Annotated in this window: 117 protein-coding genes and 1 other RNA gene (1 of these 118 running past the window's edge); 58 read left to right on the top strand and 60 right to left on the bottom strand. The window is 67.5% G+C overall.

The window, feature by feature from the left end; genetic code table 11:
* Positions 1-175: 175 nt before the first annotated feature.
* From gap to fba, 3 genes are all read left to right on the top strand, one after another.
* On the top strand, positions 176-1,183 hold the full coding sequence (gap, locus tag JKF87_RS01960; protein ID WP_201096793.1) for a type I glyceraldehyde-3-phosphate dehydrogenase: 1,008 nt from the start codon (positions 176-178) through the stop codon (positions 1,181-1,183).
* Positions 1,184-1,359: 176 nt separating this feature from the next.
* A complete protein-coding gene (locus JKF87_RS01955) occupies positions 1,360-2,556 on the top strand; it encodes a phosphoglycerate kinase (protein ID WP_201096792.1) in 1,197 nt (398 codons plus the stop codon).
* A gap of 152 nt (positions 2,557-2,708) precedes the next feature.
* Positions 2,709-3,794 (top strand): class II fructose-bisphosphate aldolase, encoded by a 1,086-nt coding sequence (gene fba / locus JKF87_RS01950; protein WP_201096791.1) that lies wholly within the window; start codon positions 2,709-2,711, stop codon positions 3,792-3,794.
* A gap of 6 nt (positions 3,795-3,800) precedes the next feature.
* On the opposite strand, the gene JKF87_RS01945 is transcribed toward fba, so the two are convergent.
* Positions 3,801-4,436 carry a DUF2799 domain-containing protein gene (locus tag JKF87_RS01945; RefSeq protein ID WP_201096790.1) on the bottom strand — a complete coding sequence of 212 codons (636 nt, stop codon included), beginning with the start codon at positions 4,434-4,436 and terminating at the stop codon, positions 3,801-3,803.
* 94 nt (positions 4,437-4,530) lie between these two features.
* On the opposite strand from JKF87_RS01945, the gene JKF87_RS01940 reads away from it, so the two are divergent.
* The 3 genes from JKF87_RS01940 (at position 4,531) to rpoH (ending at position 7,002) form a co-directional block, all read left to right on the top strand.
* On the top strand, positions 4,531-5,550 hold the full coding sequence (locus tag JKF87_RS01940; protein ID WP_370874272.1) for an RluA family pseudouridine synthase: 1,020 nt from the start codon (positions 4,531-4,533) through the stop codon (positions 5,548-5,550).
* A gap of 13 nt (positions 5,551-5,563) precedes the next feature.
* Positions 5,564-5,869, top strand: coding sequence for a GNAT family N-acetyltransferase (locus JKF87_RS01935; RefSeq protein ID WP_201096789.1), 306 nt, complete (start codon positions 5,564-5,566; stop codon positions 5,867-5,869).
* Between the two features lie 245 nt (positions 5,870-6,114).
* Positions 6,115-7,002, top strand: a complete 888-nt coding sequence (rpoH, locus tag JKF87_RS01930; protein ID WP_201096788.1) for an RNA polymerase sigma factor RpoH — start codon at positions 6,115-6,117, stop codon at positions 7,000-7,002.
* A 46-nt stretch (positions 7,003-7,048) separates the two neighbouring features.
* Here the strand turns inward: rpoH and JKF87_RS01925 are convergent, their stop codons facing one another.
* The 8 genes from JKF87_RS01925 to JKF87_RS01890 form a co-directional block, all read right to left on the bottom strand.
* Positions 7,049-7,846, bottom strand: a complete 798-nt coding sequence (locus tag JKF87_RS01925; RefSeq protein ID WP_201096786.1) for a response regulator — start codon at positions 7,844-7,846, stop codon at positions 7,049-7,051.
* 77 nt (positions 7,847-7,923) lie between these two features.
* Positions 7,924-9,219: an adenylosuccinate synthase gene (locus JKF87_RS01920; protein ID WP_201096784.1), complete on the bottom strand. Its 1,296-nt coding sequence runs from the start codon at positions 9,217-9,219 to the stop codon at positions 7,924-7,926.
* A gap of 78 nt (positions 9,220-9,297) precedes the next feature.
* Complete coding sequence (locus JKF87_RS01915; RefSeq protein WP_201096782.1) at positions 9,298-10,461, bottom strand: phosphoserine transaminase; 1,164 nt, start codon at positions 10,459-10,461, stop codon at positions 9,298-9,300.
* Positions 10,462-10,490: 29 nt separating this feature from the next.
* A complete protein-coding gene (locus tag JKF87_RS01910; protein WP_201096780.1) occupies positions 10,491-11,417 on the bottom strand; it encodes a DnaJ C-terminal domain-containing protein in 927 nt (308 codons plus the stop codon).
* A gap of 88 nt (positions 11,418-11,505) precedes the next feature.
* The gene (locus JKF87_RS18465) at positions 11,506-15,192 is read right to left on the bottom strand and encodes a baseplate multidomain protein megatron (RefSeq protein WP_201096778.1); all 3,687 of its coding nucleotides are present in this window, start codon (positions 15,190-15,192) and stop codon (positions 11,506-11,508) included.
* Positions 15,193-15,630: an NlpC/P60 family protein gene (locus JKF87_RS01900; RefSeq protein ID WP_201096776.1), complete on the bottom strand. Its 438-nt coding sequence runs from the start codon at positions 15,628-15,630 to the stop codon at positions 15,193-15,195.
* Positions 15,627-16,274 carry a baseplate hub domain-containing protein gene (locus JKF87_RS01895; protein ID WP_201096775.1) on the bottom strand — a complete coding sequence of 216 codons (648 nt, stop codon included), beginning with the start codon at positions 16,272-16,274 and terminating at the stop codon, positions 15,627-15,629. The genes JKF87_RS01900 and JKF87_RS01895 overlap by 4 nt, the downstream gene beginning before the upstream one ends.
* Positions 16,275-16,277: 3 nt before the next feature.
* Positions 16,278-16,892 carry a DUF2460 domain-containing protein gene (locus tag JKF87_RS01890; protein WP_201096774.1) on the bottom strand — a complete coding sequence of 205 codons (615 nt, stop codon included), beginning with the start codon at positions 16,890-16,892 and terminating at the stop codon, positions 16,278-16,280.
* A gap of 161 nt (positions 16,893-17,053) precedes the next feature.
* Here JKF87_RS01890 and JKF87_RS01885 point away from each other — a divergent pair, with 161 nt between their 5' ends.
* Complete coding sequence (locus JKF87_RS01885; protein WP_201096773.1) at positions 17,054-17,749, top strand: DUF805 domain-containing protein; 696 nt, start codon at positions 17,054-17,056, stop codon at positions 17,747-17,749.
* A gap of 38 nt (positions 17,750-17,787) precedes the next feature.
* On the opposite strand, the gene JKF87_RS01880 is transcribed toward JKF87_RS01885, so the two are convergent.
* The 8 genes from JKF87_RS01880 to JKF87_RS01845 all read right to left on the bottom strand — a co-directional run bounded on the left by JKF87_RS01880 (position 17,788) and on the right by JKF87_RS01845 (position 21,555).
* Complete coding sequence (locus tag JKF87_RS01880) at positions 17,788-18,306, bottom strand: phage tail tape measure C-terminal domain-containing protein (protein ID WP_201096772.1); 519 nt, start codon at positions 18,304-18,306, stop codon at positions 17,788-17,790.
* On the bottom strand, positions 18,296-18,487 hold the full coding sequence (locus JKF87_RS01875) for a phage tail assembly chaperone (RefSeq protein ID WP_307417223.1): 192 nt from the start codon (positions 18,485-18,487) through the stop codon (positions 18,296-18,298). Before JKF87_RS01875 ends, JKF87_RS01880 begins: the two co-directional genes overlap by 11 nt.
* Positions 18,484-18,780 (bottom strand): GTA-gp10 family protein, encoded by a 297-nt coding sequence (locus JKF87_RS01870; protein ID WP_201096771.1) that lies wholly within the window; start codon positions 18,778-18,780, stop codon positions 18,484-18,486. The genes JKF87_RS01875 and JKF87_RS01870 overlap by 4 nt, the downstream gene beginning before the upstream one ends.
* Positions 18,780-19,202: a phage major tail protein, TP901-1 family gene (locus tag JKF87_RS01865; protein WP_201096770.1), complete on the bottom strand. Its 423-nt coding sequence runs from the start codon at positions 19,200-19,202 to the stop codon at positions 18,780-18,782. Before JKF87_RS01865 ends, JKF87_RS01870 begins: the two co-directional genes overlap by 1 nt.
* A complete protein-coding gene (locus JKF87_RS01860) occupies positions 19,202-19,612 on the bottom strand; it encodes a DUF3168 domain-containing protein (protein ID WP_236261025.1) in 411 nt (136 codons plus the stop codon). Before JKF87_RS01860 ends, JKF87_RS01865 begins: the two co-directional genes overlap by 1 nt.
* A complete protein-coding gene (locus JKF87_RS01855; RefSeq protein WP_201096768.1) occupies positions 19,609-19,905 on the bottom strand; it encodes a phage head-tail adapter protein in 297 nt (98 codons plus the stop codon). The genes JKF87_RS01860 and JKF87_RS01855 overlap by 4 nt, the downstream gene beginning before the upstream one ends.
* Positions 19,902-20,168, bottom strand: coding sequence for a head-tail connector protein (locus JKF87_RS01850; RefSeq protein ID WP_201096767.1), 267 nt, complete (start codon positions 20,166-20,168; stop codon positions 19,902-19,904). Before JKF87_RS01850 ends, JKF87_RS01855 begins: the two co-directional genes overlap by 4 nt.
* A 148-nt stretch (positions 20,169-20,316) precedes the next feature.
* Positions 20,317-21,555 carry a phage major capsid protein gene (locus JKF87_RS01845; protein ID WP_201096766.1) on the bottom strand — a complete coding sequence of 413 codons (1,239 nt, stop codon included), beginning with the start codon at positions 21,553-21,555 and terminating at the stop codon, positions 20,317-20,319.
* Positions 21,556-21,600: 45 nt separating this feature from the next.
* Between JKF87_RS01845 and JKF87_RS01840 the strand changes: the two genes are divergently transcribed.
* Positions 21,601-22,245 (top strand): hypothetical protein, encoded by a 645-nt coding sequence (locus tag JKF87_RS01840; protein ID WP_201096765.1) that lies wholly within the window; start codon positions 21,601-21,603, stop codon positions 22,243-22,245.
* A gap of 7 nt (positions 22,246-22,252) precedes the next feature.
* Positions 22,253-23,050 carry a hypothetical protein gene (locus JKF87_RS01835; protein WP_201096764.1) on the top strand — a complete coding sequence of 266 codons (798 nt, stop codon included), beginning with the start codon at positions 22,253-22,255 and terminating at the stop codon, positions 23,048-23,050.
* A gap of 178 nt (positions 23,051-23,228) precedes the next feature.
* Here JKF87_RS01835 and JKF87_RS01830 read toward each other — a convergent pair whose 3' ends face one another.
* The 11 genes from JKF87_RS01830 to JKF87_RS01780 all read right to left on the bottom strand — a co-directional run bounded on the left by JKF87_RS01830 (position 23,229) and on the right by JKF87_RS01780 (position 31,020).
* A complete protein-coding gene (locus tag JKF87_RS01830; protein ID WP_201096763.1) occupies positions 23,229-23,744 on the bottom strand; it encodes an HK97 family phage prohead protease in 516 nt (171 codons plus the stop codon).
* A complete protein-coding gene (locus tag JKF87_RS01825; RefSeq protein ID WP_201096762.1) occupies positions 23,741-23,974 on the bottom strand; it encodes a hypothetical protein in 234 nt (77 codons plus the stop codon). Before JKF87_RS01825 ends, JKF87_RS01830 begins: the two co-directional genes overlap by 4 nt.
* 100 nt (positions 23,975-24,074) lie before the next feature.
* A complete protein-coding gene (locus JKF87_RS01820) occupies positions 24,075-25,247 on the bottom strand; it encodes a phage portal protein (protein WP_201096761.1) in 1,173 nt (390 codons plus the stop codon).
* An 87-nt stretch (positions 25,248-25,334) separates the two neighbouring features.
* On the bottom strand, positions 25,335-26,414 hold the full coding sequence (locus JKF87_RS01815; protein ID WP_201096759.1) for an acyltransferase family protein: 1,080 nt from the start codon (positions 26,412-26,414) through the stop codon (positions 25,335-25,337).
* A gap of 38 nt (positions 26,415-26,452) precedes the next feature.
* Positions 26,453-27,583 carry an SGNH/GDSL hydrolase family protein gene (locus tag JKF87_RS01810; protein ID WP_201096757.1) on the bottom strand — a complete coding sequence of 377 codons (1,131 nt, stop codon included), beginning with the start codon at positions 27,581-27,583 and terminating at the stop codon, positions 26,453-26,455.
* Positions 27,580-27,867, bottom strand: a complete 288-nt coding sequence (locus JKF87_RS01805) for a spike base protein, RCAP_Rcc01079 family (protein WP_201096755.1) — start codon at positions 27,865-27,867, stop codon at positions 27,580-27,582. Before JKF87_RS01805 ends, JKF87_RS01810 begins: the two co-directional genes overlap by 4 nt.
* 40 nt (positions 27,868-27,907) lie before the next feature.
* The gene (locus JKF87_RS01800) at positions 27,908-29,095 is read right to left on the bottom strand and encodes a DNA-packaging protein (protein ID WP_201096753.1); all 1,188 of its coding nucleotides are present in this window, start codon (positions 29,093-29,095) and stop codon (positions 27,908-27,910) included.
* Positions 29,061-29,471 carry a hypothetical protein gene (locus JKF87_RS01795; protein WP_201096751.1) on the bottom strand — a complete coding sequence of 137 codons (411 nt, stop codon included), beginning with the start codon at positions 29,469-29,471 and terminating at the stop codon, positions 29,061-29,063. The genes JKF87_RS01800 and JKF87_RS01795 overlap by 35 nt, the downstream gene beginning before the upstream one ends.
* Before the next feature lie 118 nt (positions 29,472-29,589).
* Positions 29,590-30,042, bottom strand: coding sequence for a YcgN family cysteine cluster protein (locus JKF87_RS01790; RefSeq protein ID WP_201096749.1), 453 nt, complete (start codon positions 30,040-30,042; stop codon positions 29,590-29,592).
* 64 nt (positions 30,043-30,106) lie between these two features.
* Positions 30,107-30,445 carry a DMT family transporter gene (locus JKF87_RS01785; protein ID WP_201096747.1) on the bottom strand — a complete coding sequence of 113 codons (339 nt, stop codon included), beginning with the start codon at positions 30,443-30,445 and terminating at the stop codon, positions 30,107-30,109.
* Positions 30,442-31,020: a TetR/AcrR family transcriptional regulator gene (locus JKF87_RS01780; RefSeq protein WP_201096745.1), complete on the bottom strand. Its 579-nt coding sequence runs from the start codon at positions 31,018-31,020 to the stop codon at positions 30,442-30,444. Before JKF87_RS01780 ends, JKF87_RS01785 begins: the two co-directional genes overlap by 4 nt.
* 217 nt (positions 31,021-31,237) lie before the next feature.
* Between JKF87_RS01780 and JKF87_RS01775 the strand changes: the two genes are divergently transcribed.
* The 10 genes from JKF87_RS01775 to JKF87_RS01730 all read left to right on the top strand — a co-directional run bounded on the left by JKF87_RS01775 (position 31,238) and on the right by JKF87_RS01730 (position 42,340).
* Positions 31,238-33,052 carry an ABC-F family ATP-binding cassette domain-containing protein gene (locus JKF87_RS01775; RefSeq protein WP_201096743.1) on the top strand — a complete coding sequence of 605 codons (1,815 nt, stop codon included), beginning with the start codon at positions 31,238-31,240 and terminating at the stop codon, positions 33,050-33,052.
* A 17-nt stretch (positions 33,053-33,069) separates the two neighbouring features.
* Positions 33,070-34,065: an alpha/beta hydrolase gene (locus tag JKF87_RS01770; protein WP_201096741.1), complete on the top strand. Its 996-nt coding sequence runs from the start codon at positions 33,070-33,072 to the stop codon at positions 34,063-34,065.
* A gap of 39 nt (positions 34,066-34,104) precedes the next feature.
* Positions 34,105-34,623, top strand: coding sequence for a MarR family winged helix-turn-helix transcriptional regulator (locus JKF87_RS01765; RefSeq protein ID WP_201096739.1), 519 nt, complete (start codon positions 34,105-34,107; stop codon positions 34,621-34,623).
* Positions 34,624-34,661: 38 nt separating this feature from the next.
* The gene (locus JKF87_RS01760) at positions 34,662-35,774 is read left to right on the top strand and encodes a dipeptidase (protein ID WP_201096737.1); all 1,113 of its coding nucleotides are present in this window, start codon (positions 34,662-34,664) and stop codon (positions 35,772-35,774) included.
* 613 nt (positions 35,775-36,387) lie between these two features.
* Complete coding sequence (locus JKF87_RS01755) at positions 36,388-37,584, top strand: TonB family protein (protein ID WP_201096736.1); 1,197 nt, start codon at positions 36,388-36,390, stop codon at positions 37,582-37,584.
* 51 nt (positions 37,585-37,635) lie between these two features.
* Entirely contained in the window at positions 37,636-38,676 is a 1,041-nt protein-coding gene (locus JKF87_RS01750; protein WP_370874271.1) for an ABC transporter substrate-binding protein, read from the top strand.
* A complete protein-coding gene (locus JKF87_RS01745; protein WP_201096732.1) occupies positions 38,669-39,442 on the top strand; it encodes an ABC transporter ATP-binding protein in 774 nt (257 codons plus the stop codon). Before JKF87_RS01750 ends, JKF87_RS01745 begins: the two co-directional genes overlap by 8 nt.
* Positions 39,439-40,203: an ABC transporter permease gene (locus JKF87_RS01740; protein ID WP_201096731.1), complete on the top strand. Its 765-nt coding sequence runs from the start codon at positions 39,439-39,441 to the stop codon at positions 40,201-40,203. The genes JKF87_RS01745 and JKF87_RS01740 overlap by 4 nt, the downstream gene beginning before the upstream one ends.
* A 59-nt stretch (positions 40,204-40,262) precedes the next feature.
* Positions 40,263-41,228: a hypothetical protein gene (locus JKF87_RS01735; protein ID WP_201096730.1), complete on the top strand. Its 966-nt coding sequence runs from the start codon at positions 40,263-40,265 to the stop codon at positions 41,226-41,228.
* On the top strand, positions 41,225-42,340 hold the full coding sequence (locus JKF87_RS01730) for a DUF2336 domain-containing protein (RefSeq protein WP_201096729.1): 1,116 nt from the start codon (positions 41,225-41,227) through the stop codon (positions 42,338-42,340). Before JKF87_RS01735 ends, JKF87_RS01730 begins: the two co-directional genes overlap by 4 nt.
* Positions 42,341-42,420: 80 nt before the next feature.
* On the opposite strand, the gene JKF87_RS01725 is transcribed toward JKF87_RS01730, so the two are convergent.
* The 3 genes from JKF87_RS01725 to cysK all read right to left on the bottom strand — a co-directional run bounded on the left by JKF87_RS01725 (position 42,421) and on the right by cysK (position 45,325).
* Complete coding sequence (locus JKF87_RS01725; protein WP_201097212.1) at positions 42,421-42,849, bottom strand: MucR family transcriptional regulator; 429 nt, start codon at positions 42,847-42,849, stop codon at positions 42,421-42,423.
* A gap of 161 nt (positions 42,850-43,010) precedes the next feature.
* Positions 43,011-44,225, bottom strand: a complete 1,215-nt coding sequence (locus JKF87_RS01720) for a DUF2336 domain-containing protein (protein WP_201096728.1) — start codon at positions 44,223-44,225, stop codon at positions 43,011-43,013.
* A gap of 119 nt (positions 44,226-44,344) precedes the next feature.
* Positions 44,345-45,325 carry a cysteine synthase A gene (gene cysK, locus JKF87_RS01715; RefSeq protein ID WP_201096727.1) on the bottom strand — a complete coding sequence of 327 codons (981 nt, stop codon included), beginning with the start codon at positions 45,323-45,325 and terminating at the stop codon, positions 44,345-44,347.
* Between the two features lie 147 nt (positions 45,326-45,472).
* Between cysK and JKF87_RS01710 the strand changes: the two genes are divergently transcribed.
* A complete protein-coding gene (locus tag JKF87_RS01710) occupies positions 45,473-46,762 on the top strand; it encodes a sensor histidine kinase (protein WP_236261024.1) in 1,290 nt (429 codons plus the stop codon).
* 32 nt (positions 46,763-46,794) lie between these two features.
* On the opposite strand, the gene JKF87_RS01705 is transcribed toward JKF87_RS01710, so the two are convergent.
* Positions 46,795-47,277 (bottom strand): Lrp/AsnC family transcriptional regulator, encoded by a 483-nt coding sequence (locus tag JKF87_RS01705; RefSeq protein ID WP_201096726.1) that lies wholly within the window; start codon positions 47,275-47,277, stop codon positions 46,795-46,797.
* 84 nt (positions 47,278-47,361) lie between these two features.
* On the opposite strand from JKF87_RS01705, the gene JKF87_RS01700 reads away from it, so the two are divergent.
* Positions 47,362-48,273: an EamA family transporter gene (locus JKF87_RS01700; protein ID WP_201096724.1), complete on the top strand. Its 912-nt coding sequence runs from the start codon at positions 47,362-47,364 to the stop codon at positions 48,271-48,273.
* 135 nt (positions 48,274-48,408) lie between these two features.
* On the opposite strand, the gene JKF87_RS01695 is transcribed toward JKF87_RS01700, so the two are convergent.
* Entirely contained in the window at positions 48,409-49,905 is a 1,497-nt protein-coding gene (locus tag JKF87_RS01695; RefSeq protein ID WP_201096722.1) for a methyl-accepting chemotaxis protein, read from the bottom strand.
* A 209-nt stretch (positions 49,906-50,114) separates the two neighbouring features.
* On the opposite strand from JKF87_RS01695, the gene fliI reads away from it, so the two are divergent.
* The 3 genes from fliI to JKF87_RS01680 all read left to right on the top strand — a co-directional run bounded on the left by fliI (position 50,115) and on the right by JKF87_RS01680 (position 53,088).
* Complete coding sequence (gene fliI / locus JKF87_RS01690; protein ID WP_201096720.1) at positions 50,115-51,458, top strand: flagellar protein export ATPase FliI; 1,344 nt, start codon at positions 50,115-50,117, stop codon at positions 51,456-51,458.
* 7 nt (positions 51,459-51,465) lie between these two features.
* Positions 51,466-51,876, top strand: coding sequence for a flagellar FliJ family protein (locus JKF87_RS01685; protein WP_201096718.1), 411 nt, complete (start codon positions 51,466-51,468; stop codon positions 51,874-51,876).
* A gap of 147 nt (positions 51,877-52,023) precedes the next feature.
* Positions 52,024-53,088 (top strand): endo-1,4-beta-xylanase, encoded by a 1,065-nt coding sequence (locus JKF87_RS01680; protein WP_201096716.1) that lies wholly within the window; start codon positions 52,024-52,026, stop codon positions 53,086-53,088.
* Positions 53,089-53,154: 66 nt separating this feature from the next.
* Here the strand turns inward: JKF87_RS01680 and JKF87_RS01675 are convergent, their stop codons facing one another.
* Entirely contained in the window at positions 53,155-53,388 is a 234-nt protein-coding gene (locus JKF87_RS01675; protein ID WP_201096715.1) for a hypothetical protein, read from the bottom strand.
* A gap of 194 nt (positions 53,389-53,582) precedes the next feature.
* Here JKF87_RS01675 and JKF87_RS01670 point away from each other — a divergent pair, with 194 nt between their 5' ends.
* Positions 53,583-54,299, top strand: a complete 717-nt coding sequence (locus JKF87_RS01670) for a response regulator (protein WP_201096714.1) — start codon at positions 53,583-53,585, stop codon at positions 54,297-54,299.
* Entirely contained in the window at positions 54,287-55,651 is a 1,365-nt protein-coding gene (locus JKF87_RS01665) for a sensor histidine kinase (protein WP_201096713.1), read from the top strand. The genes JKF87_RS01670 and JKF87_RS01665 overlap by 13 nt, the downstream gene beginning before the upstream one ends.
* 134 nt (positions 55,652-55,785) lie before the next feature.
* Here JKF87_RS01665 and JKF87_RS01660 read toward each other — a convergent pair whose 3' ends face one another.
* A complete protein-coding gene (locus tag JKF87_RS01660; RefSeq protein ID WP_201096712.1) occupies positions 55,786-56,169 on the bottom strand; it encodes a PBECR3 domain-containing polyvalent protein in 384 nt (127 codons plus the stop codon).
* A gap of 74 nt (positions 56,170-56,243) precedes the next feature.
* The gene (ctrA, locus tag JKF87_RS01655) at positions 56,244-56,945 is read right to left on the bottom strand and encodes a response regulator transcription factor CtrA (RefSeq protein ID WP_201096711.1); all 702 of its coding nucleotides are present in this window, start codon (positions 56,943-56,945) and stop codon (positions 56,244-56,246) included.
* Positions 56,946-57,302: 357 nt separating this feature from the next.
* Between ctrA and JKF87_RS01650 the strand changes: the two genes are divergently transcribed.
* Both JKF87_RS01650 and JKF87_RS01645 read left to right on the top strand, forming a co-directional pair.
* Positions 57,303-57,662: a helix-turn-helix domain-containing protein gene (locus JKF87_RS01650; protein ID WP_236261023.1), complete on the top strand. Its 360-nt coding sequence runs from the start codon at positions 57,303-57,305 to the stop codon at positions 57,660-57,662.
* The gene (locus JKF87_RS01645; protein ID WP_201096710.1) at positions 57,659-58,372 is read left to right on the top strand and encodes a DUF6456 domain-containing protein; all 714 of its coding nucleotides are present in this window, start codon (positions 57,659-57,661) and stop codon (positions 58,370-58,372) included. The genes JKF87_RS01650 and JKF87_RS01645 overlap by 4 nt, the downstream gene beginning before the upstream one ends.
* Positions 58,373-58,403: 31 nt before the next feature.
* Here the strand turns inward: JKF87_RS01645 and ppdK are convergent, their stop codons facing one another.
* The 8 genes from ppdK to JKF87_RS01605 form a co-directional block, all read right to left on the bottom strand.
* Positions 58,404-61,082 carry a pyruvate, phosphate dikinase gene (gene ppdK, locus JKF87_RS01640; protein WP_201096709.1) on the bottom strand — a complete coding sequence of 893 codons (2,679 nt, stop codon included), beginning with the start codon at positions 61,080-61,082 and terminating at the stop codon, positions 58,404-58,406.
* 163 nt (positions 61,083-61,245) lie between these two features.
* Positions 61,246-62,202: a DMT family transporter gene (locus tag JKF87_RS01635; RefSeq protein ID WP_201096707.1), complete on the bottom strand. Its 957-nt coding sequence runs from the start codon at positions 62,200-62,202 to the stop codon at positions 61,246-61,248.
* A gap of 220 nt (positions 62,203-62,422) precedes the next feature.
* Positions 62,423-64,483: a glycine--tRNA ligase subunit beta gene (gene glyS / locus JKF87_RS01630; RefSeq protein WP_201096705.1), complete on the bottom strand. Its 2,061-nt coding sequence runs from the start codon at positions 64,481-64,483 to the stop codon at positions 62,423-62,425.
* Positions 64,483-65,376, bottom strand: coding sequence for a glycine--tRNA ligase subunit alpha (locus JKF87_RS01625; protein WP_201096703.1), 894 nt, complete (start codon positions 65,374-65,376; stop codon positions 64,483-64,485). Before JKF87_RS01625 ends, glyS begins: the two co-directional genes overlap by 1 nt.
* A gap of 99 nt (positions 65,377-65,475) precedes the next feature.
* Positions 65,476-66,192: a fasciclin domain-containing protein gene (locus tag JKF87_RS01620; RefSeq protein WP_201096702.1), complete on the bottom strand. Its 717-nt coding sequence runs from the start codon at positions 66,190-66,192 to the stop codon at positions 65,476-65,478.
* A gap of 211 nt (positions 66,193-66,403) precedes the next feature.
* The gene (locus JKF87_RS01615; protein ID WP_201096700.1) at positions 66,404-67,273 is read right to left on the bottom strand and encodes a 4-(cytidine 5'-diphospho)-2-C-methyl-D-erythritol kinase; all 870 of its coding nucleotides are present in this window, start codon (positions 67,271-67,273) and stop codon (positions 66,404-66,406) included.
* A gap of 3 nt (positions 67,274-67,276) precedes the next feature.
* Positions 67,277-69,124, bottom strand: coding sequence for a tetratricopeptide repeat protein (locus tag JKF87_RS01610; RefSeq protein ID WP_236261022.1), 1,848 nt, complete (start codon positions 69,122-69,124; stop codon positions 67,277-67,279).
* A gap of 68 nt (positions 69,125-69,192) precedes the next feature.
* Entirely contained in the window at positions 69,193-70,845 is a 1,653-nt protein-coding gene (locus JKF87_RS01605) for an electron transfer flavoprotein-ubiquinone oxidoreductase (protein WP_201097205.1), read from the bottom strand.
* A gap of 198 nt (positions 70,846-71,043) precedes the next feature.
* Between JKF87_RS01605 and JKF87_RS01600 the strand changes: the two genes are divergently transcribed.
* The gene (locus JKF87_RS01600) at positions 71,044-71,856 is read left to right on the top strand and encodes a uracil-DNA glycosylase (RefSeq protein ID WP_201096698.1); all 813 of its coding nucleotides are present in this window, start codon (positions 71,044-71,046) and stop codon (positions 71,854-71,856) included.
* 93 nt (positions 71,857-71,949) lie between these two features.
* On the top strand, positions 71,950-73,644 hold the full coding sequence (locus JKF87_RS01595; protein WP_236261021.1) for a lytic transglycosylase domain-containing protein: 1,695 nt from the start codon (positions 71,950-71,952) through the stop codon (positions 73,642-73,644).
* Between the two features lie 209 nt (positions 73,645-73,853).
* On the opposite strand, the gene JKF87_RS01590 is transcribed toward JKF87_RS01595, so the two are convergent.
* The 3 genes from JKF87_RS01590 to JKF87_RS01580 all read right to left on the bottom strand — a co-directional run bounded on the left by JKF87_RS01590 (position 73,854) and on the right by JKF87_RS01580 (position 75,083).
* Positions 73,854-73,997, bottom strand: coding sequence for a hypothetical protein (locus JKF87_RS01590; RefSeq protein WP_201096697.1), 144 nt, complete (start codon positions 73,995-73,997; stop codon positions 73,854-73,856).
* A 91-nt stretch (positions 73,998-74,088) separates the two neighbouring features.
* Positions 74,089-74,730, bottom strand: coding sequence for a glutathione S-transferase (locus tag JKF87_RS01585; RefSeq protein ID WP_307417200.1), 642 nt, complete (start codon positions 74,728-74,730; stop codon positions 74,089-74,091).
* A 32-nt stretch (positions 74,731-74,762) separates the two neighbouring features.
* Complete coding sequence (locus JKF87_RS01580) at positions 74,763-75,083, bottom strand: DMT family transporter (RefSeq protein WP_201096694.1); 321 nt, start codon at positions 75,081-75,083, stop codon at positions 74,763-74,765.
* Positions 75,084-75,254: 171 nt separating this feature from the next.
* Between JKF87_RS01580 and purB the strand changes: the two genes are divergently transcribed.
* The 4 genes from purB (at position 75,255) to JKF87_RS01560 (ending at position 78,650) form a co-directional block, all read left to right on the top strand.
* Positions 75,255-76,553: an adenylosuccinate lyase gene (gene purB / locus JKF87_RS01575; RefSeq protein WP_201096693.1), complete on the top strand. Its 1,299-nt coding sequence runs from the start codon at positions 75,255-75,257 to the stop codon at positions 76,551-76,553.
* Positions 76,554-77,066 (top strand): DNA-deoxyinosine glycosylase, encoded by a 513-nt coding sequence (locus JKF87_RS01570; RefSeq protein ID WP_201096692.1) that lies wholly within the window; start codon positions 76,554-76,556, stop codon positions 77,064-77,066. It abuts the gene before it with no gap.
* On the top strand, positions 77,066-77,917 hold the full coding sequence (purU, locus tag JKF87_RS01565; protein ID WP_201096691.1) for a formyltetrahydrofolate deformylase: 852 nt from the start codon (positions 77,066-77,068) through the stop codon (positions 77,915-77,917). Before JKF87_RS01570 ends, purU begins: the two co-directional genes overlap by 1 nt.
* Before the next feature lie 106 nt (positions 77,918-78,023).
* Positions 78,024-78,650 carry a fasciclin domain-containing protein gene (locus tag JKF87_RS01560; RefSeq protein WP_201096688.1) on the top strand — a complete coding sequence of 209 codons (627 nt, stop codon included), beginning with the start codon at positions 78,024-78,026 and terminating at the stop codon, positions 78,648-78,650.
* 185 nt (positions 78,651-78,835) lie between these two features.
* Here JKF87_RS01560 and JKF87_RS01555 read toward each other — a convergent pair whose 3' ends face one another.
* On the bottom strand, positions 78,836-79,159 hold the full coding sequence (locus JKF87_RS01555; RefSeq protein ID WP_201096686.1) for a DUF1476 domain-containing protein: 324 nt from the start codon (positions 79,157-79,159) through the stop codon (positions 78,836-78,838).
* Positions 79,160-79,451: 292 nt separating this feature from the next.
* Here JKF87_RS01555 and purC point away from each other — a divergent pair, with 292 nt between their 5' ends.
* Both purC and purS read left to right on the top strand, forming a co-directional pair.
* Positions 79,452-80,210 (top strand): phosphoribosylaminoimidazolesuccinocarboxamide synthase, encoded by a 759-nt coding sequence (purC, locus tag JKF87_RS01550; protein ID WP_201096684.1) that lies wholly within the window; start codon positions 79,452-79,454, stop codon positions 80,208-80,210.
* A complete protein-coding gene (gene purS, locus JKF87_RS01545; RefSeq protein WP_201096682.1) occupies positions 80,210-80,446 on the top strand; it encodes a phosphoribosylformylglycinamidine synthase subunit PurS in 237 nt (78 codons plus the stop codon). The genes purC and purS overlap by 1 nt, the downstream gene beginning before the upstream one ends.
* Positions 80,447-80,502: 56 nt before the next feature.
* Here purS and JKF87_RS01540 read toward each other — a convergent pair whose 3' ends face one another.
* Positions 80,503-81,669 carry an SAM-dependent methyltransferase gene (locus JKF87_RS01540; RefSeq protein WP_201096680.1) on the bottom strand — a complete coding sequence of 389 codons (1,167 nt, stop codon included), beginning with the start codon at positions 81,667-81,669 and terminating at the stop codon, positions 80,503-80,505.
* A gap of 106 nt (positions 81,670-81,775) precedes the next feature.
* Between JKF87_RS01540 and JKF87_RS01535 the strand changes: the two genes are divergently transcribed.
* The 3 genes from JKF87_RS01535 (at position 81,776) to purQ (ending at position 84,232) form a co-directional block, all read left to right on the top strand.
* On the top strand, positions 81,776-82,255 hold the full coding sequence (locus JKF87_RS01535; protein ID WP_201096679.1) for a YbhB/YbcL family Raf kinase inhibitor-like protein: 480 nt from the start codon (positions 81,776-81,778) through the stop codon (positions 82,253-82,255).
* A 66-nt stretch (positions 82,256-82,321) separates the two neighbouring features.
* On the top strand, positions 82,322-83,536 hold the full coding sequence (locus JKF87_RS01530; protein ID WP_201096678.1) for an MFS transporter: 1,215 nt from the start codon (positions 82,322-82,324) through the stop codon (positions 83,534-83,536).
* 33 nt (positions 83,537-83,569) lie between these two features.
* Positions 83,570-84,232: a phosphoribosylformylglycinamidine synthase subunit PurQ gene (gene purQ, locus JKF87_RS01525; RefSeq protein WP_201096675.1), complete on the top strand. Its 663-nt coding sequence runs from the start codon at positions 83,570-83,572 to the stop codon at positions 84,230-84,232.
* 16 nt (positions 84,233-84,248) lie between these two features.
* Here the strand turns inward: purQ and JKF87_RS01520 are convergent, their stop codons facing one another.
* Both JKF87_RS01520 and JKF87_RS01515 read right to left on the bottom strand, forming a co-directional pair.
* Positions 84,249-84,437 (bottom strand): hypothetical protein, encoded by a 189-nt coding sequence (locus JKF87_RS01520; RefSeq protein ID WP_201096673.1) that lies wholly within the window; start codon positions 84,435-84,437, stop codon positions 84,249-84,251.
* A gap of 55 nt (positions 84,438-84,492) precedes the next feature.
* Positions 84,493-84,894 carry a hypothetical protein gene (locus JKF87_RS01515; protein ID WP_201096671.1) on the bottom strand — a complete coding sequence of 134 codons (402 nt, stop codon included), beginning with the start codon at positions 84,892-84,894 and terminating at the stop codon, positions 84,493-84,495.
* Between the two features lie 150 nt (positions 84,895-85,044).
* On the opposite strand from JKF87_RS01515, the gene JKF87_RS01510 reads away from it, so the two are divergent.
* A complete protein-coding gene (locus JKF87_RS01510) occupies positions 85,045-85,839 on the top strand; it encodes a hypothetical protein (RefSeq protein WP_201096669.1) in 795 nt (264 codons plus the stop codon).
* Positions 85,840-85,853: 14 nt separating this feature from the next.
* Here JKF87_RS01510 and JKF87_RS01505 read toward each other — a convergent pair whose 3' ends face one another.
* Together JKF87_RS01505 and JKF87_RS01500 are read right to left on the bottom strand one after the other, a co-directional pair.
* Complete coding sequence (locus tag JKF87_RS01505) at positions 85,854-86,099, bottom strand: Tat pathway signal protein (RefSeq protein ID WP_201096667.1); 246 nt, start codon at positions 86,097-86,099, stop codon at positions 85,854-85,856.
* Positions 86,099-86,239 carry a hypothetical protein gene (locus JKF87_RS01500; protein WP_201096665.1) on the bottom strand — a complete coding sequence of 47 codons (141 nt, stop codon included), beginning with the start codon at positions 86,237-86,239 and terminating at the stop codon, positions 86,099-86,101. The genes JKF87_RS01505 and JKF87_RS01500 overlap by 1 nt, the downstream gene beginning before the upstream one ends.
* 111 nt (positions 86,240-86,350) lie before the next feature.
* Between JKF87_RS01500 and purL the strand changes: the two genes are divergently transcribed.
* The 5 genes from purL (at position 86,351) to JKF87_RS01475 (ending at position 92,950) form a co-directional block, all read left to right on the top strand.
* On the top strand, positions 86,351-88,567 hold the full coding sequence (gene purL, locus JKF87_RS01495; protein WP_201096663.1) for a phosphoribosylformylglycinamidine synthase subunit PurL: 2,217 nt from the start codon (positions 86,351-86,353) through the stop codon (positions 88,565-88,567).
* Between the two features lie 41 nt (positions 88,568-88,608).
* Positions 88,609-89,694, top strand: coding sequence for a glycosyltransferase family 4 protein (locus JKF87_RS01490; RefSeq protein ID WP_236261020.1), 1,086 nt, complete (start codon positions 88,609-88,611; stop codon positions 89,692-89,694).
* 64 nt (positions 89,695-89,758) lie between these two features.
* Complete coding sequence (locus JKF87_RS01485) at positions 89,759-91,144, top strand: cytochrome P450 (protein ID WP_201096662.1); 1,386 nt, start codon at positions 89,759-89,761, stop codon at positions 91,142-91,144.
* 77 nt (positions 91,145-91,221) lie between these two features.
* Positions 91,222-91,794, top strand: coding sequence for a tyrosine-protein phosphatase (locus tag JKF87_RS01480; RefSeq protein ID WP_236261019.1), 573 nt, complete (start codon positions 91,222-91,224; stop codon positions 91,792-91,794).
* Positions 91,795-91,858: 64 nt separating this feature from the next.
* On the top strand, positions 91,859-92,950 hold the full coding sequence (locus JKF87_RS01475) for a glycosyltransferase family 4 protein (protein WP_307417192.1): 1,092 nt from the start codon (positions 91,859-91,861) through the stop codon (positions 92,948-92,950).
* A 7-nt stretch (positions 92,951-92,957) separates the two neighbouring features.
* Here the strand turns inward: JKF87_RS01475 and JKF87_RS01470 are convergent, their stop codons facing one another.
* From JKF87_RS01470 to JKF87_RS01450, 5 genes are all read right to left on the bottom strand, one after another.
* Entirely contained in the window at positions 92,958-93,779 is an 822-nt protein-coding gene (locus JKF87_RS01470; protein WP_201096659.1) for a TIGR00282 family metallophosphoesterase, read from the bottom strand.
* Between the two features lie 10 nt (positions 93,780-93,789).
* On the bottom strand, positions 93,790-94,401 hold the full coding sequence (locus JKF87_RS01465) for a 5-formyltetrahydrofolate cyclo-ligase (protein WP_307417190.1): 612 nt from the start codon (positions 94,399-94,401) through the stop codon (positions 93,790-93,792).
* Positions 94,402-94,528: 127 nt separating this feature from the next.
* Positions 94,529-94,689, bottom strand: a non-coding RNA gene (gene ssrS / locus JKF87_RS01460) — 6S RNA.
* Positions 94,690-94,778: 89 nt separating this feature from the next.
* Positions 94,779-95,099, bottom strand: coding sequence for a cell division protein ZapA (locus tag JKF87_RS01455; protein WP_201096655.1), 321 nt, complete (start codon positions 95,097-95,099; stop codon positions 94,779-94,781).
* Positions 95,099-95,353, bottom strand: coding sequence for a hypothetical protein (locus JKF87_RS01450; protein WP_201096653.1), 255 nt, complete (start codon positions 95,351-95,353; stop codon positions 95,099-95,101). Before JKF87_RS01450 ends, JKF87_RS01455 begins: the two co-directional genes overlap by 1 nt.
* A gap of 96 nt (positions 95,354-95,449) precedes the next feature.
* Here JKF87_RS01450 and tkt point away from each other — a divergent pair, with 96 nt between their 5' ends.
* From tkt to JKF87_RS18195, 5 genes are all read left to right on the top strand, one after another.
* Positions 95,450-97,441, top strand: a complete 1,992-nt coding sequence (gene tkt / locus JKF87_RS01445) for a transketolase (RefSeq protein WP_201096652.1) — start codon at positions 95,450-95,452, stop codon at positions 97,439-97,441.
* Between the two features lie 172 nt (positions 97,442-97,613).
* Positions 97,614-98,459, top strand: a complete 846-nt coding sequence (locus JKF87_RS01440) for an alpha/beta hydrolase (RefSeq protein WP_236261018.1) — start codon at positions 97,614-97,616, stop codon at positions 98,457-98,459.
* A 34-nt stretch (positions 98,460-98,493) separates the two neighbouring features.
* Entirely contained in the window at positions 98,494-99,687 is a 1,194-nt protein-coding gene (gene purT / locus JKF87_RS01435; RefSeq protein ID WP_201096651.1) for a formate-dependent phosphoribosylglycinamide formyltransferase, read from the top strand.
* A 91-nt stretch (positions 99,688-99,778) separates the two neighbouring features.
* Positions 99,779-101,866: a carbon starvation CstA family protein gene (locus JKF87_RS01430; RefSeq protein WP_201096650.1), complete on the top strand. Its 2,088-nt coding sequence runs from the start codon at positions 99,779-99,781 to the stop codon at positions 101,864-101,866.
* Positions 101,859-102,104, top strand: coding sequence for a YbdD/YjiX family protein (locus JKF87_RS18195; RefSeq protein WP_370874269.1), 246 nt, complete (start codon positions 101,859-101,861; stop codon positions 102,102-102,104). Before JKF87_RS01430 ends, JKF87_RS18195 begins: the two co-directional genes overlap by 8 nt.
* A 1-nt stretch (position 102,105) precedes the next feature.
* On the opposite strand, the gene JKF87_RS01420 is transcribed toward JKF87_RS18195, so the two are convergent.
* Positions 102,106-103,398 carry a S41 family peptidase gene (locus tag JKF87_RS01420; RefSeq protein ID WP_201096645.1) on the bottom strand — a complete coding sequence of 431 codons (1,293 nt, stop codon included), beginning with the start codon at positions 103,396-103,398 and terminating at the stop codon, positions 102,106-102,108.
* Positions 103,399-103,509: 111 nt separating this feature from the next.
* Here JKF87_RS01420 and JKF87_RS01415 point away from each other — a divergent pair, with 111 nt between their 5' ends.
* From JKF87_RS01415 to JKF87_RS01400, 4 genes are all read left to right on the top strand, one after another.
* Positions 103,510-104,208, top strand: coding sequence for an HAD family hydrolase (locus JKF87_RS01415; protein ID WP_201096643.1), 699 nt, complete (start codon positions 103,510-103,512; stop codon positions 104,206-104,208).
* Between the two features lie 125 nt (positions 104,209-104,333).
* The gene (locus JKF87_RS01410) at positions 104,334-104,648 is read left to right on the top strand and encodes a ribonuclease E inhibitor RraB (RefSeq protein WP_236261016.1); all 315 of its coding nucleotides are present in this window, start codon (positions 104,334-104,336) and stop codon (positions 104,646-104,648) included.
* A gap of 25 nt (positions 104,649-104,673) precedes the next feature.
* Positions 104,674-107,973, top strand: coding sequence for a carbamoyl-phosphate synthase large subunit (carB, locus tag JKF87_RS01405; RefSeq protein ID WP_201096642.1), 3,300 nt, complete (start codon positions 104,674-104,676; stop codon positions 107,971-107,973).
* A 64-nt stretch (positions 107,974-108,037) separates the two neighbouring features.
* On the top strand, positions 108,038-108,328 hold the full coding sequence (locus JKF87_RS01400; protein WP_201096640.1) for a DUF1294 domain-containing protein: 291 nt from the start codon (positions 108,038-108,040) through the stop codon (positions 108,326-108,328).
* On the opposite strand, the gene JKF87_RS01395 is transcribed toward JKF87_RS01400, so the two are convergent.
* Positions 108,312-109,595, bottom strand: a complete 1,284-nt coding sequence (locus JKF87_RS01395; RefSeq protein ID WP_201096639.1) for a dicarboxylate/amino acid:cation symporter — start codon at positions 109,593-109,595, stop codon at positions 108,312-108,314. The genes JKF87_RS01400 and JKF87_RS01395 overlap by 17 nt on opposite strands.
* 129 nt (positions 109,596-109,724) lie before the next feature.
* On the opposite strand from JKF87_RS01395, the gene JKF87_RS01390 reads away from it, so the two are divergent.
* The 4 genes from JKF87_RS01390 to greA all read left to right on the top strand — a co-directional run.
* A complete protein-coding gene (locus JKF87_RS01390) occupies positions 109,725-109,937 on the top strand; it encodes a cysteine protease (protein WP_201096638.1) in 213 nt (70 codons plus the stop codon).
* A 59-nt stretch (positions 109,938-109,996) separates the two neighbouring features.
* The gene (locus JKF87_RS01385) at positions 109,997-110,662 is read left to right on the top strand and encodes a glutathione S-transferase family protein (RefSeq protein WP_201096637.1); all 666 of its coding nucleotides are present in this window, start codon (positions 109,997-109,999) and stop codon (positions 110,660-110,662) included.
* Positions 110,663-110,715: 53 nt separating this feature from the next.
* Positions 110,716-110,916, top strand: coding sequence for a hypothetical protein (locus tag JKF87_RS01380; protein ID WP_201096636.1), 201 nt, complete (start codon positions 110,716-110,718; stop codon positions 110,914-110,916).
* 150 nt (positions 110,917-111,066) lie between these two features.
* Positions 111,067-111,120, top strand: the start of a protein-coding gene (gene greA / locus JKF87_RS01375; RefSeq protein WP_201096634.1) for a transcription elongation factor GreA. It continues 420 nt past the right edge of the window; 54 of the gene's 474 nt are visible here — the first part of the coding sequence; it begins with the start codon at positions 111,067-111,069; the stop codon falls past the right edge of the window.

The following is a 111,120-nucleotide window of genomic DNA, read 5'->3' as shown; positions in this document are numbered from 1 at the left end:
GAGCAAGATTTTTGCCCCATCCGCCAAAAACATCGCCTGACGGGGTGTTTCTTGCCGCAACAGCCCTCGGCGTAACAGTTGATCGCCCGATGTTACGTCCTCGGGGTTGAAACACGCGGCGCTCGCGGTCATTGAAACGGCCAACGATAAAACCACCACTCAGAGGAGCCTCCCCATGACCGTTCGCGTCGCCATCAATGGTTTCGGCCGCATCGGCCGCCTAGTTCTGCGTTCCATCGTCGAACATGGCCGCACGGACATCGAGGTCGTGGCGATCAACGATCTGGGCCCGGTCGAGACCAACGCTCACCTGTTCCGCTACGATTCGGTGCACGGCCGCTTCCCCGGCACGGTGACCTCGGGCGAAGACTGGATCGACGTCGGCACGGGCAAGATCAAGGTCACGGCGGAACGCGATCCGGCCAACCTGCCGCACGCCGAACTGAAGGTGGACATCGCCTTCGAATGCACCGGCATCTTCACCTCCAAGGAGAAGGCCTCGGCTCACCTGAAGGCGGGCGCCAAGCGCGTGCTGGTTTCGGCCCCGGCTGACGGCGCTGACAAGACCATCGTCTTCAAGGTCAACCACGAAACCCTGACCGCCGACGACATCGTCGTCTCGAACGGTTCGTGCACCACCAATGCCCTGGCCCCGGTGGCCAAGGTGCTGAACGACCTGTTCGGCATCGAGCGCGGCTATATGACCACCATCCACGCCTACACCGGCGACCAGCCGACGCTGGATACGATGCACAAGGATCTTTACCGGGGCCGCGCCGCCGCCCTGTCGATGATCCCGACCTCCACCGGCGCCGCCAAGGCCCTGGGCCTGGTCCTGCCGGAACTGAAGGGCAAGCTGGACGGCTCGTCCATCCGCGTCCCGACCCCGAACGTCTCGGTCGTGGACCTGAAGGTCGTCGCCGCCCGTGACGTGAACGTGGACGAGATCAACGCCGCGCTTCAGGCCGCCGCCGACGGTCCCATGAAGGGCGTCCTGTTCACGACGACGGATCCGCTGGTGTCCAGCGACCTGAACCACATCGCCGCCTCCTCCACCGCCGCCCTGCCCCAGACCCAGGTCGTCGACGGCAAGCTGGCCCGCGTGCTGAGCTGGTACGACAACGAATGGGGCTTCGCGACCCGCATGGCCGACACGGCCCTGGTGATGGCGAAGTTCCTGTAAGACTGCCTCCCTCTCCCAGCGGGAGAGGGCTTGAGCGCACGGCGGCGTAAGCCGCCGTTCTGGCGCGAAAGGGTGAGGGACACGATGTGCGAACTGGGCCATCGGAAGTCCCTCATCCGTCTCGCTCCGCGAGCCACCTTCTCCCCACGGGAGAAGGATCATGAGAGATTGAATCGATGACCTTCCGCACCCTCGACGACGCCAAGGATCTCGCCGGCAAGACGGCTCTGGTCCGCGTGGACTTCAATGTCCCGATGGAGGGCGGCAAGGTCACCGACGACACCCGTCTGCGGGTCGCCCTGCCGACGATCCAGCGCCTGCGCGACGCGGGCGCCAAGGTGGCGCTGCTGGCCCACTTCGACCGTCCCAAGGGCCAGCGCGTCCCGTCAATGAGCCTGAAGCCCGTCGTTCATCCGCTGGAGGAACTGCTGGGCGCCCCGGTCCGATTCGCCGACGACTGCATTGGCGGCCCCGCCGTCGAGGCCATCCGTGATCTGGATGCGGGCGGCGTGGTTCTGTTGGAAAACGTGCGCTTCCACGCGGCGGAAGAGGCCAATGATCCGGTCTTCGCCCAGAAGCTGGCCGACCTGGGCGACCTCTATGTCAACGACGCCTTCTCGGCCGCCCACCGCGCCCACGCCTCGACCGAAGGCGTCGCCCACCACATCCCCGCCTATGCCGGCGAATCCATGCGCCGCGAACTGGACGCGCTAGACGCTGCGCTTGGCAAACCGCAGAAGCCGGTCATCGGCATCGTCGGCGGTTCCAAGGTCTCGACCAAGCTGGACCTGCTGAAGAATCTGGTCGGCAAGCTGGACAAGCTGGCCATCGGCGGCGGCATGGCCAACACCTTCCTCTACGCGCAAGGCGTCGATATCGGCGGTTCCCTTGCGGAGCGGGACATGGCTGCTGCCGCGCGCGAGATCATGGCCGAGGCCGAGGCCAAGGGCTGCGAACTGCTGCTGCCGGTCGATGTCGTGGTCGCCGTCGAGGTCAAGCCGGGCGCCGAGGCCCGTACGGTCAAGACCGGCGAGGCCCTGTCTGCCGACGACAAGATTCTGGACGCCGGTCCTGAGACCGTCGCCCGCCTGAACGCCGCCATCGACGCGTCAAAGACCCTGATCTGGAACGGCCCGCTGGGCGTGTTCGAGGTTCCGCCCTTCGACGCCGCCACGGTCGCTGCGGCCAAGCACGCCGCCGCGCGCGCCAAGTCGGGCGCCCTGATCGCTGTCGCAGGCGGCGGCGACACGGTTGCGGCCCTGAACCACGCCGGCACGTCCGACGACATGACCTTCGTCTCCACCGCAGGCGGCGCCTTCCTGGAGTGGATGGAGGGCAAGGTTCTGCCGGGCGTAGAGGCCCTGCGCGCCTGATCGAACAGCGGGCGCGCGATGCATTCCCGTCACGCGCCCGCGTCTTCGCTCTCAACCGCGCCATTGCGGCGTTACATGGCGTGACTTCGCAGCGCACCACAGCTAATCTCTTGCCCAATTAAAAAAACTAATCGGCTCAGGAGACTACAAGAATGGCGCGCATCACGCTGCGGCAGCTGCTCGATCATGCAGCAGAGAACGACTACGGCCTGCCGGCCTATAATATCAACAACATGGAACAGGGTCTGGCGATCATGGAGGCGGCCCACGAGGTCAACGCCCCTGTCATCATCCAGGCCTCGCGCGGCGCCCGCAACTACGCCAACGACATCGTGCTGGCCAAGCTGATCGACGCCCTGGCGGAACTGTATCCGCACATCCCGGTCTGCATGCACCAGGACCACGGCAATGGCCCGGCGACCTGCGCCACCGCCATCCAGTACGGCTTCACCAGCGTCATGATGGACGGCTCGCTGGAAGAGGACGCCAAGACCCCTGCCAGCTACGAATACAATGTCGACGTCACCCGCCGCGTCACCGAAATGGCCCACGCCTGCGGCGTCTCGGTCGAGGGCGAGCTGGGTGTTCTGGGCTCGCTGGAGACCGGCATGGGCGAGGCTGAAGACGGCCACGGCTTCGAGGGCGTGCTGGATCACTCCCAACTGCTGACCGACCCTGATCAGGCCGTCGATTTCGTCGCGGCCACCAAGGTCGACGCCCTGGCCATCGCCATGGGCACCAGCCACGGCGCCTACAAGTTCACGCGCAAGCCGGACGGCGACGTCCTGGCCATGAATGTGATCGAAGAGATCCACCGCCGCCTGCCCAACACCCACCTGGTGATGCACGGTTCATCGTCGGTGCCGCAGGACCTGCAGGACATCATCAACGCCTATGGCGGTGAAATGCCCCAGACCTGGGGCGTGCCGGTCGAAGAGATCCAGCGCGGCATCAAGCACGGCGTCCGCAAGGTCAACATCGACACCGACAACCGCATGGCCATCACCGGCGCCATCCGTAAGGCCCTGATCGAGAAGCCGGGCGAGTTCGATCCCCGCTACTATCTGAAGCCTGCCAAGGAGGCGATGAAGAAGCTGTGCATGGAGCGTTACCTCCAGTTCGGCTGCGAGGGTCAGGCGTCCAAGATCCGCCCGCTCTCCACCGCCCAGATGGCCAAACGCTACACCTCGGGCGACCTTGATCCGTCGTTCCGCGGCGCAACCGTCAAGGCCGCCTGATCAGGCTCAGACCGGGTAGCGGCGCGACAGTTCGTACCGCACCCGGTTTTCTTCCCGCCGCGCGACGTCCAAAGCGTCCCCGGCGTCTTGCGCATTGCGACGCGCATCGCGGATTTCACCGCGCACTTCCTGAATACGATCACGGATTTTCTGGCGCTCTTCGTCGGACCGTCCGCTCTGGCGCAGCTCCGCCTGTTTGGCCTCCAGCTTGTCCTCACGATTCTCGATCCGGGAGATGGCGCTGTTCAGCGCGCTCTGTGCAGACTCAACCGCGGCCACGGCATCGTACAGCCGCCGCCCATCACGATAAGCAGGCAGGAACTCCGCCTCTTCCTGCGGACGACAGACGCCGTAATAGGTGTTGCCTGCCCTGCCCTCGGTCCAGCCGCGCTGGAAGGTGCAATAACCGCGCAGCCCATCCTCGCGGGCGGACTGATAGGCGTTGGGATTGGGCATGACCTGATATTTGGCGCAGGCCTTTGCGTGTTCTTCCAGCCGCGTCATCGGATAGCCTGACGCCCCGTCATCATAGCCCTTTTGGCCCCAGTCGCCGACCAGGCACTCGTCCTTGCCCATGGTAGCGCAGCTTGCCAGCAATACCCCGGCCGCCGCCACGCCGCCGATGATCAACAGCCGCCGCATCGCAATCCCTCCTGCGCCCCCAGCTTGACTATCCAACAGCGCCGCCCCCTCGCGCAAGCGGTCCGGCGTGCTACATCGGCGGCTGGAGACCGCCTTGCCCCAACACCTGCCCGAACCCGACCTGCCCGACGACGAAGACGCCGCAGCCGCCGAAGTGCTGCAGGCCCGCATCGACACGCCGGGCGTGCGTCTGGACAAGGCGCTGGCCGAAGTCTTCCCCACCCTTTCACGCGCTCGGCTCCAGGCGCTGCTGGCCGAAGGCGCCGTCAGCCGCGACGGCGTCGCCCTGACCAGCGGCTCAGCCAAGGCCCAGCCGGGCCTCTACGCCGTCGCCCTGCCCCCGGTCGCGCCCGCCACGCCCCAGCCCGAGCCCATCCCCCTGACGGTTCTCTATGAGGACGCGGACCTGATCGTCATCGACAAGCCCGCAGGCATGGCCGCCCACCCCGCGCCGGGCTGCGAGACAGGCACCCTGGTCAACGCCCTTCTGGCCCACTGCGGCGACAGTCTGTCAGGCATCGGCGGCGTCGCCCGGCCCGGCATCGTCCACCGGCTGGACAAGGACACCTCCGGCGTCATGGTCGCCGCCAAGACCGACCGCGCCCATCAGGGCCTGTCCGCCCTGTTCGCCGCCCATGACATCGAACGCACCTACATCGCCCTGAGCCGCGGCGCCCCCTCGCCGTCGAAAGGGCGGATCGAAACCCGCATCGGTCGCTCCAATGGCGACCGCAAGAAGATGGCGGTGCTGAAGTCCGGCGGGCGTGAAGCCATCACCGACTATGTCGTCCAGACCACTTTCGGCGAACCGGCGAAGGCTGGCGGCGCGCCGATGGCCGCCCGCGTGGCCTGCACCCTGCACACGGGCCGCACCCACCAGATCCGCGTTCATCTGGCGTCCAAGGGCTCGCCCCTGCTCGGCGACCCTGTCTATGGCTCCGGCAGCCCCACCGCCCCCGTCCGCGCCGCCATCGCCGAGGCCGGACTGGCCCGTCAGGCCCTGCACGCCGCCGTCCTGGGTTTCGTTCACCCCGTCACTAACGAACCGCTCCGCTTCGAGACCGCGCCCCCTGCTGATATGCAGTCGCTTGAGACTTTGCTGACCACGCTCTGAAAGGCGCCGACCGATGGCTGATCCCGAAATCCGCGACAACGCCGAACGTCACCAGTACGAACTGCCGGTCGAGGGCGAGATCGCCGTCGTCACCTATAATCTGTCGCCGCCCAATCTGATGATCACCGAGACCCTGGTGCCTCAGCGTCTTGAAGGGCGGGGCATCGCCAGTCGGCTGGCCAAACACGTTATCGAGGACGCCAGAGAGCGCGAACTGCTGATCCTGCCCGTCTGTCCCTTCTTCGCCGCCTATTTCCAGAAGCATCCCGACCTTGCCGACACGGTTCACCCGACCTATCGCACCATTCTGGGTCTCTGAGCCGGGTCCAGGAATCGCATTTGCGGCGTCTTAGTGGGTCTTGAATAGAAACTGACGACTTCTATATTGCTGTCTGTTCGGCGCAGAGTGGCGCGCAGGCAACGGTCACGCTTTCGTGTGGCCGCTCGCCTCTAAACATCGAGGCAACTCATCACCATCTGAGTGGTTGAGGGGAGAGGCTTCGATGCACACACTGTGGTCGAGGACGCAGAGCCCGCTCGTTTAGACGGTCGGAGGGACCAAATATGGCTGCTAATAGTACGCTCGCGGTGATGTCGCCTGAACAGGGACTGTCGCGTTATCTGACGGAAATCCGCAAGTTTCCGATGCTGACCAAGGACGAGGAGTTCATGCTCGCCAAGCGTTGGTCAGAGCACCAGGACCCCGAAGCCGCCCACCGTCTCGTGACCTCTCACCTTCGTCTCGTGGCCAAGATCGCCATGGGGTATCGCGGCTATGGCCTGCCGATCGGCGAAGTGATTTCCGAGGGCAACGTCGGCCTGATGCAGGCCGTCAAGAAATTCGATCCTGACAAGGGCTTCCGCCTGGCGACCTACGCCATGTGGTGGATTCGCGCGTCGATCCAGGAATACATCCTGCGCAGCTGGTCCCTCGTGAAGATGGGCACCACCGCCGCGCAGAAGAAGCTGTTCTTCAACCTGCGCAAGGCCAAGAGCCAGATCTCGGCCTTCGAGGAAGGCGACCTGCACCCTGAACATCTCGCCGCCATCGCCACCAAGCTGGGCGTGTCGGAAGAGGAAGTCACCAACATGAACCGCCGCCTCGGCGGCGACGCCTCGCTGAATGCGCCCCTGCGCGCCGACGGTGAAAGCGAATGGCAGGACTGGCTGGCCGACGACACGGCTGTCTCTCAGGAAACCCAACTCGCCGAAGACGAGGAAAAGGGCATCCGCATGAGCCTGCTTCAAGAGGCCATGGAGGAGCTGACCGAACGCGAGAAGCACATCCTGACGGAGCGCCGCCTCAAGGACGATCCGGTCACTCTGGAAGAACTCGCCGGCCAGTACGGCGTGTCGCGCGAACGCGTGCGCCAGATCGAGGTCCGCGCCTTCGAGAAACTGCAAAAGGCGATGCGCTCGGCCGCTGAAGAGCGCAATTTGGTCGACGCCTGACCCTGTCGCGCTTCATGCCCGTCGGCGTGAAGCGCGCTGATCCTCTCTAGGACGCCCGCGCGACAGGCGCGGGCTGCCCCAGCGCCAGAATGGCGCCGACCGGTTGGGCCAGACCCGCCTTGGTCGACGGCCCCGACGCCAGATAACCCTCTAGTCCGGCCGCAGCGATCGCCAGCTTGGCGTCGCCGATCTTGGCGCCGACCGCCTTCAGCGTCTCGGCCTGCTGGCGGATGGCGCGCGTCGCCTGCATCGGATCCTGGTCAAACTGGCTCATGGCCGCAACCAGAATCCGCGTGGCCTGATCCCGGATATCGACCGCAGACCCGGACGAGGCGTCGCCCTTGCGCTTCTTCGCCCCGGCGTATTCGCCCGAGTTGAACCGCCGACGATCCGGCCCGACATAGCCCACGGCCTCCACCCACGGACGGGGCTTCAAGGCGACATTCTCGACCCGCTTGAACAGGTCGCCCGTCGTGAAGGGCTTGCGCAAAAACTCGTGAACGCCCGCATCGCGCGCGCCCTTGATGGCGCCGGCGGTGGCTTCGGCCGTCACCATGATGATCGGCGCCATGCGGCTGACCATATGCGACCGACGAATGCGCCGCGCCAGGCTCTCGCCATTCAGGCTGGGGCCCGCCCGCTCCATGAAGATGATGCCCGGCTCGGCGTCGCGCACCAGTTCCAGCGCCCGATCCTCGTCGCCGTCCACATAGACCTCGCGCGCGCCCAGCCCCTTCATGATGTCCGTCATCAGACGGGCCGCCGAAGGATTAGGCTCGACAAGAACCACCCGACGCACAGCCGGCGCGATACGATTCAGCGTCTTGACGTCAGCAGTGAACACGGCTCGGCTCCTTTGCGCCGTAACCTTAACCTCTGCCGGTTAAGAGCCGTTGAATCACTCCGAGGTTTTCGCGGCCCCTAGCCCTGGAAGGGATCGCGCATCAGGATCGTATCGTCCCGCTCAGGGCTGGTCGACAGCAGAGCCACCGGCGCGCCGATCAGTTCCTCGATCCGGCGCACATATTTGATGGCGTGGGCGTTGATGTCCTTGAAGCTGCGGACCCCGGCGGTGCTTTCGCTCCAACCTTCCAGTTCCTCGAACACCGGCTCGGCGGCGGCCTGGGCCTTCAGGCTGCTGGGCAAATAATCCAGCACCTCGCCATCCACCTTGTAACCGACGCAGATCTTCAGCGTCTTCAACCCATCCAGCACGTCCAGCTTGGTCAGGGCGATGCCGTCGATGCCGTTGATGGCCACCGACTGACGCACCAACACGGCGTCGAACCAGCCGCAGCGGCGCGCGCGTCCCGTGTTCACCCCGACTTCACGCCCTACGGTCGCCAGATGCTCTCCGACTTCGTCGTTCAGTTCGCAGGCGAACGGCCCCTCGCCCACGCGGGTCGTATAGGCCTTCACGATGCCCAGCACATAGCCGACGCCGCGCGGGCCGATGCCCGAACCCGCCGCTGCCTGTCCCGACACGGTGTTGGAACTGGTCACATAGGGATAGGTGCCGTGATCCACGTCCAGGAAGGCGCCCTGCGCCCCCTCGAACAGCACGCGTTTGCCGTCCTTCTGCGCCTGATCCAGCACGCGCCAGCCGGGCTTCACGTAAGGCAGGATTTTCGGCGCGATCTCCAGCAGTTGCGCCAGCAGCGCTTCCGGATCGATCGGCTCAAGCCCCAGACCCGCCCGCAGCGGATCGTGGTGCGAGCGCAGACGGTCGATCTTGACCTTCAGGTCGTCTTCATTGGCCAGGTCGCAGACGCGGATGGCGCGACGGCCCACCTTGTCCTCATAGGCCGGGCCGATGCCGCGTCCGGTCGTGCCGATCTTGGCGCCCGGCGCGCTGGCGGCGGCTTCGCGCGCCACGTCCAATGCGGGGTGGATCGGCAGGATCAGACAGGCGTTGTCGGCGATGGTCAGGATGTCGGGCGTGATCGCCACGCCCTGCGCCTGGATTTTCTCGATCTCGCCGACCAGATGCCAGGGATCGACCACCACCCCATTGCCGATGATCGAGGGTTTGCCCTGCACCACGCCCGAAGGCAGCAGCGCCAGCTTATAGACCTTGCCGTCAACGACCAGCGTATGGCCCGCATTGTGGCCGCCCTGGAACCGCACCACCATGTCGGCGCGATTGGACAGCCAGTCCACGATCTTGCCCTTGCCCTCGTCGCCCCATTGGGCGCCGACTACCGCGACGTTCGCCAAGATCGTTTCTCCGCAATTCAGAATGCGGTGGGAGCCTATAACTCCTGAATCATCAGAAGTCGCCCCATCCGTGCGGAATTATGCGGCCAGTTCGCTGGCCGCCGTCTCGAACGCCCATTCCAGCCACGGCGTCGCCGCCACGACATCCGCCGTCTCGACGGTGCAGCCGCACCATAGACGCAGGCCCGGGGGCGCATTCCGGTGCGGCTCCATGTCGAACACCGCCCCCTCGCCTTCCAGCAGGGCCTTGAACCGCGTGACGAAGGCCTTTTTGGCCTTGTCGTCCAGCGCCGCAATCCGCGCATCTATGAACTTCAGGCAAACCGAAGTGGTCGACCGCACCTCCGGTCGCTCGGGCAGGAAGTCGACCCACGGCGTGCGCGCCACCCATTCGTTCAGGGCTGCATAATTGGCGTCCGTGCGGCGGATCAGCTCCTCCAGACCGCCGACGCTTTCCGCCCAGTCCAGGGCGTCGATCCAGTCCTCGATGGTCAGGATCGAGAAGGTGTTCATCGCCACCCCGTCGGCCAGGGCGCGATCAAACCCCTTGCCGTCCGTGATCCGCAGGACCTTGGGAATGGGCCGGTCAGGTCGGTATGTGTCCAGCCGCTCGACCGCGCGCGGCGACAGCACCATCACCCCGATGCCCGCCTCGCCGCCCAGCGCCTTCTGGAAGCTGAAGGTCACCACATCCAGCTTGTCATAGGGCAGAGGCATCGCGAACGCCGCCGAGGTCGCATCGCAGATCGCCAGCCCCCCGCGGTCGTCGGCGATCCAGTCCGCGTTCGGCACGCGCACGCCCGAGGTCGTGCCGTTCCACGGAAAGACCACATCCTTTGACCAGTCCACATTCGACAGGTCCGGTAGATCGCCCCACGGCGCCGTCAGCGCCTCCGGCTCCAGCCCCAGATGGTCTTTCACGTCCGCCAGCCAGGTCAGGCCGAAATTCTCGAAGGCGACCACCTGCACGGGCCGCTGGCCCAGCATTCCCCACAGCGCCGCCTCGACCGCACCCGTGTCGGACCCCGGCGTATAGAGCAGCACATGGCTGTCCGGGACCTGCAGCACCTCGCGCGTGCGGCGCAGGCCGTGGGCGAAACGCTCCACCACCTCGGGCGCGCGGATGCCGCGTCCCAGCAACTCCTGCGGCAAGGCTCCCAGGCTGTAGCCGGGTCGTTTCGCCGTCGGCCCGGACGAGAACCAGGGCCGCGCCGGCCGCACATCAGGCTTTGCAATCGTCATCTTCGTCTCCCCCGAGGCGGTGTTGGGCTTCAGCGTCCCGGCGTATAGGGCCGCTTGGCGCGCCAGTCCTCGGCGAACCTGGTCAGCTCCGTATCCGGCTCATCGGGCAGGGTCACCGCCAGCTTGGCCAGCAGGTCGCCGCGTTTGCCTTGGGCGAACGCCCCGCGCCCCTTCAGGCGCAGCACCTTGCCAGAGTTCGACCCCGCCGGGATCGTCATCTGCACCACGCCCTCGGGCGTCGGCACGCGCACCTTGGCGCCCAGCACCGCGTCGGGAACCGACACCGGCAGGTCCATCGTCAGGTCCGCGCCGTCGCGTTTATAGATCGGGTGGTTCTCGATCCTCAGTTCGATCAGGGCGTCGCCGTTCTCAGCCCCGCGTCCCGGCGCGCCCTGTCCGCGCAGGCGGATGGTCTGGCCTTCGGACGCCCCCTTGGGGATGGTCACGTCCAGCGTGCGTCCGTCCGAGAACTGGATGCGCCGCGTGGCGCCCGCGATGGCGTCTTCCAGACTGATGTCCAGCGTCGCCTTCACATCCTGCCCGCGTGAGGAGAAGTCTCGCGCGCCGCGCTGACGGCCCGATCCGCCGAACATGCCGAACAGGTCGTCCAGATCGACGCCTTCGAAATTGGCGCGCCCGCCGGGTCCGCCGCCGAAGCCGCCGCCCATCCCGCCGCCCTGGCCGAACGGATTGCCGCCAGGCCGCCCCCCGCCAAAGCCGCGATGCTGTTCATTGCCGTCACTGTCGATCTGGCCCGCGTCGTATTTGGCGCGCTTGTCCTTGTCGCCCAGGATGTCGAAGGCGGCCGTCACCCGTTTGAACTTGTCCTCGGTGATCTTGTCGCCGGGGTTCTTGTCGGGGTGCAGCTCCTTGGCCAGCTTGCGGAACGCCTTCTTGATCTCGTCCGCGCTCGCGCCCTTTGAAACGCCCAGTTCCTTATAGGGGTCGCCTGCCACGTCCGTTGTCGCTCCAACTGAAAACCAAGAGTGGCTGTCAGTTAAGCCATGCCCCCGCCCGCGCAAAGGGCCGAACCCGGCATAATCGTCAGGCCAGGGCGATTTCCGCCTCGACGCCCCAGCCGAACCCCTCGCCCCACTGGGCCACGGCGATCCGCGCAGCAAGCGTCACCCCGCCCGGAAAGTCCGCCGCCATGTCCTCTGCAGCATAGCGGACGGTGTTCCCCTCAACCTCCATCATCCGCCGCACGACCGTCCCGTCGCGCACCACCACCCGGAATCGCAGCGGATCCGCAGGCGCAGGCTCTCCTTCCCAGCTGTCGCCATACAGACGCGTCCGCGCCGTCCAGATCACCTTCACCCCGCCGCCGACCGCCTCGATCTTCAGGCTCGCGGGCGACCAGGGGCGGGCGTGAAGCCCCATCGGCGTGAATCCGATCTCGCTGACCCCGTCCCCGCCCGGCGCCGCCCCCGCCGGTCCGGTGCGGCAGATCAGCGGCAGGCCGCGCTCGTTCCGCCCGATCTCCGCCCGCGCCAGCCGGTCGTCCAGCACCACCACGACCGCCCCGGCCTCCGCGCCAGACCGCATCTCGACCTCCGTCCCCCGCTGCCCGCGCAACAGACCCGTCAGCCGCCACGCTCCTGGCCCGATCAGCGCCGCCTTCCGGTATTGCACGATCTCCCACCCCGCCGCCGTCTCGACCGCCAGGGCGTTGGCGCCGCCCAGCACCGCCGACGCCAGCGCGCTTTCCGCCGCCCCGCCTTCCAGACGCACCACCACCGCATTGACCTCGTCCCAGCGGTGACGAACCCCTGGCGACACAGGCTGAACCAGCGTCCCGACCAGCGCTGGCGTCTCCATATCCGCCCGCGCCGTCAGGGTTTCGCGCGACGCCCCGGCGTGGAGCCGCATCGTGCGCCACGGCTCAACCGCCGCCGCGGCCAGCGGCCTTGCATCCTCCTCGCGCCCCATCAGCGGCGGCAGGTCCAGCAGGCAGAAGAAGGGCGCGCCGATCACCGCAGGCGCCTCGCCCCCGCGCCAGCCGTCGTCGTCCTCGGGCGTCCCGCGCCGCACCACCGGCTCCAGCGTCGCCGACGGCGCCTCGTCCAACTCCAGCCGCGTCACGCGCCAGTCGCCCGCGCGCCCGGCCCGTTTCACCACATCCCCCGGCTCCAGCCGCAGCGTCTCCAACGGCCCCAGCGCCAGCACCGAACGATCCGCCGACGCGCCCTCCAAGGCCCGCATCGCCGCCGCCCGCGCCAGTCCCCCGCCGCACACTACCGGCAGGTCCAGATCGATCCCGCCCCCAGTCGCCCCCGCATCGTCCGAGCGCAGCACCACCGCCCCGGTCTGATAATCCGCCGTCTCGTCGATGAAGCGCACCCGCGCCACGCCTGCGCGCGGCTCCAGGCTGCGCGTCGCCGCCTCCGACCCGCCCTTGTCCGGCAGGGCCAGGGCTGCATCCTGAAGGGTCAGCGCCGTCTCGACCTGCCCCAGCACCGCCACCCGCCCGTCGCGTTCCGCGCAGACCGCATCAAACGCCGCCAGCAAAGGCTCCAATGCATCCCGCGTCCGCATCGGGCGATCCAGCAGATAGCCGGACGCCGCCCCTTGCACGCCCTGAACCGAAAACTCATCCGCCGTCAGACCGCCGCGTCTCAACACCGCCTCGATCAGGTCGCGCCCATCGCCCGACAGCCGCCCGTTCAGCCAATGCCCCGCCCGCCATGCGCCCGCATCGGCCCAGACATCTCCGCGCGCCGGAAACGCAGGCCAGGGCCGCGCGTCCCAGCACCAGGCGTCCGCCGCCTCCAGCATCCGCCCGCCATAGACCGCCGACACCGGGTTGTTCTGCGGCTCGGCATAATGGCCCAAAACCGCTTCCAGCGCCGCCCGCTGCACGCCGTCGTCGCGCGCGCCGGTCGATCCCGGCGGCAAGGCGTTCTCGCTGCTCTTCGGGTCCTGGAACAGGTTCGGCGCATTGCCGCCCCGGTCCACAGCCGCACAGCCGAACTCCGACAGGCGCACCGGCTTCATCCCCGGACCCCAGTCCGTCGGCGTCGCCTTCCGCACCCCGCCCGGCCGGTCATGGTGCCGGTTCGACCACCACCCCTTCAGGTCCTTGGGCCGGAACAGCCAGTGCTCACCGTGCGCCCCGTCGACGATCGGCGTCCGCACCTGCGCCGTCCGGTCCGCATCGCTGGCGTAATACCAGTCGAACCCCTCGCCGCCCGCCACGCCCGCCGCCAGATAGGCCGGATCATCCGCCCCCTTCCACGCCGCCGCATCCACGCCGCCGTCGCCCGCCCGCCAGTCGCTCAGCGGCGGATACCAGTCGATGGCGACGTAATCGATGTTGACGTCCGCCCACAGCGGATCGAGGTGGAACACCACCTCCCCACCCGCCTGCCGCCCGAAATATTCGCTCCAGTCGGCGGCGTAGGACAGCTTCACCCCCGTCCCGACCACCGCCCGGCATTCCGCCGCCAGCGTCCGGAACTGTTGCACCGCAGGAAAGCCGCCCGCCGCATCCCGCGTCCAGGTCACGCCCCGCATCTCTGATCCGATCAGCAGGCCGTCCGCCCCTTCCTCCGCCGCGATCCGCGCATAGTGCAGCGCCATCCGCCGCAGGCCCCAGCCGTCCGCCGTCCCGAACAGCTCTGCGATCTGGCCCATCGCCTGCGCCCCGTCGTCGCCCGCAATCCGCCCCCGCCACGGATAGCCGGGGCAGTCCATGAAGACGAAGGGATACAGCGTCACCTCCAGCCCCCGCGCCTTCAGCGCCCGGATCGCCTGACGCACGCTGTCGTCGGACGGCGTGCCGCCATAGGCGGGCGCCCCGTCGACCGCACTGACCTGATAGGCCTGATGCCGCTGCACCCCCGCCACGGACCAGACCATCGGCTGGGTCGGCTTGTCGCGCCGTTCGACGCCGGGCCTGATCCGGCACTGTCCCGCCCGCAGGTCGTCCCCGAACCAGCCGACCACCAGACTGACCCGTTTCAGGTTCGGCGCCTGCGCCTGCAACTGATCCAGCGACACCAGCAGGTCCGCCCGCCCCTCGCCGTTGTGCACATTCTCGACCGCCGTCCGCGTGAGGCCTTCGCGCCGCACCACCGCCTGGGTGGCCAGGGCGAACTCGCCCGCGCCGGGGATCAGGCACACCCCCTCCAGACGGTCCTCCAGACGCGGTGTCCGACCGCGCGGACGTTTGAACACCTCGAAACTCAGCTGCGGTGCCCGGTCACCGAACGGCGCCAGCGGCAGATCCTCGAACACCACATAGGCCGTGCCGCGATAGGCCGGGGCGGCCCCTTCGACAGCTTCAATCAGCGGGTCCGGCGTCTGGGCCTCGCCCCCGCGATGCACCCGCATCACGACGCCGTTCATGTCCATCAGCCGCCCATCGGCCCAGACCCGGCCGACTCCGTCGATCTCGCCCTCGCACAGGGCCACGGCGAAACTCAGCGAATAGGCGTAGTCAACCGTCTTCGGCCCGCCCTTGCCCGCCCGCCCCTTGTTCTTCGCCTCCAGGAACCGCGCGGCCCAAATCACCTGACCCGTCACCCGCGCCCGCCCGAAGACGCAGGCCATCGGCGCGCCCTCGGCCGTGCCCTGCACCTTCAGCGCCTCCAGACGCGGCCCGATCTGGCGCGCCGGGCCCAGCGATCCGATCACCCGGTTGTCGATCACCCGCCCCAGGGTCGATCCGATCACCCGCCCGACGCCGCCGCCGACCGCCTGCCCGACCGCGCTCAGTACGACTTGCGCCATTCACATCTCCTCGGGAAACCGGAACACGGCCGCCAGCCGTCTTCGCCACCACATGCCCATCCAGCTTTCGACCACCGCCCGTCCCCAGTAGGCGTGGATCATCCTCGGCTCCGGCCCGCCGGGATCGCTCAGGATGGCGCAGTGTTTCACCGCCGCCCCCGGCGACATGCGGAACAGCAGCACGTCGCCCGCCTGCATCGCCGTCATCGGAACCGGCTTCAGCCACCGCCCCGCCGCCTCAAGCAGCGTTTCCTCGCCCCCCACCTCGGCCCAGTCCGCCGAATAGGCCGGAACCGTCTCCGGCTCCTCGCCCGTCACCTCGCGCCACACCCCGCGCACCAGCCCCAGACAGTCCGCGCCCACGCCCTTCATGCTGGCCTGATGCCGATAGGGCGTGCCCAGCCATCCTCGCGCGGCGGCGACCACAGGCCCGCTCACCGCCTGCTCCCGCCGTCATTGCGCGCGCCGCCCGCCGGATAGGCCGTCAGGAAGTCGTCGCCCGGCACGTCGGGAAAACCGCGAAAATTCACCCCATTCCCGAACGTCCCGACGCAGGTGGCCCAGCGCTTGTCGCAGGTCCGGCCCGCCACGTTCGCCACCCCGCACCGCGCGTCGCCCAGCCGTGCGTCGCACATCCGCCCATAGGTCCGCCCGACCACCCGCTCCAGCCTGGCCAGCGGCCCTTCCAGTTCCGCGACAAAGGCCCCGGCCTCGCGTCGGATTGAGGCCAGAGTCCCGCTCCACAACCGCACCTTCAGGCTCGGCTCTGACCAGTCCACGCGCCACAGCTCGACCGACGCCCCGTCATAGAGCCCCGCCGCCACGTCGGCCTCGGTGATCGCCGCATCATCCAGCGCCCCCGCCGCCGACGCCGATCCCGCCGCCAGTCCGACCGCGCCGTCGCCCGCCCCCGCCGTCCAGCCGGTGGAGGCCCGGCACAGGGTCCCGTCCATCTCCAGATCGCGGTCGTGATCGGTGAACCCCATCACCGTCCCATCCGCCCGCCTCAGCCGCCAGACATGGCAAAGCATCGCCGCCCCGCTCTCGATGCGGGCGGCCATCTCATCCGGCACATCTCTCATGGCTCAGCCCCTGACCTCAATCAGAGGAACCGCCGCCATCCGACCGGCTTCAAAACTCTCCAGCGTGGTCTCGATCCGGTCGCTGTCGAACCGCACCGGGGTGTCGAAGTGGAAACCCGCCGTCACCGCCACGCCCGCACCCGGCGCGCTGTTCAGCATCACCTGTCCGGTCGCCGCATCAACCGTGAACCCGGTCGTCTCGACCCCGTTCAGCGCCACCCGCGCCGATCCCGCGACCGGCTTGGTTATGGGCCGCTCGACATCGCCGTATCGCTTGATCAACTGAAACGTCTTTCGCGCGCCGTCGCCCGCACCCAGCGTCTGGTCCGTCGGCGCCGCCACGCCGCCCGGCCTGCAGGATTTGAAATCCGCAAAATCCTTGAACCGGAACCCGTGCAGGCGCCCACGTCGCGCCTCGAAGAAGGCGGTCAGCTCCGCCATGTCGTCCAGCGACCTCAGGTTCGCCCCGATCAGATACCGCCTGCGCCCCAGCGCCCAGGGCGTCGAACGCCGCTCGTGCCCCGACGCCAGGGTCGCAATCTCGGTCCGGCGCTCGACCCCGCCGGTCGATCCGAACGCCAGCCGTGCAGGCAGGCGCACTTCATGAAATGCAGTCATCTTCACCATTTCCATTACGCCGTCGTGCGGCTGGACACAGACAGGCTGCGGGCGCCGCGTTTCGACTGGCGGCCCCTGCGACATCTTGTTCAAAATGCGCCCGTCGTTCATGCTGCGCGTACGGCGACCCCCAGCCGTTCTAGTTTTCAGGAGCGACACGTTTGCGTGGCGAAATTCTCAGTTATGATTCCACCTCCGGCGCCGGGCTGATCAGCGGCGACGACGGTGCGCGCTACAGCTTCACGTCCGAGGCACTGAAATCCCCTGCTGTCCCCGCTGCAGGCGTCCGCGTGGACTTCGTGCCTGAGGGCGAGATCGCCACCCAGATCCTGATCCTGGCCGGCGCCCCCACATCGACCGGCGTGGCAGGCGTTGCGCCCATTCCCGCCGGCACGGGCTTTGATTTCAAATACGCCCTGCTCCAGTTCGACGGCCGCCTGCGCCGCTCGCATTTCTGGATCGGCGTGCTGATCATCTTTGGCATCAACGTCGTGCTGGGCTGGATCCCGCTGATCGGCTTCGTGGCGTCTCTGGCCACCATCTGGGCCAATGTCGCCATTTCGGTGAAGCGCCTGCATGACATGGGCAAGAGCGGCTGGTTCGTGCTCGCCCCCTACGCCATCGGGCTGGTGCTCAGCATCGTCGGCGGCGTCATCTTCTTCGGTGGAATCATGGCCAGCGGCATGTCCGAAAGCTATATCGAGAACAACCCTGCGGCCGTCCTGGGTCTGATGGGTCCGGCATTCGGCCTGTTCGCCCTGGCCGGTCTGGTCGGTTTGGCCTTCCTGCTGTGGATCGGCCTGGTCGACAGCCAGCCGGGCGAAAACCGCTACGGCCCGAACCCCAAGGGCCTCTAAGCTCTTCAGCGCCGCCTCGTGAAAACGGGGCGGCGTTTCTACATCCGGCGCGCACCCAGACTGACGGCCCGCGCCAGCATCTGCGCCACCTGCGCCTCTGATCGCAGCAGGGCCGGAACCCCGCCGTCCACCGACACATTGACCGTCACGCCCGCACCGCCGCCGACCGGTTCGATGGCCCCGCCTGACGCTGGACGAAACACCTCCGGCCCGCGCTCTCCGACCAGATAGGCCCCGCCGCCCAACACCGGCCCGCCGTCCGCTCGCGCCCCGCCGAAACTGCTCATCGCCGCCTGGATCGCGCCGCTCAAGCCACCCTTGGCGCCCGCCGCCGCATTGACCGCGTTCAGCACCGCCCGCGCCAGTTCCGACAGCGACACCTCTCCGTCCGACGCCGCCCGCGCCAGCGACCGGGCCAAACTGCTGCCCGCCCGTCCGAACGCCGTCTCGATGGCGTCGGCGGCGTTCTCCGCCGGGGCCTTCAGCGCCTCCAGCGCCGCTGCGGCCTCCGCCGTCTTCTGCGCCACGTCGTCCATGCGCCGGGTGTCATCCGCCATCGGGCCAGTCCTCCATCAGTTGCTTCAAGGCCTGCCGCCCCATGGGCGTCGTCCCGCCTGGCGCCTCGTTCAGCATCCGCCATTCCTTCAGCGACAGCCGCCAGAAGGCGTCCGGCGGCACGCCGATCTGGGCGGCGATCCTCAGCATCGCGCCCCACGGCGTCACAGCGTGCAGGATCACGCAGCCGCCGCCGCGAAGCCCAGGGCCACAGCCTGAGCCGCTTCGCGCAAATCAATCATTGATTCACCCAGCTGATCCGCCGCCTGCCCCTCGCCGCCCCCGCGCAGCAGGGCCGCCAGAACGATCAGCAGATCGCACGCCGACAGCGCCTTCATCCGCGCCGCCACAGCCGCCAGACCGGCGACGCCCAGACCCGTCTCGATCTCCGCCAGCGCCCCCAACGTCAGACAGACCCGACGCCTTTCGCCGCCCAGAACGACCTCGACCTCGCCCCTCACCCCGTTCGCCGCCATCAGATCGCGCTGAACCCGATGGCGCCTGCGCTGGCCAGGCTCAGGGCGAAGGTCGCCTCCCCCTCATGTTCTCCCGCGTATTCCAGCGCCGCCACCAGGAACGGCCCCTCCAGCACGCCGAAGTCCGGCACCACCAGCCGCCAGCGTTTCGCCGCCTGATCAAAGAAGGCCTCGCGCACCAAGGCGTCCGACGCCGCGTCGCGGAATATGCCCTGCCCCGACACCGCCGCCGACTTCACGCCCGCCCCCGCCAGCAGTTCGCGCCACCGCCCGGCGCTGTCGCCGTCGGTCACATCGACTGTCTTCGCATTCAGCGAAATGGTCCGCGCCCGCAGCCCCGCCACCGTCGTGAACACGCCCGGAGACGTCTCGGGCGCGCCCTCGATCTTCAGCAAGACATCCTTGCCCGCCTGTGCCGCCATCAGTTCTCTCCCGTTTCTTCCGTCACGGCTCTCAGCCGCACCACCGCCCAGGTCCGTCGTCCGTCGCCCGCGCGAAACACCTCGCTGGCGGTCACGCGCAGCGACACCGTCCGCACCCCGTCCGCCTCCAGACGGCCTTCATGCAGACAGGCGCGCACCGCCGCCGCGACCGCCTTGGCCTCTTGCGTTCCTGCGAACCGCGACACGCCGGTCAGGGTCAGGGTCTGTTCGACCCCGCATCCGTCCGCTGCCACCGGGCGGCTGTCGCAACGCCCGATGACCAGATGCGGCAGGTCCGCATCCTCCGGCGCCTGATCCCAGATCCGTCCGCCCAGCAGCGCGTCGGTCGCCACATCCGCCTTCAGCGCCGCCAGCATCGCCTTCTGCAGCGCGTTCTCATGATTGATCATCGCGTCCGCTCCAGTCCCAGCTTCGTCCGACCGGGCCGCAGGTCTTCGACCGTCATCACGGCCCAGTCCGCGCCGCCGAACCTCAGCACCCGCCCGACGGCCAGACGCGGATCGTCGCGCGCCTCCGCCGTCAGGCTCTCGGTCACGCGCCTCTGGTCGCCGTCGCCGCGTTCGCCCCGTCTGCGCGCTCCGCACTTCAGCCAGGTCGATCCGACCGCCTCGAACGTCACGCTGCGCCCGCCATAAGGCGTCTCGGCCTCCACCACCCGATACAGCCCGGCCAGCACCCTCACAGCCGCACCACGCGGTAAGGCGCCAGCCAGGCCTCGACCGGGGCCATCGCCATCTCCGGCTCGCCCCGCTCATAGGCCCTCAACGCCAGCATCAGGATCGCCAGCCGCAGCGGCGCGGGCGAGGTCGACGTCAGGCTCAGCCCCACATCCCCCTCCACCCGCGCCCTGGCCGCCTCGATCAGCGTCTGGATCAGACCGTCCTCGGCCTCATGCTCGACGCGCAAAAACAGCTTCGCCTCCGCCAGCGTCACCGGTGCGGCCATGGAAATCTCGCTTTGCTCGATAGTGGCGAGTGGCGTGTGACGAGCGACGAGCATCGCCCTAATCAATGCCGCACATCGCCGGTTGGTCATCGAACGAATGGGCGAGCGGCTCTCGCCACTCGCCACTCGCTGCTCATCACTGCCGCCGTCAGGCGGCCGCGAACTTCATCACCTTGATGGCGTCAAAGTTCTGCACCCCGCCGCCTACGCGCTTGGTCGTGTAGAACAGCACATAGGGCTTGGCCGAATAGGGATCGCGCAGCACCCGCACCCCCGCCCGATCCACGATCAGATAGCCGCGCTGGAAATCGCCGAACGCGATCGACAGGCTGTTGGCCGCCACATCCGGCATGGTCTCGATCTCGGTGACCGGATAGCCCAGCAGGGACGCCGTCTCGCCCAGCCGCGTCGCCGGCTGCCAGATGTAGTTGCCGTCCGCGTCCTTGAACTTGCGCACGCTGGACACCGTCTTGCGGTTCATCACGAAACGGCCGTTCGGACGGTACTGGGCCTTGGGCGCATAGATCAGGTCGATCAGCTTGTCCGCCGGGCTGGTCGTCGCAAAACCACCCGCCGCGCCCGAGGCGACATAGCCGATCTGCCCCCAGGTCTGACCCGCATCCGCCACCGTCGCATAGCTCAGGAAGCCGCGCGGCTTGTTGGTCCCGTCGCCGTTGACGAAGGCCTGGGTCTCCTGCGCCGCAAAGGCGTCCTCGACCTCGGCGGCCAGCCATTCGTCCAGATCGACCATGGCGTCGTCCAGCAGGGCCTGGGTCGCCGCGGGATTGGCGTACAGGTCCGCCGACGGGAACTCCAGCAGGGCCAGGGTCGCCGGGTCCGTCTCGGGGCGCGCGGCCGTCTCCGCCACCCAGCCCGAGGCCACGCCCGCCGTCGAGACCGGCTTTCTGAACACGCCCGCCGCCACCGTGCGGACCGTGGCGATCTCACGCATCGGCGACGCCGCCATCAGGCGACGCTCGATGGCCCGCTCAGTCTCATACGGCACGACATAGCCGCCCGAGGTCGCGCCGCTGGACAGGCCCGCCTTGGTCTCCAGACCGTGCGCCAATTGAGGGGAGTGACCCGTCTTCAGATAGCCGTCCCACGCCGCCTTGGCCTCCGGCGCAGCCGCCGGTTCAATGGGTTCGCCGCCGATGAGCGGACGACGGTTCTGGCTCATCACCCGGTCCAGACGCGACTGGGCCGCCGCCACCGCCTGGTCGATGCGCGCCACCTTCTCCTCCAGCAGCGTATCGGCGCAGGCCTTCTTCTCGATCTCGCCCAGACGGGCGTCATTCGCCCCTTTGAACGCCTCGAACGCGGCCATCATCTCATGCATGGCGGCGCGCGCTTCCGGCGAGGCGGAAGCCTGTTTGGTCTCTTTCATGATGTCTCCGGTTGAAGAACCGCAGTTTGCGGTTAGGGTCGGGGCGTGACCCGCACGTCCCCGAAATTGTTGAACGCGCTTCGGCGTTCCTGGCTGTTCAAGCTGTTCTGGGGCCTGCTGCCGCTAGGGATGCTGACCGTGTTCGCCCTCGCCACAAACTCGCAGTTCATCACTCTCGACGAGGAGAACTGGCTGCTGAAGCTGCTTCCATTCGTTCCAGCCCTGATCGCCTTCCTCATCGGCTGGCTGCAATGGCCCGCACAACGCGCACGCAACCGCGCCCTGCCGGTTCTACATCGCTTGCAGATGTCGGATCGGCCCGATCCCGTGCCGGTCGGCCAGTTTCTGCGCATCGACGAACAACCGCCCATCGAAAGCCTGCCGCCATTCCTACAGTCGCTTGTCGTCAACTGGGGCGGGCCGGTTCCCCGCCTGATTTCTGTCCTGATCGACGTACTGTTCCTGTTGGCGATCGGATCGCTGGTGTTCATATCCACGATCACAGACCCGCTGGGGCGGCTGTCTCAGTGGCTGAACCGCCCCCTGCCTCTGACCTACTGGCCGGTCTTCTTCACTCTGATGGGCGTGGCGCTCCTGATCGGCCAATGGCTATCGCTGCGCCAGATGCACGATCATTACGTCACCACGGCCAAGAAAACCGGCCGCCATCCCTTTCCCTCTACGCGTTGATCTAGTGATGGCCCACCTGACGCCCCTCGAAAGCGCCGTCCTGGACGCCATGGTCTGGCAGATGGGCGACAGCGTGCCCGATCTGGCGGCCCAGATCGCCTCGGGCTCGGTCGGTCTGCGCCGCAACACCGGCGCGGGCCTGTACGCCCAGTTCAACGCCGATCCGAACCGACGCACCGACAATCCCGACGCCACCGGCCTGTTCGGCACGGTTCATGTCATGGTCGGCGACCTGCCTGATCCTGTCGGCTTCCAGATCGAACTGCGGCAAGGGCGGCTGACGGCCCTGCACGGCCAAAGCTATAGTCAGGACACGCGCGGCCTGGACTTCGCCACTTTTCCCTTCGGTGATGTCTTCATCGTGGATGAACAGGGCCGGTCCGTCCTTTACCACCCCGCCCGACGCGCGCCGGAACCAGCCGTCGCCAAACCGAAACGCCAAACCCAGCCCGCGGCCCAACCCCAGCCTCGCTCAAGGCCTCAGGACCAGGCGCACGCCGTCGCCTCCGAGCCCGCGCCCCACACCGCCACACCCCCTGGTTTTGCAGAAATGCTGGCGGGCCTGTCGGACCCGTCGACTTCGGCGGCGGGACGGCTGGCCCTGGTCTATCTGGGCGCATACGCCCTCGCCCTGATCTTCGTCCTGTTCGTCAGGGCCACGCTGCACACCGGCTGGATATTCGCCATCATCGTCGCCTTCTGGGGACTGCGCCTCATCCACGGCAAGAAGGGCCGCGCGGTGATGGCCAATTTCGCCGATCAGTTGGACCGCCAGGGCGTCTTCCAGACCCTCAAACCGCGCTGAACGCCCGCTTCGCCTTGCAATCCAGAACCACCGCCCCATGTCGGGCGGACAACCGGAGCGCACATGTTTGGTCTTTTCTTTCATCCCAGGCGTTCGGATGACGGTCGCCCCGTCGCCGTCCGCGTCGTCGCCGGCCAACTGCGGGGCGAAACGACGGACTCGCCGCCGCCAGTGACGCTTACCCCCTTGACCGCCCCGCCCCCTGGGAAGGCCTGAACCGCGCGCCCGGCAGCATCGGAAACGTCACCAGCGACACCTCCCACAGGTCCACCCCGCTCAGCACCCGCAGCCGCCCCTGGCGCCGCGACCGCGCGGTGCGATAGCCGATGGACAGGCCGTCCATTGCGCCTGCCCGGCTAAGGGCGGCGGCGAAGCGGGCCTCGGCGGACCAGTCTTCGATCCGTCCGCGCACGAACAGGCCGCGTTCGTCCTCAACGATGTCCTGCCACACCCCGACGACCGTGCGGGCGTCATGCTGGCTCAGCATCCGCACCCCTTGCGCGCCCGTCCGCGCCAGACTGTCGGCGAAGGCGCCCGCCTGCACCACGTCCCCGTTCAGGTCCGCCACGCCCCACAGGGAGGCGTAGCCTTCGATATTTAGTGGCGAGTGACGCGTGGCGAGTGACGGGCGACCAGTTCCTCCCGCCGCTCTGATTTCATCTTCACCACTCGTCCTTCGCTGCTCGCCGCTCATCTCGCGCCCTCCAATCGCCGCTCGATCCGCTCCACAGCCGCCGCCGTCGCCTCGCCCTGCGTCTCCAGCCGCGCCAGCCGCTCGGCGACCAGCCTCTGCTCCCCGACCCGCTGCTCCAGCGTCGCAATCCGCGCAGCCGCGCCTCCGGCCCAGACCAGTCCGCCCACCGTCTGCACAACCACCGCTATCAGCAGCGCCGTTGGCACGCGCCGGATGTGATGTTCGGTCATTATCGCCTCCCTTGAAGCGGCCAGGAAGAGTGGCGCGACGAGGCGACCGCGTCGCCTTCACCCATCATCTTCTCGCCACTGACCACTCGTCACTCGTCACTCAACGCCCCAGCCCCGCCATCTGGCGCCGCTCGTCCTCAGTCAGGAAGCTGGCCGCCTCCAGCCGCGCCCACAGAGCGTCGCGTTCAGGCTGCAGCGCGGGCACGGCGTCCAGATCGGCCCGGATATCGCAATCGGGGAACCGCTCGCCCAGCCAGCCCGTCATCGCCCCCGCCGCCTTCCTGACCAGCGGGATCACCGTCTGGCGCCAGAAGGCCGCATTGGCCTCGCGATAGTTGGCGTAGGTCGAATCTCCCGGCGCCCCCAGCAGCTGGGGCGGCACCCCGAAGGCCAGGGCGATCTCGCGCGCCGCCGCATGTTTGCCGGCGACAAAATCCATCTCGGCGGGCGTCAGGCTCAGCGGTTTCCAGTCCATGCCGCCTTCCAGCAGGATCGGCCGCCCGGCGTTGGCCGCGCCGGAGTAGACACCTGAAAGTTGGTCCTTCAGCGCCTCGAACTGACTGTCGGTCAGCCGCTCTCCGTCCCGCGCGCCGTAAACCAGCGCCCCGCTGGGCCGGGCCGCATTGTCCAGCATGGCCTTGTTCCAGGCGCCCGACGCATTGTGCGCGTCCACACCCTGCGCCGCCGCCTCCAGCGGCGACAGCCCGTACCAGTCGTCCAGCGGGTGCCACAGCTTCAGATGCATCACCGGCGCCCATCCGTCAGCCGCCCGCGCGATCCGCACCGCGCGCCCGTCGACTGAATAGTCCCACGCCTCGGGCCAGCCCGACCGGCCCGGCACCACCTTCACCCGGTCGGACCGCAGCGCCCACAACTCGTCCGGCGCCCCATCGCCGTCGGCATCGCCGGTCGCCTCGACATAGGCGTTGCCGGACACCTGCAGCGCGCCATAGACCGCCTCCATCAGCTCGGCTCCCGACTGCTCCGGGTTGGGCCGACGCATCAGCCTGGCCAGCGGGTGGCTGTCGTCGCGCACCCCGCCGACGAACACCACAAAGGGCGCGGCGGCGGCGGCCTCGGCGATCATGCGGATGCAGCGATAGGCCACCGCATTCTTCTGATAGCCTTCGCGCGCCAGGCTGGCGTAGTCGTTGGGCGTCCACCGCGCCCGTCCCACGCTGGAAAAGGCGACCACCGCCCCGGCCCGGCTCTCCTTGACCTCGGGCGCAGAAGCCTGCGCCGATCGGCCGAACGGCCATCGGATCGAAACCATCAAAATCTCCTGAAATTCCTGTCCCTTGCCCCTGTGGGAGAAGGTGGCCCGCAGGGCCGGATGAGGGTTCGTCTGCGCCCCAGATTCCTACGCGACCGGGCGACGAAGCCTCGCATCAAGCGGCGCAGGTGCATTTCCGCTCATCAGCCTCAGCAGCGGCGTCTCGACCCACAGATGCACCACCGCGCCCGCCGCCAGACTGGCGATGATCGTCAACACCACCACCGCATCGCCCGGCGCGCTGACCCCGGCCATCTCGAACAGCCGCCCCAGCGCCCGGATCACCAGCACATGGACCAGATAGACGGCGTAGGAGGCGTCTCCCATGAAGATCAGGCGCCGCCGCCACGGCCCCGGCGCCTGATACATCCGCTCCATCCGCACCAGACCCAGCACCAGCAGGCCGCTGGGCAGGCCCCAGACAGCTGCCCGCATCAGGCCGGTCCACGGATCATTCAGCGCCGCCTCGCCGCCGACGCCGCCGTATCCGAACACCAGCCCCAGTCCGAACCCCGCCAGCGCCAGCCCCACGGCCCACACGCCCGCCCGTCGGGGCAGCCGCCGCCAGATCAAGGCGACGCCGACGCCCAGCAGGAACTCCAGCACAATCGGCGCCCCGACAAACCTCAGCACCGGCGACGCCAGAACCAGACCCGCCGCCATCATCGCCAGATAGGCCCCGACCAGCGCCCATCCCACCCGGCGTCCGCCGACGATGGCCAACCCGAACGCGGCGTAGAACAGCATCTCGAAACACAGACTCCATCCCGGCCCCAGGGCGGGAAACGTCATGCTCAGTCCGCTGAACGGCCAGAACAGAAAGGTCGCGGTCGCCACCTCGGGGCTCAGCGTCCCGCCCCGCGCCATCCCGATCAGGATCGGCACGGACAGCAGCCAGTAGATCGGCGCCACCCTTCGGAACCGCCGCCACAGGAAGCCCCCGGCAGCCGCCAGTCCCGCCTGGCCGCGCGTCGTCGTCGCAATGATGAAGCCGCTGATGACGAAGAAGATGTCGACGCCCACGGCGCCGAAATTCTCCAGCCCCCCGCCCGCCAGAACCGTCTCCAGCCCCAGCCGCGTCACCGCCAGATCGACCGAATGGGCCGTGACGACCAGACCCGCCGCCACGAAGCGCAACACCTGGATGTTGTCGTACCGTCCCCCCATGCGTCACGGCTAACACCTGACGCGATCCAGACTCAACCTCAGATCATCACCCGCGCCTTTACGGCCTCCGCGATCCGCGCCTGGCCCGCCGCATTGGGATGGACGGCGTCGAACATCAGGCCGGGGGCGAAGCCGCCTCCAAACAGGGCCGCCCCGTCAATCGGCGCCGCCAGCCCCTTCGCCGTCGCCACCTCCACGGCCGCCGCCGCAATCGCCTGCTGCGCCGGATAGGCCGCCTTGCCCTGCGCCGGGTCCGACGGCGTCCCCGTCATCATCAGCACATCGCCGCTCAGCAACGCCCGATCGACCAGCAAGCCCATCTGCGTCTTGTAGGCGGCGGGCGTCGTCGCATTGTTCCAGTCGTTGATGGTCAGGCAGATCACCGTCAGGTCCGCCCCCACCGTCGGCAGACCGCCATAGGCGCGGTAAACCTGATCCGTCGTCGTCCAGTCCGCGACCCTGGAGCCGCCCCAGCCCGCGTTGATCACCTGCACCCGCCGCAGTTCGGACTTCCACGCCACCCCGCCCGCGATGAAGATTCCACCGCCTGACCGTCGCCGCAGAGAGATCGGCCCCGTCGTCTCGGGGAAACTGATCGTATGCCGCTCCAGCGCGGGCGGCTTCATCGTGTCGATGATCCCGCGCTCCACGCCGTCCGTCTCCACCGCGATCACGCCCAGCAGGGTGTTGCACACGGCATAGACGTCGAACCTGTCCACCGGCCCGTCCGGCTGAAAGCTCCAGACATCGGCTCCCCAGTCGGGGGTCGAAAACAGCTTGCCCCCCAGACTGGTCAGGGTGGTGACGCTCCAACCGCTGCCCAGACTGACGCGCGGGTCATAGGCGCCATAGCCGCCGGTCGCCAGATCACCCGCACCGGCCCCCGCCACCGACGCCGCCGACGCAGGCAGTCCCCCGGCCTGCATCAGGTCCGCCAACCGCCGGGGCCAGGCGGCGGCGCGCCCGTCCGGCGTCCATCCGCCGGAAACGGCGCCGAACCCCTGGGCCACGCTGTCGCCGATCACCAGCAGCCGGGCGTCCCTCTGCCCCGCCAGCATGGCTCGAACCGCCGCCGACCAGCGGGGCAGATCGGGCTTGTCGAACACGGGCCGGGCGGGCGCCAGCGCACCGCCTGCCGCTGCTGTCCGCGCATTGACCGGCAGGCTCAATCGAACACCGCCACGATCTGGGCCGCCGTGGTGCCGGTCGCCAGCACCCGGCGCACCTGCACCGGCAGCCAGCCGGTCGGATGGTTGGCGAAGGTCACGGCCTCCGCATCCTGCGCCCCCGTCGGCAGCACGCGCACATTGCCCGCCGCCCCGACATACAGCGCCTTGGCGTAGTTCGGCAGGTCCGACGCATCACTGGGCGTCACCGTCGCCGCGCGTCGGGCCGGGCCGCTCGCGTCCCGCCCATGGCTCAGCAATCCGTCCCGTTCGGGAATGGCCGGCATATCGTCTCTCCTGGTCAAAAATCCTGGACGGCGGACAGCGCTAAAGCGCCCTCATCCTTGGTCCCGCCTTGCGCGCCTGCAACATCAGCCGCGTGATCGCCCACACCAGGGCGTCGGCGCGGTCAGGCGATTTTCCGCCTTCGCATCCCAGCCCCAGCATCTCTTCCTCCAGCGCCGGGAAGTCCCCGCAGTGGACCATCCGCCCCTGTTCGTACAGCAGGGCCACCGGCTCGGCCCGCGCCGCCTTGGAGCGTGAGGCGTGAACCAGTTTCACCGGCGCCGGACATCCCGCCTGCACCAGAACCGTGCGCACCATCTCCCCGCCCTGGTTGGCCTCCGCCGTCACCTCGTGGGCGCCGAACGAATCGACCGCCGCCGTGACGGCCCCCGCCCATCCGCCCGGCGACAGGCCCTGCACCGTCCGGTCCGCCAGAACAAAGGCCCGTTCCTCGCGCCGTGCGGCCACCACGATGCCGCACGCGTCGCCGCTCGCCGTGGCGGACGGGTCGACCGCCACCACCACCCGGTCCAGCTCCGCAGGCCGCGCGCCCCGCGCCCGCTTCAGATCCTCGATGCGGAACAGGGCGCCCTCGCCCTCGACCACCAGCCCCTCCAGCTCCTGCGCCTCCAGACGCGTTCCGCCGTACAGCGCCTTCAGATGGGCCAGAAAGCCGGGCGACAGGTTCTGCGCGTTCGCCTGCGTCCCCGCCCGGTCCGTCACCGTCCCGTCCTCGGCCATCAGCTTTCTCAGCGCCGGGATCGGGCGGGGCGTCGTCGTCACCGTCAGCCGCGGCTCCTGCCCCAGCCTCAGCCCGAACCTCAGGTTCGCCAGCACCGCCTCGGGGTTCCGCCAGGCGCAGAACTCGTCGGCCCAGGCATAGTGGAACTGCGGCCCGCGCAGGCTGTCGGGGTCTTCGGCCGAAAACGCATAGGCCGCCGATCCGCTCTCGGGCCACACCAGCCTGCGCCGCCCCGCCTCCCAGCGCGGCCGCTCGCCCGCGGGCGTCAGGCTTTTCAACCCCGACACCCCCTCCACCATCACCTCGCGCACGTCATGCAGCGCCGGTGCGATCAGGGCGAAGTTGCGTTTCTCCTGCCGCGCCAGGGCGTCGATCCAGACGGCCCCGGCGAAGGTCTTGCCCGACCCGCGCCCGCCCAGCAGCAGCCAGGTGCGCCAGTCGTCGTCCTGCGGCTCAATCTGGTGTTTGGCGATCTGGCAGCGGCGCATTTCCCGCCTTAGCTCGCGCCCGCTCAGCAGCCTCGGCTCGCTTCTCTTCCAGAATGCGGTCGAGGCGTTCGTGGTGGGCGCACAGTTCGGCGCGCAGTCGTTCGTCCTCTTCGGGATCGAAGTGTTCACCGCCCATCTCATCCTCTTCAGTTTTGCGTTCGGGGCGGGACTTCAGCGCGTCCACCGCCTTGGCCGCCCGCGCGATCACGCCTGCGGCCCGCGCCAGCTTCTCGGCCTCGGCGACGGTCGTCGGGGTCGGCGTTTCGCACACCGCCTGAACCGCCTCCTCGACCTTGGCTGTCAGTCGTTCCCGGACGTGATCCAGCCACCCGGCGCCTGCGCCCCCGGCCCCCGTCTCTTCCCCATTTCCCGCCATGCACAAACCATAGCGCACCAACGTCCTCAGGCGCGCAGATCGCCTCGAGAAACCGCCAAGTCCATGATCTTTAAGGATTCAGACCAGCGTCATTGCGCGCGCTGGCCCGAAAAACCCGTCAGCCGCGCTCCAGCGACCACTCCGGCGCCTCGAAATCCAGCGCGTCTTCCGGTTGGGCCAGCGCCAGTTCCGAGATCGTCTGCCCGCGGATCGACACGCCGGCCGTATGCACCGTCTCGCGGCTGCCCGAGATCAGGTGATGCCACGCCGCCAGCGGCCGCCCCTCATGCAGCCGGCGATAGGCGCACGACTTGGGCATCCACCCCAACTGCTCGATATTGTTCGGCGTCAGCTTGATGCAGTCGGGCACCTGGGCGTTCCGGTTCGCATAGTCGGAACAGCTGCAGGCCTGCGGGTCGAACAGCTTGCAGTGCACCCGCGTCGGCACGACCTCGCCCGTGTCCTCGTCCTCGAACCGGATCAGGCAGCACAGGCCGCACCCGTCGCACAGGTCCTCCCACTCACGCGGGGACATTTCGGCCAGGGTCTTGGTCTGCCAGTAGGGCTGCATGGCGCGCCTCATACGCGCCGATCCACCCAATGTCGCCCCCTCACTCGTCAGCGGCGGCCCAGGATCAGTGCGACACGGCCTTGGAGAACAGGTTGATCACCACCACCCCGCCGACGATCATGGTCAGACCGATGACGGCGGCCAGGTCCAGCCGCTGCTTGAACAGCACCAGCCCGATCACCGAGATCGCCACCACGCCCAGCCCGCTCCAGATCGCATAGGCGATCCCCACCGGCATCTGTTTCAGCGCGATCGACAACAGGTAAAACGCCAGCCCGTAGCAGAGCGCCATCCCCGCCGTCGGCCACGGCCGGGTGAACTGCTGGCTCTGGTTCAGCAGGGTCGTCCCCACCACTTCCAACGCAATGGCGCCCGACAGGGCCGCCCATGTGACGGGGCTCACAGGTCGTTCGCCGTCAGCATCTGGCCGGGGGTCAACAGCATCAGCAGCGCCTGCCTCTGCTCCTGCGACACCGGGTGGGTGCCGAACAGATCAGACATCCACAACCCGTCCGCAATCAGCCGCAACAGCAGGGCGTCATCCGCCCCCACCGGATCGGCGGGGTCGTCGCGCCGGATCCGCTCGATCCACCTGTTCCAGCGTTGCGACAGCGACGGGTCGATGGCGCAGGCGGCCAGCACCACCCGGCCGATGCTGACATCCTGGGGCGTCACCGGCTCGTTCACCACCGAGCGCAGATAGGCCCGCGCATTGCGGCCATACGGCTCCGGGTCGCGCCGCGCCTCGGCCAGAACGGCGTCGCTGTGCATCTGCCCCAGATGGTCGATCATGCCTTCCAGCAGGGCCTTTTTGGTCGGGAAATGATGCAGAACCGCGCCCTTGCTGACCGTGGTTCGCGCCGCCACCGCGTCCAGGGTGAAGCCGCTCGCCCCCAGCTCAGCCGCCACCTCCAGCGCCTTGTCCAGGATTTCAGTTCTGGTCGTGTCGGGCGCCCGGCGGCGTGTCGTCGTGTCCATTTCGGCCACATACCGTCTGGACGGTAACATATCAACAGCCCCGATTATTCCGCATCTCCAGCCTAACTCCCGACCCTTGCCGACGTTCCGCTGCGCCGCCCGACGCCTTTCCGGTGGAAACTGCGCCCCACAACCCTTAGATCGCAGTCATTCCTTCCCTTCCGCCCCGCCCTGCGCGCGGCCCCCTCCCCGCGCGCGGCGGAGGATCGAAAGTCAAATGGCAGCCAGACCTCCCCTCGTCGCCCTCAAGGACGTCCGTCTTCAGGACGGCCAGCGCCCCCTGTTCGACGGCGTCGATCTTGCGGTCGAACCGCGCAGCCGCGCCGCCCTGGTGGGCCGCAACGGCGCGGGCAAGTCCACCCTGATGAAGGTGGTCATGGGCCTGATCGAGCCGGACAGCGGCGACCGTTCGGTCCAGTCCGCGACCCGTTTCGCCTATGTCCCCCAGGAGCCCGTCATCACCGGCGAGACCCTGCTCGACTATGCCTCCTCGGGCGAGGCCGAGAGCTGGACGGCGGAATCCTGGCTGGCGACCTTCGGGCTTGATCCGGCGAAATCGACGCAAGGCCTGTCGGGCGGCGAGACCCGTCGCGCGGCCCTGGCCAAGGCCTTCGCCGAAGAGCCCGACCTGCTGCTGCTGGACGAACCGACCAACCACCTCGACATCCTGGCCATCGAACTGCTGGAGAACGAGCTGCTGTCGGCCCGGTTCGCCCTACTGGTCGTCAGCCACGACCGCGCCTTCCTGAACCGCGTCACCAACACCGTCCACTGGCTGGAAGGCCGCCGCGTCCGCACCCTCAGCAAGGGCTTCGTCGAGTTCGACGAATGGTCCACCAAGGTGCTGGAGGAAGAAGCCGAATCCCTGCGCCGCCTGACCAAGACCATCGAGCGCGAGACCGCCACCTTCTACTCCTCCATCACCGCCCGCCGCAGCCGCAACGAAGGCCGCGCCCGCTCCCTGATGGCCCTGCGCGCCGAACGCGCCGAGAAGATGAAGGACGCCCCGCGCGAACTGTATCTGGGCGTCGATTCCGGCGCCACCTCGGGCAAGCTGGTCGCCGAGATCAAGGGCGTGTCCAAGGGCTACAACGGCCGCACCCTGTTCAAGGACCTGACCACCCGCATCATCCGCGGCGACCGTCTGGGCATCGTCGGCCCCAACGGCGCGGGCAAGACCACCCTGGTCAAGACCCTGCTGGGCGAACTGGCGCCGGACGAAGGCACGGTCCGCATGGGCGCCAATCTTGAGCCCGTCTATCTGGACCAGTCGCGCGAGGGGCTGAAGTCCGACATGACCTTGTGGGACGCCCTGACGCCGGGCGGCGGCGACAGCATCATCGTGCGCGGCTTCTCCAAACACGTCGCCGCCTACGCCAAGGACTTCCTGTTCTCGGAAGCCCAGCTGCGCCAGCCGATCTCGACCCTGTCGGGGGGCGAGCGCAACCGCCTGCTGCTGGCCCGTGCGCTGGCGAAACCGGCGAACCTGCTGATCCTCGACGAACCGACCAACGACCTGGACATGGACACGCTGGACAAGCTGGAGGAGCTGTTGGAGGGCTATGACGGCACTCTGATCCTGGTCAGCCACGACCGCGATTTCATCGACCGCCTGTCCACCTCGACCCTGGCGCTGAACGGGCGTGGCGACATCGTCGAGACGCCCGGCGGCTGGACCGACTTCATCCGCCAGAACCCCGGCTTCCTGCAGCCCGGCTCCAACCCCCGCCCCCAGGACAAGGCCGCCGCCCAGCGCGCCGCCGACAACCCCGCCCCGGCTGCGGTCAAGAAGGCCGGCAAGCTGACCTTCAAGGACGCCCATCGCCTGAAGGAGCTGGAGAGCCTGATAGACAGCCTGCCGGGCGTCATCGCCAAACATGACGCGACCCTGGCCGACCCCGGTCTCTACAGCCGTGATCCCAAGGCCTTCGACGCCGCCATGAAGGCCGCCGACAAGGCCCGCGCCGATCTGGAAAGCGCCGAAATGGAGTGGCTGGAACTGGAAGAAAAGAAGGCCGCTTTAGCCGGCTGATCCTCAATGGGGCTGACATGACGCTGCGCACCCACACCGTCGACTTCCCGCCGCCGCAGCTGGCGGCGGTGCGCCGCATCAACGCCGTCCTGAACCGCACGCCCCGTCTTCGGACTGATCCGTGGCGGGTCGAGGCGGGGCAGCAGCTGTCGGTCTGGCTGGACGCCGCCGCCGGGGCCGTCACCACCCCACGCCTGAAGAAGCGCGGCGTCACGGTCGAGGTCGTCCACACCGACGGCGACCACCCGGTCCACCTGCGCATCCTGCACCCGGCAGGCACGCCCCGCGCCGTGGTGCTGGACATCCACGGCGGCGGCTGGGTCATCGGCAGCGCCAGCCTGAACGACCGGCTGAACGGCTATCTGGCGCACAATGGTTATTGCGTCGTGTCGGTTGACTATCGCCTGCTGTCCGAACGCCGCCACGTCTATATCGACGCCGCCATTGCCGACTGTCTGGCCGCTGCCTACTGGACCGTGACCAATGTGGACCGACTGGGTGCCTCCACCCTGTTCATCACGGGCGAGTCGGCGGGCGGGCATCTGGCGGCCCTGACCAGCGTCGCCCTGCGCGACCAGGGGCTGATCGACCTGGTTAAAGGCTGCGTCTTTGCCTACGGCGCGTTCGACCTGTCCGGCACCGAAAGCGTGCGGTCGGCAGGGCCAGAGACCCTGCTGTTCAACGGCCCGACCATGCGCGCCGACTTGGCTCGCCTTGCCCCTGACCGCGACGAGGTGGGCCTGCGCAAGGCCGATGTCTCGCCCCTCTATGCTGACCTGACCGGCCTGCCCCCCGCCCTTTTCCTGGCCGGGGAATACGACCCGCTGTTCGAGGACAGCCTGTTGATGGCGACCCGCTGGGGCGAAGCTGCCGACGTCGATCTGATCCGCGCCCCCGAAACCCCGCACGGTTTCCTGCACTTCGGCGGGCCCGCCGCGCGCGGTGCCCGCGTCGCGATCCGTCGCTGGCTGGATGCCCGCTCGCCTCACGATTTGGTTGCAACCGACGAATAGGCGACAAGGGCGCCTGCCCAACCCACTGCGGTTTCCTTCATGTCCGATCCTCACGACTATAGCCGCAGTTTCGGCGGTGCAGCCCTGGGCGCACGGCTGCGGCGCGCGTCGGAGCGGATCGACCGCGACAGCACCCGCGTCTATGCCGCCCTGAACGTCCGGTTCGAACAGCGCTGGTACGGCGTTCTGCGCCAGTTGATCGAGCAGGACCGCCCCATGGCCGTGGGCGAGATCGCCGCCATCCTGCGCATCACCCATGTCTCGGTCAGCGAGACCAGCCGGTCGATGGAGAAGGCGGGCCTGATCGCCTCATCCGCCGCGCCCGAAGATGCGCGACGCCGCCTTCTGTCCCTGACGGATAAGGGGCGGGCTCTGGCGGCCCAGATGGCCCCGCTCTGGGAGGCCTTCATCGCCGCCGCCCAGGAATTGAACGACGAAGCAGGCGACGTGGTCCGCCTGCTCGACCAACTGGATGAGGCCCTTGACCGCCGCTCTGTCTTCGACCGGATCATGTCCAGAATTTCACTAGGCGAAACGGACCAGCCGACAGATAAGTAGGCCCCTACATATTTCGCACCCCAGCGGAGAACACAGCCATGATGACCAGCCGCCGCATCTTCCTGGGCGCCGTCGCCGCCTCATCCCTGGCGGCCTGTGCTGGCGTTCCGCGCGCTTCGACCACAGCCTCCGCCGCCCGCCTCTATCGCGACGCAGTGGTCATCAACAGCAATCTGATCCTGCCCATCGACCCAGACAAACCGCTGGATCAGGAGACGCGCGACATCATCAAGGCCTCGGGCCTGACCGCCGCCAAACTGACCATCGGTGGGTCCGGCAACGAGAGCCGCGCAGAGACGGCGGAATCCATCGCCGCCATCGACAAATGCGTCGCCCTGAACCCCGACCTCTATACCAAGATCACCAGCGTCACCGACTTCGCCCGCGCCAAGGCCAGCGGCAAACTGGGCATCATCTATTCGTTCGAAGCCGCTGAAATGCTGGAGGGCGACCTGTCCGCCATCGACCAGTTCCGCGCATCGGGCGTGCTGGTCATGGGCCTCAGCTACAACCGCACCACCCCGTTCGCCTCAGGGACCATGTCGTCGCCGTCCACGGGCCTGACGCCGCTGGGCCATCAGGCGGTGCAGCGGATGAATGCGCTGGGCGTCACGATCGACATCAGTCACAGCGACGAGGCCTCCAGCCTGGCTGCCATCGCGGCGTCGAACAAGCCGATCCTGATCACCCACGCAGGCTGTGACGCCGTTCACGCCCACCCCCGCAACAAGTCCGACCGCCTGATCCGCGCCTTGGCCGACCGGGGCGGCGTCATCGGGATCTATGAGCTCAGCTACCTGACCCAGGCACCCGCCCAGCCGTCGCTGGACGTCTATTTCGCCCACCTGACCCACGCCCTGAACATCGCGGGCGAAGACCATGTGGGCATCGGCAGCGACGCCCTGCTGTGGCCCTTCGACACCTCGGCCGAGAGCATGGCCGAATGGAACGCCAGCCTGGAGGCGCGCAAGGCCGCAGGCGTCGCCGCCCCCGGCGAAGGCCCCCCACCCTTCGTCACCGGCCTGAACCGCCCCGACCGCTGCGCCGTCATCGCCGAGGAACTGCTGAAGCGCGGCTATTCCGCGCGCGTCACGGACAAGATTCTCGGCGCCAACTTCGCCCGCGTTTTCGCTGAGACCTGGACCGCCTGAACGGCACCCGTTTCTGTGGACAACGCAAATCGCTGATCCGCAAAAGAGAATTTGATCCGTCCACCGATGTTCACAGGGTTAACCACAGCCGCCGCGCCAATGGCGCACAGGGGGGCGAGTTGGGGCGCTTGCCTCATACCCGGTTTCATCGGAACGTCAACGGGCCGAGGGACACGGCGGCGCGGAAATCCAGGGGAGACCCGGGAAATCAAGCGAACCGGCCCGGCTCTCCGACCCGGCGCGATCGGGCGATCTTCGGATCGTAACGTGCGGCAGGCGGGATCAAGGCTCCAGTCTTCGACCGGTCTTCGGATCGTAGAAAACAGGGGAACCGGATCGGGATCGACGGACGGCGCGGACGCAAGTCTGCGGAACGCCGAAGACCAGGAGCGCGACAGGATACAGCCGACCGCCCTTTCAGGTTCGCCTGCGACGGCGCTGACGCCGAGGTCCAACCCGTAAGGCCAAGTCCAACCCGGACTTGGCGAGGGGACGAAGAGCACGGGTTCGCCCGCACGCTTCGTCCCCTCGCTCAATTCCAGCCCCCGTCATGAAAAGGCGCTAGACAGGTCCGCGCCGCCCGCACACCCTGCCCGTGCAGACGGAGACGACCATGCGTGCACCCCTGATCCTGCTGGGCGTCGGCCTGACGGCATGGCCGCTGACGGCGGCGGCCGCGCCTCAGTCTCTGCCGCCGATCCCCTATCCGCCGCCTGTCGCCGTCTCGCCGCACCGCGCCGATGGCGATGCCGCCGGCGTCGAGACCATGAGCCTGCTGCGGCCGACGGCTCAGGCGACCTGCGATGGCGAACCCGTCCGTGCGACCTACAGCGACGACCTCGCGGTCCAGACGGCGCAATCCGCAAGCGCAGGCGAAACGCCGGACACAGTGATCGGCTTCTCCATCGCCGAGGATGGCCGCACCCTGGACATCAAGCCCGTGCAGCCCGCCCAGGGACGCGCCGCCACCGCTGGCGCAGACGTTCAGGCTGCGCTGGCGGCATGGCGTTTTGCGGGCGGCGCGCGTCGCGACTGCCTGCTGACCGTCAGCTACAGTCCCGTGCGCATCGCCGAGGCGTCCAGCGGCGACCTGCTGCGCTATTTCGCGGTCACCCGCACCACCGGCCCGATCCGCGACGCCGTGGCCAATCGTCTGGCGGGCCCAGAGGCGAACTGCGGCGGCGATCGTCGCGGCGGGCGGCGTCCGCGCACCGTCTCCTATCCCGACAACTTCATCGGTCAGCGCCCGCCGCCGGGCGGCAAGGCCTGGACGGTCGTTCGCTGGAACATCAACGCCCAGGGCCGGGCGACGAACGTCCAGACCCTCGGGTCATCCGGCGACCGCGCCTTTGATGCTGAGACGCGCCGCGCCGTGGCCGCCACGGTCGTCGCGGCGGGTCCGCCGCGGAAAGGCTGCGTCTATAATTTCTACCGCACGGGACCGGCCCTGCCCGCCCCGGCCATGCCGGACGGGCCCGACGAACCGCTGGCGTCCTGCCCTGCCGACGTCAGGGCGCGCCTGCAGATCCGCCCCAACCCTGAAACCTATCCCAAGGCCTTCGGGGACAGGCAGATCGAAGGCTGGGCCCTGGTGCAGTTCGATGTCGCCACCTGGGGCCAGTTGGGCAATGTCACCTTGCTGGACGCCCAGCCCGCGTGGGCTTTTGGCCAAGGCGGCATGGCCACCGTGCGCTCGGCCCGTGTCGAGCCCGGAACAACGCCCGGCGTAGGCTGCATCGTGCCGGTCCGTTACCATTCCGGCGCGCGTGAAACAGACCAAACAACACAGGTCGAAGCCTCAACCGACTAAAGCGCCGCCTTTCCAACGCCCTCATCCCCCCGTAAAGCATGGCCTATGAATGTGCGCGGGAATCGCCCCCTTCTGAACCGTCGCCGCGCCCTGCTTGCAGGCGGCGCGGCTGCGCTTGGCGTCACGGCGCTGGGCCTTCGGGCCTGTGACCGGTCGCCGGCCGCGGTGGATGAGCAGGGGCGCGTGCGCCTGCGTTTCGCCACCGACTGGCGCGCCCAGGCCGAGCATGGCGGATTCTATCAGGCCCTGGCCTCGGGCGCCTATGAGAAGCGCGGCCTGAACGTCCAGATCGTGCAGGGCGGACCGGGCGTGAACGTGCCGCAACTGCTGGCGGCGGGCGCGGTCGAACTGGGCATGGGCTCCAACAGCTTCATCCCGATGAATCTGGTCGCGGCGGGCGCCCCGGTGAAGGCCGTCGCCGCCTTCTTCCAGAAAGACCCCCAGGTCCTGATCGCCCACCCGGATCCGGCGTTGAAATCCATTGCCGACCTGAAGGGCCGCCCCATCCTGCTGGCCGACGCCTCGGTCAACGCCTTCTGGGTCTGGCTGAAGGCCAAATACGGCTTCACCGACGACGAGGTGCGCAAATACACCTTCAACCTGGCCCCCTTCCTGTCCGACAAGCGGGCGGTGCAGCAGGGGTATCTGACCTCTGAACCCTACACCATCGAACAGCAGGCCGGGTTCGAGCCCAAGGTCTTCCTGCTGGCGGATGAGGGCTATCCGTCCTACGCCACCATGGTCCTGGCCCCGACGGCCTTCGCGCGCGACAATGGCGCCACCCTGCGCAGCTTCATCGCCGCCTCAGCCGAGGGCTGGCGCGACTATATCCGGGGCGACGCCTCCGCCGCCGACGCCCTGATCCGCAAGGACAACCCCGACATGACCCAGGACATCCTGGATCAGGCCCGCGCCAAGCTGCGCGACAACGACATCGTCGATGGTGGGGACGCGGCCCTGTACGGCCTGGGCTCCATGACCGAAGAGCGCTGGAAGGCCTTCTTCGACGTGACCAGCCAGGCGGGGGTCTATGACGCCAATCTGAACTGGCGCGACGCCTTCACGAACAACTATCTGCCGGGCCGTGGCTGACACCGGGCCGATTGCGGCCCTGGATCAGGTCGTCGTCGACTGGCCGTCGCGCGCGCCGCTGGGGCCGCTGGACCTGACAGTCGCGCCGGGCGAGATCGTCGCTCTGGTCGGCGCGTCGGGCGCTGGCAAGTCGACCACCCTGCGCCTGCTGGCGGGGCTGGAGCAGGCGTCGTCCGGCCGGGTGATCCGCGCCGCCGCCCCCGGCCGCACCGGCTTTGTCTTCCAAAGCCCGACCCTGATGCCCTGGGCCGACGCGCTGTCCAATGTGGCCCTGCCGCTGGAGCTGTCGGGCGCGCCGAAAGCCGAGGCCCGCGCCCGCGCAACCGAGGCCCTGACCGCCGTCGGTCTGGGCCAGCGCCTGACCGCCCGCCCCGCGCAACTGTCAGGCGGCATGGCCATGCGGGTGTCGCTGGCCCGCGCCCTGGTCACCCGCCCGGACCTGCTGTTGCTGGACGAGCCGTTCGCCGCCCTGGACAGCGTCACGCGCCGCCGCCTGATCGAGGATCTGCACGCCCTCTGGGCCGTCGCCGCCCCGCGCCCGGCCATCGTCTTTGTCACCCATGATGTCGAGGAGGCCGTCTATCTGGCCCAGCGCGTCGTGGTGCTGGACGCCGCCTCGGGCCGCCCCGTCGCCGATCTGACCACACCCGGCGCCGCCCCGCGCCCTGACCACTGGCGCGCCGATCCGGCCTATCGCCAGACGGTCGAAGCCGTCGCCGATGCGCTGGCGGCCAGCATGGCGACATCCGCTCAGGGGGCGTCATGAAGCGCCTGCTGGACATAGCCCCGCCCGTCGCCCTGACCCTGATCCTGCTGCTGGTCTGGGAGGCGGCCTGCCGCCTGCTGCACCTGCCGGTCTATTTCCTGCCGCCGCCCAGCGATGTCGCCGTGGCGCTGGTGCAGGCCGGACCGCGACTGGCCACTTCGGCTCTGGTCACCTTCCGCATGGCCCTGACGGCGCTGCTGGTCGCAGGCATCATCGGGACCGGACTGGCGCTGGCTGTCTCCCTGCATCGGGCGGCTGAGCGGGCCGTGCGGCCTCTGGCGGTCGTGCTGCAGGTCACGCCCATCGTCGCCATCGCCCCGCTGGTGCTGATCTGGTTCGGCATCGACCATGCCGAGCGCGCCGTGGTGGCCCTGGCCGCCGCCGTCGCCTTCTTCCCCATCTTCTCGGGCGTCCTGACCGGCCTGCGTTCGGCCGACCCGGACCTTGAGCGGTTGTTTGATCTGTACGCCGCCCATCCCCTCCAACGGCTGTGGCGTCTGCGCCTGCCGTCCGCCCTGCCTTTCGCGCTGGAGGGGCTGCGGGTTGCGGCCGGGCAGGCGGTCATCGGCGCCGTGGTGGCCGAGTTCGTCTCCGGCTCCGGCGCCACACAGGGCCTGGCCTGGCGTCTGCTGGAGGCGGGCAACCGGCTGCGGACGGCGGAGATGCTGGCGGGGCTGGTCTGTCTGGCGGTGCTGGGCCTGCTTCTGAACGCCGCCGTCGCCGGGATCGCCCGCATCATCACCCGCACCCGCCCGCGTTAGCGCGCGATTAAGTGCTGATCCGCTAACGTCTTGGTTGTTCTTCCCACCGGAGAGCCGCCTTGCGCAGCGCCCTCGTCTTCACAACCGCCCTGTTCGCCGTCAGCGCCCTCGCCGACGCAGCCTCCGCTCAGCAGGTCGCCACCAACAGCGCCGGGCTGCGCTATCTGTCCTGGCCGGGCAAGGCGACTGTCAACGCGGCGCCTGCCCCCGCGGTCGTCCCCGCGTCTGCGCGCGGCGAACCTGCGCTGCGCCCGGTCCGCACGGCGGCGTCGCTCGACGCCTCGTCCGCCATCCCTTTGGCCCGGCTCGACGCGCCCAGCCGCGAAGCCCCGCGCCCCGGCCTGACGCCCGCCACCGCCTTCTATAACCCCACCTATGGCGCCGCGTCCGCGCCCTCCAACACCGCGCCCCAGGCCTATGTGACCGCGCCCGCCCGCCAGGCCCCGACGCCTGCGCCTCAAGCTGCGCCCCAGCCCACGCCTCAGGCGGCCGTCCAGCCCGCGCCTCAACCCGCGCCGCGCCCAGAAGCTCGTCCAGAACCCCGCCCCGAGCCCGTTATGGCTGCGGCGAACACGCCCGCCCCGGTCCAAGCCGCTCAGCCCCAGCCCGCTCAACCGCAACAGCAGCAGGCCTATGCGGCAGAAGCCGCGCCCGCCCCGGCTGCGGCTCCCGATGTCGTCGACCCGATGGCTCCGCGTCGCGACGCCGCCATCTTCAGCCTGCAACGCCAGCCCGCCGCCGCTGTCGCCTCAGACGCGCCGCAGACCGCCGAGGTCCAGCAGGTCGCCCAGGCCGGTCCCTACAGCCAGCAGGCCCGCTATTATTCCGTCCACCGTCAGGCGGGCCGCCATCCCGACGCCATCGCCGCGCCGCAGCAGTCCTATCTGAACGCCCTGCCCGTCGAGCTGACCCAGGTTCCGGCGTCCAAGGACATGGCCGAACCCGACGCCCCGCCCCAGTTGATCCGCGACGCCAACGGCCGCATCCGCGCCATGCCTCAATCGCAGTCCGACGAGACCCCATGACGGACCACGCCCTGGTCGAGACGGACGTCCTGAAAGACTCACGCCTGCCGCAGTTGATCGCCCTGGCTGACGAGACGTCCAGCCCCCGGCGGCGTCAGCTGCTGCGCGCCCTGACCGACCATTTCTTCGGCCAGGCGCCGCTTCCGCCCAGCGAGAACGGCCTCTATGGCGCCCTGTTGTCGCGCCTGTCCGAGCAGATGGAGACGGCGGTGCGCGCCGAACTGTCGGCCCGTTTCGCCGACGCCCCGCACGCGCCCCGCAACCTGATCACCCGCCTGGCCCACGACGCCGCCGAGGTCGCGGCGCCTGTGCTGCGCGGTTCGCCCGTGCTGACGGACGACGATCTGGTGAATATCGTGCGCCAGCATAGCCAGGACCATATTCGCGCCGTTTCCGGCCGCGCCAACGTCTCTGAGGCCGTGTCCGAGGCCATCGTCGCTCACGGGGACGACCAGACCCTGGGCGCCCTGCTGCGCAACCGTGGCGCCCGCCTGTCGCGCGCCACGTCTGAAGCCGCCGTCGAGCGCGCCAAGGCCAACCCTGAACTTCACGCCGCCACGGTCGAAGGCGCCTGCCTGCCCGTGGATCTGGTGAACGAGATGTATTTCCTGGTCGAGGCCCGGCTGCGCCAGCAGATCCTCGAACAGAACGCGCGGCTCGATCCGGCCCTGCTGGAGGCCGCTCTGGCCGCCGGACGCACCCAGGTCGCCGTCGATCAGGGCGATCTGCCCGCCGACTACGCCGACAGTCTTGCCCATGTCGCCCAGTTGCGCGCGCAGGGCCCGCTGACGCCCACGGCGCTGGCGCGGCTGATGCGGACCAGGGGCGCGACCGCCTTCCTGATCGCCCTGTCAGAGTTGGCGGATGTCGACTTCCATACCGTCAAGAGCGTGGCGGACCGCCACGAACTGGACGCCCTGGCGGTGATCTGCAAGGCGGCGGATCTGGATCGCGCGATCTTCCTGACCTACGCCGTGGTCATCCTGGGCGCGCAGGACAATGCGATGGGCAAGGCGGCGGCCTACGGCGGCATGTACCAGGACCTGACCCGCGCCGCCGCCCTGCGCACCCTGCGTTTCTGGCGTATGCGGCGCACCGCCCAGGCGGCCTGACCTCGGTTAAACAGCTTATCGCACAGCAAAACGCCCGCCTCCTTCGGAAGCGGGCGTTTCTGTTCGGGAATGCTCCCGATTTACTTCTTGGCGCGGGTGACGCGGGCCGGCTTGCGGCCGCCCTGGCCCAGACCCATCTGCTTGGCCAGTTCCGAACGCGCCTTGGCGTAGTTCGGAGCAACCATCGGATAGTCCTTCGGCAGGTTCCACTTGGCGCGGTATTCTTCGGGGCTCATGTCGTACTTGGTGCGCAGGTGGCGCTTCAGCGACTTGAACTTGCGGCCGTCCTCCAGGCAGATCAGGAAGTCGGCGTTGATCGACTTGCGCACCGGAACCGCCGGTTCCTTGGGCTCGGGCTCGGGCTCGACGGGCGCCAGAGAAACACCGGACAGCGCCGCGTGAATGCTGGCGATCAGGGACGGCAGGACGTCAGCGGATACAGTGTTGTTGCCGACGTAAGCGGACACGATGTCAGCCGTCATTTCCAACAGTTCGGGCTTTTCTTCCATAATAATCGTCTGGTCCATGGTTCAATGACTTCGACTGGAAAAGCCAGCCGCCCTCCACTTTTGACGTGCATAAGGATGTTTGGCCTTAAAAGCAATCACTCACAGTCAACAGTCGTCAAGGTTGCAAGACCCGAATAGTAACAATCACCAGCGGTATAGGATCAACGCCGGAAGTCTTGCGACAGAACCATCATCGCCGCACGTTCAGGGGCAGAGTACTCGTCCACCATGGCTTCATCGCCTTCGCGGATGGCGCGCAGAAGTTCAGGCGTCAGGGCAGATGACAACGACCAGTTCCAGTATCGCAACACAGTCTGGGCGCGGTCGACCGCCAGCATCTCATAGGTGATCTGCACCCGCTCCCAGTCGGGATCGGTCAGGCCGTCCGCCGTCGTCTCGGGACGACGCATCGAACGCCACAGATTAAGCAGATCAGTGCGCGACAGGCCTGTCGCCTTGCAAAGAATCGCCAGGGATTCTCCACCCGGGTCGCCCAGAATCTTGGCCCCGGTCAAAGGCTTTACTCCAGACAGATAGGCGATCTCGGACGCGGTTTCTCGTGTCAGACCGTCACGTGCAGCAACGGCGACGGCCTCTTCCAGACTTTCAAACGGGCTCTTCTCTATCGCCGCTCGGTTGCGTTGACGGCGCTCGATGAATTGCAGGGCCTTGCGCGATACGGGATCAGACCAGCCCTCTTTCGCCGCCATGGCGAAGACGTCCTCGACCACCTCCTGCATCACTTCACGCGACACCGCGAAGCGCTGCAGAATCGTGCGTCGGTTTTCCGGCCCGCACCACCAGTACATGACATAGGCGCTGGACGGCCTCATCTCGGGACGTTTCAACAACGGCGCGCACAGCACCGGCATAAGACGGCTCAACTTCACCGCCTCCTCAAGCCCCGCCTGCGAGAAGCGCGCGGTCTCGTTCTTCAGCAACCGCTCCGTAGTCGCCAATTCCTCAAATGACAGCAGGGTCTCTGTCACAATCTCGGACAGGCCCCTGCGCCCGGCGATCATGATCCGGTGCTCCGGCCCCGCATCGCGCGCGCAGGCCACAAGGTCGGCGTCGGTCAGAGAGGCGCACTGTTCGAGCAGCAGGCCCGCAATATCCGGTTCGTCACGTATCAGCAGGCGCGCCAGACTGTTGGGAATCTCGTTCAGCAACGCCAGACGCGCGGCGACGCGGCGGCGGTCCTCACGCGACGCCAGCCGCAGCATGTCGACCAGAAGATCGCCCGTCACCGCGCGTTCAAAGGCGTTGATGCGGCTGGCGGGCAAAGACACGACGTCCGCCAGACGTTTCAGCAGGGCGTGCCGCGCGCGCGAAGACGGCGGCGCATCTTCTTCCATCAAGACTGAAACGTCGCTCATGCAGAACAGTCTAAAGACTGACCGTTAACCGGTCGTGTGTCTGCAGGTTTTGTAGATGACGGATGCATCGCCAGCATCGCGACCCGGCGGCCACAATGCTGGCGAGGCGCAGACCTGGATCAGAGCCCCTCGAACAGGGCGGTCGACAGGTAACGTTCGGCGAAGGACGGGATGATGACCACGATGGTCTTGCCCGCATTCTCTTCGCGCGCGGCGATGCGGAACGCGGCGGTCAGGGCGGCGCCGGAGCTGATGCCGACCGGCACGCCCTCGGTGCGGGCGACCTTGCGGGCCATTTCGAAGCTGTCGTCGTTGGAGACCTGCTCCACCCCATCCACGACCGAGGCGTCATAAATGGCGGGTACGAAGCCTGCGCCAATGCCCTGGATCTTGTGCGGGCCGGGCGCGCCGCCCGACAGGACGGGCGAGGCCTCGGGCTCGACGGCGATCAATTGCACCGAGGGTTTGCGGGCCTTCAGCGCCTGACCGACGCCCGAGATAGTGCCGCCCGTGCCGACGCCCGCGACCACGATGTCCACGGCGCCGTCGGTGTCGTTCCAGATCTCCTCGGCCGTGGTGACGCGGTGAATGGCGGGGTTGGCCAGGTTCTCGAACTGCGACGGGCTGACCGAGTTCGGCGTCGTCTCCAGCAGTTCCTGGGCGCGAGCGATGGCGCCCTTCATGCCCTTTTCCGCCGGGGTCAGCTCAAGCTGGGCGCCCAGCAGGGCCAGCATCTTGCGACGTTCGATCGACATGCTTTCGGGCATGACCAGGATCAGCTTCAGCCCCTTGGCGGCGGCGACGAAGGCCAGGGCGATGCCGGTGTTGCCGCTGGTCGGTTCGACCAGCAGGGTGTCCTTGTTGATCTTCCCGGCCTGCTCCAGCGCGTCGATCATGGCCACGCCGATCCGGTCCTTGACCGAGGCGATCGGGTTGAAGAACTCCAGCTTGGCCAGGACCGTGGCCTTGGCCCCGTATTCCGCCGACAGCTTGGGCAGGCGCACGATCGGGGTGTCGCCGATGGTGTCGATGATCGAGTCATAGACCTTGCCCCGCCCCTTCTTCAGGTGGCGGGAAGCATCGTAGCTGAAGTCGGACATGGGGAGTTCTCCGTCAATCTTGAGCGCACAACAGATAAGGCCTTGCCGTGACGCGCAAGAGGCTGCCTGCGATGATTTCTGCGCAATCCTATCAGAGCGACTATGTAATCTATAATCGCGCCCACCGAACATCGAGTTTGCAGCCCCTTGTCCGATCCAAACACCCTCGCCGCCACGGGCATGACGCCTGAGATCGCCGATCTGGTTGAACAGATGCGCGCCCCGGCGTCCGGCGACACCCAGGTCCAGATGGACGACATGCAGACGCCCCGTGTCGAGACGTCGCCGGAGCCGGAGGTCCGCTCCACCGCCGATGAACTGACGTACCGTTTGAAACAGCAGTCGCTGCTCGCGCGGTTCGGCGAACTGGCCCTGCGCGAACGCGATCCCCAGGCCCTGCTGGACGCCGCCTGCGAGATCTGCGCCGACGGGCTGGAGACCCCGTTGTCCAAGGTGCTGATCCACAACGACACCCGCGACCGTCTGGTGCTGATCGCCGGCGTGGGCTGGAGCGGCGAGGTCGAGGGTCAGGTGACGCTGGAGCTTGATCTCGACTCCCCGGCCGGTTTCGCCTTCCAGACCGGCAAGCCGCTGATCTCCAATCATCTGGAGATCGAAGATCGGTTCCGAACCCCCAAACTGCTGGCCGACCACGGGGTGCGCCGGGCCATCAACGTGCTGATCCGGCCCGAGATCGACGGCGCGCCGTGGGGCGTGCTCGAGGTCGACAGCCCCGACGAAGGCCAGTTCGACGCCAGCGACGCCCTGTTTCTGGACGCCTTCGCCGCTGTGGTCGGCGCCGCCATCGCCCGCCAACAGACCGAAGAGCGGCTTCTGGCCGCCATCGAACATCAGGCCCTGCTGACGCGCGAGGTCAGCCACCGCGTCAAGAACAGCCTCAGCCTGGTCTCCAGCCTGCTGGCCATGCAGGCGCGCGGCGCCGCGTCCGACGATGTGCGCGCCGCCCTGGGCGACGCCGGTTCGCGCATTCAGGCCATCAGCCAGGTCCACGACCAGCTGTGGCGCGGGTCGGACGTGCAGAGCGTCATCCTGTGCGACTTCCTGACCAAGCTGTGCGAGGCCATCGACACCGGCAGCCAGCACCACATCGTCACCTGCGACGCCGATGACGCGCCCCTGATCGCCGACATCGCCATACCGCTGGGCCTGATCGTCAATGAGCTGGTCATCAACGCCATCAAATACGCCTATGGGCCGCAAGGGGGCGCCGTCGCCGTGACCGGCCGGATCGCCGACGGCCGCCTGACCGTCACGGTCGCCGACAGCGGCAAGGGCTTCGACCTGACCGCCGCCCGCAGCGACCGCAGCCTGGGCATGCGGGTGATCGACAGTCTGGTCAAACAGATCGGCGGCGTGATCGAAAACCGCTCAACCGGCGTCGGCGCGATGATCGTGATCGAGGCGCCGACCCGCTAGAGCCTGATTTAAGCGAGAGCGTGGCTCATGCTCTAGCGCGCCAGCACCGCACGCGCCGGATCGAAGCCGACGACCTCGCGGATCACGATCATGCTCTTGTAGGCGCGCACCCCCTTGTCGGGGATCATCTCGCGGATGCCGAAGGCTTCGTATTCCTGCATCGAGCGCACGGCGACCGTGACCAGATAGTCCGTCTCGCCCGTCACGTCCCAGCAGCCCTGAACCTCCGGGCTGGCCTTCATCGCGCGCTGGAAGGCGTCCACCACCTTGCGGTCCTGGGTGTCCATTTCGACCAGCACGTGCAGCACGATGCGCGGCTCGACCCGGGCCGGGTCGATCACCGCCACATCCCCCGCAATCACCCCCTCGGCCCGAAGGCGGCGCAGTCGACGCAGGACGGCGGACTCTGACAGACCCACCGCCTCGGCCGTGACGCGGGCGGGCTCCAGATTGTTCAGGCGGACGCGCGCCAGGAGCCTATGGTCGAAATCGTCGAGGGTGACGAAATTCGTCATGGAATGGCCTTTCGTGACGATTTCAGGCGCATTGAGGCCGGAAATCGCCGGGAAGCGCAAGCGGATTTCGGCTACCTAGCCGTCATGACCTCCCTGGCCCTGAAGCAGCACCTGAACTCCCCCATCGCCGTGCGGCTGATGCCCTATCTTGCGCTGTTCGCAGGCATGGTGACGCTGGCGTGCGGCACCTCCTACGCCAAGACCCTGTTCCCCCTGATCGGGGCGGAAGGGACATCGGCCTATCGCGTCGGCCTGTCGGCGGTTCTGCTGATCGCGGTGTTTCGTCCGTGGCGGTTCCGCCTGACGCGTCAGGACCTGATGGGGGTGCTGCTGTATGGCGTGGCGCTGGGGGCGATGAACCTCAGCTTCTACATGTCACTGCGGACCATTCCGCTGGGCCTGGCCATCGCCATCGAGTTCATGGGTCCGCTCAGCCTGGCCTTGCTCCATTCGCGCAAGCCGATCCACTTCGTCTGCATCGGGTTTGCAGTGCTGGGCCTGGGCCTGTTGCTGCCGCTGAAACAGGGGGTCGGATCGCTGGATCCGGTCGGCGTGGGCCTGGCCGCCTTCGCGGGCCTGTGCTGGGCGCTGTACATCGTCTTCGGCAAGCGGCTCAGCCACATCCACCCCGGCCAGTCGGTGGCTCTGGGCATGAGCGTGGCGGCCATGGTCATCGTGCCGTTCGGCGTGGCCCATGCGGGCGCCGCCCTGCTGAACCCGGCCATCCTGCTGGCGGGGGCGGCGGTGGCTCTGTTCTCCAGCGCCCTGCCCTATACGTTCGAGATGTTCGCCATGCGCTCGATCCCCAAGCGCACCTTCGGCGTCGTGCTCAGCGCCGAACCGGCGGTCGGGGCCGTGGCGGGCCTGATCTTCCTGCACGAGCATCTGACCGGCCAGCAGTGGCTGGCCATCGCCGCCATCGTCGCCGCCTCGGTCGGGGCCATCGTCACGACGCGTCAGCCGCCGCCCGTGACCGAGACCACGCCTGCAACCTGATCCGCTCACCCGGGAGAAAGCCGGGACCCTGTGCTTTCGCACGCACGGCGTGGGGGGACTGCCGCCGTGGGTTTCGGTCCGCCGAGGCGACGGAACGGGATCCCGGCTTTCGCCCGGATGAGCGGATTGATCAGGTCAGAACTCCTCCCACCCGTCAGCGGCCAGGGCCGCAGCAGAGCCCCCGCCGGCGAAGGCGCGGATGCGGGCGCGTTCACGGGCCAGAGGAACAGGCGCCGCAGCCGCCGCGCTGCGGACCGGGGCGGCCGCCGCCCCGCGTGAGCCGGTGTCGAACCGTTCGACCAGCGCCGCCAACTGGTCGGCCTCGGTCTTCAGATTGGCGGCGGCGGCGGTCGTCTCCTCGACCATGGCGGCGTTCTGCTGCGTGACCTGATCCATCTGGTTGACGGCGATGTTGACCTGGCCCAGTCCGGTCGCCTGTTCCTGAGCCGACGAGGCGATCTCGCCGACCAGGGCGTCCATTTCCGCGACCTTCTGGGCGATGGCGCCCAGGGTGGATCCAGCCTCGTCGACCAGTTTCACGCCCTGCGCCACATCGGCGGTGGAGGTGCTGATCAGGGCCTTGATCTCCTTGGCCGCATCGGCGGAGCGTTGGGCCAGCGCCCGAACCTCGGACGCGACGACGGCGAAGCCGCGTCCCGCATCCCCGGCCCGCGCCGCCTCGACCCCGGCGTTCAGCGCCAGCAGATTGGTCTGGAAGGCGATTTCGTCGATCACGCCGATGATCTCGCCGATCTGGCCGGAGCTCTTGCGGATGCCGTCCATGGCGGCGACCGCCTGACGCACCACCTCGCCCGACCGATCCGCCTCGGTCCGCGCGCTGGCGGCCGCGGCGGACGCCTGGCGGGCGCCTTCTGCGCTTCGGCTGACAGTCGCTGTGATTTCGTCCAGCGCCGCCGCCGTCTCTTCGAGTGAGGCCGCCTGCTGCTCGGTGCGCCGCGACAGGTCGTCTGCTGCGCCTGAAATCTCTTCCGCCCCGCCACGCAGGGCCGCGACCGCCGCCAGCACCTGATCCAGCGTCTGGCGCAGGCTTTCCACCGCGCCGTTGTAGTCGTCCTTCACCAGCGCATGAGCCCCGGTCATCTCGGGCGTCACGCGCGCCGTCAGATCCCCCGCCGACAGCTTGGCCAGGGCGGCGCCCAGGGCTTCGACCAGCTTTTGCTGGGCCGCCTCGGCCTCGACACGCTGGGCCTCGCTGCGCGCGGCGGCCTGTTCCTCGGCGGTGATGTCCACGGCCAGTTTGATGACCTTCACCGGGCGCCCGTCGGGGCCGAACACCGGGTTATACGAGGCCTGAAGCCAGATCTCGCGACCGCCCTTGGCCAGGCGGCGGAACTTCTGCGCCAGAAACTGCCCGGCATTCAGGTTGCGCCAGAAGGCGGCGTATTCGGGCGAGGCGGCGTCCACGGGGTCCATGAACTGGCGGTGATGCGTGCCGACGATCTCGGACAGCTGATAGCCCATGGCCTTCAGGAAATTGTCGTTCGCCTCGATGATCGTGCCGTCCAGATTGAACTCGATCACCGCCTGGGAGCGGCCGATGGCCGCCAGCTTGGCGTCCTGGTCGGATAAACGAACGCTTGTTTCGCTTGGAACGCGACGCCTGGAAAACATTCCGGTCTCCTGCCGATCCGACACCCTTTTATGCGTCGAACATGCGCTCAAACCCTTTCGAAAGCGTTTCTCGCACAGGTTGCAAATCATACGTAGATTTGCGTATAACACGACCTTAAGATGTATAAGACGACCGACGCACGCGGCGCGGCTTCACCCCGCGTTAACCATGATCGCGCATCTGTTGACGGCTGTTTCTGGGGTCCATTTTGCGCAATCTCGTCGCCGCCGTTGAAGCGATCGACCCACTGGTCGTCACCGGCAAGGTGGCGGGCGTGTCGGGCCTGCTGATCGAGTCGCGCGGCGGCCTGTCGCGTCTGGCCGTCGGCGCCCGGGCCGAGATCGGACGGCGCGGCCAGGAGCCCCTGCCCGCCGAGGTCGTGGGCTTCCGCGATTCCAAGGCCCTGCTGATGCCGTTCGGCCCGGTCGAGGGCGTGGCCCCCGGCGCCGACATCAGGATCATCGACCAGGCCGCCAGCGTGCGCCCCACCACCGCCTGGCTGGGCCGGATCATCGACGCCTTCGGCCAGCCGATCGACGGCAAGGGGCCATTGCCGCAAGGCCCGGCTCCCTATCCCCTGCGCGCCCCCCCGCCGCCCGCCCATTCACGCGGGCGCGTCGGCGAACGGCTGGACCTGGGCGTGCGGGCGATGGACGTCTTCACCACCACCTGCCGGGGCCAGCGCCTGGGCATCTTCGCCGGTTCGGGCGTGGGCAAGTCGGTGCTGCTGTCGATGCTGGCCAAGGAGGCGACCTGCGACGCCGTCGTCGTGGGCCTGATCGGCGAACGCGGCCGTGAAGTGCGCGAGTTCGTGGAAGAGACCCTGGGCGAAGAAGGTTTGAAACGCGCCGTCGTGGTGGTCGCCACCTCTGACGAACCGGCCCTGAAACGGCGCCAGTCCGCATACATGACCATGGCCATCGCCGAGTTCCTGCGCGACCAGGATCTGGAGGTGCTGTGCCTGATGGACAGCGTCACCCGCTTCGCCATGGCCCAGCGCGAGATTGGTCTGGCGGCGGGCGAACCCCCGACGACCAAGGGCTATACGCCGACCGTCTTCACCGAACTGCCCAAGCTGCTGGAGCGCGCCGGTCCCGGCCCCGTCCGGCCCGACGGCACGACAGCGGCGCCGATCACGGCCCTGTTCACCGTTCTGGTGGACGGCGGCGACCATGACGAGCCGATCGCCGACGCCGTTCGAGGCATTCTGGACGGGCACATCGTCATGGATCGCAAGATCGCCGAGCGCGGGCGCTTTCCCGCCATCGACGTGCTGAAATCCGTCAGCCGCACCATGCCTGGATGCCAGACCCCGCCCGAGCGCGAACTGAACAAGCGCGCCCGCCAGACCCTGGCCGCCTACGCCAATATGGAAGAGCTGATCAAGATCGGCGCCTACCGCACCGGCGCCGATCCCATCGTGGACCGCGCCATCGCCCTGAACCCCGCACTGGAGGCCTTCCTGGGTCAGGACAAGGAGGACGCGACCCGTCTTTCCGATTCCTTTACCCGACTGGAGGACATCCTCAATCAAGGCATGATCCGCGAGTGACGATGCAATGACCGCCTGGGCCCAATCCCTGATCCGCATCTCCAACTATGAGGTCGAGACGCTGCAGAAGCGTCTGGCCGAGATCGCCGCCCGCCGCGCCACCGCGGAAATGCGCATCGCCGTGCTGGACGCCGAGGCCGAGAACGAACGCGACCGCGCCCGCCTGGACCCCGACGCCGGCATGATGCTGGCCGCCTATCTGCACGGCTGGAAATCGCGCAAGGCCGTGGCGGAAGGCGATCTGACCAATCTGGACGCCGAGGAAACCGGCGCCCGCGACGCCCTGACCAGCGCCTTCGAGGAACTGAAGAAGTTCGAGCACGTCGCCGAAACCGCCCGCCTGAACCGGCTGATGGCCATCGCCAAGCGCGAGACGGCGGCGTTCGACGAAATGGGCCTGCGGAAGCGTGCGGTCTGACAACCGACATTCTCCCTCCCCCTGCGGAGGAGGGTGGTCGCGCAACGACCGGGTGAGGGCGGCTATGCGCCCTCGCGCCGATTTAAGGCAAGACAGGTCTGCGGGAGATCGCCCTGCCCTCCCCACCCGGAACGGGGAGAGAGACGTATGAAGCTCTCACGCCGCGCCGTCATCGCCGCACCCGTCGCCCTCGCCGCCTGCGACCGCTTCGCCTCGGCTGAGCCCGCCTCCCTCACCGTTCCGCCGCTGAAATCCGTCGCCCCCTGCCCGTTCGGCACGGCGGTCAAGGCGATGCAGCTCGATGACGCCGAATGGGTCAATCTGGCCCGCGCCAATGTCGCCCAGCTGACGCCGGAGTGGGAGATGAAGATGGAGTACATCCTGGCCGACGGCCTGGACCGCCCCAACTTCGACCGTTCCGACCGCATCGCCGCCTTCGCCCAGGCCAACGGCATGGCCCTGCATGGCCACACCCTGATCTGGTACGCGCAAGGCGAACAGGCCTTCACCGGACTGGACAACGCCGCCTTCGACCGCGCCTTCGATGGCTATATCGCTGCTCTGGCGGGCCGGTATCGCGGCAAGGCGCGCAGTTGGGACGTGGTCAACGAGCCGATTCTGGATGACGGATCAGGCCTGCGCGACAGTCACTGGAGCCGCCGATACGGCCATGACGGCTATATCCTGCGCGCCTTCGAAAAAGCCCGGATCGCCGATCCCGAGGCGGTCCTGTTCCTGAACGAATACAATCAGGAAAGCGTCCCGGCCAAGGGCGAGCAGTTCCTACGTCTGGTCGAGCGGCTGCTGAAGGCGGGGTGCCCGCTGCAGGGGCTGGGCCTTCAGTCCCACCTGTGGATCGACATCCCCGACGGCGCCATCGCCCGCTATTACCGCCAGATCGCCCAGTTCGGCCTGCCCATCCATGTGTCGGAACTGGATTGCAGCCTGCGCACCGAAAAACGACTGGATACGCGCAGTCAGGCCAACCGCATCGCGGCCCAGACCGCGCGCGTCACTGAACTGGCCGACGCCTTCATGGCCCTGCCCGCGCGTCAGCGGTACGCCTTCACCGTCTGGGGCCTGCGCGACATCGACAGCTGGTATCGGCAGGGCGACAAGGACGACGGCCGCGACAAGCCCCTGCCCTTCGACAGTTTCGGCCGCCCCAATCCGATGGCCGCCGCGCTTGCGAACGCGTTCCGCCCTTCCTGAATAGACAACGCCCGCCAGCCTTGCGGCTGACGGGCGTTTCGGCGAACGGAGAGGGAGAGGTTCGTCTTATTTCTTGGGGGCCGGGGTCTGAGCCGGAGCCGTGCTCGGAGCGGCTTGATGACCACGAGCGCGGTGGGCCGAGGCGCCAGCGGCAGACGCGGCGGGCGCAGCCGGAGCGGTCGCCGACGGACGGGCAGGCGTGGTCGCCGGAGCAGGCGTCGTGCCGGCGAAGGCCGCGCCGCTGGTCAGGCCAACAAGGGCGACGGCGGACAGGGCGGCGGCGGTGCGGAAGGACTTCATGATGGCTGTCTCTCGATGAGAACGTCCGGCCTTGTGTCGGACAATCGCTTTGTCGGGCCGCCATCCGGCGGGTTCGCGGCCAGTGGGTGTCGCACGGTGTCGGGCGCCGTGAGAATTGTGTCCGACTGTATCCGCCGCGCTTTGGCCATGAGACAGAGGGACAGACGAAGCTTCACATCTTGCGCTGAACGCCCATGCCCCAGCCTGTCGCCGCACCCGTCCTGCTGATCGTCGACGACGACCGCGACATCCGCAACCTGCTGGCCGATCATCTGGAGCAGCATGGCTTCCGCACCGTGAAGGCGGCGGACGGTCGGGCCATGCAGGCGGCGCTGGAGGCGGGGCCGGTCGATCTGGTGGTGCTGGACCTGAACCTGCCCGATCAGGACGGGCTCAGCCTGTGCCGGTCCATCCGCGCCGCATCACGCACCCCCGTCATCATCCTGACGGCGCGGGGCGATCCCATCGACCGGATCGTGGGGCTGGAGATGGGGGCCGACGACTATATGGCCAAGCCGTTCGAGCCGCGCGAACTGGTGGCGCGCATCCGCACGGTCCTGCGCCGCACCAGCGGCGGGTCCGATCCTGTCGAGGGACGGCACGCCGACTTTTCCGGCTGGTCGCTGGACATCGCCGCGCGGGCGCTGACGGCGCCGGACGGGCGGCTGGCGCCCCTGTCGGGCGCCGATTTCGACCTGCTGAACGCCCTGATCCGCAACGGCGGCAAGCCCCTGTCGCGCGAACGCATCCGCGCCCTGTCCACCGTCGCCGACGCCGACGACCGCGCCATCGACCTGCGCGTCAGCCGCCTGCGCCAGAAGCTGGGCGACGACGCCAAGAACCCCGCCCTGATCCGCACGGTGCGCAGCCTGGGCTATATGCTGGCGGGGCCTGTCACATGGCGCGCCTGAAGCGGACCGAAGCCGCCGCGTCGGGAACAGAGACGACACGGCTGTTCCTGCTGCTGCTGATCGGCGCCCTGCTGGCGGCGGGGGTCACCTTCGCGGCCCTGGGCTTCAACCATCACAGCCGTCTGTCCCAGTCGCACGACTTCACCACCGCCGAACGGATCGTCGACCTGGCCGGGTCCGGCGCCGATCCGGTCGCGGCCCTGATGACCGGCCTGCCCAGCGCATCCGGCCAGACGCTGGGCAGCCCCGACCCGGCCCTGACCCAGGCGGTCGCCGCCGCCTTCAAGCGGCGCGGCGTCGAGGGGGTGACGGTCAAGGCCTATCACGCCCCGACCATCGCCTGCGGCGGAGTGACCGATCATCTGCGTTGCCGGATTCTGGTGCTGCGTCCGCATGGGGGAACGGCCAAGCCGGTGGCCATCAGCCTGCCGCCCGCCCCGCGTCCCTGGACGCTGAACCGCGAAGCCGCCGCCCTGCTGGCTGTTGGTCTGGCGGGGGTGCTGCTGACCGGCTGGATGGCGTCGCGTCTGGCGGCGGGACCGCTGAACCGTCTGTCTGAGGGCGCCGTGGCCCTGAGCCACGATCTGGACCGCCCGCCCCTGGTCGCGGAAGGCGCGCGCGAGGTGCGACAGGCCGCCGAAGCCCTGAACGCCATGCAGACCCGGCTGAAGGCCTTGATCGAGGACCGCACCCGCGTCCTGGCCGCCGTGGCCCACGATCTGCAGACGCCCCTGACGCGTATGCGGCTGCGCATCGAAAAGGTCGATGACGAGACCCTGCGCGCCCAACTGGTCAATGATCTGGCCGCCATGCAGCATCTGGTGCGCGAGGGACTGGATCTGGCCCGCATCGAGACCACGGCGGAAGATGTGGTTTCCGTCGATCTGGACGCCCTGCTCTCGGCCCTGTGCGAAGACGCCGCCGATGCGGGCCAGCCCGTCGTCTTCACACAAGGCTGCGGCGCAGTGATCCGCACCCGTCCCCAGGCCCTGCGCCGCTGCCTGACCAACCTGGTGGACAACGCCGTGCGCCACGGCGGCGACGCCCAGGTGTCCGCCGTGCGTCAGGGGTCGGAGATCCGCCTGACCGTTCGCGACCACGGCCCCGGCGTGCCGGACGACCAGATCGCCCGCCTGTTCGAGCCCTTCTACCGGCTGGACCCGTCGCGATCACGCGACAGCGGCGGCTCGGGCCTGGGCCTGACCATCGCGCGACGCATGGCCGAACGATCCGGCGCGCGCTTGACCCTGACCAACGCCGAGGACGGCGGCCTGTCGGCCACGCTGGCCTTTCACGATACGGGCGCTATTGAAAAATCAGGCTTTCAACTGTATATTGAAAGTCCAAGTTGATGAGGTGAGAACTCCCTCCTCACACACTCCGCTTTCAGCGGCGTAAAGTAGGCGAAAGCCGAAAGAGATGCGGGACCTCGGGACCCCGCCTTCAACTTGGAAAGAGGCCTCGTTCCTGAACGGGGCCTTTTGTCTTATACGGGCAGCCAGTAACGCTTGGCGACACGTGTATCGACATCATGTTGCGTGACGCGATAGGTGCTGGCGACGACATATCGTCCCTGATCGTCACGCTTCAACTTGATTGCGACCAACAGTATCGCTTTCGCCGCAGAAATCCGGCGAACCATCACAAACCCTTCACGGTCTTTTGGTCCCTGCCCGATCCAATCCGGCGCGCGAAGAATGCTCTCGATATTCTTGATGCAGAGCGCATAGTCACCAGGGTGACGGTCGTCCGCATGCTCCTGAGCCGAGGCCGAGAAATGCACGGGGCCAGGCGGCAGGCTCCACTGCATGACTTCATTGACGAGGCCAACCGCTAAGGCCCCGCAATCCATCGGCTTGTATTTGGCCATCCGCAGCCCCCCGCTAAACGCAAAACGCCCGCCGTTTCCGGCGGGCGTTTCGAAAGTCTCGGATCGGAAACCGATCAGGCGGCGACGGTGATCGCGCCTTCGGCCGGATCGCGCAGCACATAGCCGCGGCCCCAGACGGTTTCGATATAGTGTTTGCCGTCGGCGGCGGTGGCCAGCTTCTTGCGCAACTTGCAGATGAAGACGTCGATGATCTTCAGCTCAGGCTCGTCCATGCCGCCGTACAGGTGGTTCAGGAACATTTCCTTGGTCAGGGTGGTGCCCTTGCGGAGCGAGAGCAGCTCCAGCATCTGGTATTCCTTGCCCGTCAGATGCACCCGGTGACCGTTAACCTCGACCGTCTTGGCGTCCAGGTTAACCGCGATCTCGCCGGTGTGGATGATGGCCTGGGCGTGACCCTTGGAGCGACGGACCACGGCGTGGGTGCGCGCGATCAGCTCATCCTTGTGGAAAGGCTTGGTCAGATAGTCGTCGGCGCCGCCGCCGAAGGTCTTGACCTTGGTTTCGATCTCGTGGCTGCCCGAGAGGATCATGACCGGCGTATTGATCTTGCCGACGCGCAGCTGGCGCAGAACCTCAAGGCCGCTCATGTCCGGCAGGTTCAGGTCAAGCAGAATGAGGTCATAGTCATAGATCTTGCCCAGATCGATGCCTTCTTCACCCAGATCGGTGGTGTAGACGTTGAAGCCTTCCGACTTCAGCATCAGTTCGATGCTCTGGGCGGTGGCGTGGTCGTCTTCGATCAGCAGGACGCGCATTCATGCCCTCCAGGCAAAAGCTTTGCGGTAACCACCCACGCACACTGCCGGGTAACCTTGTTCGTAGGTTAAGGGTCGAAAACCTTAAGAAAGGTTAATTCCTCACCATGAATCGAATCGTAGGCTGATTTGGGAATCGTGGTCGAGGCCTACACGTCAATGATTCGAAATTTATTAACCATAATCCCCGCCGACGCCCCGCCGCCCTTCCCGCCCATCCACGCATCTGCCCACATGCAACCTGCGCGCGGTTAATACGGCACGTCCGTTCCTGACGCGGATTAGGATTATATTCCCATCATAACGCGAGACGGCGCCAGAACGCCCGCCGCGCAGGCTTGTTGGGGAGACGTGGTTTTGAACGCAAATGAATACAGGGTTCCGGTGACGGCGGAAGATCGGCTGCGGGCCGGGCTGGCCATTCACATGGTCGCGGCGCGCACGGGGGTCCAGCCGGAACAGATGACCGCGCGGGGGCGGGCCGACACAGGCGTGTCGCGGGCGCGCTGGCTGGCCATGTATCTGGCGCACATCTCGTTCGGCTGGCCGTTGGAGCGGGTGGCCCATGTGTTCGGCCTGAACCGTTCGACCGCCTCCACCGCCTGCCGCTGGGTCGAGGAGGCGCGCGACGCCCAGCCGGTGGACCAGTTGCTGACCCAGTTGGAGACCTGCCTCCATTCGGTCGTCGAGGCCCCGCGTCAGGAGCTGCCGCGATGAGCCGCGCCGCCGAACGCGCCCGTGACCTGATGACCCGCCACACCGCCGCCTGGCTGGCGGCGCAGGGCGACGGATACGCCCTGCGGATCGGACCGGACCGCCGCAGCCGCGTCGCCCTGATGCTGGACGAGGGTGATTTCCGCAGCCTGATCGACCGCCCCGGCCTGCGTACGCGGCTGGAGGGCGGCTGGACCGCGCGGCCGGTTCCGTCTCGCAACACCAGCCTCGCCCCCGGTCGTCCCGGCGTCATCGACGGCGAACGCTCTGTCGTCGGCGGCGACGGACGCATGGTCCGCCTGGCCGCCAATCTGGGAGAAAGCCCCATCGCCTGGCTGGCGCGCAGGACGGACGCCGCCGGCCAGCCGTGGCTGAGCCCGGCCCAGGCCGCGGCGGGCGAGCGCCTGCGTCTGGACGCTGAACTGGCCCAGGCCGGCCCGTCCCTGACCATGAGATGGGACGCCCTGCCCCGCTCCGGCGGCGGATCAGCCGCGCGGGTCGAGCCGGGCGATCACGCCCTGTCCGCCGCGCTGCGCGTGGAACAGGCGCTGAGCGCCGTCGGCGCCGAGCACCGCGCCATCCTCAACCGCATCTGCCTGCAGGGCGACAGCCTGAAACTGGCGGAGAGCGGCCTTGGCCTGCGCCGTCGCCACGGCAAGACCCTGCTGAAACAGGCCCTGCAGGCCTTAGCCGCCCACTACCGGATCGGGTGAAGGGGGCGTCGCCCCCTTTTTTAAGTCGACCTCAACGGTCCTTTTCACGCTCGATGTCCAGCGCGGCCTGGGCCGCCGCCAGACGGGCGATCGGCACGCGGTAGGGCGAGCAGGAGACGTAGTCCAGGCCGGTCTTCTCACAGAAGGCTATGGAGGCGGGATCGCCGCCATGCTCGCCGCAGATGCCCAGCTTGACGTCCGGGCGGGCGGCGCGGCCGCGCTCGGTCGCGATCTCGATCAGGCCGCCGACGCCGTCCTGGTCCAGACGCACGAACGGGTCCGTCTCGAAGATGCCCTTGTCCAGATAGGCCTGCAGGAAGCGGCCCGAGTCGTCGCGGCTGATGCCGAAGGTGGTCTGGGTCAGGTCGTTGGTGCCGAAGCTGAAGAACTGGGCGTATTCGGCCAGATCCCCCGCACGGATGGCGGCGCGCGGCAGTTCGACCATGGCGCCGACCAGATAATCGACCTTCTGGCCCGCTTCGTCGAACACGGCCTTGGCGGTGCGGTCGGTCAGTTCGCGGAGATATTTCATCTCCAGCCCGGTCGCCACCAGCGGATGCATGATCTCCACGATCGGTGCCTGTCCCGACTTGGCCTTCACGTCCAGAGCGGCCTCCAGAACGGCGCGGACCTGCATCTCATAGATTTCAGGATAGGCGACGCCCAGGCGGCAGCCGCGGTGGCCCAGCATGGGGTTGGTTTCGTGCAGTTCCTTGGCCCGTCGCTTCAGCTTGTCGGCGTCGATGCCCGAGGTGGCGGCCAGGGCGTCGATGTCCTCATCCGTGTGCGGGATGAACTCGTGCAGCGGCGGGTCCAGCAGGCGCACCGTCACCGGCAGGCCCGCCATGATCTCGAACAGTTCGGCGAAGTCCGACTTCTGGAACGGGGCGATCTTGGCCAGGGCCGTGCGGCGACCCGCCTCGTCGTCAGCCAGAATCATCTCGCGCACAGCGGCGATCCGGGTGTCGTCGAAGAACATATGTTCGGTGCGGCACAGGCCGATGCCCTCGGCGCCAAAGCCGAGCGCGGTCTTGGCGTCCAGCGGGGTTTCGGCGTTGGCGCGGACCTTCAGGCGGCGCGCCTTGTCGGCCCAGGCCATCAGGGTCTGGAAGTCGCCGGTCAGCTCCGGCTCGATCATGCGCACGGTGCCGTCCAGGACCTCGCCCTTGGATCCGTCGATGGTGATGACTTCACCGGCGGAGAAGCTGCGGCCGCGCGCGGTGAAGACGCCTTTGGCCTCGTCGATATGGATTTCACCGGCGCCCGAGACGCAGGCCCGGCCCATGCCGCGCGCCACGACCGCCGCGTGGCTGGTCATGCCGCCGCGCGCCGTCACGATGCCGCGCGCCGCGTGCATGCCGTGGATGTCTTCCGGGCTGGTCTCTTCACGCACCAGAATGACCGCCTCGCCCAGACCGGCCAGACGTTCAGCCTCGTCGGCGTCAAAGACGATCTTGCCGGTCGCCGCGCCGGGCGAGGCCGGCAGGCCCGCCGCCACCACGCGACGTTCCGCATTGGGATCCAGCGTCGGGTGCAGCAGTTGGTCCAGAGACGCGGGTTCGACGCGGCTGATGGCTTCTTCTTCAGAGATCACGCCCTCGGCGGCCAGATCGACGGCGATCTTCAGCGCCGACTTGGCCGTGCGCTTGCCGTTGCGGGTCTGCAGCATCCACAGGCGGCCCTGTTCGACCGTGAACTCGATGTCCTGCATGTCGCGGTAGTGGCTTTCCAGCTTGCCGACGACCTCGACAAACTGGCCGAACACTTCCGGCATGGCCTCTTCCATCGAGGGGGCCTTTTCGCCCATCTCCTCGCGGCCGATCTTGGTCAGGGACTGGGGCGTGCGGATGCCCGCGACCACGTCCTCGCCCTGGGCGTTGATCAGGAACTCGCCGTACAGGCGCGCCTCGCCGGTCGAGGGGTTGCGGGTGAAGGCCACGCCCGTCGCGGAGGTCTCGCCCATATTGCCGAACACCATCGACTGGATGTTGACGGCGGTGCCCCAGCTTTCGGGAATGTCGTGCATGCGGCGATAGAATTTCGCCCGATCGTTCATCCAGCTTTCGAACACGGCGCCGACAGCGCCCCACAGCTGGTCCTTGGGGTCCTGCGGGAAGGCGTGACCCAGCTCGCGTTCGACCACGGCCTTGTAGTCCGCGACGACCTTCTCCCAGTCGGCGGCGCTCAGGTCGGTGTCGACGGTGACGCCCAGACGATCCTTGTGCTGGTCCAGCACCTCTTCGAAGTCGTCGTGGCTGAGGCCCAGCACCACGTTGGAATACATGGTGATGAAGCGGCGGTAGCTGTCGAAGGCGAAGCGGCGGTCACCCGACAGCTTGGCCAGGCCTTCGACCGTCTGGTCGTTCAGCCCCAGGTTCAGCACCGTGTCCATCATGCCCGGCATAGAGGCGCGCGCGCCCGAGCGCACCGAGACCAGCAGCGGGTTCTCGACATCGCCGAACGTCTTGCCGACCACGCCCTGAACCTTCTCCAGCGCCGTCTGAACCTGCGCCTGCAGGTCGGCGGGATAGGTCTCGCCATTGGCGTAATAGTGGGTGCAGACCTCGGTGGTCACGGTGAAGCCCGGCGGCACCGGCAGACCCAGGGCGGACATTTCGGCCAGGTTCGCGCCCTTGCCGCCCAGAAGGTTCTTCATCGAAGCATCACCGTCAGCGGAGCCTCCGCCGAAGCCGTACACCCACTTGGTCATCTTGCAGTCCCTGAGCCGTGGTCAGGCGGGCCTTCACCCGCGTGTAAAGATGCGGCGGGTTGTCCCGCTCGCGGTGGCCCTGACTACAATGCTGCGAACGCGAAGGCGAGGCCGCACGTAACAAAACGTGACCAAACTTCGCCATTCCGCCGCAGGATCAAATTCATCCGGTCTTTGAGAGCGCTAACGGTCGCGCGCGCGGCGTCCGGGTCACCAGCCAGATGCCTGCGCACACCAGAATCAGCGCGCCCAGATAGCTCCATTTCAGGATCGTCTCGCCCAGGAACAGGCCCGACAGCACCACCCCGAACACCGGAATCAGGAAGTTGAAGGCCGCGATCATGCCCACCGGATTATGCTTCAGCAGCAGGCTCCAGATCGCAAAGGCGGCCGAGGACAGCAGCGCCATATAGGCCAGCAGCAGCGTCGCCTCCCAGCCGAACGCCGCCAGATGCCCGCCGCCCGCCAATCCGATCACCGTCAGCACCGCCCCGCCGATGGTCAGCTGCCAGCCGGTCATCACCATCGGGTCCAGGGTGCGCGACACCCGCTTGCCGTAGATGGAGGCGGCGGCCAGCACGAAGGCGGCGATGACGATGAAACCCTCGCCCAGCAGGGTGAAATCCAGACCCAGGCCGTTCGGCCCCGCCCGGTCCAGATTGACCAGCATGACCCCGACGAACCCGATCAGGCAGCCCAGGGCCTTGCGCCCGTTCAGCCGGTCGTTGGCATAGATGAAATGGGCCAGCATCACGCTGAAAAAGGTCGAGGTGGCGTTGGTGATCGACGCCTTGGCGCCCGTCGCATGGGCCACGCCCGTATAGAAGAAGACATACTGGATCGTGGTCTGGGTCAGGCCCAGCAGGCCCACCTGCCGAAATTGCGCCAGCGACAGGCGCAACACCGTCTTCTTCATGGCCGCCGCCAGCACCAGCAGGATCAGCCCCGCCAGCGCGAACCGCCAACCAGCGAACAGCATCTGGCTGGCGATGTCGGACGGCGCCACGGCCAGCAGGGCGAACCCCGCCTTGATCGCCGGAAACGCGCTGCCCCACAGGAAGCAGCACAGGGTCGCCAGAGCGAAGACCGAACTGCGGGTGGTGAACAGGCTGGAAGACATGGCCGGGCTTTAGGCCGGGCGGACAGGAAGGGGAAGCAAAACGCCCTATGTTAACTTCTCAGCTCGTCATTCCGGGGCTGAGCGCAGCGAAGAACCCGGAACCCAGGACCGCAGGCGCCCCGCTGGATGCGTTCGACGCCGGATGCCAGCCTCCTGGGTTCCGGGTTCGCCCTTCGGGCGCCCCGGAATGACGGTTGTGGGCGGACTATCGCTCGGAGACCTAGCCCGCGATCTGGCCGAAGTCGGCGACCTTGCCCATGACGTCGCGGACCTGACCCAGTAGCTTCAGGCGGTTTTCACGCTCTTCGACGACGTCAGAATTGACCAGCACATCGGTGAAGAAGGCGTCCACCGGCGCGCGCAGGGCGGCCAGGGCCGTCATGGCGGCGGCGAAGTCTTCGGCGTCCAGCGCGATGTCCACGGCGGTCTGGGCCGCGCCGACGGCGAAGGCCAGGGCCGTTTCCGGCTCGGGCTGGTTCGGAAGGCCGGTGCGGACCATGCCCGTCGGCACGGGCCCCTTCTTCTCTTCGGCGCGCAGGATGTTGGAGGCGCGCTTGTACCCCGCCAACAGGTTCGCCCCGTCGTCCGTCGCCAGGAAGGCCGCCAGCGCCTCCACCCGACGCACGATGCGGACGAGGTCGTCATCACCCAGCGCGAAGACGGCGGCCACGAGGTCGTGGCGCTGGCCCCGATCGCGCAGGAGAACGGTCAGGCGATCAACGAAGAACGCGAGAAGATCAGCAGAGTATTTCGTATCCGCACTCATCTTGCGGCCGGCGATGATCATCGTTCCGGCTGGCTTCATCATCTCGACCAACGAGCCGCGCACCCCATTCTCCAGCACCAACCGGATCACGCCCAGCGCCGCGCGACGCAGGGCGAACGGGTCTTTCGATCCCGTGGGCTTCTCATCAATCGCGAAGAAGCCGACCAGGGTGTCCAGCTTGTCGGCCAGGGCCACGGCGACCGTCACCGGGGCGGTCGGGACCGTGTCGGCGGGGCCTTGCGGCTTGTAGTGGTCGCGGATGGCGTCGGCGACGGCGTCGGGCTGGCCCGCCAGACGGGCGTAGTATCCGCCCATGACGCCCTGCAGTTCCGGGAACTCGCCCACCATGCCGCTGGCCAGATCGGCCTTGGACAGGCGCGCGGCGGTTTCAGCCTGATCGGCGTCGGCGCCGACCAGCGGGGCGATCTCGCGCGCCAGGGCGGCGATGCGCTCGACCCGTTCGGCCAGCGTGCCCAGCTTGGCGTGGAAGGTGACGCCGGACAGTTTGGCGTTCCAGGCGTCGAAGCCGACCTTCTGGTCTTCGTCCCAGAAGAAGCGGGCGTCGTTCAGACGGGCGCTCAGGACGCGGCTGTTGCCGGCGGCCAGCGCCTTGCCACCGTCGGTCGCCTCGACATTGGCGACGACAAGGAAGTTAGGCGCCAAGCCCTCCTTGGACGGATCGCGCACGGCGAAATACTTCTGGTGGACCTTCATCGACAGACGCACGACCTCGGGCGGCAGCGACAGGAACTGCGGATCCATGTCGCCCAGGATCGGCGTCGGCCACTCGGCCAGACCCGCCACCTCGTCCAGCAGGCCGTCGTCATCGACCAGCGACAGCCCCTTGGCGGCGCAGGCGGCCTTTGCCTGTTCCAGAATCCGCAGCTTGCGGTCCGCCACGTCGATCAGGACGTGCTCGCGCTCCAGCTTGTGGCGGTAATCGACGAAATCGCTGACGGCGAACGGCGCGCCCGATCCCAGGAAGCGATGCCCCTCGGTGATCGCGTCCGACGGGATGCCGTCGATCTCAAACGGCACGACATGGCCGTCGAAGATGCACAGTATCCGCTTGATCGGCCGCACCCAGCGCAGCGTGCCCGAACCCCAGCGCATCGACTTGGGCCAGGGGAAGTTGCGGATGATCTGATCGACCATGCCGGGGATCAGGCCCGGCGTGGCCTGACCCTGCTGGCTGATGACGGCGAACAGGACGCCGTCGCGTTCGACCAGTTGATCGCGCGTCAGGCCGGTCTTGCGCAGGAAGCCTTCCAGCGCCTGTTCGGGCGCCGAGGCTTTCGGCCCCTTCATCTCGTCCTCGCGGTCGGGCGTGGCGGCAGGCAGGCCGTCCACCACCAGCGTCAGGCGGCGCGGTCCGGCATAGGTGGTCAGCCCGTCCCAGGTCAGGCCCGCCGCCTTCAGACGTTCGGTGGCCATACGCTCCAGATCGCGCGCGGCGCCCTGCTGCATGCGGGCGGGGATTTCTTCGGAGAAGATTTCGAGGAGAAGCTGGGGCATCAGGCGGTTTTCCGCTCTTGTTCGACGTAAGCGAGGGCGCAGGCTTTGCAGAGTTCGCGGATGCGGCCGATGTAGCTTTGGCGCTCCGCGACGGCGATGGCGCCGCGCGCATCCATCAGGTTGAACAGGTGGCTGGCCTTCAGCACCTGATCATAGGCCGGCAGGACCAGCGGCTGGCCTTGCGGGCCGCGCATGTCCAGCAGGCGCGAAACCTCGGCTGCCATGTCCTCGAACCGGCGCTTCAGCCCATCGACATCATAGCCGTGGAAATTGGCTTCCGACTGCTGACGCTCGTTCTCCAAGAAGACCTCGCCATAGGTCAGACCTTCCTTGGTGAACTTCAGGTCGTACACATTGTCGACGCCCTGAACATACATGGCCAGACGCTCCAGCCCGTAGGTCAGCTCGCCCGAGACCACGTCCACCTCGATGCCGCCGACGCCCTGGAAATAGGTGAACTGCGTCACCTCCATCCCGTCGCACCACACCTCCCAGCCCAGACCCCAGGCGCCGACCGTGGGGTTCTCCCAGTCGTCCTCGACAAAGCGGATGTCGTGCAGCTTGGGATCAATGCCGATGGCGGCCAGCGATCCCAGGTACAGCTCCTGCAGATTGTCCGGGTTCGGCTTCAGGATCACTTGATACTGATAATAATGCTGGAGCCGGTTGGGGTTCTCGCCATAGCGGCCGTCGCCGGGGCGGCGGCTGGGCTGGACATAGGCGGCCTTCCAGGGCTTGGGCCCCAGGGCGCGCAGCACAGTGGCGGGGTGGAGCGTGCCGGCTCCGACCTCGATGTCATAGGGTTGCAGGATGGCGCAGCCCTGCTCGCCCCAATAGCGGTGGAGCGTCAGGATCAGGTCCTGAAACGCGAGCGGTTCAGTCGAGGTGCTCAAATCGGGCTCGGGGAAGGGCTGCAAAAAAGACGGCGGACCATAGGGCCCGCCGCCTTCCGCTTCAACACACCCAAGCGAGCGTGTTGCAATCAACCGCGATTATTGCGGGGCAGGGTCGGTCTGTTCCGTGGCCGGATCGGTCGATTCGACCGGCGGGGTGGCCGACGGATCGGTCGCCTCGGTCGCAGCAGGCGCCGCGTCGGTCGGGGCCGCTTCAGCCGCAGGGACGGCTTCTTCGTCACCCATGGCGGCCATCGAGTTGGCCGGGTTCAGCACGGCGTCGATCGGGAAGACGGCGCCGTTCGACGCGTCCAGTTCGGCGCTGACCACGGTGGCGTTGTCAGCCTTGATGGCCGAGCCCGTGCCGTCCAGCAGGATCTGAGCTTCGGATGCAGTCGGAACGCCGCCCTTCTTGCCCTGGATCTGGTCGGGCGAAACATCGGCGACGATCACGTGGTACAGCAGCACCTGACGCAGCTCATTGGCGTTGGCCGGGTCAAGCAGGCGGGTGCGTTCGGCTTCCGGCATGGCGGCGAAGGCCGCGTCCGTCGGGGCGAAGATGGAGATGGCCGGACGCGACTGCAGGGTGTCGGTCAGTTGCGCCTGATCCAGCGCAGACAGCAGGGTTGTGAACTGGCCGCTGGACTTCAGCACGTCCACGACGGTGCCTTCGGCGGCAGGGGTGGCGGCGGCTTCAGCAGCCTGGGCCGGGGCCGCGGCTTCAGCCGGGGCGGGTTGGGCGGCTTCCTGAGCGAAGGCCGGAGCAGCAATCAGGGTAGCGACAGCGGTTGCGGCAAGCAGTTTTGCACGAAGCATGGCTGGGTATCCTTTTTCTGTTTGAGGATCGTTGTCCGGGGAGGAGACGACCCGTTCCAGTCATCGGAACTGCCCAACCCAATCGGTGACCGGCGATACGGTTCCGAGAAAGTGAAACAACCTGAAACTTTCGTGATGATCTAGGCGAGAACTGGGCGAAACACGCCGCCAAACGCCCATATGGCCGATGTTTGGCCACAAAGTCTGAAGGTTACTTGAGCGCCAGAATACTGGACTGAACCCAGGCGTTCGGATGCGCATCGGCCAGGGTTGCGGCGGCGGCATCCGCCTCCGCCTGCGTCAGGCACAGACCGAAGATGGTCGCCCCCGATCCGGACATCCGCGCCAGAGCCACGCCATCCGCAGCAGCGACGGCAGCCAGGGCCTCGCCGATCTCTGGCGTCAGGGCGATGGCGGGGGGCTGCAGGTCGTTTCTCTGTTGACCCAGCCAGGCGATGACCGACGCCGTTGACCAATCCAGCGGACGCACCGGACGGTCCGCGTTCTGAACGGCCCCCGCATCATAGGCGCGATAGACGGCGCCCGTCGGCGACGGAACGCCCGGATTGAACAGCACCACCGGCAGGGGCGGCAGGCGCGGCTCGTCGGTCAGCACCTCTCCCCTGCCCTCGGCCCAGGCGGTGCGGGCGCGCAGACACATGGGGCCGTCAGCGCCGATGACGCCCGCAACGGCCTCCAGCGCTTCGTCCGACACGTCCAGCGACAGGGCTTGCCGGGCCAGATTGAGAGCGGCGCCGGCGTCGGACGACCCGCCCCCCAGTCCGGCCGCGATGGGCAGGCGCTTGTCCAGCGTGACCTTCAGAGGCGGCTCGCCCGCGCCCGCCGCCTGGCCCAGGCGGCGCAGGGCGCGCAGGATCAGATTGTCAGGCTCGGCCGCCAGACCTGCGCCGAACGGGCCGACGACGCTCAGCGACAGCCGGCCGGCCCGCTCCACCGTAACCAGATCGCCGACCTCAGCGAAGGCGACCAGACTGGACAGCGGATGATAGTTCTCGGCGTCCACCGCCCCGACGTGCAGGAACAGATTGATCTTGGCCGGAGCCAGAGCCTGGATCGACATGGCCTATTGCGACGCGCCGGAGACGACGCCGTTCAGGCCGTCCTCAAGCTTGCGCTCGACCTCGGCCTTGCGCTCAGCGTCGGGGTCCAGGGTCAGGACGCGGCTCCACAGCCAGCGGGCCTCGCGCTCGCGCCCCACCCGCCAATAGGCGTCGCCCAGGTGATCATTGATCTCGGCGTTGGCCGGTTCCTTGTCGACCGCCTCTTCCAAAGTGGCGACGGCGGTGTCGAACTGGCCCTGTTTGAACTGGGCCCAGCCCAGACTGTCCTGGATGTTTCCGTTTTCGGGATCAAGCGCATGGGCGCGGGCGATCAGCTCGGCGCCTTCCTGAACCCGCAGCCCCTTGTCGACCCACACATAGCCCAGATAGTTCAGGGTGTTGGCGTTCTCGCCGTCCTGCTGCAGGGCGGCCCACAGCTCGGCCTCAGCCTCTGGAACGCGGCCCATCGCCTCCAGCACCGCACCACGCAGGAAGTGGATCTGCGCCCCCTGGTCCGCCGTGTTCAGCAGCGGGCCGTTCAGCAGGCTCAACGCCTCGTCATACTGTTTCAGCTGCGTCAGCTGGCTGGACAGGATCAGGGTGATCCGGGGATCTTCGGGCGCAGCGGCGGCCGCCTGACGCAGGGCGGCCAGGGCTTCGTCCGGCTGGCTGTTGTCTTCAAGATTCAACGCCAGTTGCGCGCGGGCGGCGGCGTACAGAGCCGGGTCCTGCGGTCCGACCTGGGACAGCACGGCGCGCGAGGCCGCCTTCAGACCCGCCCGGTCCAGCACGCCGGCCAGCTGCAGCCGCGTCGAGCCGCTGTCGTTCAGGTTCAGGGCCAGACGCAGATAGACGGCGGCGAACTCGTTGCCGCGCTCGGCGGCGGCCTGCGCGGCGGCGGCGGTCAGGGCCTCGGCCGCGCCTTCGCGCAGGGTCGGCAGGGCCGGGGCGCGTCCGCGATTGCGCATCCGCTCCAGCGCCCGCAGCGCGCCGAAATCAGCGTTGGGGCCAGCGGCGGCGGCCTCATAGACGGCCTTGGCCTCATCCAGCCGCCCGCGCCGCTCAAGAAACTCGCCATAGGGGCGTTTGAACAGGATGCCGACCGACGGGATCTCGGACAGGGTCTTCAGTTCGACCTCGGCCTCGGCGTAGTCGCGCCGCCGCTCCAGCAGCATGGCCCGGTTCTGGCGCGCGAAGGACAGGGTCAGGGCGTCGCCTGCGGTCGGGGCCGGGGCCAGGGCGCGGGTCCAGTCGCCCGCCGCCGCCGCGATCCAGGGCGCCACCATCAGCCCGGCGCGCGCGTGGGGCGATCCGATGGGCTGCATCTCCAGCGCCGCATTGGCCGCCGCCGGATGACCGTGGACGAAATCCTGCACCGCCCGCACCAGACGTCCGCCCTCGACAAAGGCGGCGGAGGCCGAACCGGCGGCCGGGGCCAGACGCGCCGCGACATCCATGTCCCCGGTCAGCAGGGCCGAGGTGAAAGCCTGTTCGCGCACGCGCGGCTGTTCCGGCGCCAGCTCATTGGCGCGCGCTAGCAGGCCGGAGCCGATGTCGCCGTCACCCCGCATCAAGGCCAGTCGACCGGCCAGATACAGGCCATAGGCACTACGGCCCATCGCATCCGTCGGGATCGGCGCCCAGACTTCGGGGATCGGCGGCGTGGTTTCGGCGATGATGATGTGTGGGACCGGCTCCTCCCCCTCTGACGGGGCCGCAGCCGGATCGGCAGGTTCGGTCTGCGTCGGCTCAGCCTGCACCGGAACGGCGGGGGCCGATGCAGGCGTTTCCTGCGCCACAGCCTGCCCGGCGAGCGCCAGGGCGAGAACGGTGAGGGAGGCGGCGAACAGGCGCGAACGGCAGGTGGTCATCCGCCGACCCTTCACGGTTTTCATGCGACGGGCAAGGGGCGGATCGCTCGCCCCCTGCCCTTGTTTTCTCACATGTTCGGGTAGTTGGGGCCGCCGCCGCCTTCGGGCGTGGTCCAGACGATGTTCTGCGACGGGTCCTTGATGTCGCAGGTTTTGCAGTGGACGCAGTTCTGGGCGTTGATCTGGAAGCGCGGATTGGACCGGCCGTCCTCGTCATACAGCACCTCGTACACGCCCGCCGGGCAGTACAGCCGCGCCGGTTCGCCGTATTTGGGCAGGTTGACCTGGATCGGCTTGGACGGGTCCAGCAGCTTCAGGTGCGCGGGCTGTTCTTCGGCGTGGTTGGTGTTCGAGATGAACACCGACGACAGCTTGTCAAACGACAGTTTGCCGTCCGGCTTCGGGTATTTGATGACCTTGTGCTTAGCCGCAGGCTCGGTCGAGGCGGCGTCCGTCTTCTCGTGCTTCAGCGTCGGGATCGGCGACCAGCCGCCCAGCAGGGTGCGGCACCACATGTCGAACATGCCCAGCGCCCCGCCCAGGGTCGTGCCGAACTTGCTGAGCAGCGGCTTGGCGTTACGCACCAGCGCCAGCTCCTTATAGACCCAGCTGCGCTCGAAGGCGGTCTGGTATTCGTTCAGCACGTCGCCTTCGCGTCCGGCTTGCACCGCGTCATAGGCGGCGTCGGCGGCCAGCATGCCGGTCTTCATGGCGTTGTGGCTGCCCTTGATGCGCGGCACGTTCACGAAGCCCGCCGAACAGCCGATCAGAACGCCGCCGGGGAAGGCCAGCTTCGGGATCGACTGCAGACCGCCCTCGGTGATGGCGCGCGCGCCGTACGAGATGCGCGTGCCGCCTTCCAGATGCGGCGCGACCGACGGGTGATGCTTGAAGCGCTGGAACTCGTCGAACGGCGACAGGAACGGGTTCTTGTAGTTCAGGTGCACCACATAGCCGACGGCGACGTAGCGATCGCCGAAGTGATACAGGAAGCTGCCGCCGCCCGTATGCTCGTCCAGCGGCCAGCCGGTCGAGTGCTGGGCCAGACCCGGCTGGTGCTGTTCGGCAGGCACCTGCCACAGCTCCTTCAGGCCGATGCCGTATTTCTGCGGCGACTTGCCGTCCTGCAGCCTGTGCTTGGCGATGATGGTCTTGGCCAGCGAGCCGCGCACGCCCTCGGCGATGAAGACATATTTGCCGTGCAGTTCGATGCCCGGCTGGAAGTCGTCGGTCGGCTTGCCCTCGCGGTCGATGCCGAAGACGCCGGCGACGACGCCCTTCACCCGGCCCGTCTCATGGTCCCAGACGACATGGCTGGCGGCCATGCCGGGATAGACCTCGACGCCCAGCGCCTCGGCCTGTTCACCCAGCCAGCGCGTCACATTGCCCAGCGAGGCGATGTAGCAGCCGTGATTGTGCATGAAGGGCGGCATCAGCGGCATGGGCAGCGACACTTCGCCCTGCGGCCCCAGCAGCAGGAACTTGTCCTTGGTGACCGGGGTCTCCAGCGGCGCGCCGCGTTCCTTCCAGTCGGGGAACAGTTCGTTCAGAGCCTTGGGGTCGATCACGGCGCCCGACAGGATATGGCCGCCGACCTCGGCCGCCTTCTCCAGCACCGCGACGTTGATTTCCTTGCCGTCTTTCTCCGCACGTTGCTTCAGGCGGATGGCCGCCGACAGACCCGCAGGGCCGCCGCCGACGATGACGACATCATATTCCATGACCTCGCGTTCGACCGCCTGCAGCGCCTCGATGGGCGGCAGATTGTCGATGATCGCTTCCTGGCGGGCGTTCTCTGCGCCGCCTTCGATGGCGTCTTCGGCCATGATTTTCCCCTGAAATCCCGGTTCTTGGTGTGGTTATGCCGCTTATCGGAAGGTGACGCGAGGGCGGTCAAGGCTTATCGGTGTCTCAGAACCATGAACGCGCAACCCTATGACATTGCTGCGACGGAAAGCCTGCTCGCCTTCTGGCGGGATGCGGGCGTCGACGCCTGCTATCTGGACGCGCCCGTCGACCACACCCACATCGCCCCGCCGCCGGTGGTTCAGGCGGTGCAGCGCGCGACCGCCTCGGTCGCCACGCCCCTGGCCGGGCGCAATGCATCCGACGCCATCGATCAGGCGCGCAGTCTGGCCGCCGGGGCGGCGACCCTGCAGGACTTGGCCGCCGCCGTCGCCGCCTTCGACGGCTGCCCCCTGCGCCAGATGGGCGCGACCCAGTCGGTGTTCGGCCGCGGCGACGCCAACGCCCCGGTCCTGGTGATCGGCGAAGCCCCCGGCGCGGACGAGGACCGCATCGGCCAGCCCTTCGTGGGCCAGGCGGGGCATCTGCTGGACCGGATGATCGAGGCGGCGGGCCTGACCGGCAAGGTCTTCATGACCAACACCGTCTTCTGGCGTCCGCCCGGCAATCGCCCCCCTGCGCCGCAGGAACAGGCCGTCTGCGCCCCCTTCCTGGAACGGACCTTCGCCCTGCTGAAGCCCAAGGCGGTCCTGCTGCTGGGCGGGGCGACGGCCAAGTCCGTTCTGCAGGCGGACGAAGGGATCATGAAGCTGCGCGGCCAGTGGAAGGAATGGCGTCTGCACGAAGGCGCGATTTCGGCCCCCGTCATGCCGACCCTGCATCCCGCCTTCCTGCTGCGGCAGCCGCAGGTCAAACGGCTGGTCTGGGCCGACCTGCTTTCACTGGCGGTTCGCCTTGAAACGGACTCGGTTGAGGATCACGGCTGATTGCGGCATGTTTCCATGCTGACGACCGATCGCCATACGGACCCCGCCTGAGTCGAGACGGACGGGGCCGCCGCCAACGAGGGGGCCGCCGCATTGTTCAGATTCAGCCGCGCGATGATCGCGCCGACGCTGGCGCTCACCCTGTCCGCCGTCGCCGTCGCGGCGCAGGCCGAGACGCCCTATGCGACGATGGCGGCGTCCGCCTCTGCTTCGACCACGGCCAATACGCGCCCGACGGCCCTGAGCTCTGCTGACCGCCTGTCCTACACCACCGCCTTCGACGCCCTGCGGCGCGGCGACCTTGAGGCGGCCCGCGTCGCCGCGCGTCAGGCCCAGGACCGCGTCCTGCTGGGCCAGGTGGAGTTCGAACGCCTGTTCCACCCCAACTACAACGCCACCTACGAAGAACTGACCGAGTGGCTGCAGGAATATTCCGACCTGCCCATCGCCGGCCGCGTCTATGATCTGGCCATGCGCCGCCGCCCTGACGGCGCAATCGAACCGATCAAGCCTGCAGGCTTCCTGGGCCGCACCTGGAACAGCGTCGTCAACGCCGTGTCAGGCGGCGGGGCCGCCGCAGATCCGATGAAGACCGCGCGGATCGCCTATAACAACGACGATTTGACCGGCGCCTCAGCCATGGGCCGCGAGATCGGCGACTGGTGGACGGTGGGTCTGGCTGAATGGCGCATGGGCGAGTTCAACGAGGCCTTCAACGCCTTTGACCGCGTGGCCCAGGACCCGACCGAGGACCCTTGGGTCCGCTCTGGCGGCGCCCTGTGGGCCGCACGCGCCGCCGGCAAATCCGCTCGCCAGAATGTCGTGACCGACTATCTGCGTCTCGCCGCCCAATGGCCCGCCACCTTCTATGGCCAGATCGCCCTGCGTCAGCTGGGCGAGGAGCCGGTCATCGAGAACCTGGGCCCGCGCCCCTATGCGGCCGAGCCGCGCCTGCGCCGCGCCTTCCATACGCCCGACGCCGCCGTGGACGCCGCCTCGCTGGAGGCCTTCGTCCAGAACGAGCCCCGCGCCCGTCGCGCCCTGGCCTATTATGAAGTCGGGCGCCGCGCCGACGGCGACAATGAAATGCGTTCCGGCCTGCGCACCGCCGCAGGCGACGCCTCACGCATGTGGGCCGCCCTGGCCCGCATCGTCTCGCCCGCCCGTGAGACCGACGCCTCGCGCATCGACGCCAACCGCTATCCGATCCCGGACCTGCAGCCTGAGGGCGGCTTCACCATCGAACGCGCGCTGGTCTATGCGGTGGCGCGCAAGGAAAGCGACTTCAACCCCAACGCCCGCTCCAGCGTCGGCGCCTATGGCATCATGCAGGTGATGCCGACCACGGCCGCCGAGTTGTCCGGCGACCGCAGCTTCGTCTCGACTCCGAACAAGCTGCTGACGCCCGCCGTCAACATGCGGCTGGGCCAGACCTATGTGAACCGGATGCTGCAGCGGTCCGAGTTCCAGGGCGACATCCTGCGGGCCGTGGCCAGCTACAACGCCGGGCCGGGCCCCATGCTGGCCGCAGTGCGCAAACTGGGGCCGGACGCCGACCCGCTGCTGCTGATCGAAACGATCGACGTGCCCCAGGCGCGGGAATATGTCGAAAAGGTCGTCGCCGCCTATTGGATCTATCAGCGGATGTTCGGCGGCCCGCTGAACACGCTGGATGCGGTGGCGTCGGGCGCCACCCTGGTGCCGATCTCGCTGGATTACGTGCCGCCCCCGCCCGTCGCAGATGAGATCATGGTCGCCCAGACCACCGCCGTCAGCGACGACCGCTAGGGGCTAGAGGCTAAGGGGCTAGGGCCATCGACATTCAACTCCAAACCGTCTTTCCGGGGCGTCCGTAGGACGAACCCGGAACCCAGGAGGCTCAATCCGGCGCCGAATACGCCCAGCATCGGCGCCGCAGTCCTGGCTTCCGGGATCCTCGCTTCGCTCAGCCCCGGAATGACGATCTAAGATTTCGACCGCCTTAAGACCGATTGAACCTAGAAGACCGCAGCCAGCAGCAAGGCCCACAGGGCGCTGCTGAGCAGAAGCGCCAGCATATAGCCCGCCACGGGATGCAGCCGCCGACGCGGGCGCGCGGCCTGCACAGGCGCCGCACGGGTCTGCACGGACGAAGACATCATTCTGCGGCCTCCCACGAACAACCAGGTCCGTGCACCGCCATGAATAGCAGCGGGCGCTTAATCGAACGTCAGCGCGCTTGGTTTCCGCCCGTTAAAGTTGCGTCGCCTCCATTTCCCACTGACGGAAGTCAGGATGGGCCAGCAAAGCCTCGACATAGGTCTGGGCCACGCCGTCGTCGCCATGGGCGCTGAGGTCGATCTGATAATGACGAATCCGGGCGGCGACCGGGGTGTAGAAGATGTCGGCGATGGAGCGCGCGCCGAACAGCCAGGGGCCGTCGTCGCCGAACCGCTTCCGCATCTGACGCAACAGCGCCACGATCCGCGCCAGATCGCGGTCCAGCGCGGGATCAGAAGGCGTCTCTGACCGCGCGTCGCCACCGATCGGATGATCCGGCCCCATGCCGCAGAAGGTCCGCAGGGCGCTGAAGCCGGAATGCATCTCCGCCGTCACTGATCGGGCCAGGGCGCGCGCGACCGGATCGGCTGGCCACAGACCCGCCTGCGGATAATGCTCCGCCGCCCATTCGGCGATGGCCAGCGTATCCCAGATCAGTTCGCCATCGACCGTCAGCGCCGGCACGAAGCCGGATGGCGACACCGCCAGAAGCGCGGCCTTGGCCTCTGGCGTGTCATAGCGCGCGTCACGCACCGCAAAATCTGCGCCCGTCGCCTTCATCACCAGCCAGCCGCGCAGCGACCAGGTCGAATAGGTCCGGGGTCCGATCAGCATTTCCATGACGCGCGCCTCCTGTTGCGCGGCCATCAATGGCTGGATGCGAGTTTCAGCACAACCAGACCCGACACCACCAGGGTCACGCCCGCGATCCTGAGCGGCGTCAGCGGCTCGCCCAGAATAAAGGCCCCGACCGCAAAGGCGCCGACCGCGCCGATGCCGGTCCAGATGGCGTAGGCGGTGCCCAGCGGCAGGGTCTTCATCGCCAGAGACAACAGGCCAAAACTGCCGATCATGAAGACGACCATGCCGATGGTCGGCCACGGCTTGGTGAAGCCGGCAGAGGCCTTCATCAAATAGGCCCAGACGATTTCGAGAAGCCCAGCGGCGAGCAGATAAACCCAGGCCATGACAATCACTTTCCAACTTGATTGCCGGGTCGTCCCGGCATTCAAAACCCGAAAAGGGGGAGGTCGTCCTCACTGAAAGCGCGGCTAATCTGGGACATTGGCCGCCAAAGTCAACCTTGGGGGTCGGGCGAACCTTGACTCGACGCCCCTTGAGACCGACACGACCCGTCCATGATCACGCGCTATTCCCGCCCCGTCGCCGCCGCCATCTGGTCGCAAGAGACCAAGTACAAGATCTGGTTCGAGATCGAGGCCCACGCCGCCACCAAGATGGCGGAACTGGGCGTGATCCCCAAGGAATCGGCTAACGCTATCTGGGCCAAGGGCAAGGACGCGACCTTCGACGCCGACCGCATCGACGAGATCGAACGCACCACCAAGCACGACGTCATCGCCTTCCTGACCCATGTGGCGGAAATCGTCGGCGAGGAAGCCCGCTTCCTGCACCAGGGCATGACGTCATCCGACGTGCTAGACACCTGTTTCGCGGTGCAGCTGGCCCGGTCGTCGGACCTGCTGATCGAGGGCGTGGACCGGGTTCTGGCCGCGCTGGAGACCCGCGCCAAGGAGCACAAATACACCCCGACCGTGGGCCGTTCGCACGGCATCCACGCCGAGCCGGTGACCTTCGGCCTGAAGCTGGCCGGCTATCACGCCGAGTTCCAGCGCGCCAAACGCCGCCTGATCACCGCCAAGGAAGAGATCGCCACCTGCGCCATCTCGGGCGCGGTCGGCACCTTCGCCAACGTCGATCCGGCGGTTGAGCAATATGTCGCCGACCAGATGGGTCTGGCTGTCGAACCCGTCTCGACCCAGGTGATCCCGCGCGACCGCCACGCCGCCTTCTTCGCCGCCCTGGGCGTCGTCGCAAGCTCGGTCGAGCGTCTGGCCGTGGAAATCCGCCACCTGCAGCGCACCGAGGTGCTGGAAGCCGAAGAGTTCTTCGACAAGGGTCAGAAGGGCTCGTCGGCCATGCCGCACAAGCGCAACCCGATCCTGACCGAGAACCTGACCGGCCTGGCCCGTCTGGTCCGCTCGGCCGTGACCCCGGCGATGGAGAACGTCGCCCTGTGGCACGAGCGGGACATCAGCCATTCGTCGGTCGAACGCGGCATCGGCCCGGACGCCACCATCCACCTGGACTTCGCCCTGCATCGTCTGGCGAACGTGGTCGAGCGGCTGAACGTCTATCCTGAGAACATGCAGAAGAACATCGACCGCCTGGGCGGTCTGGTTCACTCGCAGCGGGTCATGCTGGCCCTGACCCAGGCCGGCATTTCGCGCGAGGCGGCCTATGCCGCTGTTCAGGAAAACGCCATGAAGGTCTGGCGCGGCGAAGGCGCCTTCCTCGACTTCCTGAAGGCCGACGAACGCGTCACCCTGCCCCACGACCAACTCGAAGCCCTGTTCGACCTGGGCTACCACACCAAGAACGTGGACGTGGTGTTCAAGCGGGTCTTCGGGGACTGAGTGTCCGACCCGCGCCGCATCGGCTTTGAACCCATTGTCGATGCGGCCACGCGCCTGCTGATCCTGGGCAGTCTGCCGGGAGACGCATCACTGAAGGCGGCGCAGTATTACGCCCATCCGCGCAATGGCTTCTGGCCGCTGATCGGCGGGGTGCTGGGCGAAGACCTGCCCGCCCTGCCCTATGAACAGCGGCTGGCGCGCCTGAGGGGGCGAGGGGTCGGCTTGTGGGATGTCATCGCCTCGGCGGAACGGGCGGGCAGTCTGGATGCGGCCATCCGATCGCCCGAGGCCGCGGACCTGCGTGGATTGGTCGAAAGCCTGCCCCGTCTGAAAGTCGTCGCCTTCAACGGCGGGCTGGCGGCCAGGATGGGGCGGCGGATTCTGGGCGGCATGGACGCGATCGAACTGGTCGATCTGCCGTCATCCAGCCCCGCCCATGCAATATCCTTGTCGGCAAAAGCGCAAACCTGGGCCATACTGGGGAAGTTTCTCCCAGATAAGCCTGCCGCCTGATGATCCTGACCCTTTCCTGCCCTGACCGCCACGGCATTGTCGCGGCGGTTTCCTCATTTCTGCTGGCGCGCGACGCCAACATCTCCGACGCCCAGCAGTTCGGCGACGCCTCCAGCAACACCTTCTTCATGCGGGTGGTGTTCGAACCCGCCGACGGCGACGCCCAACCCGCCATCCGCGACGCCTTTGCGCCGCTGGCCGCGCGTTTCGAGATGGACTGGACCCTGCGCGGCGGCGAACCGCGCAAGGTGATGATCCTGACGTCCAGGTTCGATCACTGCCTGGCGGACCTGCTGTACCGCTGGCGCATCGACGAACTGCCCATGCAGGTGACGGCCATCGTGTCGAACCATCCGCGCGAACTGATCGGCCATGTCGATCTGGGCGACCTGCCCTTCCACCACCTGCCGCTGAAGGCGGGGGACGCCGCCGCCAAGGCCGAACAGGAAAAGACCCTGCTGCGGCTGATCGAGGAGACGGGCACGGAACTGGTGGTCCTGGCGCGCTACATGCAGATTCTGTCCGACGACCTCAGCCGCGCGCTGGAGGGACGCTGCATCAACATCCACCACTCCTTCCTGCCGGGCTTCAAGGGCGCCAAACCCTATCATCAGGCCCATGCGCGCGGGGTGAAGGTGATCGGCGCCACCGCCCACTATGTCACCGCCGATCTGGACGAAGGCCCGATCATCGAACAGGACGTCGAGCGCATCAGTCACCGTGACACGCCCGAAGATCTCATTCGCAAAGGTCGAGATATCGAGCGCCGTGTTCTAGCGCGCGCTGTTCGTCGCCATCTGGAAGACCGCGTTTTGCTGCACGGCAAAAAGACGGTGGTTTTCGAAGACTGAATGCTCAAGCTGCGAATTCTTATGGTCTGCAGTGCATCCTTTATGCCTCACCGCGCGTAACGTTTCCGTGACCGCCTTCAGAGCGGATAAAATGGATGGAAACATTATGATCAACCTTCGCAATACGATGCTCATCGCTGTATCCGGCGCCGCTCTTCTGGCGGTGGCGGCCTGCGGCAACCAGAACAGCACCCCTGCGGACACCGCCGCGCCCGCCCCGGTGGAGACCACGGCGATGACGCCCGAAACCCCGATGCCCATGGTCGGCGGCGCGGCCATGGATCCGGCCCAGACGATCGTCGCAAACGCCTCCAAGGCCTCGAACCTGTCGACCCTGGTCGCCGCCGTTCAGGCCGCAGGCTTGGTCGACACCTTGAATGGCGCCGGTCCCTTCACGGTTTTCGCGCCTGACAACGCCGCCTTCGACAAGATTCCCGAAGCGACCCGCACCGCCCTGATGCAGCCGGCCAAGAAGGCCGATCTGACCAAGATCCTGACCTATCATGTCGTCCCCGGGCGCCTGACCGCAGCCGACATCGCCGCCCAGGCCCAGGCCGACGGCGGCACGGCCACGCTGAAGACGGTGCAGGGCGAAGAGCTCAAGGTTTCGGCGGGTCCGAACAACACCTGGGTCATCACCGACGCCAAGGGCGGCAAGTCCACGATCACCCAGGCGGACGTGGGTCAATCCAACGGCGTCGTCCACGTCGTGGACACGGTGCTGATGCCGTAAAAATAATTTTCGGCTCAAGCCGATTGAGCTGAAACCAAATAGCGCGCGCCGTGTTCTTCAAGGGCGCGAGAGACGCACACTAAGCCGGGCGAGACTTCCCCCAACGTCCCCGGCAAAAAGAAAGGGCCGCATTTTCCCCCGGATGCGGCCCTTTCGATTCTCTGATTGGCCCTTAGACCAAAGACTTACTCGCCTGCGCGGATCTGCTCACGCGCGATGGAGGCCAGTTCGTCCATCTTGGAATAGATTTCGCTGTCCGGAACGGTCAGGCCCGAGCCCTTCAGGTCGCCGGCGACCTTGCGGAACACGTCCTCGTCGCCCGGCTGTTCAAAGTCGGCGCGCACGACGGCCTGCGCATATTGATCCGCGCTCTCGGACGACAGGCCCATCTTCTCGGCCGCCCACAGGCCCAGCATCTTGTTGCGCCGGGCGATGGCCTTGAATTCCTGCTCCTGATCGAGTGCGAACTTGGCCTCAAAGGCCTTTTCCCGATCGTCGAAGGTCGTCATCTCGCTCAGCATAGCTCCGTGAACCCCGATCACCTCGGGACATCCGCCGTCTATAGCCCCCCCGCGCCCGAACGCAACCAGACTTGCATCGCAGGGTCGCAATGTCCCCATGGTTTTGCATGCACCGTTGCGGTCCATCCTCATTTGTATAGAGGGCCGCGTTCGGCTAAGGAGACGCCGAACGAGATTGACTGCCTGAACGATTCCGAAACGCGCCGCCAGGATCGGGACTTGCCCTGCATCATGGCCGCGCGATTTTTGTTTCTGAGGGCGCCCGTAAGCGGGACGGACGATGAACAGCAAGCGCAAGAAGCTCTACGAGGGCAAGGCCAAGATCCTTTATGAAGGACCAGAGCCCGGCACCCTGATCCAGTATTTCAAGGACGACGCCACTGCGTTCAATGCGCAGAAGAAGGCCGTGCTTGAAGGCAAGGGCGTGATCAACAACCAGATCAGCGAATTCATCATGTCGCGCCTGAACGGCATCGGCGTGACCAACCACTTCATCAAGCGCCTGAACCTGCGCGAACAGCTGATCCGCGAAGTCGAGATCATCCCGCTGGAAGTCGTCTGCCGCAACATCGTCGCCGGTTCGATGAGCCAGCGCCTGGGCATCGAGGAAGGCACCCCCCTGCCCCGCTCGATCATCGAATTCTACTACAAGAAGGACGAGCTCAACGACCCGATGGTCACCGAAGAGCACATCACGGCCTTCAACTGGGCCTCGACCCAGGAACTGGACGACATCCTGGCGATGACCGTCCGCGTGAACGACTATCTGTCCGGCCTGTTCAGCGCCGTCGGCATCACCCTGGTCGACTTCAAGATCGAGTTCGGCCGCGTCTGGGAGAACGACTTCAGCCGCGTGATCCTGGCCGACGAGATCAGCCCCGACAGCTGCCGCCTGTGGGACACCGCCTCGGGCGAGAAGCTGGACAAGGACCGCTTCCGCCGCGACCTGGGCGATGTCATTGAAAGCTATACTGAAGTCGCGCGCCGCCTGGGCATCATGAAGGGCATGCCGACTGTGATTCAAGGAGGGCTGCACTGATGGCCAAGGTCAAGGTTCACGTCTTCCTCAAGCCCGGCGTCCTGGACGTTCAGGGCAAGGCCGTCGAAGGCGCCCTGCAGGGCCTGGGCTGGCCCGGCGTCTCAGGCGCCCGCGTCGGCAAGCTGATCGAGTTCGATCTGGACGGCGTCGAAGACCCGCAGGCCGAGGCCAAGAAGATGTGCGAACAGCTTCTGGCCAACACGGTCATCGAAAGCTACCGCATCGAGGTCGCATAAGACATGAGAGCCGCCCTGATCATCGGGGCGGCTCTTTTGCTATCGAACAGGCCTGCTCAGTTCCGACACAGATAGTCCCGCGTGAGCGGCACGGCGTCCGGCTTCTTCGTCAGCTGCAGCTGGAACACCATCTGGCCCAGTTCGCGGAAGGCGACTTCGCTGACGGCGAGATAGAACTCCCACATCCGGCAGAAGCGTTCGTCATACATGGCCAGGGCCTCGTCGCGGCGGGCCAGGAACCGTTCGCGCCACGCCTTCAGGGTCTCGGCGTAGTGCAGGCGCAGCACCTCCATGTCGGTGACCCACAGGCCCGCGCGTTCGATGGCGGGCAGCACCTCTGACAGGGCCGGAATATAGCCGCCGGGGAAGATGTATTTCCTGATCCACGGCTGGGTGCGGCTGGGCGGTCCCTTGCGGCCGATGGAGTGGATCACCGCCACCCCGTCGTCGGTCAGCAGTCGCGCCACATGGTCGAAATACTCCTGATAGTTCGGCGCCCCGACGTGTTCGAACATGCCGACCGAGACGATGCGGTCGAACGGCTGGTTCAGGTCGCGATAGTCCTGAAGCCGGAAATCGGCCCGATCGGCCAGACCCTGCGCCGCCGCCCGTTCGTTGGCCGTGCGGTGCTGTTCGGTGGACAGGGTGACGCCGGTGACCTGCGCCCCGGCCTTGGTCAGCGACAGACCCAACCCGCCCCAACCGCAGCCGATGTCCAGCGCCCTCTGTCCCGGCGACAGCACCAGCTTGTCGATCAGCCGTTGCTTCTTGGCGGCCTGCGCCTGCTCCAGCGTCGCATCGGGCGTTTCGAAATAGGCGCAGGAATACTGCAGGTCCGCATCCAGAAAGAGCCGGTAGAAATCCACCGTCAGATCATAGTGGTGATGCACATTGGCCCGGGCGTGGCGGCGGTCGTTGGCCTGCTCCATCGCGCGGCGGATGCGCCAGCCGAAGGGCTGCGGGCGCGACTGGCTGGACAATTGCGACGCCGCCAGCGCCACGAAGTCATAGATGTCGCCGCCTTCGATGCGGAACCCGCCATCCATGAAGGCCTCGCCCAGCTTCAATTCTGGATTGCCGGCGATGGCCAGGGCGGTCTTGCGGTCCTCGATCACCGCCGTCAGTTCAGGCTCTCCTGGTCCCGCCCTCAGGGTTTGACCGCCGGGCAGCCGCACCGCGATCGCGCGGGTGCGGAAGGTTCTGTCCAGAAGAGATTGCAACATGGCCCCATCCTCCTAACTGCTTCAAAGCTAGTGACGGATTTCCGTCGCGCAACAACGACCCGCGTTTTCCATTAAGATGCGGCCCAGTTTTTCGGAGACAACGCCCATGAGCTTCACCCTGACCTCCACCGATATCCGCGATGGCGGCGTCCTGCCGGACGCCCAGGTCCAGTCCAAGGGGAACACCTCGCCGCAGTTGTCCTGGTCCGGCGCGCCGGAGGGGACCAAGAGCTATGCAATCACCTGCTATGACCCGGACGCGCCGACCGGCTCGGGCTTCTGGCACTGGACCGTGGCCAACATCCCCGCCGAAGTGACCGAACTGCCGGCGGGCGCAGGTTCGCCAGGCGGCGATCTGCCCAAGGGCGCCATTCAGGGGCGCACGGACTATGGCCAGCCCGGCTTTGGCGGCGCCGCCCCGCCCGCAGGCCACGGCCCGCACCGCTACATCTTCACCGTCTTCGCCGTGGACGTCGAAAGCCTGGATGTGAACGCCGACAATTCGGGCGCCATCTACGGCTTCAATCTACATTTCCACACCCTGGCCAAGGCCAGCATAACCGCGACCTACGAAAACAAGGACTGACCCGGCTTGATCGACGGGGGCGGCGACCTATGTTGCAGCGCAACACCCCTCCCCCGGACGATCTTCATGACCACCTGCGACGTCGCGGCGCCCCGCGAATCCGTCAACCCGCCCCTTGCCGGGGGGCAGGTGGCTCTTGTCCTGATCGCCCTGGCCATGGGCGGCTTCGCCATCGGCGTGACCGAGTTTGCGGCCATGAGCATCCTGCCGGACTTTGCGGCAGGTCTGGGCGTCGACGCCCCCACCGCCGGCCACGTCATCAGCGCCTATGCCGCGGGCGTGGTGGTCGGGGCGCCGATCCTGGCGGTGCTGGGCGCGCGCCTGCCGCGCTGGCTGCTGCTGATCGGCTTCATGGCCCTGTTCGCCGTCGCCAATGTCGCCAGCGCGCTGGCCCCCACCTATCACTGGATGCTGGTCTTCCGCTTCCTCAGCGGCCTGCCGCACGGGGCCTATTTCGGCGTGGCGGCCCTGGTCGCGGCCTCGGTCGTGCCGCTGGCCTACAGAACACGCGCCGTATCGACGATCCTGATGGGTCTGACCGTGGCCACGGTCATCGGCGTGCCCTTCGCCAATATCATCAGCCACACCTACGGCTGGCGCTGGACCTTCGCCATCGTCGGCGTGCTGGCCGTCATCACCATGGCCCTGGTCGCCCTGTTCGCGCCGCGCGACCCGGCCCACGCCGACGCCAGTCCTCTGCGTGAGCTGGGTGCTCTGAAGCGCGGGCAGGTCTGGCTGACCCTGGGGGTCGGCGCCATCGGTTTCGGCGGCATGTTCGCGGTCTATGCCTATCTGGCCTCGACCCTTCAGGCGGTTACCGGCATCGGGCCTGAAGTCCTGCCCTGGGTCTTCGCCGTGTTCGGCGTGGGCATGTTCCTGGGCAATATCCTGGGCGCCTGGGCCGCCGACCATATCGGTTTTCCCGCAGCGGGGGGCCTGCTGATCTGGAGCGCGATCGCCCTGGCCCTCTATCCGTTCGCGGCGACCAACCTATGGGCCCTGATGGTCGTGATCTTCCTGATCGGAGGCGGCGGCGGTCTGGGGTCCATCCTGCAGACGCGCCTCATGGATGTGGCGGGCGACGCCCAGACCCTGGCTGCGGCGCTGAACCACTCGGCCTTTAACACCGCCAACGCCATCGGCCCCCTGCTGGGCGGCATGGCCATCGCGGCGGGATACGGCTGGACCTCGACCGCCTGGGTCGGCGTGGCCCTGTCGCTGGGCGGCTTCGTCATCTTCGTCATCGCCTGGCTGACGGGCCGCAAGCACGCGACGGCCTGACAAGTCGAAAGAAGCCTGCTAAAGGCCCGCGCCATGAGCGCCGCCGTCATCGTCTTCCCCGGTTCCAACTGCGATCGCGACTGCAAGGTCGCCATTGAACGCTCCACCCGCGAGCCCGTCTCGATGGTCTGGCACGCCGAGACGGAACTGCCCAAGGGGCTGGACCTGATCGTCATTCCCGGCGGCTTCTCCTATGGCGACTATCTGCGCTGCGGGTCCATGGCGGCCCAGTCGCCGGTGATGCAGGCGGTCAAGAAGGCGGCGGATGACGGCGTCACCGTGGTCGGCATCTGCAACGGCTTCCAGATCCTGTGCGAAGCCGGAATGCTGCCCGGCGCCCTGCTGCGCAACAAGGGCCTGAAATACATCTGCAAGCCCATCGCCCTGACGGTCGCCAACGCCCAGACCCGCTTCACCACCGGCTATGCCGATCAGGCCGAGGTCGTCATGACCCAGGGCAACGCCGACGGAAACTTCTTCGCCGACGCCGAAACCCTGGCCCGGATCGAGGGCGAGGGCCAGGTCGTGTTCCGCTATGTCGACAATCCCAACGGCTCGGTGAACGACATCGCCGGCCTGCAGAACGCGCGCGGCAATGTGCTGGGCATGATGCCCCACCCCGACCGCGCCTTCGAGGCCGAACTGGGTTCGGCGGACGGCGCCGTCCTGTTCCAGAGCATCTACGCCGCAGCCTGACGCCTGGGCCGACGCTTCAGTCGTCCTTTCTCTGCGACACGCCGTCTTCCGACGCCTCGTCTTCATCCGGTGTGATGACGCCGCCCGGTTCGCGCTGGGCCGCCAGTTCGCGTGCGCCGACGCCCTGGCCGTTTTCAATGGCGCGGTTGGCTTCGACTTCGTCGGTTTCGAAGTGCGGGGCGTTGTCTTCAGGGCGTTCAGCCATGTCGGTGTCTCCTGTGGTCAGACAGGACTAGCGGACAGCCGACACGCCGGTTCCCTCAGCGTCCGCTGAACGCCTCCAGGCTGGCGCGGGACAGGGGGCGGAAGGTGTAGAAACGGCCGTCGACCACGATCGTCACCTCATGCGCCTGGGGACGTTGCAGGATGGAGGGGTCGTCGCGCGGCACAATACGGCCTGTGGCGATGTTCTTGACGTCCATCTCCAATGATCCGACCCGCACGCCGGACGAGGCCAGAAGTCGGGCGATGCCGCGCGCCTCATTGGCCTGCTGCTCAGGGGTGAAGGCCTGCTGGAGCCGGGCCCAGGCGGTCTGAAGCTGCTGGGCGTTGACGCTGACGGAAGGCGTCGTCCGCTCCTGCGCCAGGACCGTCGCGCCAGAACCACCCGCCGTCAGGGCGACGGCCAGAAGCGCGCGGATGGCGAGGATTCTGCAGGACACGCGAGGGGGCTCGGAACGACCGCGTCAGGCCGGGACGCACCCTCCCCACTACACCGACTGACAGAACAGTGCGACATAGATAGCTGGGCGAATGAACCATCCGCCCTTCCGATGCGTAATCCTGGTTCGACCTTCACTGTTGGAGCCGTCATGTCCTCGATCATTCGCCCCACGCCCGCCCAGCGCACTCGACGCATGATCGTCCTGCTGGCCGCCCTGTTCGCCATCGCTACGCCCATCATCCAGAACCTGGCCGGCTTGGGCCTGACCCAGGCCGAGTTTGCGGCCGACGGCAATACGACGCTCAGGGTCGCAGGCTACGCCTTCTCGATCTGGGGCCTGCTGTATCTGGGCCTGCTGGCCTATGCGGTGCGGCAGGTGCTGCCGCAGACGGGCGAGAGCACCCTGATCAACCGCCTGGGCTGGCCATCGGTTGTGACCCTGTTCGGTATCGGCTTCTGGATCATCGTCGCGGCGATGAACCTGAAGGCGGCCAGCGTCATCATCATCTTCGCCAGTCTGATCGCCTTGCTGGTTCCGCTGCTGGTCTTTGGCGGCACGATCCAGGCGCTGGGTCGGTTTGACCGAGACCGGATGCTGACGGTCTGGCCTTTGGCAGGCCTGGCGGGCTGGCTGACGGTGGCGGCGCCGTTGAACCTGATCACCACGGCGACGGCCTTCAACGCCTTGCCGACCGCGCTCACGCCGACCGGATGGGCCGTGGCGGCGGTGGTGGTCACAGCCTTGATCGCGATAGGGGTCACCGCCCGCCTGCGGACCCTGGCCTATCCCCTGCCCGTCGCCTGGGGCCTGCTGGGCGCCTTTGTGGCGGAACAGCCTGACAATCCCGCCTTGGCCTTCACGGCCCTGGCCGCCGCCATACTGGTGCTGCTGGGGGGTGTTCTGCTGACCTTCCGTCTGCGGCCGGGCGTAGAGCGCGGCTGAAGTCAGAGCCGAACTCAGGGCTTGGGCGGATCGTCGGTGATCGCGTCATCCTGGGGGTCATGATCGTCGGCGCCCACGTCAAAGGCGCCGCTTTCGTCAAAGCCGACGCTGCCCACGCCAACGGCCGAGCCGGTCAACCTCTGGCGGCTGTGCAGAGCCAGTTCCGGCGCCGCCTCGTCCAGCGCCCTGGTGATCTCCGGGTCGTTGGAGCGGTCCATCTGCTGATGTTCGGCGGCGGGAAGGCGGGTCTTGTCGGTCATCACTTGTCCTCCTCATCGGCGTCGTCGGCGTGGGGTTGCGGCTGCTCAGCCAGAGCAGAGGCGCCCGCGTCATCGGCGGCGATTTCGGGCAGATCCTCGTCCTGCGGCGTGGCGGCGGGGTCGATTGGGCGGTCGGTCATGCAAGGCTCCTGCGGCTTTCGCCTGAATCAACCGCCCGGCCTCAACGATGTTCCCTGATCTTGCGCCGTGCGGGCTGACATTTGCCCCGTCTGCGGCTAGAAGCCCCGCCCATGAGCGCTCCTGAAAAGACGATGTCCGAATTGGCCGCTGAATACGGCCTGGCCCCGAACGAGTATCAGGTCGTCCTCGACCGGCTGGGGCGCGAGCCGAACCATGTCGAGCTGGGCGTCTTCTCGGTCATGTGGTCCGAGCACTGCTCCTACAAGTCCTCCAAGATCCACCTGGGCAAGTTCCCGACCACCGGCGAGCGCGTTATCTGCGGTCCGGGCGAGAACGCAGGCGTGATCGACATCGACGACGGCGACGCCTGCATCTTCAAGATGGAGAGCCATAACCACCCCTCCTACATCGAGCCCTATCAGGGTGCGGCGACGGGCGTGGGCGGCATCATGCGCGACGTCTTCACCATGGGCGCGCGCCCGGTGGCCCTGCTGAACGCCCTGCGTTTCGGCGATCCGTCGCACGAGAAGACCAAACGCCTGGTCCAGGGCGTGGTCAGCGGCATCGGCGGCTACGGCAACTGCGTCGGCGTGCCGACCGTTGCGGGCGAGACCAACTTCCACAAGGGCTACAACGGCAACATCCTGGTCAACGCCATGTGCGTCGGCCTGGCCCGCGCCGATGAGATCTATTACTCGGCCGCGCCCGAAGCGGGCCATGACGTGGTCTATTTCGGCTCCAAGACCGGCCGCGACGGCATCCACGGCGCCACCATGTCCTCGGCCGAGTTCGACGATGAGTCGGACGCCAAGCGCCCCACCGTCCAGGTCGGCGACCCCTTCGCCGAGAAGCTGCTGATCGAGGCCACGCTGGAGCTGATGGCCTCGGGCGCCGTCGCCGCCATTCAGGACATGGGGGCCGCGGGCCTGACCTCTTCATCCGTCGAAATGGCGGGCAAGGGCGGCGTCGGCATAGAGTTGAATCTCGACAAGGTGCCCCAGCGCGAAACCGGCATGACCGCCTACGAGATGATGCTGTCGGAAAGCCAGGAACGGATGCTGGCGGTCCTGAAGCCCGGCTATGAAGACGTCGGCTACCGCATTTTCCAGAAGTGGGGCCTGGACTTCGCTGTCATCGGCAAGACCACGAACACCGGCCATCTGGTGCTGACGCATCATGGCGAGACGGTCTGCGACGTGCCGCTGGCGCCCCTGTTCGACGACGCCCCCCTGTACGACCGCCCGTGGGTCCAGCCGGAGCTTCAGCCCAAGCTGAACCATTCGGACATCCCCGCCCCCCAGAACTGGGCCGATGCGGTGATGAAGGTCGTCGCCTGCCCCGACATGGCGTCCAAGCGCTGGATCTGGGAACAGTACGACCGCCACGTCATGGCCGACACCCTGCAGGACTCATCGACGGGCGCCGACGCCGGCGTGGTGCGGGTGCATGGCACGGACAAGGGTCTGGCGGTCACCTCCGACTGCACCCCGCGTTACGTCCAGAACGACCCCTATGAAGGCGGAAAACAGGCGGTGGCCGAGGCCTGGCGCAATCTGACCGCCGTAGGCAGCCGCCCTATCGCCATCACCGACAATCTGAACTTCGGCAACCCGCAACGCCCCGAGATCATGGGCCAGATCGTGCGCGCCATCGACGGCATGGCCGAGGCCTGCCGCGAACTGGACTTCCCGGTCGTGAGCGGAAACGTGTCGCTCTATAACGAGACGAACGGCGTCGCCATTCCGCCGACCCCGACCGTCGGCGCGGTGGGCCTGCTGCCCAACTATGACGTGGTGACCGGCTTCAGCGGCATGGCCGAGGGCGATACCCTGGTCCTGATCGGCCAGACGCACGGGGAGCTGGGCGCGTCGATCTATCTGCGCGAGGTTCTGGGCCGCGAGGACGGCGCTCCGCCGCCCGTCGACCTGAAGCTGGAAAAGAAGACCGGCGACTTCGTGCGCGACCTGATCGAAGGCGGCGAACTGACCGTGGTCCACGACCTGTCCGACGGCGGCCTGATCGGCGCGGCGGCGGATCTGGCGCTGGCGTCTGACGTCGGCGTGACCCTGGACGCGTCCAGCGCCGCCCACGCCCACATCTTCCTGTTTGGCGAGGATCAGGCCCGGTATCTGGTCGCCGTGCCGGATGCGGACGCCCTGATCGCCAAGGCGCGGGACGCCGGTCTGCACGCCTCGGTCGTCGGCCATGCGGGCGGCGACGCCTTCGCCTCTCGCGGCGACAAGGGCGATCTGTTCAGCATCCCCGTCGCCCACCTGCGCGAATGGCACGAAGGCTGGATGCCCGGCTGGCTGGGAAGCGCCGCCTGAACCGCTTCCCTTGACCGAGGGCTCATGAGCAGGCTGCAGGCATGAAAACCGCCGTCGTCATGGGCCCCGGCTCAATCTTCTGCAGCACCCAGCCGAACTCGATCGAGACGGTGGCGCGCACCCTGTCGCGCTACAGCGCCAACCGGGATCAGGTGACCGTCTATTGCGATGCGGGGGCTGTGGATCGCGGCGACCTGCGGACGGTCGCCGTCGCGCCCGGCCTGGGGCGGACCGGACGCATCATCCGCGCCCTGCGCCGTGATCCGCCGCAGTTTCTGGAGTTGCACCAGCACGGTCCCAGCGCCGCCGCCATCGCCCGCGCCTTTCCGCATATCCCCAGCGTCCTGTACCGCCACAATCAGGCCAGCGGCGGCCGCGGCCCGCTGGCGCGGATGCGTTATGAGCACCGTTTCCGCGCCTTCGACGGCCATGTCTTCGTCAGCGACTATCTGCGCGGCGCCTTCGCCGACTGTTTTCCGGCCCTGGCCGCGCGCGGCTTCACCATCCACAATCCCATAGACGCCGACCTGTGGGCCGCCCCGGTCGAAGGGCGCGGGCCGGTCATCGCCTATACCGGCCGCGCCGTGCCGGAAAAGGGCTTCGACCTGATCTGCGCCGCGCTGGAGCCGGTGCTGGATCGCCATCCCGACTGGCGGGCGGACCTGCTGGTGATCGACTGGCGCACCCATGCCGACTGGGCCCAGGCCCAGATCGACCGGCTGGCCCGCTTCGGCGACCGTGTCTCCCTGCGCAAGCAGCAGCCGTGGGCCGTTGTGCGCGACACCCTGCAAAGCGCCGCCATCGCCCTGGTCCCGTCCGCCTTTCCTGATCCCTTCCCTCTGGCGGCGCTGGAGGCCCATGCGGCGGGCGCGGCGGTCATCTCGTCCGGTCGCGGGGGCTTGCGCGAAGGCAGCGGTCCGCACGCCCTCTATGTCGAGCCGCTGGATGCGCCCACCCTGGCCGACCGGATCGAACAGCTGATCGCCGATCCCGAACAGCGGCTGGCGATGGCGCGCAGCGGCCAGCAGCACGTCCAGACCGAACACACGCCCCAACGCCGCGCGGCCCAGCTGGACGCCCTGCGCGACCGTCTGGTCGAGACCCGAAAGACCCGCGCACAGACCTGAAACATGGCGCATCGCGCCGCCCGCCCCTATCTTTCGCCAGGGGCCATGCGGAGCAGACACGCTAATGACGGTCGTCGATACGCCTTTCGTTCCTCGCACTCCGGCGCGCCGGACGCAGCCGCTGTCGCTGCTGCCCTTCCTCTGGATCAGTTGGCGCGACCCCATCCGCATGTGGTCGGAACGGCATTTCAACGAGCCGCAACTGCATGGGCACAGCGTGCTGGGCGAGATCCTGGTGGTCAGCCATCCCGAGGGCGTCCGCCATGTCCTGACGGAAAACGCAGCAAACTATGTAAAGGGCGACCTGCAGCGCCGGGTTCTGGGGCCGATGCTGGCCGAGGGCCTGCTGCTGACCGAGGGCGACACCTGGCGGCGCGCACGGCGCATCCTGGCCCCCCTGTTCACGCCCGCCAAGATGGCCACCCTGAACGCCCGCATGGCCGAGGTCTGCCACGCCCGCGTCGCCTCATGGTCCCTGTCGGCGCATGGGCGGGTGCTGGACATCGACAGCGAGATGTCCGGCCTGACCTTCGACATCCTGTCGGCGACCATGTTCTCGGACGAACTGGGCGGCGAGGCGCGCGGGTTCGAGCGCGCCCTGAACCAGTTTCTGGCCAATGGGGCGCGGATTGATCCGCTGGACGTGCTGGGCGCGCCGGACTGGGCCCCGCGCCTGGGACGGCTGGCCAGTTTCCGCTCGGCCCGTTTCTTCGAACGACGGGTGACCCGTCTGGTCGAGGCGCGCCGCGCCCATATCGAGGCAGGCGGCGAGGCCCATGACGACCTGCTCAGCGCCCTGCTGCTGGCGCGCGACGAGAACGGGGGGCCCGGTCTGTCGGATGAAGAGGTCGCCGCCAACATCCTGACCTTCATCCTGGCCGGACATGAGACGACCGCCCGCGCCCTGGGCTGGACCCTGCATCTGCTGTCGCGCCAGCCGGAATATCTGGCCCGGCTTCAGGCCGAGGCCGACGCCTTCGACGTCAGCCAGCCCAGATGGGCCGACAACCTGCCGTGGACCCGCGCCGTGCTGGAGGAGACGATGCGCCTGTTCCCGCCCGCCCCGACCATGGCCCGCACCGCCCTGGCCGACGACGAGGTCGGGGGGCAGAAGATCAAGGCGGGCGCCACCGTCATCATCTCGCCGTGGATTCTGCAGCGTCACAAACTGCTGTGGGATCAGCCCGACGCCTTCAAGCCCGAGCGCTTCCTGCCGGAAAACCGCAAGTCCGTGGACCGCTACGCCTATATTCCGTTCAGCGCCGGGCCGCGCGTCTGCATCGGCGCCGCCTTCGCCATTCAGGAGGCCATGATCGCCCTGGCCGCCATCCTGCGTGTCGCCGAAGTCGAGGCCGTCACCGCCGTCGAGCCCCGCCCTGTGCACCAGATCACCCTGCGCAGCAGCCAGCCGATGCGGCTTCGTCTCCGGGCGCGGCGAAAGCCGGCCTGATCGCCAATGTCCCCGGCGCGTCAACGGATCGTCGCAATACGCCCCTATGGCCGTGATCTCGCTGGAGCCTGATCTGCATGAGCCGCCGCCGTTCGCCCCTTCGCATCGCCCTGATGGGACTGAGCGCCGTCGTTGGCTGTCTGATCATCTATATCGTCGGGGTGAACCTGACCGGAAATGTCCATACGGTCATTCCGGGCGAGATCTATCGCGCGGGCCAGCCGCGCCCGGGCCTGCTGGATCGGATGGAGCAGCAGCACGGCATCCGCACGGTTCTGAACCTGCGCGGCCCCAATCCGGGCACGCCCTGGTATGACAATGAGGTCGCCGACAGCACGCGACTGGGCATCCGGCACATCAACTTCCGCATGTCGGCCAAGGAAGAGCTGACGCCCGAGGAAGTCCGCACCCTGATCGGCATCATGCGCGATGCGCCCAAGCCCCTGCTGATCCATTGCGCGGGCGGGTCGGACCGCACGGGCCTGGCCTCGGCCTTCTATGTCGCGGCCGTGTCGAAGGGCGGGGAGAACAGGGCCGAGGCGCAGTTGTCGCTGCGTTACGGCCATATCGCCCTGCCCAGCCTGGACGCCTATGCGATGAACCGCACCTTCGAGCGGATGGAGCCGGAGCTGGGGTTCCCCAACAGCTAGGCGGAAGGCTTTTCGCGGGCGGCGGCGTCTAGGGATCAACGCCAACGTCGTTCAGGACGCCCCCGTGAAGATCGCCATCGTCCTTCCGCCCGGAAGCCGTTTTTCGCAATCGCGCCCCAACTCGATGGAGACGGTGGTGCGGACCCTGGCCGGGGTCAGCCGCTATCGGTCGTCGATCCGCATCTTCTGCCCGGAGGGCGCCGACGACCACGGCGACTTTGACGTTCAGACCGTGCCGGAAGGGCGCAACATCCGCATCGAGGCCCTGACCCGGCACATCCGCGCCTATGACCCCGACCTGATCGAGGTGCATCAGAAGGTGGTGGACGCCACGCGTCTGGCCCGCCGTTTCCCCCGGGCGACCAACCTGCTGTACCGCCACCATGCGCTGAAGACGCCCAGAACCCTGCTGGACCGCTGGCGCTATCAGGCGCGTTATGGAGTTCAGGACGGGCTGATCTTCGTCAGCAAGTCCGAGCGCGACCGCTTCGTCGCCCAGCACCCCGGCCTGGCGGACAAGAGCTTTGGCATCCCCAACCCCATTCAGGCCGACCCGTGGCTGGCGGCACCCGAAGATCGCGATCAGATCATCGCCTTCGCTGGCCGCGCCATGCCGGAAAAGGGTCTGGACGTGCTGTGCGCCGCCCTGCCCGCCGTTCTGGAGCGCCATCCGAACTGGCGCGCGATGCTGATGCTGAACGACTGGGACGATCATCAGGCCTGGGCCGCGCCGCACGTCGCGCCCTTGGGGCGGTTCGGCGACCGGGTGGCCATTCTGCGCTCGGCCTCTCTGGGCGAGGTGCGCGAGATCATGAAGACCGTCGCCATCGCCGTGACCCCGTCCGTCTGGGCCGAGCCCCTGGGCCTGACCGCGCTGGAGGCCCATGCGGCGGGCGCGGCCCTGATATCCTCCGGGCGCGGGGGCCTGCGCGAAGCCAGCGGCCCGCACGCCCTCTATGTGGACGAGGTGACGCCCGCCAGCCTGACCGATGCGATGGAGACGCTGGTCCTCGACCCCGAACGCCGCACCGCCATGGCGCGGGCCGGACAGCGCTATGTGCTGAGCAACCACCTGCCCGAGCGCCGGTCGCGCGATCTGGACGCGCTGCGGCTGAGACTGCTGGCGATGCGCAAGCCGGTGCTGGTTCCGGCCTGACCGGGCGTCAGACGACCGGGATCGCCTGTGACAGACGCCCGCCGACGCGGATCGGCTCGACCCGCGTGGCCAGGCCGGTCTTGTCGTCCGTCTCGACAAAGACGCCGCAGATGGTCGCCGCCCCCGAAGCCGGGGTGTAGCGCCCGCCCGAGATGCGGGTGGTGAAGCGACGCAGCGGCTCGTCCTTTTCGTTCCCGATGACGCTGTCATAGTCGCAGCAGCCGCCCGCGTCGGTCTGATAGGCCGTGCCGCCGGGCAAGATCTGGCAGTCGGCGGTCGGGACATGGGTGTGGGTGCCCACGACCAGAGACGCGCGCCCATCGCAGAAATGGCCCATGGCCATCTTCTCCGAGGTCGCCTCGGCATGGATATCGACGATGACGGCGTCGGCGACGGCGCCCAGGGGGGCGGCGGCCAGCTCGCGCTCGACCGCGCCGAACGGATCATCCATCGGGTCCATATGCACCCGGCCCAGCACGTTCATGACCAGAACCGTGCGGCCTGAATGGGTCTCGAACAGATTGGCGCCCGCGCCCGGCGCATCCATCAGGCGCGGATAGTTGGCGGGGCGGATCAGGCGCGGCTCGCGCACGATATAGGTCAGGGCCTCGCGCTGGTCCCACGAATGGTTGCCCAGCGTCAGGCAGTCTGCGCCCGCCATGAACAGCTCGCGCGCCGTGTTCTCGGTGATGCCGAACCCGCCTGCGGCGTTCTCGGCGTTGATGACCACGAAGTCGAGCTTCAGGTCACGCTTAAGGCCCGGAAGATAGTCGCTGACGCCATCACGGCCGGACTTGCCGATGACGTCGCCGAAAAACGCCAGTCTCATACAAAATCTCTCATGGGAAAGCCGTATAGCCGGTCTCGGTCAGAACGCCATGCAGTCGAATGTCGTGTTTTTCCAGCGCCAGCCGCTCGACCGCCTGTCCGGCATAGGCGAAACCGACCCGGATCGCGTCAGGCCGCGCCGCGAAGGTGCGGTCATAATAGCCCCCGCCCTGTCCCAGCCGCCCGCCGAAAGGGTCGAAGGCCAACAGCGGCGTCAGGATCAGATCGGGATCGACCGTCTCGGCCAGAGGCAGGGGCGCGGGACATCCGGCGGCGTCCAGCTCCAGCGGCTCGCCCGGCGACCAGGCGCGAAAGATCATCGGCGCATCCCGCTGCAGAACCACCGGCAGGCACAGATGACGCCCTGCGGCCTCCAGCGCGACGGCCAGGGCGTCGGTGTCCAGTTCTGATCCCATCGCGCGGTACAGGGCCACGAACGCGCCGTCCGGCAGCCGGTCCGCATGATCGGCGGCGCGCCCGGCGGCGGAAGGATCAACCTGCGCCAACCGCTTGCGCAGCGCCCGCATGGCCGACCGTTGCTCGTGTTTGTCCAGGCTCATGCCTTGCGTCTTACACCGCCGACGCCGTCCCGACGAGCAGCCGCGCAAGTTCCAAGCCGTCACACTCAAGCAGCGAACGATCGCATCACGAACGTCATCGCACTGAAAAGAACGCGCGTATGGCGCGCTCGCGCTCAAGCAGCGAGCGACCGTGTCACGAGCGTTAGCGCACTAAAAAAGAAGAAAGGGTGGCGGCGCCGCGCGAACCGTGAGGAACGTTTAAATCCTCTCGACCTGGGTAGCCAGGTGGGCTCCATATGCCCAGGCCCTCGAGCCCGGACAGGGACAGATCCCGTAGAGTGAATTAAGGTCAGAAGGATATGTTGTCTTCGACGTGAGCCGCAGCATGACCCGCCGTCGCGATAGATAGTCCTTCGCGACGGATTTCGCCAGCACCGTCATGACAAATCACGCTTGCGCCCGAGCGGGATCGGCGGGGCTCAGATTCCCTGGACGATCTTCTCGATCCGCGCGGCGACGGCGTTCAGGGCCTCGGCCACGCCATCGGTCGAGGGCGCGGGTTGGGCAGGCGGAACAAGGCCCGGCTTGCCGCTGTTCAGCCGCGCCTCATGCAGTTCGTCGGCCAGGATCAGGGCCGACATCAGAAACAGCCGCAGATCGCCGACATGACCCACGTCCTGGGCCACCTGGCGCACCTGGTTGTCGAACTGTTTGGCCAGGATGCGGACCCGCTCCTCCTGCCCGTCGGCGCAGCCCACGGCATAGGGGCGGCCGTTCACGTCCACCGTCACGGTCGCCATCAGCGGGTCTCCCCTTCGGATTCAGCCAGCACGTCGCGCACGGCGTCAGCGGCGCGCGCCAGGGCGTCGGACGCCTCGCGGCCCGCCGCTTCCAGCTCCGCCACCCGCGCGCCATCGGCCCGTGGCGCGAAAAGGTCGTCGTCGCTGACGGGCGAGGTCGAGGCGGTGCGAGCCTTCAACTCCAGGATTTTGCGTTCAAGGCCGGCCAGGGCCCGGTCGATGCGGGCCCGTGCGGCCGTTGTGGCGTCTGCCATCGGTCGCTCCTTACAAATTGCGTATAGAACCCGAGGACGCGTCGGGGTAAAGCGGCGCGCCCCTTATTTTCCGCATCACGACGAAAGGTCTCCACAGTGACCGACGCCAAAGCCGCATCCAAGGCCACTCCTGAGCAGATGGCGAACGCCATCCGCGTCCTCGCCATGGACGGCGTGGAGAAGGCCAAGTCCGGTCACCCCGGCATGCCGATGGGCATGGCCGATGTGGCGACGGTGCTGTTTTCGAAATTCCTGAAGTTTGACGCCTCGCGCCCCGACTGGGCCGACCGCGACCGCTTCATTCTGTCGGCGGGCCACGGCTCGATGCTGATCTACGCCCTGCTGCACCTGACCGGCTACAAGGCCGCAACGAAGCAGGAGCTTGAGAACTTCCGTCAGTGGGGATCGAAGACCGCTGGCCACCCGGAGTTCGGCCACATGCCGGGCGTCGAGGTCACCACCGGCCCGCTGGGTCAGGGTCTGGCCACCTCGATCGGTTTCGCGCTGGCTGAACGTCACCTGGCCGCCAAATACGGCGACGATCTGGTCGACCACCGCACCTGGGTCCTCGCCGGCGACGGCTGCCTGATGGAAGGCGTGTCGCAGGAGGCCATCACCCTGGCCGGCCGCTATCAGCTGAACAAGCTGACCGTCCTGTGGGACGACAACGAAATCACCATCGACGGCAAGGTCGGCCTGTCCGACGCCACCGACCAGAAGGCCCGCTTCAAGGCCGCTGGTTGGGCGGTCAAGGCCATCGACGGCCATGACCTGGACGCGATCAAGGCCGCGCTGAAGTGGGCCACCCGCCAGGACAAGCCGACCCTGATCGCCTGCAAGACCAAGATCGGCCGCGGCGCCGCCACCATGGAAGGCAGCCACAAGACCCACGGCGCGGCCCTGGGCGCGACCGAGATCGAAGCCACGCGCAAGGCGCTGGGCTGGACCGCCGCGCCGTTCGAAATCCCCGCCGAGATCGCCGACGCCTGGCACAAGGTCGGCCGTCGCGGCGCCAAGGACCGCAAGAAGTGGGAGGCCCGCCTCGCCGCCTCGGACAAGGCCGCCGACTTCACCCGCGCCATCAAGGGCGACCTGCCGGAAGGCGCCTTCGACGCGCTGAACGCCAAGATCGCGGAACTGATCGAGACCAAGCCCGCACAGGCCACGCGCCAGTCGTCAGGCGCGGCCCTGGATCAGGTTTTCGCCGCCATCCCCGAACTGATCGGCGGCTCGGCCGACCTGACCGGCTCGAACAACACCTTCGTCGCGGGCACGCCGATCCTGGACGCGCCGAAATATGAAGGCCGCTACGTCAATTGGGGCATCCGCGAGTTCGGCATGGCCGCCGCCCTGAACGGTCTGGCGCTGCACGGGGGCGTCATTCCCTACGGCGGCACCTTCATGGTCTTCTCGGACTACAGCCGTCCGGCCATCCGCCTGGGCGCCCTGATGGGCGTGCGCGCCATCCACGTCCTGACCCATGACTCCATCGGTCTGGGCGAAGACGGCCCGACGCACCAACCGGTCGAGCATCTGGCGGCCCTGCGCGCCATTCCGAACCTGCTGGTCTTCCGCCCCGCCGACACGGTCGAGGCGATGGAGGCCTGGAAGATCGCGCTGGAGACCAGGACCGCCCCGTCGGCCCTGGCCCTGTCGCGCCAGAAAACGCCCGCCGTCCGCACGGTCGCCTCGTCGGAAAACCTGACGGCCAAGGGCGCCTATGAGATCAAGGCCGCCAATGGCGAGGCCAAGGTCACCCTGTTCGGCACCGGCACGGAACTGGCCCTGGCGCTGGACGCTGCTGCGGTTCTGGAAGCCGAAGGCACGCCGACCCGCGTCGTCTCAGTCCCCTGCTTCGAACTGTTCGAACAGCAGGACGCCGCCTATCAGGCCGCCGTCATCGGTCGCGGCACCGTGCGCGTCGCCATCGAAGCGGCGATCAAGCAGGGCTGGGAACGCTTCATCGGCGAAGACGGCGCCTTCATCGGCATGTCCAGCTTCGGCGCCTCGGCCCCGGCGGAAGTCCTGTACGAGAAGTTCGGCATCACCTCCGACGCCGTGGTCGCAGCGGTCAAGGCGCGACTGTAAGAAACCTGCCCTTCTCCCGGTGGGAGAAGGTGGTCCGAAGGGCCGGATGAGGGGCGAATGGCGGACCAGTCCGCATCGGCCGCCCCTCACCCTTTCGCGCCAAAACGACGGCTTGGCCGTCGTGCGCTCAAGCCCTCTCCCGCTGGGAGAGGGAAGGCTTGTGGAGATGTCGATGATTTCGGTTCGCGGTCTGCTGCTGACCATCGTCATGGCCGCAGCCATCGCCCCAGCCCCCCATGCCCAAGCCCTCGACATGGGCATCCGCGCCACGCCTATCGTAATCGGATCATCATGGGCCGTGCCGTCGAATGTCTATGGCGGCGCGCGCGAGATCAATGTCTGGCTGCCCCCCGGCTATGCCGACAGCAGCAAGACCTACCCCGTCCTCTATGTCCTGGACGGCGGTCAGGATCAGGACTTCCACCATATCTCGGGCATCGCCCAGCTGGGCACGATCGTCGGCACGACCCGCGACGTGATCGTCGTGGGCGTCGCCTCGGTCGACCGCCGCAATGAACTGACCCTGCCCACCGAAGACGCCGAACTGATCGCCCGCTATCCGACGCAGGGCCAGTCGGACCATTTCCGCCGCTTCCTGTCCGAAGAGGTCCAGCCCTTCATCAACGCCCGCTACCGCACCAGCGGCGAAACGGCCCTGATGGGCGAGTCTCTGGCAGGCCTGTTCGTGGTCGAGACCTTCCTGAAAGAGCCGCAGATGTTCGACGCCTATGTCGCCGTCAGCCCCAGCCTCTGGTGGGACGGCGGCCGGTTGGCGCGACAGGCGGGCGCCCACCTGCGTGACCATTCGGGCGACCCGCGCACCCTGATCCTGACGCTGGGCGACGAGGGCGAGATGATGCAGGCGCCGATGGATGTTCTGACCGCCAATCTGCGCCAGTACGCCCTGCCGAATGAGCACTGGAGCTTCACGCCTCGCCCGGCCGAGAGCCACGCCACCATCTATCATGGGGCGGCGCTGGACGCCTTCCGCCAGCTCTATGCGGCGGACCCGCAATGAGCCGCACTTTCAAACCGACCCGGAGCCTGACGCCATGAAACTCGGCACCCCGCTTTCCGACACCGCCGTGCGCGTGATGCTGCTCGGCTCGGGCGAACTGGGCAAGGAGGTCGCCATTGAGCTGCAGCGGCTGGGCGCCGAGGTGATCGCCGTGGACCGCTATCCCAACGCCCCGGCCATGCAGGTGGCCCACCGCAGCCACGTCATCCCCATGACCGACCCGCAGGTGCTGAACGGCGTCATCATGGCCGAGGCCCCGCACATCATCGTGCCGGAGCTCGAAGCCATCGCCACCGAGGTCCTGGCCGACATCGAAGCCGCCGGCATGGCCGTGGTCATCCCCACCGCCCGCGCGGTGCAGCTGACCATGAACCGCGAGGGCGTCCGCAAGCTGGCCGCCGAGACCCTGGCCCTGCCCACCAGCCCCTACGCCTTTGCAGGCTCGGCTGAGGAACTGGCGGCGGGCGCCGAGGCCGTCGGCTATCCCAACTTCGTCAAGCCGGTCATGTCGTCGTCGGGCAAGGGACAGTCCTTCGTCGAAAACCCCGACGAAATCGCCGACGCCTGGACCTATGCCCAGGAAGGCGGCCGCGTCGCTGGCGCCCGCGTCATCGTTGAGGGCCGGATCGATTTCGACTTCGAGATCACCCTGCTGACCGTGCGTTCGCTGCGCGACGGCGCGATCGTCACCGACTTCTGCGCCCCCATCGGCCATCGCCAGGTCAAGGGCGACTATGTCGAAAGTTGGCAGCCGCAGGCGATGACGCCCGCCGCCCTGACCTCGGCCCAGGACATCGCGGGCAAGGTGACGGAGGCGCTGGGCGGTCTTGGCGTCTTTGGGGTGGAGTTGTTCGTCAAGGGCGATCAGGTCTGGTTCTCAGAGGTTTCGCCCCGCCCGCACGACACCGGTCTGGTCACCCTGGCCAGCCAGACCCAGAGCGAGTTCGCCCTGCACGCCCGCGCCATCCTGGGCCTGCCGGTCGATGTGACCCTGCGCGAACCCGCCGCCAGCGCCGTCATCTATGGCGGGATCGAAGCCCAGAGCGTGGCCTTTGAAGGTGTCGCCGAAGCCTTGTCCGTGCCCACCGCCGACCTGCGCCTTTTCGGCAAGCCCGAGGCGTTCGAGCGCCGCCGCATGGGCGTCGCCACCGCGCGCGGCGCCGGCACCGACGAAGCCCGCGAACGCGCCCGCGAAGCCGCCAGCCGCGTGAAGGTGGTCAGGGTCTGAGGTTTTTCGACTTTAGTCGATTGGCGCGACGCCCGCTTATGGTTCACACAGTCGCTCAGGGCCGCCAGCCAGACGGCCGGGAGGAACTGACGTGGGCAAGTTGAAGACACCCCTCATCTTCGGGGCCATCGCCATATTGGGTGCGGTGTCCCTGGGCGTCATCGCCCTGCACAAGGGCGAGAGCATCAGTGCGGTCTGGATGGTGGTCGCCGCCGTCTGCACCTACGCCATCGCCTATCGGTTCTACGCCCGATATCTGGCCAACAAGGTCATGCAGTTGAACCCGGCGCGGATGACGCCCGCCGTTCGGCGCAACGACGGCCTCGACTATGTGCCGACGCCCAGAAACGTCCTGTTCGGCCACCATTTCGCGGCGATCGCCGGGGCTGGGCCTTTGGTCGGGCCGGTGCTGGCCGCCCAGATGGGCTATCTGCCCGGCGTGCTGTGGATCCTGGTTGGCGCGGTGCTGGCGGGGGCGGTTCAGGACATGATGGTCCTGTTCATGTCCACCCGCCGCGACGGCAAGTCGCTGGGCGACATGATCCGCACCGAGATGGGAAACATCCCCGGCATCATCGCCCAGGTCGGCGTCCTGATGATCATGGTCATCATTCTGGCGGTGCTGGCGCTGGTGGTGGTCAAGGCCCTGGCCGAGAGCCCGTGGGGCACGTTCACCGTCGCCGCCACCATTCCCATCGCCATCTTCATGGGCCTGTACACCCGCTTCCTGCGGCCCGGCCGCGTGGGTGAAGTGTCGGTCATCGGCGTGGTCCTGCTGATGCTGGCCATCGTGGCGGGCGGCCATGTCGCGGCTGATCCCTACTGGGGTCCGGCCTTCACCCTGACCGGCCCGACCCTGGCCATACTGATGATGGTCTATGGCTTCATCGCCTCGGTCATTCCGGTCTGGCTGCTGCTGGCGCCGCGCGACTACCTGTCCACCTTCCTGAAGATCGGCGCCATCGTCGCCCTGGCCATCGGCATCCTGATCGTCCGGCCGCATCTGCAGATGCCCGCCATCACCCCCTTCATCGACGGCACAGGCCCGGTCTTCGCGGGCGCCCTGTTCCCCTTCCTGTTCATCACCATCGCCTGTGGCGCCGTGTCCGGCTTCCACGCCCTGATCTCGTCCGGCACCACGCCCAAGCTGCTGGAGAACGAGAACCAGATCCCGCTGATCGGCTATGGCGCCATGCTGTGCGAAAGCTTCGTCGCCGTCATGGCCCTGATCGCCGCCACGGTTCTGGACCCGGCGGTCTATTTCGCCATGAACAGCCCGGCCTCGATCATCGGCACGGACGCCGCATCCGCCGCCGCCGCCGTGGCCCAGTGGGGCTTCCACATCACGCCGGGAGAGCTTGAGCAGCTGGCCCGCGACGTGGGCGAGCATTCGATCCTGTCACGCGCGGGCGGCGCTCCGACGCTGGCGGTCGGCATGGCCCACATCCTGTCCAACGTCATCGGCGGCAAGGCGATGATGGGCTTCTGGTATCATTTCGCCATCCTGTTCGAGGCCCTGTTCATCCTGACGACCGTGGACGCCGGAACCCGCGTCTGCCGCTTCATGATCCAGGACCTGCTGGGCGTCGCCGTGCCCAAGATGCGCGAGACCAAATCCTGGGGCGCCAATGTGGTCGCCACGGCCCTGACGGTCGGTCTGTGGGGCTATTTCCTCTACACCGGCGTCATCGACCCGCTGGGCGGCATCAACAGCCTGTGGCCCCTGTTCGGCATCGCCAACCAGATGCTGGCCGCCGTGGCCCTGATCCTGGGCACGGTCGTCCTGTTCAAGATGAAGCGCGAGAAGTTCGCCTGGGTCATGATCCTGCCCGCGACCTGGCTGCTGGTCTGCACACTGACGGCGGGCTTCCAGAAGCTGTTCCACCCGGACGTCCGCATCGGCTTCCTGTCGCACGCCAGAAAATACCAGGAGGCGCTGGGCGCCGGCGAACTGATCGCCCCGGCCAAGAGCGCAGGCGACATGCACCGCATCATCGTCAACGACTACGTCAACTCGACCCTGACGGCGGGCTTCTTGTTCGTGGTCGTCACGATGGTGGTGTATGGCGTGCTGGCCTGCCGCAAGGCCTGGCGCAACAACCGCCCCACAGCGCGTGAGTATCCCGAGCCCCACGACCTGACCCCGGCGGATGAAGCCGCGGACATCGCCCGTGCCTGATCCCGCACAAATCCCCGCGCAGGAAGACCTGCTGTGCCTGTGCCGCGACACGGCCCTGCGCTGGGGTCGCGGCATCCGCCAGACCGCCAGCGCCATGATCGGCCAGCCCGACTATGACGCCTATGTCGCCCATGCGGCGGCGAACCACCCGGACCAGCCCCCGCTGGACAAGGTCGCCTTCTTCCGCCTGCACGAGCAGCGCCGCTTCGGCGGCTCCGGCTCGTTCAAATGCTGCTGATCTAGAGGCCCGAGGACTGGCTTTCGGCGTGCACCCGATCCGCTGACTGAAGCGCCGCAATCGCCGCCTCCAGCGTCGGGTCTTCGCCCGCCCGCCGTTCCGCCACCGTGCGGGGCGCCAGGATGTCCGGCGTGACCCCGCGCTTCTCCAGCCGCACGCCGCCCGCGGTCACATAGTCCGAACGGCTCAGCGTCAGCCGCCCGCCGTCCGGCAGATTGGTGTCCTGGGCGATCAGGACCGAGCCGATTGTCTGTTCCCCCACCACGATCCCCCGGCCCGCTTCCTGCAGTGCGGCGGGCGTCAGTTCGGCAGCGCTGCGGCTGCCCTTGTCCACCAGCACGGCGACGGGGTTGGCGACCGGGGCCTCATGATCGCCGCAGTCGCCCGCCGCCTTCAACGCCACCGCCCGGCCGCGCCGTCCCGTCCGCGTCGCCCAGACCTGACCGCGCGGCAGGAAACAGGTCAGGACAGATTCCGCCTCCCACAGCCGTCCGCCCGGATTGGCGCGCAGGTCCAGCACCACATTCACATCGGCAGGCAGGCCATCCAGCTCATGCCCGATCCAGCGGCCCAGCCCCGGATCGAACTGTTCGATCCTCAGCACCAGAACGCCGGGCCGCGAATAGTCGGCGACGAAGGGCTGCGGTCCGTCCATCAGGCGCGGCGTCAGGGTCGTCTCGCGACGCGCGCCCGTCTCGTCGGTCAGGACAAGCTGCACGGGGCGGCCGTCGAAGACCTCGACATCCGGCCCCCATGGCCGCCCATCGACGGTGTTCAGGGTCCAGCCGACCTCGACCCCCGCCGTCTCCGCCGGTGATCCCGCCCGCACCCGCTCCACCGTCCAGACATTGCGGTCTTCGCCCGCCATCAGGGTCAGCCCCATGACCGCCCGACGCTCGAACATGGCCTCCTGGCGACGCACGGCGGCGGGCGGACTGGCCGCGGCGTGGCCGTCGTCCAGCAGGTCCAGCATGTCGTTGACGACCCTGTACAGGGTCCGGTCGTCGGTCGCCGCCACCGCCAGCGGCCGGAACCGCGCCCTGGCCGCATCCCAATCGACCCCGTGCAGACCGGGGTCGTAATAGCCGCGCTGAACCTCGCTCCAGACCCGGTCGAACACCCGCTCGTTCATGCGGGTGCGCGCACGGTCAGGCGGGGGCTGGACGATGTCGGAGAAGCGCAGGGGCCGTGCCTCGTCCCCCGTTATCTGCGGCGACGCCGACACACCGCCCGCCGCCAGCAGCAAGGCCAGCGACAGGAGGCACGAAACCTTCAGGAAGCGGCGACCGTCCATGCCGCGATCCTTGTCCGAACCCCGAACGGGCCGCAAGTCACGATGCCCGGCGCGCCTTGCCTTCGCCGCAAGGCCGCGCCAAGAGCGGCGCCGAAATCACGGACCACGATCATGCCCATCACGACGGTCGGCCTCGATGCTGACGACACCCTCTGGCACAATGAGACGATCTTTCGCCTGACCCACGCGCGGTTCGTCGACCTGCTGGCCGACCACGGCGATGAGGCGGCCATCGAGGCGCGCCTGGCCGAGACGGAACAGCGCAATCTTCGCCTCTATGGCTACGGGGTGAAGGGCTTCACCCTGTCGATGATCGAGACGGCGATGGAGTTGACCAACGGCGCCGCCCCGCCCCATGTCGTGCGCGAGATCCTGGCCGCCGGTCGTGAAATGCTGGCCCACCCGGTCGAGACCCTGCCCGGCGTGGACGAGGTTATCGCCGAACTGTCCGAGAAATACCGTCTGGTCCTGATCACCAAGGGCGACCTGATGGATCAGGAGCGCAAGCTGGCGGCCTCCGGCCTGGGCGAACGGTTCAGCGCGGTCGAGATCGTCTCCGAGAAAGACCGCGCCACCTATCAGCGCGCCTTCACCCGCCACGGCACCGGCGCCGCCGAGGCGGTCATGGCCGGAAACTCGATGAAGTCCGACGTCCTGCCCGCCATCGCGGCAGGCGCCTTCGCCGTCCACATCCCCTACCACGTCACCTGGGCCCACGAACTGGCCGACGCCCCCGAGAACGAGCCCCGCTACGTCTCCCTGTCCCGCATCGGCGAACTGCCGGACTGGATCAAGGCGATCGACGGATAAAGGCTTGCCGACTACCCCCTCCCTCTCTAAACGGACCGCTTAACCGACAACCCGACGCGAACGTCGCACGGCCATGCTGTGCGGGGGCTTCTCGCGCGCGTAATCAACGAAGGAAGACGCCGCCCTTGTTCGCCCCGGACATCAGTCATGACGAACGCGACGCCATGGTGCGCGCGGCGCTGGCCGAACAGGGCGACAGCGGCGTGACCCCGCGTCACACGCGTTTCTACTTCTATGGCGAAGGCGATCACGGCGACCTGAACGAGGTCGCGCGGCGCGCGGGCTTCCTGACCAGCGGCGCCGACGATTCCACCACACTCGAGACCACCATGGCGGTGGACGAAGCGTCGTTTTCGGCGACCTCCGCCATGATGCAGACCTGGGCCGCGGCCTTCCAGCTGGACTATGACGGCTGGGACTGCGCGGTCGTGACCCATTAGCGTTCAATAAGAAGAAGAGCTGGCGATGCCCAAGCGCACAGACATCAAGTCCATCCTCATCATCGGCGCAGGCCCGATCGTCATCGGCCAGGCGTGCGAGTTCGACTATTCCGGCGTTCAGGCATGCAAGGCGCTGAAGGCCGAGGGCTACCGGGTCATCCTGGTCAACTCGAACCCCGCCACCATCATGACCGACCCGGAGGTGGCCGACGCCACCTATATCGAGCCGATCACCCCCGAGATGGTCGAGAAGATCATCATCAAGGAAAAGCCCGACGCCCTGCTGCCGACCATGGGCGGCCAAACGGCGCTGAACACGGCCCTGGCCCTGCATGAATCGGGCGCCCTGACCCGCCACGGCGTCGAGATGATCGGCGCCAAGGCCGAGGTCATCGACAAGGCTGAGGACCGTCAGAAGTTCCGCGACGCCATGGACAAGCTGGGTCTGGAAAGCCCCCGCTCCAAGGCCGCCCATTCGATGGAAGAGGCGCTGGAGGGTCTGGAGTTCGTCGGCCTGCCCGCCGTGATCCGCCCCAGCTTCACCCTGGCCGGAACCGGCGGCGGCATCGCCTTCAACCGCGAGGAGTTCGACGAGATCGTCGCGCGCGGTCTGGACCTGTCACCGACCACCGAAGTCCTGATCGAAGAGTCAGTGCTGGGCTGGAAGGAATACGAGATGGAGGTCGTCCGCGACACGGCGGACAACTGCATTATCATCTGCTCGATCGAGAACGTCGATCCGATGGGCGTCCACACGGGCGACAGCATCACCGTGGCCCCGGCCCTGACGCTGACGGATAAAGAATACCAGCGGATGCGCACGGGCTCGATCAACGTCCTGCGCGAGATCGGGGTCGAGACGGGCGGGTCGAACGTGCAGTGGGCGATCAACCCCGCCGACGGCCGCATGGTCGTGATCGAGATGAACCCGCGCGTGTCGCGTTCGTCCGCCCTGGCGTCCAAGGCCACCGGCTTCCCCATCGCCAAGGTCGCGGCGCGCCTGGCGGTCGGCTATACGCTGGACGAACTGCAGAACGACATCACCCAGGTCACGCCCGCCTCGTTCGAGCCGAGCATCGACTATGTCGTCACCAAGATCCCGCGCTTCGCCTTCGAGAAATATCCGGGCTCCGAGCCCCTGCTGGGCACCTCGATGAAGTCGGTAGGCGAGGTCATGGCCATCGGCCGCACCTTCCAGGAATCGATGCAGAAGGCCCTGCGCGGCCTGGAGACCGGCCTGTCGGGCTTTGACGAGATCGAGATCGAAGGCGTCGCCGGCGCCGCCGACGATGCGACCGCACGCGCCGCCGTCGTGCGCGCCCTGGGCATCCCCACGCCCGACCGCATTCGCGTCATCGCCCAGGCCTTCCGCCACGGCCTGACGGTCGAGGAGGTCAACGCCGCCTGCGCCTATGAGCCGTGGTTCCTGCGCCAGATCGCCGACATCGTGCGCGAGGAAGGCCACGTCCGCGTCAAGGGCCTGCCGTCCGACCCGACCGAGTTCCGCCGTCTGAAGGCCAAGGGCTTCTCAGACGCCCGTCTGGCGCAACTGACCGGCACGACCGAGAAGGCCGTGCGTCTGGCCCGTCGCGGCCTGAACGTGCGCCCGGTGTTCAAGCGCATCGACACCTGCGCCGCCGAGTTCGCCTCGGCCACCGCCTATATGTATTCGACCTATGAGACGGGCGCGCTGGGCCAGATCCCCGAGTGCGAAGCCGAGCCGTCGGACAAGAAGAAGGCCATCATCCTGGGCGGCGGTCCGAACCGGATCGGTCAGGGGATCGAATTCGACTACTGCTGCTGCCACGCGGCCTTCGCCTTCGATCAGATCGGCGTCGAGTCGATCATGGTCAACTGCAATCCCGAGACGGTCTCGACCGACTACGACACCTCCGACCGCCTGTATTTCGAGCCGCTGACGGCCGAGGACGTGCTGGAGCTGATCGAAGTCGAACGCTCCAAGGGCGAACTGATCGGCTGCGTCGTGCAGTTCGGCGGCCAGACCCCGCTGAAGCTGGCCCACGCGCTTCAGGACGACAACATCCCCGTGCTGGGCACCAGCGTCGACTCCATCGACCTGGCCGAGGACCGCGAGCGCTTCCAGCAGATGCTGGAGGGCATCGGCCTGCGCCAGCCGCCGAACGGCCTGGCCCGCAGCGCCGAAGAAGCCGCGCAGAAGGCGGAAGAGGTCGGCTATCCGGTCGTCCTGCGCCCCTCCTACGTCCTGGGCGGACGCGGCATGATGATCGTCCACGACCGCGAACAGCTGGACCGCTACGTCCATGAGGCCATGCGAGTCTCGGGCGATGATCCCGTCCTGATCGACCATTACCTGAACCGCGCCACCGAGGTGGACGTGGACGCCCTGTGCGACGACGAGACGGTCTTCGTGGCGGGCGTGCTGGAGCATATCGAGGAAGCCGGGGTTCACTCGGGCGACAGCGCCTGCTCCATGCCGCCCTACTCCCTGTCCGCCGAGACGGTGGCGGAGCTGAAGCGTCAGACGACCGAAATGGCCAAGGCCCTGAAGGTGCGCGGCCTGATGAACGTGCAGTTCGCGATTGAAGAGCCGCACAGCGAGAACCCGCGCATCTTCGTGCTGGAGGTGAACCCGCGCGCGTCCCGCACCGCGCCCTTCGTGGCCAAGACCATCGGCCAGCCTATCGCCGCCATCGCCGCCAAGGTCATGGCGGGCGTGCCGCTGAAGTCCTTTGGCCTGACGGACAAGCCGTACGACCATATCGCGGTCAAGGAAGCCGTCTTCCCGTTCGCGCGTTTCGCCGGGGTCGACACCATCCTGGGCCCGGAAATGCGTTCGACCGGCGAGGTCATGGGTCTGGACTGGAAACGTGAGGGCGAGGCCGACATGGCCCCCGCCTTCGCCCGCGCCTTCGCCAAGTCCCAGATCGGCGGCGGCGTCACCCTGCCGACCTCGGGCTGCGCCTTCATCTCGGTCAAGGACGAGGACAAGCCCTTCATCGTCGATGCGGCCAAGACGCTGCTGGCCGAAGGCTTCAGTCTGATCGCCACCGGCGGCACCCACGCCTATCTGGTCGAACAGGGGCTGGAGGTGAAACTGGTCAAGAAGGTGCTGGAAGGCCGCCCGCACATCGTGGACGCCATGAAGAACGGCGAGGTCCAGCTGGTCTTCAACACCACCTCGGGCAAGCAGTCGCTGCAGGACAGCTTCAGCCTGCGCCGCACCGCCCTGATGATGAAGATGCCCTATTACACCACCACCGCAGGCGCGCTGGCGGCGGCCCAGGCCATCGGCGCCATCAAGGCCGGTGATCTGGATGTGAAGGCGATCCAAGCCTACGGTTGATGTTTACACAATCTCTGGCTTTCGGCAGGACACGGCCAAACTGTTCGTCGAAAGCCAGAGATAGATGTCCGTCACCGACATAGACCGCGCCCTGGCGGTGATTTTCCTGGCTGAGGCCCTGGGTTTCGCCGCCTTCGCCTGGGACAAGCACATGGCCCGACAGGGCCTTCAGCGCGTGCCGGAAAGCCGTCTGCTGTTTCTCGTGCTGATCGGGGGCATCGGCGCCTGGATGGGCCAGCACCTGATGCGTCACAAGACGCGCAAGGAGCCATTCCGCACCTGGATGGGCATTGTCCTGACGCTGCATGTCGGCCTGCTGCTGACCGCCGCCCTGGTCGTCATTCTTCGGCTATAGTCTCGCGCCCCTGCACGATCCGCGTCACGGCCAGGTCGGCGGTGACATTGCCGACAGTGCGGAAGATGTCGGGGATGACCTCGACCGCCAGCAGCAGCGGCAGCATCTCCAGCGGCAGGCCCATGGCCAGGGCGATCGGGCCAACGCTGGCGAAGAAGCTGACCTGACCCGGCAGACCCACCGAGGCGATGGATACGGCCAGGGCCGTCAGACCGCCCGCGACCAGCACCCCAAGGCTCAGTTCGATGCCGTGAAGCTGGGCCACGTACAGACAGACACCCAGATTGGCGACCGGACTGGTGATGCGAAACACCGCCACCGCCAGCGGCAGGACCAGCCCGCCCGTCGCCTGGGGCACGCCCAGCCAGTCGCGGGCCCGCTCGATCATCACCGGCAGGCTGGCCAGCGACGACTGGGTAGAGACGGCGACCACTTGGGCCGGGGCCACCGCGCGGGCGAACCGGCCCAGCGACACCCGCCCCCAGACCACCGCCACCACATAGGTCAGCAGGATCAGGCCCAACTGGCTCAGGCACAGAATGGCGACATAATGGGCCAGCGTCCCCGCCACGCCCAGACCCGCGCGCAGACCGACGCCCAACGCCAGGGCGAACACCCCGAAGGGCGCGGCCAGCAGCACCCAGTGGACGATCACCACCATCGTCTCGGCCACCGCCTCGAAGAAGCCCGCCAGCGGACGACGCAGGTCCGTCCTGATCCGCGTCGCCGCAAACCCGAAGGCCACGGCGAAGACCACCACCGCCAGCACCCCGTCATCGGCCGCCGCCTTGATCAGGTTGGACGGCGCCAGACTGTTCAGGAACGCCCGCAGACCGTCCGTATGCGCCGCCGCCCCCACCGTCGCCGCCGTATCCGCCGACACCCCCGCCAGCAGGTCGCGCCCGGCCTCAGGGTCTATCGGCCAGATCGCCAGCAGGCCCAGCCCCGCCAGGATCGCATAGACCGTCGCCCCGACCAGCAGCACGGCGAACACCATCAGCGCCCGCCCCGCGATCCGACCGGTCGCCGCCGCATCCGCGATGGAGACGATGCCGGTGACCAACAGGCTGAACACCAGCGGCATCACCGTGATCCGCAGCGCATTCAGCCAGACCTGACCCAGGCTTTCGATCACCCCCAGCGTCCCGGTCAGCCAGGGCAGGTCCGTGGACTGCGCGAACGCCCCCACGCCGACGCCCGCCGCCAGCGCCACGATGACGAAGAAGCTGAGCGATGTGACGAATGCGGTGAAGCGTGAGCGTGCCATCCCCTAGGGCTAGCACTGGTTTTCACGGTGCGCGCGCGAAACCTTTTCACCGCGCCCCCTGCACCCCACATCAATGCCGATCCGAACGCGAAGCCTCTCCGCGCGTTATCCCTGCCGAAGGAGATTTCCATGGCTCGTCTGCACAAGCTTGTTCCCATTCTCGGCGGTCTTCTGCTGTCCAAGGGTGGACGCCGTCTCGCCGGTCGCCACGCCGGCAAGCTGGCCCTGGCCACCTTGGCCTATGAGGTCTGGCGCAATCACCGCGAGGGCTCCAAGGCGCCGGTTCGCCCTGTGGGCCGTCCCACGGCCCGCACCCGCTGGAGCGGCCGCGCGGCACGATGAAGGCTCGACTCCGGCGGCGGGCGTGCGGATAGTCGCGTCTTGCCGTCGGAGCGCTTTCAATGATCAAGGTCCACCACCTGAACGACAGCCGCTCGCAGCGGGTGTTGTGGCTGCTGGAAGAACTGGGCCTGCCCTATGAGGTGGTGCGCTATCAGCGCAATCCGGCCACCCGGCTGGCGCCGCCGGAGCTGATCGCCATTCATCCGCTGGGCAAGTCGCCAGTGATCGAGTACGGCGACATCAAGGTGGCCGAGACCGGGGCCATCTTCGAATATCTGTTGGACACCTATGGCGAAGGCCGCCTGCGCCCGGCCCCGCGCACCGAGAACGCCCGCCGCTTCACCTACTGGCTGCATTATGCCGAGGGTTCGGCCATGCCGCCCCTGTTGCTCTCACTGGTCTTCAGCGTCCTGCCCAAGCGTGTGCCCGGCCTGATCCGCCCCCTTATCAAGGCCGTCTCCGACAAGACCATCGCCACCTTGGTCGCCCCGCAACTGCGCGCCGCCGTCGGCTTCTGGGAGGCGGAGCTGACCCGCTCGGAGTGGTTTGCAGGCGATCAGTTCACCGCCGCCGACATCATCATGAGCTTTCCTGTCGAGGCGGGCGCCACGCGCGCCTTCGACGTGGCGGATCAACCCCGGCTGAAGGCGTTTCTGCAGCGCATCCATGCGCGCCCCGCCTATCAGCGTGCGCTGGAGCGCGGCGGCCCCTACGCCTATGCCTGACCTGGGTGGGGCTGTTTGACGCAACCAGAAACTTGCCAAGGCGTTAATACGCCATGCGCCTTCAAACCATTCAGATCGTCGCGGGGCTGGCCTCCGCCCTCGCTTTCGTCCTGGCCTTCATGGCTGCAGGGGCAGCCCTGACCTCTGGCCTGTTCATGCTGCTGGGCCTCGCGGGCCTGGGCTGGCTGGCGTACAGCCTGATCAAAACAGTGCTGAAACGCGACCGGAAAGCCGAACCTTCGGCCCGCGCCTGATCCATCCACAGCCGCGAGATCGGCCTCGCCCTTGAATTAAAGGGCGATCAGGCCTATTTTCGATGCCCGGCCGCGCCCGCCCCGCGGCCTTTTGTGTGCTTAATTCGCGTCTTTCCTATCTCCGGGCGAACCAGAAAAATCACGACACCAATGGAAAAAGTGCCGATGACGGGCGAGGGCTATCGCGTCCTCGACGATCAACTG

Source organism: Brevundimonas nasdae (genome assembly GCF_016654005.1).
Lineage (GTDB): Bacteria > Pseudomonadota > Alphaproteobacteria > Caulobacterales > Caulobacteraceae > Brevundimonas > Brevundimonas nasdae.
Note: the sequence above shows the minus strand (reverse complement) of the source record. Positions and strands in the feature narration are given on the sequence as shown.

Coding starts and splice junctions, on each gene's coding strand:
- gap (WP_201096793.1), top strand. CDS start 176: ATGACCGTTCGCGTCGCCATCAATGGTTTCGGCCGCATCGGCCGCCTA.
- JKF87_RS01955 (WP_201096792.1), top strand. CDS start 1,360: ATGACCTTCCGCACCCTCGACGACGCCAAGGATCTCGCCGGCAAGACG.
- fba (WP_201096791.1), top strand. CDS start 2,709: ATGGCGCGCATCACGCTGCGGCAGCTGCTCGATCATGCAGCAGAGAAC.
- JKF87_RS01945 (WP_201096790.1), bottom strand. CDS start 4,436: ATGCGGCGGCTGTTGATCATCGGCGGCGTGGCGGCGGCCGGGGTATTG.
- JKF87_RS01935 (WP_201096789.1), top strand. CDS start 5,564: ATGGCTGATCCCGAAATCCGCGACAACGCCGAACGTCACCAGTACGAA.
- rpoH (WP_201096788.1), top strand. CDS start 6,115: ATGGCTGCTAATAGTACGCTCGCGGTGATGTCGCCTGAACAGGGACTG.
- JKF87_RS01915 (WP_201096782.1), bottom strand. CDS start 10,461: ATGACGATTGCAAAGCCTGATGTGCGGCCGGCGCGGCCCTGGTTCTCG.
- JKF87_RS18465 (WP_201096778.1), bottom strand. CDS start 15,192: ATGGCGCAAGTCGTACTGAGCGCGGTCGGGCAGGCGGTCGGCGGCGGC.
- JKF87_RS01895 (WP_201096775.1), bottom strand. CDS start 16,274: ATGAGAGATGTGCCGGATGAGATGGCCGCCCGCATCGAGAGCGGGGCG.
- JKF87_RS01890 (WP_201096774.1), bottom strand. CDS start 16,892: ATGACTGCATTTCATGAAGTGCGCCTGCCTGCACGGCTGGCGTTCGGA.
- JKF87_RS01880 (WP_201096772.1), bottom strand. CDS start 18,306: ATGGCGGATGACACCCGGCGCATGGACGACGTGGCGCAGAAGACGGCG.
- JKF87_RS01870 (WP_201096771.1), bottom strand. CDS start 18,780: ATGGCGGCGAACGGGGTGAGGGGCGAGGTCGAGGTCGTTCTGGGCGGC.
- JKF87_RS01865 (WP_201096770.1), bottom strand. CDS start 19,202: ATGGCGGCACAGGCGGGCAAGGATGTCTTGCTGAAGATCGAGGGCGCG.
- JKF87_RS01860 (WP_236261025.1), bottom strand. CDS start 19,612: ATGATCAATCATGAGAACGCGCTGCAGAAGGCGATGCTGGCGGCGCTG.
- JKF87_RS01850 (WP_201096767.1), bottom strand. CDS start 20,168: ATGGCCGCACCGGTGACGCTGGCGGAGGCGAAGCTGTTTTTGCGCGTC.
- JKF87_RS01845 (WP_201096766.1), bottom strand. CDS start 21,555: ATGAAAGAGACCAAACAGGCTTCCGCCTCGCCGGAAGCGCGCGCCGCC.
- JKF87_RS01835 (WP_201096764.1), top strand. CDS start 22,253: ATGGCCCACCTGACGCCCCTCGAAAGCGCCGTCCTGGACGCCATGGTC.
- JKF87_RS01830 (WP_201096763.1), bottom strand. CDS start 23,744: ATGAGCGGCGAGCAGCGAAGGACGAGTGGTGAAGATGAAATCAGAGCG.
- JKF87_RS01825 (WP_201096762.1), bottom strand. CDS start 23,974: ATGACCGAACATCACATCCGGCGCGTGCCAACGGCGCTGCTGATAGCG.
- JKF87_RS01820 (WP_201096761.1), bottom strand. CDS start 25,247: ATGGTTTCGATCCGATGGCCGTTCGGCCGATCGGCGCAGGCTTCTGCG.
- JKF87_RS01815 (WP_201096759.1), bottom strand. CDS start 26,414: ATGGGGGGACGGTACGACAACATCCAGGTGTTGCGCTTCGTGGCGGCG.
- JKF87_RS01805 (WP_201096755.1), bottom strand. CDS start 27,867: ATGCCGGCCATTCCCGAACGGGACGGATTGCTGAGCCATGGGCGGGAC.
- JKF87_RS01800 (WP_201096753.1), bottom strand. CDS start 29,095: ATGCGCCGCTGCCAGATCGCCAAACACCAGATTGAGCCGCAGGACGAC.
- JKF87_RS01795 (WP_201096751.1), bottom strand. CDS start 29,471: ATGGCGGGAAATGGGGAAGAGACGGGGGCCGGGGGCGCAGGCGCCGGG.
- JKF87_RS01790 (WP_201096749.1), bottom strand. CDS start 30,042: ATGCAGCCCTACTGGCAGACCAAGACCCTGGCCGAAATGTCCCCGCGT.
- JKF87_RS01780 (WP_201096745.1), bottom strand. CDS start 31,020: ATGGACACGACGACACGCCGCCGGGCGCCCGACACGACCAGAACTGAA.
- JKF87_RS01775 (WP_201096743.1), top strand. CDS start 31,238: ATGGCAGCCAGACCTCCCCTCGTCGCCCTCAAGGACGTCCGTCTTCAG.
- JKF87_RS01770 (WP_201096741.1), top strand. CDS start 33,070: ATGACGCTGCGCACCCACACCGTCGACTTCCCGCCGCCGCAGCTGGCG.
- JKF87_RS01765 (WP_201096739.1), top strand. CDS start 34,105: ATGTCCGATCCTCACGACTATAGCCGCAGTTTCGGCGGTGCAGCCCTG.
- JKF87_RS01760 (WP_201096737.1), top strand. CDS start 34,662: ATGATGACCAGCCGCCGCATCTTCCTGGGCGCCGTCGCCGCCTCATCC.
- JKF87_RS01755 (WP_201096736.1), top strand. CDS start 36,388: ATGCGTGCACCCCTGATCCTGCTGGGCGTCGGCCTGACGGCATGGCCG.
- JKF87_RS01740 (WP_201096731.1), top strand. CDS start 39,439: ATGAAGCGCCTGCTGGACATAGCCCCGCCCGTCGCCCTGACCCTGATC.
- JKF87_RS01730 (WP_201096729.1), top strand. CDS start 41,225: ATGACGGACCACGCCCTGGTCGAGACGGACGTCCTGAAAGACTCACGC.
- JKF87_RS01725 (WP_201097212.1), bottom strand. CDS start 42,849: ATGGAAGAAAAGCCCGAACTGTTGGAAATGACGGCTGACATCGTGTCC.
- JKF87_RS01720 (WP_201096728.1), bottom strand. CDS start 44,225: ATGAGCGACGTTTCAGTCTTGATGGAAGAAGATGCGCCGCCGTCTTCG.
- cysK (WP_201096727.1), bottom strand. CDS start 45,325: ATGTCCGACTTCAGCTACGATGCTTCCCGCCACCTGAAGAAGGGGCGG.
- JKF87_RS01705 (WP_201096726.1), bottom strand. CDS start 47,277: ATGACGAATTTCGTCACCCTCGACGATTTCGACCATAGGCTCCTGGCG.
- JKF87_RS01700 (WP_201096724.1), top strand. CDS start 47,362: ATGACCTCCCTGGCCCTGAAGCAGCACCTGAACTCCCCCATCGCCGTG.
- JKF87_RS01695 (WP_201096722.1), bottom strand. CDS start 49,905: ATGTTTTCCAGGCGTCGCGTTCCAAGCGAAACAAGCGTTCGTTTATCC.
- JKF87_RS01685 (WP_201096718.1), top strand. CDS start 51,466: ATGACCGCCTGGGCCCAATCCCTGATCCGCATCTCCAACTATGAGGTC.
- JKF87_RS01680 (WP_201096716.1), top strand. CDS start 52,024: ATGAAGCTCTCACGCCGCGCCGTCATCGCCGCACCCGTCGCCCTCGCC.
- JKF87_RS01675 (WP_201096715.1), bottom strand. CDS start 53,388: ATGAAGTCCTTCCGCACCGCCGCCGCCCTGTCCGCCGTCGCCCTTGTT.
- JKF87_RS01670 (WP_201096714.1), top strand. CDS start 53,583: ATGCCCCAGCCTGTCGCCGCACCCGTCCTGCTGATCGTCGACGACGAC.
- JKF87_RS01665 (WP_201096713.1), top strand. CDS start 54,287: ATGGCGCGCCTGAAGCGGACCGAAGCCGCCGCGTCGGGAACAGAGACG.
- JKF87_RS01660 (WP_201096712.1), bottom strand. CDS start 56,169: ATGGCCAAATACAAGCCGATGGATTGCGGGGCCTTAGCGGTTGGCCTC.
- ctrA (WP_201096711.1), bottom strand. CDS start 56,945: ATGCGCGTCCTGCTGATCGAAGACGACCACGCCACCGCCCAGAGCATC.
- JKF87_RS01645 (WP_201096710.1), top strand. CDS start 57,659: ATGAGCCGCGCCGCCGAACGCGCCCGTGACCTGATGACCCGCCACACC.
- ppdK (WP_201096709.1), bottom strand. CDS start 61,082: ATGACCAAGTGGGTGTACGGCTTCGGCGGAGGCTCCGCTGACGGTGAT.
- JKF87_RS01635 (WP_201096707.1), bottom strand. CDS start 62,202: ATGTCTTCCAGCCTGTTCACCACCCGCAGTTCGGTCTTCGCTCTGGCG.
- glyS (WP_201096705.1), bottom strand. CDS start 64,483: ATGCCCCAGCTTCTCCTCGAAATCTTCTCCGAAGAAATCCCCGCCCGC.
- JKF87_RS01620 (WP_201096702.1), bottom strand. CDS start 66,192: ATGCTTCGTGCAAAACTGCTTGCCGCAACCGCTGTCGCTACCCTGATT.
- JKF87_RS01615 (WP_201096700.1), bottom strand. CDS start 67,273: ATGTCGATCCAGGCTCTGGCTCCGGCCAAGATCAATCTGTTCCTGCAC.
- JKF87_RS01610 (WP_236261022.1), bottom strand. CDS start 69,124: ATGACCACCTGCCGTTCGCGCCTGTTCGCCGCCTCCCTCACCGTTCTC.
- JKF87_RS01605 (WP_201097205.1), bottom strand. CDS start 70,845: ATGGAATATGATGTCGTCATCGTCGGCGGCGGCCCTGCGGGTCTGTCG.
- JKF87_RS01600 (WP_201096698.1), top strand. CDS start 71,044: ATGAACGCGCAACCCTATGACATTGCTGCGACGGAAAGCCTGCTCGCC.
- JKF87_RS01590 (WP_201096697.1), bottom strand. CDS start 73,997: ATGATGTCTTCGTCCGTGCAGACCCGTGCGGCGCCTGTGCAGGCCGCG.
- JKF87_RS01585 (WP_307417200.1), bottom strand. CDS start 74,730: ATGCTGATCGGACCCCGGACCTATTCGACCTGGTCGCTGCGCGGCTGG.
- JKF87_RS01580 (WP_201096694.1), bottom strand. CDS start 75,083: ATGGCCTGGGTTTATCTGCTCGCCGCTGGGCTTCTCGAAATCGTCTGG.
- purB (WP_201096693.1), top strand. CDS start 75,255: ATGATCACGCGCTATTCCCGCCCCGTCGCCGCCGCCATCTGGTCGCAA.
- purU (WP_201096691.1), top strand. CDS start 77,066: ATGATCCTGACCCTTTCCTGCCCTGACCGCCACGGCATTGTCGCGGCG.
- JKF87_RS01560 (WP_201096688.1), top strand. CDS start 78,024: ATGATCAACCTTCGCAATACGATGCTCATCGCTGTATCCGGCGCCGCT.
- JKF87_RS01555 (WP_201096686.1), bottom strand. CDS start 79,159: ATGACGACCTTCGACGATCGGGAAAAGGCCTTTGAGGCCAAGTTCGCA.
- purC (WP_201096684.1), top strand. CDS start 79,452: ATGAACAGCAAGCGCAAGAAGCTCTACGAGGGCAAGGCCAAGATCCTT.
- purS (WP_201096682.1), top strand. CDS start 80,210: ATGGCCAAGGTCAAGGTTCACGTCTTCCTCAAGCCCGGCGTCCTGGAC.
- JKF87_RS01540 (WP_201096680.1), bottom strand. CDS start 81,669: ATGTTGCAATCTCTTCTGGACAGAACCTTCCGCACCCGCGCGATCGCG.
- JKF87_RS01535 (WP_201096679.1), top strand. CDS start 81,776: ATGAGCTTCACCCTGACCTCCACCGATATCCGCGATGGCGGCGTCCTG.
- JKF87_RS01530 (WP_201096678.1), top strand. CDS start 82,322: ATGACCACCTGCGACGTCGCGGCGCCCCGCGAATCCGTCAACCCGCCC.
- purQ (WP_201096675.1), top strand. CDS start 83,570: ATGAGCGCCGCCGTCATCGTCTTCCCCGGTTCCAACTGCGATCGCGAC.
- JKF87_RS01520 (WP_201096673.1), bottom strand. CDS start 84,437: ATGGCTGAACGCCCTGAAGACAACGCCCCGCACTTCGAAACCGACGAA.
- JKF87_RS01510 (WP_201096669.1), top strand. CDS start 85,045: ATGTCCTCGATCATTCGCCCCACGCCCGCCCAGCGCACTCGACGCATG.
- JKF87_RS01505 (WP_201096667.1), bottom strand. CDS start 86,099: ATGACCGACAAGACCCGCCTTCCCGCCGCCGAACATCAGCAGATGGAC.
- JKF87_RS01500 (WP_201096665.1), bottom strand. CDS start 86,239: ATGACCGACCGCCCAATCGACCCCGCCGCCACGCCGCAGGACGAGGAT.
- purL (WP_201096663.1), top strand. CDS start 86,351: ATGAGCGCTCCTGAAAAGACGATGTCCGAATTGGCCGCTGAATACGGC.
- JKF87_RS01490 (WP_236261020.1), top strand. CDS start 88,609: ATGAAAACCGCCGTCGTCATGGGCCCCGGCTCAATCTTCTGCAGCACC.
- JKF87_RS01485 (WP_201096662.1), top strand. CDS start 89,759: ATGACGGTCGTCGATACGCCTTTCGTTCCTCGCACTCCGGCGCGCCGG.
- JKF87_RS01480 (WP_236261019.1), top strand. CDS start 91,222: ATGAGCCGCCGCCGTTCGCCCCTTCGCATCGCCCTGATGGGACTGAGC.
- JKF87_RS01470 (WP_201096659.1), bottom strand. CDS start 93,779: ATGAGACTGGCGTTTTTCGGCGACGTCATCGGCAAGTCCGGCCGTGAT.
- JKF87_RS01455 (WP_201096655.1), bottom strand. CDS start 95,099: ATGGCGACCGTGACGGTGGACGTGAACGGCCGCCCCTATGCCGTGGGC.
- JKF87_RS01450 (WP_201096653.1), bottom strand. CDS start 95,353: ATGGCAGACGCCACAACGGCCGCACGGGCCCGCATCGACCGGGCCCTG.
- JKF87_RS01440 (WP_236261018.1), top strand. CDS start 97,614: ATGATTTCGGTTCGCGGTCTGCTGCTGACCATCGTCATGGCCGCAGCC.
- purT (WP_201096651.1), top strand. CDS start 98,494: ATGAAACTCGGCACCCCGCTTTCCGACACCGCCGTGCGCGTGATGCTG.
- JKF87_RS01420 (WP_201096645.1), bottom strand. CDS start 103,398: ATGGACGGTCGCCGCTTCCTGAAGGTTTCGTGCCTCCTGTCGCTGGCC.
- JKF87_RS01415 (WP_201096643.1), top strand. CDS start 103,510: ATGCCCATCACGACGGTCGGCCTCGATGCTGACGACACCCTCTGGCAC.
- carB (WP_201096642.1), top strand. CDS start 104,674: ATGCCCAAGCGCACAGACATCAAGTCCATCCTCATCATCGGCGCAGGC.
- JKF87_RS01400 (WP_201096640.1), top strand. CDS start 108,038: ATGTCCGTCACCGACATAGACCGCGCCCTGGCGGTGATTTTCCTGGCT.
- JKF87_RS01395 (WP_201096639.1), bottom strand. CDS start 109,595: ATGGCACGCTCACGCTTCACCGCATTCGTCACATCGCTCAGCTTCTTC.
- JKF87_RS01390 (WP_201096638.1), top strand. CDS start 109,725: ATGGCTCGTCTGCACAAGCTTGTTCCCATTCTCGGCGGTCTTCTGCTG.
- JKF87_RS01385 (WP_201096637.1), top strand. CDS start 109,997: ATGATCAAGGTCCACCACCTGAACGACAGCCGCTCGCAGCGGGTGTTG.
- JKF87_RS01380 (WP_201096636.1), top strand. CDS start 110,716: ATGCGCCTTCAAACCATTCAGATCGTCGCGGGGCTGGCCTCCGCCCTC.